The following is a 115,343-nucleotide window of genomic DNA, read 5'->3' as shown; positions in this document are numbered from 1 at the left end:
TTTTTCCTGTAACAAGGATCAATCTTTAAAGGATCCCGTAAATGCATCCGGCAATGAGCATGAGCCGGAGAGTGATGCGCAGACCCAGCGACGCAGTCCGGCGGAAAGCCAGGATTGGTCAGGAACCGTACACACCATCATTGTTACCAACCAGAGCTATGGTCAAGGTAATTCGGTAGATGTATCAGTGCCGTCAGAATATATACTGGTTGGAGGGGGCGCCGCCATTTTGCCTACGTTCGGCGCACCGGGTGCCTACCTGACGGCTGCCTATCCTGATGGTAACCTGAGTACCTGGCATGCGTCGTCTAAAGACCACCAGCTTGTTTTTCCTCATACACTGGTGGCCTATGCCATCGGGTTACGACTGGATGGTGTGCCAAAAGCTGAACTGAAAAAATACATCAAAGTCGATTCCGCCACCGGCGCCCAGGGAACGTTAAATTATGATCCGGAAATAAACGTTTACAGCACACGGGATTATCTCACCATAGGCGGTGGTGGCCGAATTAATGGCACCGGCGATGGCACCTTACTAAATCTCTCTATTCCCAATACCCCCGGATGGTATGTAACCGGTCATCATAGTGTTACAAAAAATCCTTCCACGGCCAGTGCATTTGCCATCAATATTAAACCGGATATTCCGGGGTTTGGCACACTTGAAACGCAGGAAGACTATACCTGGACAGACTACGCTCCTAATCCGGATCCCAATGGATATAAAACCTCTACCGTAGGGGTCAGATCGGGTTGGGTCCTGACGGGTTGTGGCGGAGATGCCTCTTATAATGCCGGACCTAACGGCCGTTTTTTGACGGCCATTATCCCCGATCCCCAGTTAGATGCATTTAATCAACGTTGGGTTAAAGTTATTTCAAAAGATCACCCCCAGCGCCTTCAAAGAACCGGAGAAGTATCTGCACTAACTATTCTGCTGCGTAAAAAACGTTAATAGCAAGCCTGTTTTGGGTTGATACTGATGATCGTACTACCAAATAAAAAGCCATACAACCCACTTAAAGCAGGGATTGTATGGCTTTTCGTTCATTATATAATGAGCTATAAAATCTTGAAATAAGCGCTAATCAATTAAATCCTGCTCTTTTAAAAAGTCAAAGATCAATTTATCCACCTCAGAGATTTTATCTTTATCGGCATACTTTAACCATTTGAAATCTTCTATTTCTGAACATGCTTTTAACGTGCCGTTGTAATTAGCGGCGTAGCACGTCATTTTCACACACACACCATCCGGGTGACTGTCTGCCTGCGCTTCAAAGGTGCCCACAAATCTCAGCGTTTCCACGTCCAGCTCCACATTCAGCTCTTCTGAAATCTCGCGGCAGAGGGCTTGTTCATCATTTTCTCCTTGTTCTCTCTTGCCTCCGGGAATATAATATTTCTGTTTTCCGAGAGATTTGGTAGATAATATGGACTTGTTTTTAATTTCTATCCAGGCAAGTTTGTCAATTACTTTCATATATTTTCTTCAAAATGTGACATCATCTAAAATAAAAAGGCATGTAATTTAACAATAATTATCCTTACTGCCGTATTCACATACAGATACCCGATGCCATCATCCCCATTACCTGGTGTAGGTTAATGACCCAGCCCCTCAATTTTATAATATAAAAACAGCACTTTTTAATCAGCTGTTCAGCGCTCCCAGGTGCCGGTAAGTATTGAGCAGCACGCCTGTTGGTGTAGTTACCGTGCGCACAAATTCGAGTTTACGGGCGTCAAAGCTGTCTGAAAGAAGGCGTTTGCCTTTACCCAATAACACCGGGTATACGATCAGGATCACCTCATCTATCAATCCCGCATCCAGCAGCACCGATGTAAGGGATATACTTCCGCAAAGCACCAGATCAGGGCCGGCTGTAGACTTGAGGTCGCGAAGTCCTGCGATGATGTCTTCCCCCAGGTGCCCGACAGGCCCCCATTCAAGGCTTTCCGGGCGATGAGTGACCACGTATTTTGTTGCGGCGTTGATCGCGTTGGCCATCGGAAAATCTCCCGCATTGGGCCAGTAACCCAAAAACTCATCGTAGGTCTTACGGCCAAGCAGCATATCGAAGCGGGTACCATACATTTCCAGCAGCAACGCCATCCCGGCAGGCGTGCGATAAGGAGCCGTCCATCCACCGTAGGTATAGTTGGCGTCGTGCTCAATAACACCATCCAGGGAAATATGTTCAAAAATTCTAACCTTTCTCATTTTATAGTGATTTGATGAGTGATTTAATGATTATCCAAATTTAAGGCTGCGTAACGACACTGGTGGGGCGCTATTCCGACAATATGAGGGGGTGATTAACCATTGCATTTGATGTAGCCATAAAGGATAGCTGGCACCTGCCATGCGGAACTTTGCCAGTTATGTGTAACTTTAGTCATCGCGCACGCAGGAAATACGTGCCATTCAATCAGGCGTGATGCCTATCATCAAAAAACAGCATTATGGCAAAAAATAAGTTACTGCGTATGGACAATATCGGGATCGTGGTGGAATCCCTCGATGAGGCGATTGCCTTTTTCACCGAGATAGGCCTGCGGCTCGAAGGGCGGGGCTCCGTCGAAGGAGAATGGGCCGGGCGTGTGACCGGACTGGGCGACCAACATGTGGAGATTGCCATGATGGTGACGCCTGATGGCCACAGCCGGATTGAGCTTTCTCGATTTCTAATGCCACCGGTTATCTCCGATCACCGGACTGCTCCCGTGAACGCGCTTGGTTACCTGCGCGCTATGTTTACCGTGGAAGATATTGACGAACTGGTATCGAGACTCAGCAAGCATGGCGCTCAGCTGGTGGGCGAAGTAGTGCAGTATGAGCAATCGTACCGGCTTTGTTACATCCGGGCAAAAGACGGACTACTAATCGGCCTGGCAGAACAACTTACCAATAAATGATAGCACGTACGTTGTTATAAAATCCTCCTGAAACACACCACTACACCGGATGTTATTCAATAGGTATCACACAATCCCGTAGGTTATCGGGTAATCTGTTTCCTTACATAACTTGAAATGCGTTTGAAATACTTAAACGTATTTAAATGAAAGAAGCGCAGTTAAGTGCGCTTCTTTCATTTGTGATCCTGCCGAAATTAGTTTACAGGTCTTAGTCCATGCCTTTTATTTTTGCCGGGATATTCGTTGATCTTAACCAGCGGGGCCAACTCACACAATCAAAGGACTCGCATAGAAAAGCGTGTTTGGCTTTAAATAGACAGCCCCCCCTTTGAAGTCGATGATGGTGTTAAATCTCTTTAAGATATTATTGCCTATGATTTCCATATTAGCCCGCTCCTCTTCGCTCATGTACACCGGCACCTGATACATTTCCAATGTCCCTAGTTTAAGTGCAGGCAACAATACCAATTTATAGCTGACAGGTAAATTTGCTGTGCCTTTGCTGGCTGCTTTCCCAATCACCTTCATGGTCCCCTTCATCGAATTATTTTTTGCAAAAGCATATCCGATATGCAGGCTGCCGTCTGATCCTGTATCAAAATCGAACCATCCCTCCATCTCTTTTCCGTTTACGGCAAGCTTACACTTTACGTAAGGAATAGCATCTATCTTCATGTCCAATCTCGAATAACCTGCCATCATTTCCGGCAGGCTGTCATGAATGAGCAACATCCCCCTTTCATAATCTATTTCAACGACCTTATCCCTGAAAGCAGTCCAGCCAAGCACTACATCAAAAGGGAAATCCGCCGTATAATCTATCAGCGTCAGCTCGACATGCTTAAATGCCAAGGGGCCGACTTTCATCTTGTTGCCTTTGCTGACAGCAACCGAACGGCTTCCGTCCGAGCTCACATTGGTAGATTTGCCATTGACATGCAGCTCCACCTTTTTACCCACGATCGACGACTTGATAACGCAGGCATTCGCTCCGGTATCAAATATAAAATCCAATGTATCGCTTTTATTGACAGTTCCTTTAAAATGAATCCTGTTGTCCTTCCCAAGTACAAAAGGAATGGTATCTATACCCAGTATATGCTTTGCGCCGGTGCTTTCGTAATAGAGCCAGGGTTCATAAGTGGGTACCGCATCCTGCCAGGTACTGATCCGGGTATAAGCCGTATCGGTGCCATTCAGCAATATGATGAAATCATAGTTGCTGTTTGGCTTTACCTTGAAGGAAATGGAATCGATGTCGGTATAGAATGTCACCTGCTGCGTGCCTGTAAATGGATTGGCTACCATTACGTCCGGTTTTTGCCGCGGCGATATTTTCCATATGTTATTTTGCGTAATGCTACTCTCTACTACCCTTACCTGATCGCTATTGGCCCTTATCATGGGCATTCTTTTTTGAGCCCATACATTTTGGCCACACATGATCAATACCAGGATCAACAGCTGTTTGCTTTTCATTTATTTCGTATTAAAAGTTCAACCATTATTAAGTATATGCAGTAACTCATGCTGCAGCTGTTCAAATATTTTTATCCTGGCAGCTGTCAGCTTTGTCTTGTCGATATCGATGGTTAGTTTTTGCGCTCTCAGTACAACCTTGTAGGAGCTTTCCGCATTCCATGAACAATAGCCCTTTTCGTTTTCTGATGGATTACCCAGCCTCTTTCCGATCAACACCTTTATTTCCTTTTCTTTTTCTGCATCAAAACCGGCCACCAGGGAAAGGATTTTTGGGGTAGTTGTAATGGTTGCATTACTTGATGTCACTTTTTGTGTTATGGCTTGCTTTTGGGCAAAAACAATCATTGTCATCAATAACGCCATTGTCGTAAGCAGTAGATTTTTCATTTTTTTATGTATTTAATTCGCAAACAAAAGTGATAAACAATGGAGAGACAGGCGGTCAACGAAGGGTTAATAAAGCGTTAATGCACATAAACAATAGGATAGATATCAGTCTATCAACTATATTTGAATCACGATGAACGCAAATCGAAAAATAAACATACTCCGTATTTGCTGCATACTGGTTATTGGAGCACTTTCCTTTATTCAATACTATCTCGTAAAAAACACGTACGAGCTCACCAAAGAAAAATACCATGCCGAAGTCCAACGGGCGATTGATGCAGTCAGGACCAGCAAGGAACTGGAGACGGCAGCAACCCAGGAAATAGAACTGCTCAAACAACTGACCTGGCAATATCTGGACAAGGCAATTACCAAAGAGGCGTTTCTACAGTCATTTAAACACAGTATAGATTCAGCCAAAAAGGTGCTTGATCCTTTTGTTCAAAAAAAACTAAAAGCGGTTCCCATCCTACGCCGCATGAAATACAAACTGGCGTTTAATGAAATCGTAGTAACTATTGCCAACAGGCAGGATACTTTGTTGTCAGCGGATTCGAAGCCGCTTGTTTTTTTCGGGGATAGCTTCGAGGCTTCAAAGGAGGACATTATTGCCAGTACCGTCAGCAACACCACCCGCAAACAGGAAGCAAAAGCAGGGAGCAATGACGACATCCTATTAAAGATCAGCTATAACCAATATCTTGATATCACGCATTGGACCTCCGAAATCCTGAAGCGGATGGCATTAATCTTCTTCTCTGCATTCGGATTAATGGCAGGCGTAATATTTCTGTTTTATAGGATTTTTAAGCTGGCCATCAGGGAGCGGAAAATCTCCGAAATGAAAACAGACTTCGCCAATAATATAACACATGAACTAAAAACACCGTTGGCGTCGGTTAAGCTCATACTCAAGACCCTGGAGAGAGCAGAGATTGATGCAGCGCCCGACAAAAGAAAAGAACTGCTACAAACACTGGCCAGGCAATACGATAAAATACAACATTTGGTGGACAGCGTTTTAGACAGTTCGATAGCAGGCCAACTTCAGCTCCCCCTTCAAACCATCAACATAACAGACTATTTATATCAATACACCAGCGAGCCAATCCATCCTTTGCAGGTGGCTATAGAAAAAAAGCCGGTATGGCTCAAATCCAATACAGCGGCCCTGGACAAGATATTGAACAACCTTATTGAGAATGCAACAAAATATGCCGGTCCCGACTCGCCGATCAGCATAAAATCCTATGTTGTCAACAACGCCTACTTCATAGAAGTAGCAGATCAGGGCCCGGGAATAGATCCTACCTATCTGCCCCACATTTTCGACAAATTCTATCGGATTCCCGAAAAGAATATCCATTCTGCCAAAGGCCTGGGGATAGGCTTATATTTATGCAGGCAGGCTGCAACCCAAATAGGTGGAACCATAACGGTTAAAAGCAGCGTTGGAGAAGGGTGCCTGTTCACCATAAAACTACCGATCCATGGAAATTAAGGTTTTAATAGTAGAAGACGATGTTGATTTAGGACAGTTGCTCCAACAATACATGGAAATGAATGGCCTGGTGGCCAAACGGGTTTTTAATGGTGTGGAAGCCAGAAACGAACTTAAAACCAGCACCTATGACATTATCGTGATAGACGTCATGATGCCGCTTGAAGACGGCTTTGTCCTGGCGGAAAAAATCAGCATCCAGTATCCCCAAACCCCTTTCCTGTTTGTGACTGCGAGAAAAATGAAAGCAGACATTATGAAAGGGCTAAAGCTTGGGGCCGACGACTATATCGTGAAGCCTTTTGATGCCGATGAACTGATCCAAAGAATCCGGAACATCCTCAAACGCACCAAAAACCAGGATGCCCCTGCAAGCGATATACTCCCCATTGGCGTCTACCATTTTGATCCCAAAAACCTGCTGCTCCGCTCTCCTACCACAGAAAGAGTGCTCACCGAAAAAGAGGCCCAACTGCTCCACTATCTCTACCTGAACAAAGGCCAGCTAATTAAAAGAACTTCGATCCTGGACGAGCTTTGGGAAGAAGCTGATTTTTTTAAGGGAAGAAGTATGGACGTCTTTGTCAGCAGGCTCAGAAAATACCTGGCCGAAGATCCTGCCATAAAAATTGAAAGTATCAGAGGCGTTGGGTTTCGTTTTTTGTTGGGGAGTGGTTGATGCTTCCTGATAAGGCCCTTGCGTACATGCTGATACTGTGAATTTATTATTTAGAAAGTACCTGGTACATGGAAGGGGCCGATATACATATATTTTTCATATATTTAATATACCTTCACCTTTAACCAGCAAACATGAAAGAACCAAAAGGAAAACATGAGGCCTCACAGCATGATGAGTTTGGAATAAAGATCCGCTCAAACGACAATCCTTATCTTTCAGTTGATCATCAAAAAAAGCTGCTGCAACCTCGCAGATTATCTTCTTATTTTATTGTATTAATTGAAAGCGGTTCAATTACATACAATTTAGACCTACAAGACTTTACACTTACCGACGGGCACTTGCTTTTTGCAATGCCCAATCAAATTTTTACGCCCCCCACGAAAACAGATAGTCTTAAATATTTCAAGCTGCTGTTTGATGAAAGTACATTGGCCTTGTTGCCACAGCAATTTTCTTTTTTGGTCAACCCTTTAAACACACCAATCATAGTGCTCGACAGTGCTGCAAAAGAAAGAGTAATAAAAGTTTTTGGAATTTTAAATCAGATACTTCACTTAGATAAATATGAGACCGACACTGAAATAATATTAGCTTATCTGAACTCATTGCTATCAGAATTAAACAGCGCTTATTTCAAAAACACAGCACCCGTCAATATCGTAAACACCAATCTTTCAAAGTTTATCGAGTTCAAGTTAGTCGTGGAAACGTACCTTACGGAGCAACCTTCTATCAATGCCATTGCAGAAAAATTAGCTTTATCTACAAACAGTTTATATCGGATTGTAAAGGAATATGCCGGAATATCGCCAAAAGATTATTTTGTTAACCGTTTGATAGCGGAAGCTCAGAGGAAGTTGCGTTATTCTAATATTTCTATCAAAGAATTGGCTTATGAATTAGGTTTTAATGACCCTGATTATTTTTCAAGGCTCTTCAAAAAAAGTACGGGAAAAAGTGCAAGTGATTTTCTGCCCAGGCAAGATTTGTCGGGGAAATAAGTTGAATTGTCCATTTCCCCTATTTTTTGCCCCGCTACTTTTGCCTTATAAAATTCATAGAAATGAAATTTGCATTAGTAACAGGAGCTAACAAAAGCATTGGCTTTGAAATTGCACAGCAACTTGCTCAAAAAGGAATTTATGTTTACCTCGGCAGTCGTAATGTAGAAAATGGTGTTGAAGCTGTTGGTCAATTAAAAGCGAAGGGATTAAACAATGTAGAAGTTATTCAGCTTGATATTACAGATGACGAATCAGTCATGAAAGCCCGTAAAGAAATAGGTAAAAAAACCAACGTGTTGGACATCCTTGTAAATAATGCGGGTATTTATGGCGGTCACCCACAAACAACACTTGACTCAACTATTGACCAGTTTAAAGCAGTTTATGATGCCAATGTTTACGGCGTGGTGCGGGTTACACAGGCATTCATTGATTTATTGAAACAGTCGTCAGCACCTCGTATTGTAAATGTAAGTTCAAGTCAGGGCTCCATTACCCTGCACAGCGATCCTACCTATAAATACTACGATTACAAAGGCGTTGTATATCTTTCTTCAAAATCAGCCTTGAATATGTACACGGTTGTTTTGGCATACGAATTTAAAAATACCAACTTCAAAATAAATGCCGTTTGCCCGGGATATACCAAAACAGATTTCAATGGACATCGTGGACCCGGATCTGTTAATGATGCCGGAAAACGGATCGTAAAATATGCGCTAATTGACAATGATGGTCCTACAGGAAAGTTTTTCAGTGAGGAAAATAATCCTGAAACAGGAGAAATACCTTGGTAATGAAGATTAAAATGAACCACTGACAGGGTATTTGTAATATGGAGGCTTTCCGTTCCCGGCTTGCCTGACCGCAAACACAATCTGGGATGCTGTAACCTTTGTTTTTTTTGCGCAATTCCTTTTTTTTATTTATGACGTTTTTCAGTATTATCTTCGCATCCACTTAGTGTAGCTGCTTTCCAAAGCTGCAAACTATAAATAAAATCCAATGAATTTAAAATCATTCATAAGTAATGAAATTTTACGAATAGACAACCATATCAATACTTGTTTACTTAAAACAAGTATTGATATATTGGTAAAGAAAGAGGTAGTTTATGGAAAAAAAAACAGCTTTATACTTCATTCGCTTGAAGGAGGCAAAAAAGAAGTATGTACGTTTTCTATATCATATACATTCAAAGAGGACATAGAAGAAACGAATGGACAGCGGCCTAATGATATAACTTTAAGCATTATATTACTAGCCAACGATAAGAAGAATTATACAGTTAATCAAGAAATTATTTTTGGAACCGGGTTTGATAATATTGAGTTCAAAGTAGTAGATATAGATAATATCGCCAATGAAAACTTTGAACAAAGGTTGAATTTTGATGAGCTTAGGAAGGTTTTTGAAGTAAGTATTGTGAATTTTATGAAATTACTATGCACATATCCCCGAGCCTCCAATGAATCGAACCAGGCCAGCCCTTCCTTCGAATCCTGATACCGTTAAACAAAAAAGCTAATCCTTCGATTAGCTTTTTCTTCGTGAACCTTACAGTACAAAATAGTGGCCGGCATGACTGCGCCATACTTAATCATTTGAACCGATCTATTATCCAGGCCAACAATTCTACTGCCAACCAGAACGATCCCATGCCTAATATATAACCCACCAGGGACAGAACATATCCCTTTATCTTCCTTCCACCCAATATCTGACCAATGGCCCACATACTGTATAACAGCGATACCACTTCCGATACCAGCTTCATATTTTTCCCGCTGATTCCCTGCACCAGTGCAAACAATGCATATATCAACATCCCCGTACCAATCACGAAACATAACATGATCAGTACCTCATAATAATTGTACGCGCTTTTGCGCATAAACAATTTCAACCACGCGCCGATAAAAAGGCCCATGATGATATTGGCATAGCCATAATGCCCTTCTATCCATGTGGTGAGGGCTGCAAAGGTTTCGTACCGTATAGACTCGCTTACGTAATGGTCTTTCTCGATATGAAAGAAATGGGTAATCAGCGTATACAGCAGCGAACATATGATAAGGAAAATGACCGGTTTCACCAGCCGGCTCCTGTCTTCCGTAAGGAACCTCCTGATATTTACGCCGGGGCGTATCAACAGCTCCTTGATTGTATACAATATTCCCTTCTCAAAATGCAGCACGTGCTGCACCTCATGAATGATATAATGGCTATCCACCCGCTTCAATGCTATCGGATTGCCGCAGTGTCCACAATACTTATCAGCAACAGCCGCGTTACATGATTTGCAATTCATAGTAAAAAATTATTTAGCGGAAGTTGCTGCACGGGATTGCAGCTCTTTCTTAATAGCTTTCAGCTGTTGAAATAGAGGTAAAAAGACCAGCGACAATGGCAGCACCGGGGCGATATACACTACCTTCTTTTCTTTAATCATCAGCACACAAACGATCATTATCACGCACAGTAACTGGAATGCTGCCAGTATTCCCTGAATACGGCTTTTTCTTTTTAGCAGCTCCTTAGTGTCAATACTTGATAGGTTCATAATCTGGATTTCCACCAAAAATCCAGACTTTTTGCTTGCAAACCTCTACACTTGAGTGTAAATTTATAGCGATTTTAATACTTATGATGAAAAATAGGCCCGGCCATGCCCTGCTGACAAAGAACAGACCAGATAACATCACTGACAATGATCTCAGCGGGCAGCACTATCTGGATGTAGTGAAGGCGTTTGCACGGCTTTCTTACGAGAGTATCTATATAATAGATTATTCGAATATGTCATTTGAATACGTTTCGGACAATCCGCTATTCCTTTGTGGCCATACGGCCGATGAAGTGATGCAGCTGGGTTATGAGTTTTACTTCCAGCATGTGCCACCCCAGGACCTGGAAATGCTTTCCACGATCAATGATGCCGGGTTTGATTTTTATGCACAGCTACCCGAGCCCGAAAAGAAGCAGTACAGCATCTCTTACGACTTTCAACTGGTTACCAAAGCAGGAAAGCAAATACTGGTCAACCACCGGCTCACCCCCCTCTTCCTGACAACCGAAGGAAAAATCTGGAAATCTATGTGTCTGGTATCGCTCTCTTCCCAGCAATACCCCGGCAATGTTCGTATATTCAAGCAAGGTAGTAACGACATCTGGCAGCTAAACCTGCAAACAAAGAAATGGAGCAAAAATGGCAAACCTGTACTTACAGACAGGGAACTGGAAGTATTACGCATGTATGCCCAGGGACTTTCCATCAACCAGATTGCGGAAAAGATATTTGTAGTGCCGGATACAGTGAAATATTATCGCCGGAAGATATTTGAGCGGTTAGAAGTGGGGAGTATTGCGGATGCGTTAGCGCAGGCGGTGAATAACAGGATGATGTAATGGGGCCGACGGGAGCATGTGATGTACTTTTGGAGCTGCTGCCGGATAGCATCTATGAGGAGACGCCATCAGGAAGCGGTATGCTGCTTACAAAATGGGATCAGTTCAGCAGGAACGCTGGCGATGCTGACAGCAGCAGGGTAAACTAGTATACACTTCCAAAACCATATACACACTTTAACCCTTCTATTGGTATGAATTACAGCAGCTGCTTAAAGCGTCATTTTGGAAATAGCATCGTGTATGTTTTTTTCATCCTGTTAATTCCCAACAGCCTGCTTGCCCAAACCGATCCGGTTTTTAAACCCATATCGGCAGATATCATCCAGCTTTCGTCTAAGGTGTTGGGGGAATATCGGAAAGTTTATATTTATGCACCACCTGCAGATACCTTGATGCCTGATAAGCGTTACCCGGTCATGTACATACTTGACGGGGACAATCATTTTAGTCTGGTGGCAGAATATTGTCGGTATTTAAGCCGCAGCGATGTAAATGTTGTGCCCGAAATGATTATAGTCGGCATCCCCAATACAAACCGTGTAAGGGACCTTACTCCTACCCATAGTATTACTGATAATGATGGCAATCCTGACACCACTTCAAACTCCCGGTATAAGTCAAGTGGCGGCGGCAATATATTTTTGCAGTTCATTGGGACTGAACTGATCCCTTATATTGACGCGCACTACAAAACAAAACCTTTTAAAATTTTTGCAGGACATTCATTTGGCGGTATCACCACAATCAATTGCCTGTTAACGCGGCCGGATATGTTCGGGGCTTATATTGCGATAAGCCCATCCTTCTGGTGGGATAAGGGCTATTTACTTAGCCTCGCTGCTGAAAAGCTAAAAAATGATCGCGTAATAAACAAAATGATCTTTTACAGTGATGCATACGAAGGATTATCAGACGGCCAATCCACCTTCCATAACGATCTTGTAAAATTCGATGCTATCATCACCCAAAGGAAGATTCCGGGTTTAGACCATAAGTATGTTAGCTATCCCGAAGACACGCATATGACGGAACCCATCAAAGCCTATTACGACGCTTTGCGGTTTATTTTCAGACGATCGGATCTACGCTGACAGATTTGAAATCATTGATTGCCGCTGTTATAAAGCAACATTATCAACAACTATCTCAACGTTATGCATATTCCGTTACAGCGCGGCGCAAAATAATAACAAATTTCACCTATGTTGTTATTTTTCAGTGATGATGTCTACTTTTACGCTGAAACCTTTGATTGGATAATCCGGCCATCCATGCTCCTGATCTGCGCGGATATATAGAAAACTCCGTTTACCGGAAGCACTGGATTTCAATGCCCATACCTGTCCACGTGCCAAGTCTTTCATATCTAAGGTACTTCTTCCCCCAATGCAACTCCCATCAGGGAACACCGGATGTTTGGCTATTACTGTATCTTTAAAATAAGTATCAAACAAACCAGGGTCTGATTTCACTTTAATAAAGTCTTCGCCTTTCAGCTCCGTTGTGTAAAATACTGTTTGCTTACTACCAGACAGCCAAGGGTAGTAATAATATTTATTGTTCCAGTACCACTCCTTTCCAGCTGTTTTGGGGTCCATAAATCCATGTTTACTATCTTCCCAGTCATAAAAATACAGAATATCAACATTCTTCAACTGTGTTTCTGTAAGATCGGACTTTCCCTTTGGACGCTTAAAGCTAGTATCGAAGGTAGAAAAATATTGATTTTGATCATAAAATTTCAAGGCACTAAATACAAGGTTATCATAAATGATAATTCTTTCACTGATTGGGGGAGTTTTGTCTTTTTTGCTACAGGCAGCCAACCCAATGATAGCAATAAGAAATACAGGGATAATTTTATTCATATTATAAACCTAAAGATGCAAGATACGTCCAATACTTTATTTCTGAAATTCAAAGAATCCATTAATGATTTGTTCATTTATTAAATCATAAAAATATCATCTTACACTTTACTCACTATTGTTTGAAAAATTTTGGTGAAGTTTGTTTAACTAAATCGTTAGTTACTTTACAGGACGGGAAAGAATTCAACTTGATCCCTTATATAATAAGGACCTCAACTAAACGCTCAACTAAAAAAGAAAAACCCGCGACTAGCGCAGGTTTTAGAAGTTGTCTGTGATCCCGCTGGGACTCGAACCCAGGACCCATACATTAAAAGTGTATTGCTCTACCAACTGAGCTACGGAATCATTCCCTGTTTTGTTGTTAAGGGGATGCAAAAATAGGAATTATAATTTTACTTCCAAATTTTTCACTCATTTTTTTTCTATAAATGTAACGACTATACGAATTTATCGTGTTGTTCATTGCCGATATCGCTGCAATAAAAAGCGACTGACAATTCTCCGCCACACACCCTGCAACACCTTACAGATAAAGGTTTCCAGCCGCACAAAACTAAACAACTGAAAACAACCTATACAACCAAAGCAACCGCCATCTGTCACACAAAAAAATAATCCGCTCCGCTCCCGCCTTCAGATAATTCATTAATTTACGGCCATGCGCCAAACTATTATCCTGCCACTATTATTATGCTGCCTGTGCAGCGGATGTGCTTTATTAGGTTTTTATACCACCGATAGCGAAGGTAACCGCGTAGCCAATAAAGACGCCGGCATCAGTATCCCTACCAACATCAAAAAGAAAAAACGGAAGATAGCACCTGCTATGGCTTTCATTGAAGCCATCAAGGATTATCGCCTCCGCTTCCACCGTTTTCCGCAGGACTTATGGAGCCTGGAAAATGCCAGTGACAAAAGCCGGAATGCCTTCCGCTACATGAAAGAGATGGGCTTTAAAAAACTGGAACTGGAATATGTATACCTCGATTCCATGGTCATTGCGTTTGCACATGTACCGGTATACAATCAGAAAATCGGCACCACTACTTTCGACGGTATGGATGTCAACGGTCAATTCATCTTTACCTATGGCAAAGATTCGTCTTTCTCTTATATTAAAAAGCTGAAATAAGGAACGGGGTTATTCATCCATTCCACCATCCTGATCACCTTTGCCGGCAGTTTTGCTGCTGTTGGCCACCAGGGTATTGATGTTGGTGATTTCCTCTTTCGTGAAGTAACGCCATTTGCCGGGGGCGAGATCCTTGAGGGTCATATTCATGATACGTACCCGTTTCAGCGTCGTCACTTCAAAGCCGAGTGCCTCACACATGCGGCGGATCTGCCGGTTGAGGCCCTGCGTCAGGATGATGCGGAAACGGTTCGGTCCTTCCTGCTGTACAAAACATTTCTGGGTAACCACGCCCAGAATGCGCACACCGTTTCGCATGGCCTTGATAAATTCCACGGTAATAGGTTGATCTACCGTAACAATATATTCTTTCTCGTGCTGGTTACCGGCACGCAGAATTTTATTGACAATATCGCCATCGTTGGTCAGGAAGATGAGGCCTTCTGAACGTTTGTCCAGCCGGCCGATCGGGAAAATGCGGGAAGGATAATTGACATAATCGATGATGTTCGTCTTATCCTTCATATCTGTGGTACAGGTAATTCCCTTAGGTTTGTTGAGGGCAATATAAATGGTGGACTTCTTCTTTTTCAGCGGTTCTCCGTCTACTTCCACTACATCTCCATCTTTTACACGGTTTCCTTTTGAGGCAATGTTATCATTGATGGTGACACGTCCCTGTTCAATGTATTTGTCGGCCTCTCTCCGGCTGCAAAAACCGGTTTCACTGATGTATTTATTAACGCTGATGTCCATAGTTACTTTTCAAATCAGCTGCAAAATACTTAAAACCGGGCAAAAGCTTACATGTCGGATATTTTTGCCGGCAGGATATTCGCCGCCACGGCAAAGGCTACACGTAATGCCCATAGCAGGGAAGCCTTGTCCGGTTACGCGAACAAGGCTCTCCTGCGGATAGGAATCGTACTATCTATCCTACATCATCAAACAATTCACGCAATAATTTATAGGAATGTAACCGGGCAGATTGATCGTAGATATGTGCCGTTACCATCAGTTCATCGACGGCGGTCGCATCCAGGAAGCCTTTCAGGTCCTGCCGGATCTTAGCCGGATCACCTACAAAAGAGTAGTCCAGCATCTGTTGGGCGGCCGCTTTTTCATGTGGGCTCCAGATATTGTCCATGCTGGCTACCGGCGGTGGCAGCTGCCGCAGCCGGCCCCGGATGATGCCCAGGAACATCTGATAGAAAGACGTTGCCAGGTGTTGGGCTTCTTCATTGGTATCTGCAGCCACTACGTTGACGCAGGCCATGGTATATGGCTGTTGTAAGAATTCAGATGGTTTGAAATGTTCGCGATAGATACGCAGCGCGGCATGCAGGTGGGTAGGTGCAAAGTGGCTGGCAAACGCATAGGGCAAGCCCATGGCGGCGGCCAGGTAAGCACTGTCGGTGCTGGAGCCCAGTATCCAGATAGGCACATCCAGTCCTTCTCCGGGGATGGCTCTTACGGGACTATTACAATTATCCGGTGAAAAATAGGTTTGTAATTCCAGCACCTCTTCCGGGAAATCGTTGGCTGCTGACATACGGTCGCGGCGTAATGCGCGGGCGGTTACCTGATCGGTACCTGGCGCCCGGCCCAATCCCAGGTCGATCCGGTCGGGGTACAGGGCAGCGAGGGTACCAAACTGCTCTGCAATCACCAGTGGGGCATGGTTAGGTAGCATGATGCCACCGGAACCTACCCGTATATGTTTAGTACCGCCGGCGATATAGCCCAGCAGTACGGAGGTGGCCGAACTGGCTACGCTGACCATATTATGGTGCTCTGCCATCCAGAAACGCTTAAATCCTGCCTCTTCTGCAAACTGCGCCAGCTCCAGGCTGCGGTGAAACGCGTCGGCGGGTGTTTGTCCTTCCACTACGGTGGCCAGGTCCAATACCGATAAAGGACGCGTTGCGGTATGCTGCTTATTCATAATGCCCGTTATTGTATGGTTCTTTTTTCTGTTGATCCTGCAAAAGTACCAACAGAACAACACCGGATGACAGGAGAATATACAGATTAACCAGTACAATTTACAGCCCCCTTCTATCTCAATGCAGACGGGCTTACGCCGGTGTTCTTCTTATAAAAACGAGAAAAATAGGACGGGTCATTGAATCCCAGTTTAAAGGCGATTTCACTGACACTTAAATGCGATTGCATCAGCAACATGGTAGCTTCTTTGGTCAGGCGATCCTGGATATGCTGCCCCGCTGATTTACCGGTGACTTCTTTCACAGTATCATTCATATGATTCTGGGTGATGCCCAGCACTTCTGCATAGGCAGATATCTGTTTCGGCTGGTTGATCTTCCCTTTCCGCAGCAGATCGAAATCCTGGTGATACAAATCCATAAAGGCCTTGGTAAGCCGTAATCCGGAGTTGTTAGTCGTTTTCAGCTGGCAATCTTTCGGACCAAACTCTGATTGTACTTTCTGCAGGAACAGTTGTAATAAAGTGCGGAGTATATCCGGAGAGTGAATGGTGTTGCGTTGTTTCTCCAGACACATCTGTTCCAGCAGGGTGGCATAATACTGTGCCTGTTCCGGTTGCAGCGGTAATACCGCACTGCCGCCCAGTTTGAAGAAAGGTAATTCATGCAGGAACCGTTTGTTTTCACGGCCCAGGTGAATGAATTCTTCTGAAAATGAACAGGAATATCCCTGCTGATAATCGGTCTGGGAGTTCCAGGACGTTACCATATCCGGATTCACGAAACAAAGCGTATTCTCTTTGATATAATGCTCCTGGTCATCGAAGGTATGTACCCCTTCCCCTCCTGTCAGCAACAACAGGAAATAAAAATCGATACGGTGTGGTTCCCGGCATTCTTCGCATTTATTAAATAGATTGTCGATCCGTTCGATTTCAAAAAACTGAGTTGCCGGTAAAGGATAAGTATCTCCTTTTTCATCGCGTCCTACAAAAAAGGAGCGCTGAAAATTATTTACTTTAAATGTTGGAATCTTACTTTTATTATTACGCATGGTCTATGGCCTCCCGACAAATTTACAATATTGTTCAACAATCAGCATGCAGAGACAAGATGCTCCCTGCTGGTCAACTTACCCGATACCTGTTTGCAACAGGCTGTTCAGTCGCGGTCAATCTTTTGTCCGGTATTGAACAAATGAAGATAAATAAAATACATATTATATTCATCTTAATAAAATAAGGAACATGGCACTGATATCGCCCTGGCTATCAAAGATCAAACCCTTTTATCTCCTATCATGTGGCGGAACTACTTTAAAATAACCTGGCGCACATTACTACGGCACCAGCTCTTCACCCTGATAAATTTAGGGGGACTTGCGCTGGGAATGGCTGCCTGTTTACTTATTCTCCAATACGTCCGGTTTGAACGGAGCTATGAAAATTTCATCCGGCAGCGCGATCAGCTGGTTCGGGTGACCCTCAATCTCTACAAGGGCCAGGAGTTCATTATTTCAGACGCGGCCACCTGCCGCCCGCTGGGACCTACGGCCAAGGCTACCATCCCCGGTGTGAAAGATTATGTGCGTTTAAATGAACTGTTTGGGAAAGCGTTCACGGCCAATAATAAAACCTTTCTGGAAGACCGCGTATACACCGCAGATGGCTCCATCTTCCGATTGTTTTCCTATAAAATGCTGTATGGCGACCCCGCTACTGCGCTGGCCGCACCGGAACAGATCGTACTCACCGAAAGCACAGCCATCAAATACTTCGGTACTGCCAATGTAGTCGGGAAACTCATTTCCTTCCCGGGCGGCAGAAAAATACCCTTGAAGATCACCGGCGTCATGGCAGATCTCCCGCCCAATACACACCTTAAATTCAGCATGCTGGTATCCTATCCCAGCCTCTACACCTGGAACGGCCCGGCCTCTTTCCAAAACTGGACCTCCAACAACGATTATACCTATCTGTTACTGGAGCCCGGAACAGATCTTAAAAAGCTCAACCAGCAACTGTATGTCTTATCAAAAAAATACGCCCGGGAAAAGATCATGGTGGCCGAGCCCTTATCCGATATACACCTGTACTCCCATAAAAGCTTTGAGCCGGAAGAAAACGGGCATGCCGGTACGGTGAATGCCCTCCTGATCGTCGCTGTTTTCATTATGCTCATCGCCTGGATTAATTATATCAACCTTTCTACCGCCAGGGCGATGGAACGGGCCCGGGAAGTGGGTGTAAGGAAAGTAGTCGGTTCCGGGAGACAACAGATCATATACCAGTTTCTGTTTGAATCGGGACTGATCAACGGACTGGCCGCTATCATGGCACTGGGCGTCATTGCCGCCGCCTATCCGTTTTTCTGTCAGCTGACCCATCAGCCTATCAGTCACCACATCTTCCATGACCGCTTTTTCTGGCTGGTATTCGCCGGACTGCTATTGACCGGCACCGTGGCCGCGGGCTTTTATCCGGCATTGGTGCTATCTTCTTTCCGGCCGGTGAATGTGCTGAAAGGCCGGCTGTCGCATGCCGCACATGGACTACTACTACGAAAGTCGCTGGTGGTGCTGCAGTTTACCGCCACTGCGGTACTGATTGCCGGTACCTTTGCGGTATACCGGCAAACCATGTACATGCGGCACAATGACCTGGGTATTAACCTGCATCAGGTGATTACGGCGCGCCTGCCCCAGATGCCGGGCACCGAAGCGGCGAATAGAAATGCCAGCGCCAGCAGCTTTCGCTCGTTGTTACTGCAATTACCGGAAGTGAAGATCGCTGCGTTTTCCACCTGTATCCCCGGGATGGGCTTTGATGATATCAACTCTGATGATTATGTGATGCCCTATGGTGCAGCGCCGAAAGAGAAGAGCTATAATTACTATCACTTCGGCATCAGTGCCGGCTTTCTGGCCAGCGTTGACTTACCGCTGGCGGCAGGCCGTGACTTTGCCGCCACCGGACAAAATGCGGAGGAAATACTCGTGAATGAAGAAGCGGCGAAGTTACTGGGATTCGCTTCTCCTGAAGCCGCTGTGGGGCGCCGTATCCAGTTCACTTATACAGATACTTCCCGGTTACCTTATACTACCATTATCGGGGTGGTGAAAAATTATCACCATCATTCCCTGAAAACAGGCTATCAGCCCTTTCTGTATACCTACCGGCAACAGGGCGGAAAGTTCCTGTCGATACGGCTGCAGCAAGGTCCCGATCAGGCGGTGCTCAAAAAAATAGCTGCCGTCTGGCAGCAGGTATACCCGGATAAACCTTTCGACTGGTTCTTCCCGGATAAAAAATATGACCTGCAATATCAGGCAGATATGTTGCTGGGTACCATATTCAGCCTGTTTTCCGCCCTGGCGGTATTCCTGGCTTGTCTGGGATTGTTTGGCCTGGCTTATTTCACTATTGTGCAGCGCAGGAAAGAAATCGGTATCCGTAAAGTACTGGGGGCTTCTCTTTCCCACTTACTCTATTTATTATCCAAAGACTACCTGAAACTGATCCTGCTCTCGAATATCATTGCCGGGCCGATTGCCTGGATAGGCATTCGTTCCTGGCTGAACGGCTATGCATTTCGTATACCCATGCAGGTGGGAATCTTACTGATACCTGCCGGGGTGATCCTAGTGATCGCTATTGTCACCGTCAGCCACCAGACCCTGCGGACGGCCCTTGCCAACCCGGTAAAAAGTCTGCAGTCAGAATAACCGGTGGATACCGGCTGATTATCCTGATTTTATTTTTATATTAGAGAAGTAAAAGATCATCAGCCGGGAAATATTTCCGGATAGCGCTTCCGAATAACAGACAGGGAACAACCATTGGTAACAATCTCCACTTGTTAATGGCACATATGAAAACACCAAACATTTCCAGGCATATCACCCTGCCGGTTGACGCCGGCGCTGCCTATACAAAGTTTATCGCTGAAATTGAGCGCTGGTGGCCTAAAAACTATACCTGGTCCGGCAATAAACTGGTTAGCATGACCATAGAACCTGAGGTAAACGGACGTTGTACCGAGACCGGGCCGCACAACTTCAGTTGCGACTGGGGCCGGGTTATTTACATCACCAATGGTTCCAGCATTGCCATCTCCTGGCAGATCAGCCCGGAGCGGATACCTGAACCCGATCCGGAAAAAGCCAGTGAAGTATTTATTCACTTTCAACCGGAAGGTCCGCAAAAGGTAAAAATAGATTTCGGACACCGGCATTTCGATAACCATGGCGAAGGGGCGGCCGCTTATCGCGAGGCGCTGAACAGCAAAGACGGGTGGGACTTTATCCTGCAATGTTTTGCTGACTATTGCCGGCAATAACAAACAGTACGCTTCCCCTGTGCCCGTACAAAGGAAACGTACTGTTAAATCATCTACGTTGCTGTAGCCATACAAAAGGAATTATTGTTCATCTGCGCTGGGACCATAGCTACCTGGAATGGGAATATCCAGTAAACGCAGGTATACGCCTAACTGTGCCCGGTGATGTACAATCTGACTATAGATCATCCTGATTACACTTGCTTTGGTATAGTTCCGGATAATGATATCTCCGTTCCGCAACACCCACGGTTCATCCAATTGATTTTCCTGTGCCTGTGCCAGCTGCTGTTGCGCGGTTTGCAGGGTGGTTTCAAAAAATGCCAGGAGTGCCTCATTATCTTTCAGTGGTTCCGGCTTATAGTCGTATTTGGCAAAGTCCAGCTCTGAAGTAGTTAACCCCATGGTGATCCAGCCCGGCAGTTCCGCCACGTGTGTAGCCAGCCGTAATATCGTCATGCTTTTTGGGTGCGGCTGCCAGTCGTAGCGGTCTTGTGGCACACGTTGCAGCATTTTTCGGGTGGTGATGGATTCCTCTTCCATCTCATTCAGCAGTGCTTGAATAGTAGCAGACATAATCGTTATTTTTTGTTGTTGGTACAAAGTAAAAAAGGCGAAGTGACAACCCTATGTCAGCAGTAAAACGATAGGACAAAAAATAAATAGAAACTTGCTGTTACAGAAAGCTAACCGGTATTTCAGGAAAAGCATTAGCAGATAGACAACCTGAGAAATGCGATTCACTCCCGTTTTCATCATCGCTTTTGGATGTTACCAGTAACAGTTTGATGTCGTTATATCATTAAGAGAGGTATAGTCACCGATATCATTACCATCTCTACAACAATAGATCATTATGATGAGCTGGCCCTAACGCCCATACGAATAACTAAAGATCGAGAATCATTAACTAACACTAATGGGGACGTTACTCCTTCTGCTGGGTTAATATGGCCAAACCTTTAGGCGCATTGGTGGTATGAAAACTGTTTAGATAAAGGGAGTAAAGTTTCTGAAGGTTCGAATCCTTCACCCGGTACCATATAAAACAGGTATCTCATTTTTATAGTGAGATACCTGTTTTATTTTTTAATGATGTCTGTATAAAACAGATTTGATGATTAAAGAGATATTTAAAATATACTTTGGAAAAGTATATACAACAACTGATATCAACAGCAGGCTTTAAAGTTTTTCTTTAAACGCCTGCACTGCCATGCCATATATAATAACCCATCTCTCCTCCCATATATAAAGGTTATATCTTCTTCGGAAAAAATATTTCTCAAATAATACCAAATGGTATATTTTTGTATCCGCAAAAGGATCGATCATGAACAAAGCAGAGAAAACGCGGCAGTTTATTGTGGAGAAAACCGCTCCTATCTTCAATGAGAAGGGCTATACCGGTACGTCTTTGAATGATATGACCAATGCGACCGGACTGACCAAAGGCAGCATTTACGGGAACTTTGCCAACAAAGACGAAGTGGCCATGGCCTCCTTTGACTACAACATGCAGCAGGTACAACAACTGATCAGACAGGAAGTATCCCGGGAAACCACCTGCAAAAACAAACTGCTGGCCTATGTGAAAGTGTATGACCAGTTTCTGAAATACCCGTTTCCGGCAGGAGGATGCCCGATTCTTAATACCGCTGTGGAAGCAGATGATACCCACCCGTCGCTGAAACAAAAAGCCAGCGATGCTTTTCATACCTGGAAAGATGCCATCGCCGCGATTATCAGCAAAGGAATTACTACCCGGGAGTTTCATGCCCATACCGATCCGGAACAGGCAGCCGTTACGATGATTGCCCTGATAGAAGGCGCCATCATGATTTCCAAGCTGACCGGCAAACTACAATATAAAAAGACCATCCTCCAGTCTGTCGAAAAACTGATAGCAAGACTTTGATATTTTTTTACCTGCAAATATACCAATCGGTATATTTATTAATACCGTTACATATGCAAACAACACATAACACAGTATTGATCACCGGCGGCAGTGCCGGTATCGGATTGGCCATCGCCCGTTTATTATCACAGCACAACAATCATGTGATCATCACCGGGCGGGATCCGGAGCGGCTAAAAGCGGCAGCAGCCGGCCTGGAAAACGTGACGCCGGTAGTATGTGATGTCACCAAAGAGAAGGATGTAGACCGGCTGGTACAATTATTACACACATCCTATCCAAATACTAACATACTGATTAACAATGCAGGTAAAGCCATAGCTTACCAATTGTCTTCAAAAGCAGACGCCTTTGAAAAGGCTGCCGATGAAATACTCACCAACTACCTGTCGGTGATCAGTCTTACCGAAAAACTATTACCCTTACTCCATACGCAACCCGATGCCGCCATCGTTAACGTGACCTCTATCGGCGCCCTGGTACCCAGCTACAAAATACCCACCTATACCGCCAGCAAGGCCGCCCTGCGCTCCTATACGCAGTCACTCCGCCTTACCCTGGCCGCCACAGGCAACATCCGGGTATTTGAACTGATGCCGCCCCTCGTCAACACCGACTTCTCCCGGGAAATAGGCGGCAGCAAAGGAATCCCGCCGGAAGCAGTCGCCGACGCTTTGCTGGAAGCCCTCGGCCAGGATATCTATGAGATTCATGTAGGCGCTACCGCTCAACTCTATGAACTGTTACGTACCTCTCCGGCGGATGCCCTGCGGGCGATGAACCCCGCATAAGCGCAAAAAACTTTATCCTAAAATATACCAAATGGTATATTAAATCAAACATATGAAACGAGCATTACTGATCATCACGGTGATCACGGCTGCCATCATGGAGCTGATAGATACCTCCATCGTAAACGTAGCCCTCTCCCACATGAGCGGCAACCTGGGCGCCACCCTGGAAGACTGCTCCTGGGTCATCACCGCCTATGCCATCGCCAATGTGATCATCATTCCCATGACCAGCTACCTGGCAGCAGCCCTGGGCAGACGCAACTACTACATTGGATCAGTCGTGATCTTCACCCTCTTTTCCCTGCTATGCGGACAAGCCACCAACATCTGGACGCTGGTGATTTTCCGGTTCATACAGGGCCTCGGCGGTGGCGCCCTCTTATCGGTATCACAGGTAATTGTATTTGAACAGTTCCCCAAAGACAAACAACATGCTGCCAGCGCCTTGTTCGGCATCGGCGTATTTATCGGCCCCACTATCGGGCCTACCCTCGGCGGGTATATCACCGAATACTTCTCCTGGCCCTGGATCTTCTACATCAATGTACCGATCGGTATCCTGGTAGCTTTCATCTGCGCCGCCCTGCTGGAAGAACCGGCACAACGCCCACCCCGCGGCACCATCGACCGGATCGGGATACTGCTGCTGGCAGTAGGCGTCAGCGCCTTACAGATCGTATTGGAAAGAGGAGAAACGGATGACTGGTTTGAAGCCGGCTACATTATCTGGCTCTCTGCCCTGGCGGTACTGGGCATCACCCTTTTCATCTGGTGGGAACTACGGATTCAATATCCGGTGGTGAATCTGCGGGTACTCAAAAGCCGCAACCTGAGCATTGCGGCCGTGCTGACGTTCATTTCCGGCGTGGGGATGTTCAGCTCTGTTTTTCTGACACCGGTATTTGCCCAGCGGTTATTACAGTTCTCTCCGTTGCAAACAGGGATGCTGCTATTACCGGGGGCCTGCCTGGCAGTACTGGGATTAATCATCTCGGCGAAGTTGCTGCAACGCGGCATTTCTCCGCTGGTGCTCATTGTGGTAGGCATGCTGCTTTTCATCGGCTTCAACTGGCAGATGGCTGCCCTCACCCTCGACGCCACTGCCAGCGATATATCGGTATCACTGATCTGGCGGGGTGTAGGCCTGGCCCTGCTCACGGTACCCCTCACCACCCTCGCGGTATCGTCGCTGCCGCCGGCAGATATCGGACAGGGAGCTGCGCTCAATAATATGATGCGGCAACTGGGCGGTTCTTTTGGGATTGCCCTCGTGAATACCTATCTCGCCAAACGCAATGCGCTGCATCGTATGAACCTGGTATCAGATCTCGATATCCATAACCCGCTGGTAACGCAGCGTATCAGTGCCTACAGCCGTTATTTTACAGGAAAGGGCGCCACTTCCTCCGCAGCGCAGCAGAAGGCGCTGGCTTTGCTGGATCGCACTGTGGTCCGGCAAACCAACCTGCTGAGTTTTAATGATGCCTATTTATTGGTGGGACTTATTTTTCTGCTGGCATTACCGGTATTACTGATGGTATCCCGGAAAAAGTCTGCAGCAACCGTTGTGCTGCTGGACCACTAGGCCTAAAGGCTTAATGGCCCAGGGTTTTCAATGCCAGATAGGTCATGAGTCCTGCGCCGGTTTCCAGGGCACTTTCATCTGCATCGAAGGTAGCGGTATGCAAACCGGAGGTGATACCGTTATCTTCATTGCGTACCCCAAGGCGATAGAAACAGGCCACGGCCTGCTGTGAGTAGGAAGCAAAATCTTCTGCTGCCATCCAGATATCCAGATCCAGTACATTGTCGGCCCCTAAAAATGCAATGGCATGTTCGCGGCTGGCGGCTGTTAAATGATCATCGTTGATCAATACCGGATAGCCTCTTTCAATGGTAATATCACAGGTACCTTCCATGCTCTCTGCTATCGACACTGCCATCTTTTTGATCTTCTCATGCGCAGCAGTACGCCAGGTTTCATCCAGGGAGCGGAAGGTACCTTCCAGCCGGACTTCATCCGGAATAACATTGGCGGCGCCATTGGCAATCATCTTTCCGAAAGATAATACCGTCGGTAACAACGGACTGGCACGACGGCTTACTATCTGCTGCAGGGCTATCACAGTATGGCAGGCAATCAGCACCGGATCGATGCCCAGGTGCGGCATCGCGCCATGCCCGCCTTTCCCTTTGATCACCATGGTAATTTCATCGTTGCTCGCCATGTACCGGCCCAAGCGGAAGCCGACCTTGCCGGCGGGCATTTCCGGCATCACATGCTGCCCTAAAATATGGTGGGGCCGCGGGTTTTCCAGCACGCCTGCCTTGATCAGCAAACTGGCGCCACCCGGAATAACTTCTTCCGCAGGTTGAAAAATAAACTTGACAGTACCGGAGAATTCGTCTTTCATCCGCGACAGAATACCTGCTGTAGCCAGCAGGGAAGCCGTATGTACATCATGCCCGCAGGCATGCATGACGCCTTCTTTCTGCGATTTATAAGGTACGTTGTTCAGTTCCCGGATCGGCAGCGCATCCATATCGGCGCGCAGCGCCACTACCTGGTCTGACGGCGACAGCGCGCCTTCCAGCAGGGCTACAATACCGGTATTGGCCATCCGCTCAAAAGGAATACCCAGGTCGCGCAACCTGGCTTCCACAAAGGCAGCAGTTTCATATTCCTGGTACGACAACTCAGGGTTGGCGTGGATATGCCGGCGATGAGCGACGGCCGTAGCATGTTGCTCCCGGGCCAGTTGCCTGATTCTTTCTTTTAACATCTTATCTTGATTTATCAGATTCCGGATGAAAAAATAACGTACCCGCTTTACAAGGCAGGATACGGTGAACTATTGCTCAAGTATACATTTTTTTACAGCAACCGGCACGGGTATCACCACTATATTATCGGCCTTACTCCCACACGTCTTTTACATGTATGAGGATCGCAAAACGTCCTGTAGCCGGCAGGTGATCTATCTTCAGTAAAGCCGGATCAAAGGAAGTACCCAGCTGCGCACCAAAATGCTGATACAACTCTGCTACTACCGCAAGCGCCTCTTCCTTTGTTTCGGTGACCCATATACGGGCAGACTTGTTATTATCAAACAAGGTATTAAAATCTTTCCGTGCCGGCTCAGCTTTTTCAAATGGTACTACCCGTATGGTCCATACTTCTCCTATCTTCTCCGGTGGCACCGGCACATCCAGCCTGATCTTAAACCGTTCCAGCCCTGCAGGATCCAGGGCCCTGATAATATCCATCGTTACTGACATAATCTTACTTTTTAGTGAGCATTATACCGGAAAAAATTCCCGGCGGGCAAAACTACAATTTCCCGGGTAAATAGCTTGAAGATCAAAGTCAACATCAGATGATACCTTTATCTGATTTATAATCTATCAAACATAAAACTTTTACTGATAATATATATCTTCGCGCCTTATGCATCATTTATCCAAATCTGTTGATATTATTATTCCATCTTTCCGGCTGGATGAACAATATTTATTACCCGTTATTCAACTGCCTAAACCGGCAGACTGGGCATTCCGCTACTACATTGTAGTGGATAACCCCGGTGTGAAGGTAAGCCCGGCGATCCAACAACTGGCCGACGCAGGCGCGATTCAATTGTTTATTAATCCGGAAAATCTGGGTGCAGCAGAAAGCAGGAATAAAGGTATCAATGCCGGCAATGGCGCCTGGATATTATTTCTGGATGATGATATTGTGGCAGATAACAACCTGTTGTTTGCCTATACAGCTGCGATTACAAAAAATGAACAGGCCCTGGGATTCATTGGCCTGACCGACTTTCCGGATCCCATCAGCAGCTTTACGAAAAGCGTGGATGTAGCCGGCCTGACAGCCAACTTTAAAATTGCCAATATCAAAGATGAATACATGTGGGGGGTAACCGCCAACATGATGTATAACCGCGCTGCCATGCAGGAACTGCGTTTCTCCGACGTTTTCCCGAAAAGCGGTGGCGGAGAAGATGTAGACCTGCCGGTACAGATCTCCATCCGGCACAACAGTAAATTCAAATGCCTGAAAGAAGCCAAGGTTACGCATCCGTGGTGGAATAACGGGAAAGCCCACTTCGACCGGTTTGTCCGCTATGGGGTAGGTAACGCGCATGTATTGCCACGATTTAAGAAATATACCTGGTACGGGTTTCCCAATCCGATAGAATCCACGGTCCTGTTATGTGTACTGGCGCCACTGATTATTTATTTCCTCAGCTGGCAAAAATGGCTGGTACTGGTAGCAGCGGTATGGGTGTTTGAGATGGCGCTCAATTATATCCGGGCTTCCCTGAAAGGTTACGGTACGCTCACTACGGCTTATTACATGACGCGGCTCCGTTGCAGTGTGGAATGGGGACTATTAAAAACCGGGCTGACGTTGCAGGGGCCCCGCGCCTTTATGCAACGCATCAACGTAGATTTTTCCCGCCCGCATCACTTCCGCCTGAACAGGTGGCGCATTACCAAAATTATTCTCTTTGTAATATTGCTGACGATCCTGATTATCTGGTAACCAGCTGTAAAGCAGTTCATGATATCAAACGCCTCTTCCGGACATGATCCGAAAGAGGCGTTTCTTTTTTTACAGCATTAGTTGCAGGCAGCCAGTATGGCTTTTAACTCCGCTGTTTCTGCCGGTGTTAACGGCTCCAAAGGACGCCGCAATTCTCCGGCGGTCACGCCTGCGATTTCGAGTCCGGCTTTAATAGCCCGCGGCAATCCTTTTGCCACAATGAACTGCAACAGGGGCAGCTGCCGGTAGAAAGCTGACTGCGCAAGGGCGAGGTCATTACTTTTTATGGCGCCATACAAGGCGTTGTTGAGTGCCGGAATCAGATTAGGCGCGGCGGTACACCAGCCACTGGCGCCTGCTGCGAAAGCACCCAGGGCCAGCGGATTGGAGCCGTTGTAAAAAGCCACTTCCTCGCCCAGTGTTTTCCGCAGGTAATGCATACGTTGCACATCGCCGGTACTTTCTTTGATCATCGTGACGTTGGGAATAGTCAGCAGCCGTTTCAGCAGGGCCGGCGACATATCAATACCGCTGGTACCCGGATTGTTGTATGCCATGATAGGAATACCAATGGCGTTGGCCACGGTTTCGTAATGCCGGAAGATTTCATCATCCGTGAGTTTCCAGTAGCTCATCGGCAATATCATCACCGCATCGGTACCTGCCTGTTCTGCAAACTTTGCATGGTAGACGGTTCTTTCCGTGGTGAGACAGGATACCCCGGTAATGACCGGCACCCGGCCGTTCACCTGGCGTATAGCCGATACGGTGATGGCTTCTTTTTCTTCGTCCGTCAGATACGGCAGTACACCGGTGCTGCCTAACGGCGCTATACCGTCACAACCTGCGGTGAGCATACGTTCCAGCAGTTGTTCAAATAAGGGAATATCTACTTTATCATTCGTATCAAATGGCGTAATGGGATAGGCGATGATGCCTTTAACAGGTGTTGTATGCATGATGATGTTTTAATACCGTTGAATAAATACTAGAGATCGCGGCCTTCTTCTTCGCGCAGGGCTACGCCCAGGTTCTGCAGTTGTGGTGCATTTTCGCAGGCAATATATTTTGCCGGCTGGCTGTCGCTCAGGTTCTGATGCCGGTGCCAGGCCCAGGAAGGGATATATACCGCATCGCCGGCTTCCCACTCTACCTTCTCTCCTTCTACTTCCGTATAACCGCGGCCTTCTATCACATACAATACCGTTTCATACGTATGGCGATGCCGGTTGGTTAACTGACCAGGCAGGAGTCCGCCGATCGTCATGCTCACATTTTTAGTGGGCAGGTCTACAAAAAATACCGGGTGTTTACGTTCTGTAGAAAACTGGTTATGTTCTCCCGCCTGCTCTACGTTCTTGTGGATCAGTTTAGCGGGTTTCACATATACCGGCCGGGCAAAAGTCTGGTGAAAATCACCGGAAGAAAAAGCGCCTTCTTTTTGCGTAGTTGCTGACATAATGTATCATTTTTAAGATGAGTAATTTGTTTCGACCACACAAAATTGAAGATTAGTTGGATGGGGACAATCATCCAGTTTTTACAAAAACTGATGGTCCAGATAAATACGACTGATCGGGATGATTACTTACCTTTGGATGATTATATTGTTTCATTTTCCATTAAAACCAGGGGACCAGATGTTAAGACCATGGAAAACCATTTTACAGCTCACCTTACACAGCAGTAAAACGGTATCGCAACAAATAGCAGATGGCATCATCAACGAAATAAAGAAGGGACGCCTGAAACCAGGCATGTCGCTGCCGGGCAGCCGCGTGCTGGCCGATGACCTGGGCGTGAACCGGAAAACAGTGGTCATAGCCTACACCACCCTGACCGATGAAGGCTGGCTCAGCACCGCCTACAAAGCAGGCACTTTTGTATCCGATACCTTACCGGATACCCCGCCGGTACCACACTATAAAAAACAAACACCCGGCAAAGCCGAAAGCAACTTCCGGTTTAATGCCTTTACCATCCCACCGATTATCTCGCATGCCAGCAATAAAACACATATTATATTCAACGATGGCCTGCCGGACGCACGGCTGGCGCCACTGGACCAGCTGGCCAAAGCCTATAAACGGATCTTCCAGCAAAAAGCGCGGTGGCGGCTGATGGGATATGGCAGTGAAAAAGGAGAAGACAGTCTGCGGGCAGCACTCTGTAAAATGCTGAATCATGACCGCGGGTTAAGTATAGATCCTGGTAATATTCTCGTCACCCGCGGCAGCCAGATGGCGCTGTACCTGACGGCACACACCCTCGTGCAGCCGGGCGATGTGGTAGCCATGGAAACCCCGGGCTATCTGCCCGCCTGGGAAACCTTTAAAAAAGCCGGCGCCAGGATGCAGCCTGTTAAAGTAGATGAACAAGGCATCTGTGTACAGGAGCTGGAAAAAATATGCCGCCGTAAAAAAATAAAGGCCGTATATGTAACGCCCCATCATCAGTTTCCTACTACCGTGAGTATGAAGATAGACCGGCGTTTGCAGCTGATTGCCTTATCGGCCAGATATGGTTTTGCCATTGTGGAAGATGATTACGATCACGAATATCATTTCGGATTACGCAGCCTGTTGCCCCTGGCCAGCATGGAAGCCGCCGCCAATGTGATTTACATCAGCTCTCTCAGCAAACTGATTTCACCGGCTATCCGGATTGGTTATCTGGCCGGCCCGCAACCTTTTATTGATGCGGTAGCCGCCTTACGTACCATCATTGACCGGCAGGGAGATCCGGTGATGGAATATGCAGTGGCAGAATTGATGGAAGCCGGCGAAATTCATAAACATGCCCGCCGGGCATTTGGCATCTACAAAGAGAGACGGGCACATATGGCCGCCTGCCTGGATCAGTATTTATTGCGGCACATTACCTATCAGCAGCCGGAAGGCGGACTGGCCTACTGGGTGCAATTCCGCAAAACAGTGGATACCGCCGCCCTTTGCCAGCAGCTGCTCAAAAAAGGCGTGCAGCTGATTGATACCGAACGTTTTTCTTTCAACAAAACACCCTTACACGCCCTGCGGCTGGGTTATGCGTCGTTGACACCGGAAGAATTAACGGCCGGTATTGCGGCCATTGCCAGCGTATTGTAAATGGGTCAGGCTTCTTCTTTCCTTGCTGCGGCAGCCGCCAGCAGGTGTTTGCTGATGACCTGGTAAATATCCCTTTCCCGGAATGGTTTCATGAGCCAGTCGTTGAAGCCGGCTGCGCGGAATGCCACCGTATCTTCCGGGGTGATGTTGGCCGTTAGTGCCAGCACCACTACGCCGGCTTTCGCCGGATCTTTATCGCGGCGGATTTTTTCTACCACTTCTACCCCGCTCATTTTAGGCATATGCTGATCCAGCAGTACCAGATCGTAGTGGTGTTTATCGAAGAGGTCTGCCGCCAGCGCGCCATCAGTAGCCATATCGAAGCGGCATTTCCAGCGGGTGAGAATCATTTTCAGCAGCAGCAGGTTCATCTCCTGGTCGTCGGCAATCAATACATAACGGCCCTCCATGAAAGCGCCGGTTTGCGGCAGTGATTTGTGGGTAACGATGCCCGTCAGCGGCGCTGCTACTACTTCATAGGGAATTTCACAGATAAACTGCGTGCCTTGCTGCAACGCACTGGTGAACTTAATAATACCACCGTGCAACTCTACCAGCCGCCGGGTAATGGCCAGTCCCAGGCCCGTACCTTTGATGCTGTTCCTGGCCGTAGCCTGGAAGAATCTCTCAAACAAACGTTCCTGTGCTTCGGGGCTGATACCTTCGCCGGTATCCGTTACTTCAAACCGGAACAGGGCTTTATGTTCTTCGCGGCCATCCAGTGTAGCCTTTACCGTTACACTGCCTTTTTCGGTATACTTAATGGCATTGCTCACCAGGTTTAAGAGTATTTGTTTGAGGCGGAACACATCTCCGCTCACCTGCCACAGGCGGTTGCCTTCAAACTGTACCTGAAAATCAAGGTTTTTGCGGGATGCCTGTACCCGCATGGTATCTGCCACTTCTTCAAAGGCCTGGTACAAAGCAAAAGGATGGCGTTGTATAGAAATGTAATCGTTTTCCAGCTTGGAGAAGTCCAGTACATCATTGACCACCTGCATGAGCATATCGCCGGCTACTTCAATAGAGCGCAGCAGGCCCCGTTGTTCTTTTTCCAGGTGGGTGTAAGACAACTGTTCACTGAACCCTACGATGGAGTTGAGCGGCGTCCGGATTTCGTGGCTCATGTTGGTGAGGAAGTTGGTACGTAGCCGGGCTTCTTCTATCGCTGCACTTTTGTTGGCCAGTAACATCCGGTTATTTCTCCGCACCATCCAGATGGCTACCGCAATAATCGCCAGACTCGCCAACAGTGCCAGGAGACCGATAGTGGCCATTGTTTTCATTTTACCGGCACTATGACTGACGATGCCTGCAGCCCCTTGTTTTCTGGTGAGCACCGCCTGTGTGGTCTGTGCTTTCAGTGAATAGATCAGCGACCGCAATTCTGCCAGCAAGGCGAAGTTGGTACGTGCCAGGGAACTTTCCGCCTGGTCTATTTTCAGGCGGCTGGTCAATTGCTTTTTCAGTACCTGCTTATAATAGGTATTGACATCTGCAATGATCTTACGGAGCCGGAGCGCATCGTAGGCTGCCTTATCGATCACCTTCCCGTCTTTGGTACGCACCATAATGGTCATCTGTGCCTTGACGGTATCTGTTTTATTGGCGAGGGCACTGCCCAGTCTTTTGAAGAATCCTTTCTTAGCGCCGGGAGCAGCCTGTACTTTGCTGATCGTATCCAGGGTGATTTCCTCTTTTTTTATCTGCGCCACACTGTAGGCTGGTATACTGCGCAGCAACTGATCGATGATGCCATTATCGAGGGATTGCGCCAGCATAGAGTCGGTACTTTTTTTCAGCTGGCCGATACCTGCTGCCACAGCCATTTTCCGTTGCATCAGTTCATTGAACTGTGGCTGGCGGTTCATACTGTTGAGGGAATTACTCACGGTATCCACGATGGTTAATACCTGTCCCAGCCGGGCAGAAAAATCCTGCAGCATTGTTTTTTCATACAGGACGGTATACAGCCGGAAATTGTTCTCAGCTTCATTGAGGGTGAGCAAGGCGGAATCCATCAGTTGGAAGGCGGGACTGTCCTGGGAGAGGGTGTCGGTAGCCTGCAGCAGCAGCCGGGCACTTTGCCGGTGCACTTTGTAGCCAGACAGCATCAATACAGCCAGCAATACAAATGTCAGCAACAAACCAGCGATAAAGAGCAATAGTGATCGACGCATAACGATAGCTTAAATGATAACAGGGGAATACGGATCAATAACACAGGGAAAATGATTGGCATAGTTATATACCAGGGGGTGCTGATTTCACATGATCATCAATAGCTAACAGGAAGTGTTTGGAGTACAAAAGTTAACGAAAACTATCAAACAAGAAAAAAAAAGTTCCATATCTGCTTATAAAAAAGGTTTTGAACCAGCCGGCTCAAAACCTTTCCTTTGCAGTAACAGTCGGGATATGCTCCCTTTGCCTTTTCATAAACAACAGGCATCAATCACACGGTCAGCCATCTGGTTTGGCTGGTTCAGTACAGGTATGTGGATAAATGATAAACGAATGTTTCACGAAAAAAGAAGTGTGATGTGGCTAACATCTTTTAAAATACAGTATAACATTTACGGGCAAACTGGCTTTTATTTTCTGTAGGTCTGAAAACTTTCCGGCCGGGTTTCCCGGGGGGATTTGGGGCTACAACTGCAGGATGTTACAAGTGCGTTCAGATCATAGAATGGCGTTCCAATATCCGGTGTTTCGCAACTTAAAAAAATATAATATTACAGGTAGCCCACAAAGGCCCGGGTTACGTAGCTATTATACCTCCCCATGCATGGTTTACCTATTAAAAGCTATTCCTATTTCCTTGCTGGTCATAAATTTATCGCAGTTACAAAACTATCGAGATTTTAAACTCCGACATAGTACAAATGCGACATATTTAATTTTTATTCCATTACGCTATGCAAACGAATGGTGGAAATGAGGTCTTCTTCATGAATAAACGAAGGGGTAATACCTGCAAACTTTTTAAAATCGCGGATGAAGTGCATCTGGTCATAATACCCGCTTTTATAAGCGATTTCAGTCCAGGTTTTATCCGGGAACTGTTCTTTCAGCTGATAGGCTTTGCAGAACCGGATCAGGCGGGCATATTGTTTAGGCGGCATCCCCAGGCGCTCCTGGCATTTCCTTTCAAACTGGCGGAGGCTCAGGCAGGACAAGCTTGCCAGTTCGTCCATACTAATGGCGCCATTGTTTTTCACCAGTTCATGCAGGGCCATATCTACCGGTAAGGATGGTTTGAGATCATCCACCATTTTCAGGAGGTATTGCTCTACAATGCGGATCATATGATCCCAGTCGGCAGCTGCTTTGAGGCGCTCATAAATTTCCGGGATCTGATTGCCCAGCAGCAGCTGGGTATCAAAATCCTTTTCAAACATTTCTGTCATGGGTATTTTAAGCAACCGGAATAAACCACTGGCTTTAAACGCAATACACAGTGCCAGGTGTTTGCGGCCCATATCGAGGGTAACTGCCTGCTCCTGCGGGCCAATGGTGACGCAGGGAGCTTTTGTTTCAAAGCTGTCGCCCCCCTGTTTTAATACGGAAATGGGATCTTCCAGATAAAAAATAATATAACGCTGGTAGGCGGGTACAAAGCGGTAAATATTGGAAAGTGCGGCAGGTTGGGTAAAATCTGCGCCATAGATACTGATGCAACTCACAAAGTCCTGTAATGCAGGATGTGGTTTGTAGACTTTTGACTTCATTTCAGAAATAGGAATAGCTGGCCTCGGAATAAAATAGCGATGCTCAAAGATATGGCAATCACGGGTAGTAAGAAAAATACAGGGAGAGATGTTCACACATGAAAAGTACAGCTGACCGTATTTCCCCCGGATTCCTGCTGTAGTTACCGCACTATAGCCTCTTTTCCCGACCTGCGTTGTCTTGTTCCCTTAAAAGCAGTATCTTGCGATCCGTTTTTTTTCTCAAACCACCAGCTATCATGCACACACCCACTTCTGCTGTAGATATAGAGCAACTGATTCCTCACAGACCTCCTTTTCTGTTTGCCGACACCATCGTGACGGCTACGATGGAAGAGATCGTAGGGGTCAAAACTTTTGATAGCAGGAACCAGGATCTGAAAGGAAGCTTTCCGGCATATAATTTTATTCCCGGGACTATCCTGCTGGAATCCATGGCACAATCCGGTGGTGCCGGCGTAAAGGTAATGGGCATTACCGATGGGGTCTTTGGCCTCGCAGGTATTGAAACTGCTCGGTTCCTGAAAGGCGCTATTTATGATGTGCCGGTAAAGTATGTCATCAGCAACATTAAACTCAGTGAGAAAATCATTAAACAGTCCGGTATTGCCTACCAGGAAGATGTTCCGGTAATGGAAGCCACCTGGACCTGTATTAAAATAGGCTGATTTTTTCCTATAGCCGTTCCCGTAACCCCATCTCTTCCCCTTTAACAGGAAGGTTAATATCGGCAAAAAAGTAATCAATTTTAGCGTATGCATTTCGTATACGGTATGTTAAATTCGTGCTATCAACATTAGATAGCAAATGTTACTGTGCAGATATGAGACGCTTCTTTTTGCTGTAGAGCACAAACTGTAATTAACCGGCCACTCGAACCAGATCGGCAAAATAACTATGAAATTTCCATGCCCTGCAGGCGCCCATCATCAATAAAATACCATTATCACCCAGCAACCAAAAACATTCACATGAAGTAAAATGACACAACACACCTTTGGGCAACCACCCAGGTATCTGTTTATTGGATACAGTCTGTAGCCCTGTCACAACTAGTCTCTTCGTTTCATGGCTGATAGTACCTGTTACTATCAGTACCACGTTTACATTCATCACGCAAAAAAACCTTATGTCACATTTATCTAAAAAGATAATAGGGGGATTGCTATGCCTGTTGGCTGGCAGTCAGCTCCCCGCACAAAACAAACCTGCCGGAGCCCTACCGGACCACTGCGGTAGCTCCCGCGCCATGAAAACTTTATACCAGCAACATCCGGCTGCCCAGAAAACGGCTGCCCGGCTGGAAGCCTTCACCAAACAGTTTGCCACCCGGCTGCAGCAGCCTAAAACAGCCCAGGATGCGGTTCCCAATACGTATGTCATTCCCGTGGTATTCCACGTGAACGATGCGGCGAATCCCTACAAAGTAACCCTGGAGCAAGTCCGCTCCGCTATTGACATTCTAAATCAGGATTACAACCTGCTGAATGGCGACCGGACGCTGCTGGATCCGCGCTTTGCCGGGCTGGCCGCCAATCTGCGTATTACTTTCCGGCTGGCGGAGATAGATCCGCAAGGTAACCCCACCAGTGGGATTACCTATCACCTGAATGACTTCGACGGCCGTTCACCAGACGGTTATGGTACCGACGTAAAAAGTGTTTCTTACTGGCCCGGTGAAAAATACCTGAACATCTGGATTGTGAGTGAAGTAGAGGAAAAAGGCGTATACAATAATTCCGGCTGGTCTTTCCTGCCGGACGACTGGGTGGCCAATAACCACCTCGATGGTATCGTTTATAACTGGCGCTACCTGGGTGCACCTGGCGTTGGCTCTTCTCAAAACGGCGAGCCCAATATGAAACGGGTACTCACCCACGAAATAGGACACTTCCTGAATCTGTCGCATACCTTTGAAGGTGGTTGTGTTGCGCCGGGTGATTATGTAGATGATACCCCTCCTACACAATCCAACTACGGTAACTGTAATGTAAATGCCAACTGGTGCGGCAGTATTGCCAATGTAGAAAACTATATGGATTATTCTGCCTGCGCCCGGATGTTTACCACCGGCCAGAAAAACCGTATGTGGGCAGCTTTAAACAGCCATGTGGCACAACGCAGCAACCTATGGTCTGCTGCCAACCTGGCCGCTACTCTGCTCCCTGACAACAGCAAAAGAATTGTGCCCGGATTCAGTGTGTTTATGGAAGATGAAATCAACAACGGCAGTATCACGGTAACGGATACACTAAGAGCGTTTGGTGGCGCCAGATTTGCCGTTAGCAACGGCAACCTCATTGCTGGTACCCACTATACCATACAAAATATACCGGCAGGACTCACAGCAGCCATCCGCATCCTCAATGACACCACTGCTGCCTTCACCCTCTCCGGTCAGGCTTTACAACACGACACGATCAACAATACCGACAACCTGAAACTGACCTTTCTGAATCCTGCTATCCAGGGTGGTACCAGCAACCTGCTGGCATCCGTATTTACCCTGGGCGTTCGCTTCCTCAAACCTTACAAAATCATCTATAACAATATACCGGACATTGTAATCAATCCTTCCAATATATGGAAGTATTTCACTTTAGACGGATTGAACGTAGAGTATGGCGCGTGGCTGAATAATGGCAAGCTACGGTTCGAAACCTACGAGAAAGCTGCCGTATGTGAAGGCACTTCCCGGAATATTTCTCCGCTGGCAGCTGGTACCATTATTGGTGCATCTTCCAACTTCGTAAATGGTGGCGCTCATCCGAACCAACATGACATTTACAGCAGTACCTATACACAATGGGCTGGTAAAACCGCCTTTATCGGGATTAAATTTGACCTCAATGGCAAACCCCGGTACGGCTGGATGAGGGTAACAGTAGCCGCGGACGGCAGTGGTTATACGTTGAAAGATTACGCCTGGAGCGAAGCACCGAATGGCAATATCATCGCAGGAGATCCCGGCACGCCCACACTTTCCTGGTCCCGTACCGGATTCCGCGAAAACCAGTTGAATGATGGCCAACTCACAGATACAGCAGAAGTAAGCCCGCTGGGTACCACTTTTGCTATCAGCTCCGGCAATCTCGTACCCAACACACATTACACAGTGAGTAACCTGCCGGCAGGTATCAGCCTGCAACTGAAAGCAGTGAACAATACTACAGTGAGTGTGGCTTTCAGTGGTAAAGCCAGCAGCCATACTGCTGCCAACAATACCACGGCTACCATTCATCTGTTGCCTGCCTTATTTACCGGCGGTCAGACTGCAGTCAATGCTACCCAGCCGCTCAGTATCAGGTTCCGCAATCCTTACCAGATAGAATACGTAGATGTAAACGACACCCTCCACACCGCCAACGCTACCAATACCTGGTATAAATTCTGGATAAACAACCTGGAAGATGCGCCCTTCGGCGTATGGTACAATGGAGGACAACTCCAGTTCGAAACCTATACCCAGCCTATGGTGTGCGCATCTGACAAGAATATATCCCTGCTGGCGCCTAATACCATGATCAGTGATACTTCCCATCTGGTAGCCGGTGGCGCCTACCCGAATGAACATGCGCTGTATACCTCCAGCTACACTACCTGGAAAGGTAAAACAGGTTATGCCGGGTTCTCCTTTTTCACAGAAGGCGACAGACTTTATGGATGGTTCAGGTTCAAAGTAAATGATAACGGTACCGGCTATACGCTAATGGATTACGCCTACAACAGCAAACCAGGCGATAGTATCAGAGCCGGACAGACCAGCACGCCAACAGATACCGCTGTAACGCCGCAGGAGTATTGCCCTGCCAGCACTGCGCTCAACTACAACAGTATTACCCGCGTACGGCTGGGTAACCTGGATAACAACTCCCTCTGGGATGGTTACCGCAACTTCACCAACCTGTCTGCCAACCTCACAACCGGACAGTCATATCAACTGACCATTAACCTGGGCATAGAATACTGGCCAGACATCTCTGTAGCTGCCTGGATAGACTGGAACGGTGATAAAGTACTGAATGATACCACGGAAAAAATATATGTAAAACGTGGCACCGGGCCATTTACCCAAACCATCACAGTACCGGCCAATGCCAAAACAGGCAATACCCTGCTGCGTGTAAGAATGGGCTATGGCTCCAATGTAAAACCATGTGGCGTAGATAATTATCAGGGTGAAGTGGAAGACTATACCGTAAAAATCAGCAGCAGTAGCAGCAGCACGCTTACACTCCTGCCACATGAAACCACCGGCCAGACCGGTTTAACGGCTACCAGTCCTTTCACCAACCAGATTTATTTACAATACGCCGCAGTCGCCAACGGGCCGGTACTGATCCGCCTGTACGACCTGCGCGGCAGCCTGATCAAACAACAGCCACAAACTGTTCAAAAAGGCGCCAATGTATTATCCCTGCAACACCTGTCGGATTTACTGCCAGGCTTGTACATCATTGATGTACAACAAGGAAACAAACATGTGACCACTAAGGTGATTAAATAAATACGCTCCGTTTTAATAATTGCACAAACGCATGATACAGCTGTATCATGCGTTTGTGTTTTATGAAATACCTAATTCTTTCCTTTCCTGTTTTTTATTCCCTTATTTTTTTTATATTTATAAGCGCTAGTTTGCTAACCGTTAGTTCCAATGTCAACATACACTGTAGACGAACCCAATGCCCAATCAAACATTTATTCATCTCAAAAAAACCAAAAAAGAATAACCATACAACAATCAAACAAACCCAGATAACCCAGGCTACATCGGCCCACCACTGTATTTCCCCACCTAACAACACGATCATCGGTTGTTATCTATCCGGTTATATAGTATGCTGATGCACCGAAAGCACCAGAACAATCGTAATTCCAGACCCAGGTAATTAAAGGAGAATTCATTAGCAGCAATAACGTATTGCACTTTGTGTAACAGCTGTACGCGAATAACATTCGTCGTACACACTTATGCAAAATGTAATACCGGACTTGTATTGCTATATACCCTCCTGATCTCTTTTTTTATTTCTCAACCAAAATCTGTTTCACCATGAAAAAAAAGTTATGCTTATTTGTCATGCTTATGGCAATGGTCAGTCTGGCGCTTGCCCAGCAGCGGCAACTCACCGGAAAAGTAACGGGCGACAACAACTCCCCCCTTCCCTTTGCCACCGTGCAGGTAAAAGGTACTACCTCAGGAACGACTACCGACCAGGAAGGTCATTTTAAATTATCGCTGCCCGCAGGCGGTAGCGTCCTGGTAGTCCGAAGTGTAGGCTATCTTTCGCGGGAAGTACCCATCGGTACCAGCGGCAACCTCACCATCTCTCTCACCATTGATGATAAAAACCTGCAGGAAGTAGTGGTGACGGCACTCAACGTAAAGCGGGAAAAAAAATCACTGGGTTACTCCGTGCAGGAAATAAAAGGCGCCGAACTCAATCAGACGAAAGATGCCAACTTCGTTAATTCACTCAGCGGAAAAATAGCAGGGATACAGGTCACCGGTACTTCCGGCAACATGGGTGGTTCTGCCAGAATCACCGTACGTGGTATCAACTCTATTTATGGTAACAACAATCCGCTTTTTGTGGTGGATGGTGTACCCATGGATAACAGCAATTTTACTGGTAAGGACGACGAAAGCGGTCTTACCCAGGAACGCGGCCGCGGAGGCTACGACTATGGTAATGCCATTCAGGATATCAACCCCAGTGATATCGAATCCCTGTCTGTACTGAAAGGCGCCGCCGCATCTGCCTTATATGGTACCCGCGGTTCCAACGGCGTTATTGTTATTACCACCAAGAAGTCGAAAGCAGGCGCCAGTAAAGGCTTAGGTGTTACCTATAACTTCGGGGCACAGATAGAAAAAGTATATATCATGCCCAGATACCAGAATAAATACGGAGGCGGTTATGATTTCGATACCCTCTATCTGCGTGAACATCCGGAAGCATTTAAAGATGGGAAAGCCACCTATGACGATAACGATGGCAAAGGCCCCTATGACCTGGTTCCCAACACCGAACCGGATGTATCCTGGGGACCAAAGTTCGACGGCAAACCCGTACGGCATTGGTGGTCATGGGATGCCGATAAACAAAATCCCGATTTTGGCGTAACAGCCCCCTGGGAAGCACATCCCAACAACAACCGCAGCTTCTTTGAAACCGGTCTTACGCTCACCAACAACATCGCGGTTTCCGGCGCCAATGAAAAAGGCGCTTTCCGGCTTGCCTATACCAATATGGATCAGAAATTCGTATTGCCCAATTCCAGCATCAAACGGAATACCATCAGCTTCAACGGCAGCTACCAGATAGCACCCCGGCTGGAAGCCTTTATCAACGCCAACTACACCGGTACGCAGGCAAAGGGCAGACCCGGCACCGGCTATCATGGCAGAAATATTATGCAAACCTTTTCAGAATACGGCCACCGCGACTGGGATATGGAGAAACTGAAAGACTACTATTATCCTTTCGATGGCTCTCAAAAAACCTGGAACCGGGCCGCCTGGAATGATCCTTCTCCCAAATACTCCGACAACCCTTACTGGACCCGGTATAAAAACTTTCAAACCGATCGCCGGGATCGCGTATATGGAAGCGCCGGCATCAATTTCAAAATTACGGAACAGCTGACCGTCTCCGGTAAATTCATGACCGATTTTTATACCGACAGCCGCCAGGAACGCGTAGCCATCGGATCGCAGGGCATTCCGTCCTATAGTGAGGCCACCCGTTTTGTCAGGGAGAACAACTACGAAGGCCGTATCAACTATAACAATACTTTCGGGAAAGACTTCTCCCTGTCTGCTTTTGCTGGTATCAACCGCCGGGAAAATACCATCCGGCTGAATGGCGGAGAAAGTAAAGACGGACTGAATATAGATGGCTGGTACAACCTTGCCAACTCCCGGCAACCAGCCAAAGTATATAACCGCGAAGAACGGCTGCGGGAAAATGGCGTATTTGCCAGCGCATCCCTCGGCTACCGCGGCTTTGCCTACTTAGATGCAACCGGCAGGAATGAGTGGTCCAGCACTTTACCTGCAGCCCACAACTCCTACTTCTTCCCCTCTGTTTCCGGCTCCCTGATATTTTCAGAACTGGGTAAACTGAAAAGCTCTTCCTGGCTGTCTTTCGGTAAATTAAGACTGGGCTGGGCACAGGTAGGTAAAGGTACGGTACCTTACAGCACCCTGCTGGCCTATTATGCAGAAGAAAACTTCGGCCCTACCGGCAATATAACGGTGCCGGATAAACTGAATAATGAAAATATCAGACCCGAAATTACCACGGAGGTAGAAGCCGGACTGGAACTGCGTTTCTTCCAGAACCGCTTAGGTATCGAAGTAAGTGCCTATGATAAAAAGTCCAGAGACCAGATCATTCCATTAACCATCTCTGCTTCTTCCGGTTACAAAACCGCCGTTATCAATGCAGGCCTGATCCGGAATAAAGGTATTGAAATAGCAATAACTGGTTCGCCTATACGTAGTAATAGCGGATTCAACTGGGACCTTGCCTTTAACATCGCGCGCAATCGTAACAAGATTGAAAAGCTGTATGAAGATGCCGCCAAAGGTATCCGGGTAACCAACCTGTTGCTGGCCGATGCCCCCTTTGCCGTATCGGTAAATGCCCGTGAAGGAGAAGCCTATGGCTCCGTGGTAGGTTATGCCATCAAACGGGATGCACAGGGACGTAAACTGGTAGGCGCCGATGGGATGTATATCCGTGCCGATAAACAATCTGTATTGGGTAATGCTTTACCGGATTACACCGGTGGATTGGCCAGTACCCTGAGCTATAAAGGGTTTTCGCTGGGACTTAATTTCGACTTCCAGATAGGCGGTAAATACTTCTCCACCACTACCATGTTTGGCCGTTCTTCCGGCTTGTTTGAAGAAACCGCCGAAGGAGATATCCGTGAAACGGGTGTGGTAGCAGAGGGTTATACCGAAGATGGTAAAGTAAACACCAAACAGATATCTGCCTATGATCATTTCAATAACAATAATGGCTATGTGATACAGGAACTGGATATGTGGGATGCCAGCTATTTATATCTGAAAGAAATCAACCTGGGATATACCTTCCAGAAATCCTTCGTGGAAAGAATAAGGCTGCAGCAACTGCGGTTATCATTTTCCGCCAGAAACGTATGGCTGATCTATACGGAGAATCCGCACCTGGACCCTACCAACCTGGCCATTTCCGCCGGTAACGTGCAGGGTATAGAAGCGGCGGTACTCCCTTCTGTACGTTCTTTTGGTGTTAACCTCTCTGTTTCCTTCTAAAAAAATTGGCTATGAAAATATATGCATATTACCTGCTGTTGTGCAGTTTATTACTGGCAACCAGCTGTACCAAAAAATTTGATGAAATCAACGCGGATCCCAACAGTCCCAAGATAACCGATCCCGGCTTCCTGCTGGTATCTGCCGAAAAGAAAGGCATGGATAATCTTTGGAATGAATACAACAACGGCCGCGGCGGCCTCCACTATGCCCAGTATTGGTCGGCTACTACCTACTCCAATGAAAGCCGCTACCAGATCCGGGAAATACAGAACAGTAACTACTGGAATGTTTTGTATGCCGGCACCCTGAAAGACCTGAATGAAATCATCAAAATCAATCGGGAGAAAAATTTTGATCATTCACAGAATCAGATTGCCATTGCTGAAATCCTGAAAGTATGGGCCTTTCAGATCCTCACGGACACCTATGAAGATGTACCGTATAAGCTCGCCATGGGTGGACTGGACCGGCCAAACAGCCCTTACGACAAATCCATCGATATCTATACCGATCTGCTGAAAGTACTGGGGGAACAGGTTACTAAACTGGCGCCTACCAAAAAGTCTTTCCCGGCGCAGACAGATATTATTTACAATGGGGATGTCAATAAATGGCGCCTGTTTGCCAATTCACTGCGACTGCGTGTAGCCATGCGGGTGAGTGATGTACCCGCCCTCAAAACGCAGGTAGAGAAAGCCATCCGGGATGCCGTAGCAGATGGCGTGTTTACCTCCAATGCCGACAATGCCATTTTCCGGTATATAGAAGCACCCCCAAACAATAACGTACTGAATGAATCCTATAAATCCCGTATTGATTTCTGCATGAGTAAAACCATGGTAGACTTTATGCTGGAAATAAACGACCCACGGTTACCTGTATATGCCGCTCCTGCCAAAAACAGCGGCGAGTATATCGGTAAACCTTATGGCCTGAACCAGAAGAACGGGGAAAAAATTCCGCTGGAAGATGTATCGCAACCCGGTAGCGCTGTATTAAAAGCCACCGCACCCGGCGTATACATGGATTATGCGGAAGTGGAATTCATTCTGGCAGAAGCCGTGGCCAGAGGTATCCTGCCGGGATCTGCAGAAGAACACTATAAAAAAGGTATCCGGGCTTCGCTGGAAGACCGGGGCATTACCGGCAGTGCGGTAGACCAGTATCTGACCAGGGTACCCTACAATGGCGGCCAGTGGAAAGATGTTATTGGCACCCAGAAATGGCTGGCCTTGTACATGCAGGGCATGCAGGGCTGGTTTGAACGGTTGCGCCTCGATTTCAAAAAGCCCAGCGGGCAGCCTTTGTTTATAGCGCCGGTAGATGGATCATTGGACCGTGATGTAACGGTAGTGCCTACACGCATGACATATCCGGTAGAAGAACAACAGCTGAACAAAGCGAACTATGACCAGGCACTGCAATCGATCGGAGGCCGCGACAGTAAAGCTGGCAGGCACTTCTGGGACCTTCGCTGATATTCTTTTCAAGACCGGAGGCCTGGTATTGTACTGATGTGAACAGGTATTGTATCGAAAACGAACAAAATAAAGGAATCGCCTATACGCATATCCTTCATTATCAGCCCCGCTAAAATCTGGCATTTTCTTGGTGCCCTTGCTACCGGCAGCCTTTTACAGGCTGCCGGTATTGTTATATATCAACCAGCTGCAGACCTATGTTAAAAAGCTATTTTATCATTGCCTGGCGGCGTCTTGTAAAAGACCGGCAGTTTACCGCCATCAACTTAATGGGCTTGTCTACCGGGCTGGCTTGTACGCTGCTGATATACCTGTGGGTATATGATGAATACCGGATGGACCGGTTCCATGAAAATGACCGGCGCCTGTACCAGGTGATGGAAAACCAACCTACCGGAGAGGGTATCGTGACATCGCAGGAAACACCCGCCATGCTGGCGGAAACGCTGCCAGCCATTTTTCCGGAAGTAGCCTATGCCGCTGTTAGTACGCCTCCTTTCTGGTTTCCGCAGGTAGCCCTCACAGCCGGGAACAGCCTGGTGAAATCTCCGGGGGTATTTGCCGGCAAGGATTATTTTAACATCTTCTCCTATCCGCTGATCGCCGGTCATAAAAATCAGGTATTGGCCGATAAGCATAGCATTGTGATTTCTGAAAAGCTGGCGCTCAGTTTATTTCATACAACTGTTAACGTTACCGGTAAAACCATCGGCTGGCAGATAGATCAGTTTAAAAAATACAGTGTCGTGAGCGGGGTATTTAAAGATATGCCTGGTAATGCCTCTGTTCAACTGGATTTTGTCATGTCTTTTGAGGCATTCCGGGAGCTGATGAACATCAGCCACAACATCACACCCGGTGGGCCTTTCTATACTTATCTGGTGCTGGGCGATCAGGTATCCGTACCGGCTTTCAATGAGAAGCTGCGGAGCTATATGTCGTCGCTGGCCAAGGGGCCTGCCCGGCAAATGTTCCTGCAGCGTTATGCCGACAACTACCTGTATGGCAAGTACGTACAAGGCGTGCAAACCGGCGGAAGGATTGTATATGTGCGGTTGTTTGTGCTGATAGCCTTGTTTATTATCCTTATTGCGGGTATCAATTTCATGAACCTGCATACCGCCCGGGCTACCACCCGCATGAAAGAAACAGGCGTACGCAAAGCAGTGGGCGCGGGCAGATGGACACTGGCCCTGCAATACCTGTGTGAATCGTTTTTACTGTCGTTCCTTGCTTTGGTCATTGCTTTACTGTTGATTGTATTGCTGATGCCCGCCTTCAATCATATTACCGGCAAACAGTTGTCGCTGCAGCCAGCGGCCACACCCATGCTGGGGATGCTGGCCATCACCGTACTAACGGGTCTTATCAGCGGCAGTTATCCGGCCTGGTATCTCTCCGGCCTGCGTACTACGGCGGTATTGAAAGGCCGGTTACCCAATGCTATCAGTGCTTTATGGACCCGGAAAGGGCTGGTGATATTTCAGTTTACCTTGTCGGTGACCTTTGTAGTGGCCGTATGGGTAGTATACCGGCAGATGGATTATATACAACACAAATCGCCGGGTTACAACAAAAATCAGGTCATCAGTTTTGCCGCAGAAGGCACCATACCGGCCAACCTGGATGGCTTCCTCGCAGCCATTAAAAAGATACCCGGGGTCGTGCAGGCTTCCAGCATCGCCGGTAATGTGCAGGGCGCTCCTTCTGTGGGTATTCCCTGGCAATATAACGGGCACGCTGCTACGATTCAGTTCCGGCCGTTTCTGGTGAATCACGACCTGATTCCAACGCTGGGGATACAAATGGCCGCGGGCAGGCCGTTTTCCGGGGATTTCCGGACGGATACCACCAAGATTATTTTCAACGAAGCGGCTATTCAGGCATTGGGTATATCCGACCCCGTGGGCAAAATCATTTCGTGGGCAGGTGTGAACCGGGAAATTATCGGCGTAACAAAAGATTTTCATTTTGAATCTTTGTATGAAACTATCAAGCCCTGTTTTTTTCAGCTGGATGCCCGTACCGGCACCATACTGGTAAAACTCACTGCCGGCATGGAACCTGCGGTGATAGCGCGGCTGGAAGCTTTTTACAAAACGTATAATCCAGGTTTCGCCTTTAGCTATACCTTCCTGGATACTGCGTATCAGGCGCAGTATATCGCTGAAAGACGGATGGCGCAGCTGTCTGGTTACTTTGCCGGGCTGGCCGTAATTATTTCTTTGCTGGGTTTACTGGGCCTTACCGCCTATACTGCAGAAAGACGGCGCCGGGAAGTGGGCATCCGGAAAGTACTGGGGGCTTCTGTGATGCAGGTAGTGGTACTGTTATCTTCCGACTTTTTAAAGGCAGTAGGTCTTTCCATCCTGCTGGCCCTGCCGCTGGCCTGGTGGCTGATGTCGCGATGGTTGCAGGCATTTGCCTATCATATGCCGATGCAGGCAGATGTATTTATATGCACGGGTATGGCGATGACTGCCTTGGCATTGCTGACTATCAGTGTGCAAACGTTGCAGGCGGCACTGGCCAATCCGGTGAAAAGCCTGGATAGTGAATAGCGGTAAAAAATATCTCGCGGGCATATTCTTCCCCCGCATTTGCGGGGGGGAATATGCCCGCGAGATAAAGCAGGTATAATGTTTTAGTTCGCCAACCGGCTGTTGACAAACCCCAGTAACATCTCGGCGGTATATTCCGTACAGGGCGGACGGCTTTGGATATCTTTTTTTTCGGTGTCACTCAGCTGGCTCAGTAACGTCAGTTCTTTTACTGCACCGGTATCTTTCATCAGCAGACAATTAACCAGCGGCGCATTGCCCCACCATAACTGCGCGTCCCAGGGACCGGTATAAGTAATGAGTACAGGCGCCTGTTCGCGGGGCATGCCATTTCTCACCCGGTTATTATAAATACCCGATGCACAGTGTACCAGGCCGGTACAAGGGCCCATGATGAGTTTCACATAATCTGATCCCAGCAAACAGATTCCTTCCCGCAAGGACTGGCCTCTTGAAAAGATTATTTTTTTCATCTGCCGTTCACTCAGCCACTCGCGGTAAAAATGTTCTTTACCTACCTTCTTTTCATCGAAGATCAGCACCTTCACATTGTCTTTCCGCAACAGCTTTTTCAGCACGTCAAAATACACATCTATCCGCAGTAGTTTCTCTCTGCTGGAGGAAGAATCCAGTATCACAAACAGTTGTTCTTCTGCCGTCAGCTGTTGTTCCCGCAGCCAGTTGTTGGCCCATTCTTTTTCTTCGGCTGTGATATAGAACTCCGGCGGCCGCTCCAGGAGCAGTTGCCCGAAATCATATATTTCCTGGTACACCGGGAAGATGATATGGAACGCTTTACGGTCGATCAGCATATTCCGGGTAAAGGAAAATACGGCCAGGTTAAAAGCGCCGGACTCCACGAGGTTGCCGCATCTGTTGGCCATTGTCCGGAGCAGGATATCTTCATCATAGGTGACGCAAATCATGATATCATATTCCTCAAATGCCACCTCATCCAGTTCTGCATGAAACATATTGCTGACATTCGGATTATGCTGAAAAAACACCTGGTACAAATCCTTGTATTTTTTGTTCACAGCATTGACATCAATCACGACATCCTCTCCAAAAAAAAGTTTACAGATCCGGAATTTATCAAACATCAAACAGGTATCTCCAATAAAAAAATCTATTTCCTCGTACCATATCAATACTTTTTTTACCTGCTCTTTCTTTATGTGCTGGTTGTTCTCCAATATCCGGTCCAGCGTGCGCTGATACATGTTGTTTTCTCTAAAATTGGTCATATACTAAAGCTGATTTGTGCATGGCTAACATCTGTCAATACAGTCTTCGCTTCAGGGCATTCGGTTCATAAGCGGGTTATTCCGTTGTTCGCTGTATTTCTCAAGAAAAGATAAACAATATTCGGCAGGTTTTCTATACCGCCCCAAAAAGGGGACCCGGTAAACCGGCTCCCCGTTCTATATTTTATACTGTATCAATAACTATATCAGGCGACTGCCAATTCTTTCAATTTTTCTTTTCTGCCAAAAAATCTTTCATGCAGGGCCTGGAATACAACAAACAATACCGGGATAACAAATACCCCCAATACTACACCCGTCAGCATACCACCTACCGTACCCGTAGCAATAGACCGGTTGCCCTGCTCGGAAGCTCCCTGCGCAAACAACAACGGCAATAATCCTGCAATGAAGGCGAAGGAAGTCATGAGAATAGGCCGCAGGCGCAACGCAGCCGCTGCTGTTGCAGCCGCTATCAATGATTGACCTGACCGGCGGCGTTGCACGGCAAACTCCACAATCAGGATCGCATTCTTCGCCAGCAACCCTATCAACATAATTAATCCTATCTGCACATAAATATTGTTGGTAATACCCATCATCCGGATAAAGGCAAATACGCCGAAAATACCGGCAGGCAGCGATAAGATAACCGCCAGCGGCAGTACATAACTTTCATATTGCGCAGCCAGCAGGAAATACACAAACACAATACATAATCCGAAGATGAATACCATCTGTGTGCCTGCCGCCGCTTCTTCACGCGCCATACCGATGTATTCGTGCGAATACCCGATGGGCAAGGCTTCAGCGGTTTCATTCACGGCCCGCATGGCATCGCCGGTAGAAAAGCCTTTCGCGGCCTGTACACTAATAGTAACCGCGTTGGCCTGGTTCAGGTGATTCACCACCTCTGGTCCGAATACCCGTTCCAGGTGCGCCACGGATTTCAACGGCACCATTTCACCATAGGCATTTTTCACGTGTACATTATCCAGGCTACGCTCATCGGTGCGATAAGGCGCATCTGCTTGTACTACCACCCGGTAATACTTGCCAAACCGGTTAAAATCAGAGGCGTACATACTGCCATAAAAGGCTTGCATGGTGCTGAGGATATCACTCACTTCCATCCCCAGCTGCCGGGCTTTTGTTTCATCCACTTCCAGCTGATATTGCGGGAAACGGGCATTAAAGGAGGTAAAGGCGCCGCCAATTTCCTTTCGTTGCTGCAGTGCTGCGATGAACTTATCTGCCTGATCTGCCAGCTTCTCAATGGAACCACCGGTATTATCCTGCAATGCCACATCCAGTCCGTCTACCGCGCCAAAACCTTGTACTGTGGGCATATTGAAAGTAAAGGCATTCCCTTCGGATATCTGGTTGAAAATGCGGCCTACGGAATCCACCACGGCATCAATATCAGCCACCGGGCCTCGCTCCTTTTTAGGTTTCAGTACAATATAGATAGAAGCAAAAGAAGGCGAAGTACTGGCAGCCATCAGGTTCTCTCCCAACACAATGGCATTGAATTTTACGGCGTCCATTTTCCGGATTTTCTCATCTGCTTTCGCCAGCAATCGCCGCGTACGTTCCAGCCCTGCTCCTGGTGGCAGGCTCACGGTGCTAATCAGGTTACTCTGGTCTTCTGCAGGAATAAATGCCTTCGGCGCCGTATAGGCCAGTATAAAACCGGCGGCTGTTACCACGGCCAGGCCACCAAACGCCCACCATTTACGCTTCACCAGAAAACGAATCGCCTGTATATAACGGCCGGTTAATGCCTCAAAGGCCACATTGAACAAACCGAAAAACCGGCGCCATCCCTTTTCATTACCCGCATGCGTTTCTTTCAGGAACAATACACACAACGCCGGACTCAGTGTTAGCGCATTAAAGGCCGATAACACAATGGCAATGGCCAGGGTAAAAGCAAACTGGCGATAGAATACGCCCACCGGGCCATCCATCAGGCCTACCGGTAAAAATACCGCCGCCATCACCAGGGTAATCGAAAAGATCGCACCGGTAATTTCACTCATCGCTCCCACCGTAGCTTTGCGGGCGCCTTCTTTCTTACCCAGCCGGGTATGCACGGCTTCTACCACTACAATGGCATCATCCACCACAATACCAATGGCCAGAATCAAGGCAAACAGGGTAAGCAGGTTGATCGTAAAGCCAAAGAGTTTCATAAAGAAAAAAGTACCTACAATCGATACCGGTACAGCAATCGCCGGAATCAGCGTAGAGCGGAAATCCTGCAGGAAGATAAACACCACCAGAAATACCAGTACAAACGCCTCTATCAGCGTATGTTTTACCTGATCAATGGATTCATCGAGGAATTTTTTAGTACTGAAACTCACGTCGTAGGTAATGCCTGCCGGGAATTTCTTTTTTTCCTTTTCCATCAACGCGAGTATCTCCGTTTGGATATCGTTGGCATTGGAGCCGGGCGTCTGGTAAATGATGATGGCCGCATCTGGTTTGCCTTCAATGGTGATGGCATCTGCATATGCGTGATCCAGAGAGCCCAGTTCCACCCGGGCCACATCTTTCAGCCGCAATATGCGCCCACTGGTATCTGCGCGCACCACGATGTTTTCGTAATCAGGTTCTTTATTCAGTTTGCCTTTATACTTGATGGCATACTCATAGGCCACATCGCTGCCTTCTCCCAAACGGCCGGGCGCTGCTTCCAGGTTCTGGTTGTTAATGGCGTTGATCACTTCCTGGGGCGTCATGCGGTAAGCCGCCAGCTGGCCAGGATTGAGCCAGATACGCATCGCATAGTCCTTGCTGCCGTACAGGCCTGCTTTACCCACCCCTTTGATTCTTTGAATTTTAGGAATGATATTGATCAGCGCATAGTTGCTGACAAATTCACCATCGTACCGGTGATCTTTTGCGTGCAGCTCTACAGACATCAACATACCATTTTGTTGTTTGGCGGTAATGATCCCTGTTTGCACGACTTCTTTCGGCAATTGATTCACTGCCTGTGCCACGCGGTTCTGCACATTTACCGCAGCCTGATCAGGATTGGTACCCAGTGCGAAAAAAATGGAGATCGCCAGGGAACCATCGTTGGAAGAAGCGGAAGACATATAGGTCATGTTTTCTACCCCGTTAATGGCCTGCTCCAGTGGGGTAGCCACGGCGCGGGCAACGGTTTCCGCATTGGCGCCCGGATAACGGGCAGATACGACTACTGATGGCGGCGCGATGTCCGGAAAAGTTTCTATGGGTAATCTTTTCAGGGCCAGTACCCCCAGTATAAATATGATAACTGATATTACCGTAGCCGTTACGGGCCGGTCAATTATTTTTTTGAACATAGTAATTTTATTAAAACGTAAACAGTTGGCCGGTCTGTTTACTGACTGAGGGCACAAATGTCTTTTTAATCAGGGGCGCAGACAATAAGGGAATAAAGATTCCCGCAGTGATAAATTTCACCCTATATAACCATCGCTGATTTCAAACATTAACTGTTTGTGGGATCCCTTATCTTTGTTTTCCAAAATACAGGCATATGTACGTAAAAAAAATTCCGGAACAGTTAGACTATGGCGTAAATATGACGATGAAAGTATTAGGAGGCAAATGGAAACCATGTATACTGGACTGCATCCATTCCGCCATCCGGCGGCCCAGTGAAATACACCGTCACATTCCGGAAGCACCGAGGCGGGTTATCAACCAACAGCTGAAGGAACTGGAAGAATGTAGCGTCGTATATAAAACTGTTTACCATGAACTCCCGCTGCGCGTGGAATACCACCTGACCGAACGGGGTAAATTACTGATACCGGTCATCCGGATGATGGATCAGTGGGGCAACGAGCACCTGGAACAAGAAGGTGTTCACTGTTCCCCTATAGATACGGTAGCCATCACTCAGGAAGAAAATCTTTCCTGAATGCATAAAAAAACCGGCATCAACATGCCGGTTTTTTTATGCACCATCACTGCTATCCTCAACGTTTCAACCCCGTTTCCCGCTCATATAAAGCCGGCAGGAAAATACCCAGGTTACTCATCTCTTCATGACAATGTTTTTGCAAACCATAGCCAATTTCATCCGGATATACGGCTACCCGTGTATCGTAATCATTGGCCAGGTCGATGTCTTCAAAACAACCTAACCAGAAACGGCTTCTCATCTCACATCCATACGGTGTATCTCTGACGAAATGCACCATTTTCGCAGTCCAGCCTTTTTTGCCGGCTTCCCCCAGGCGGGCATGTATGGCTGTGCTCACCCCACTCGCTGCAAACCGGCTGGTATCCAGTAATTCCGCTGGGTCCAGGAAATTGATTTTCAGTTTATGGATGGTATCACCGCCCAGTTTTTCGTAAGCAATATGGGTACCGCCGATGTATTTTCCGGTGCCCCGCTCTCCTATCCAGTCACTGAACACATGGTCTTCTTCGTGCCACCATTTGTATTGTTCTGTGTGCTGTACATAGCTGAACCACCAGTCAATCATCTTCCCGGTTACCTGCATAATACTGCTGCGGGCAGCTACCAGCAAAATGCCGTTATCGAGTCTTTTATACCCTGCTTCAAAAGGCAGGTAACCTGGTTCCAGCAGCTGATTTGCTTCTTCTGGTTTCATACATTTATTTTTAGTTAGATAATAAAATCATTTTTGTGAGAGATACCGGCGCTGGTTCAGGAGCAACAACAACGTAACTCCGGTACCGGCAATGGCCGCAGCGAGAAAAGCCATCCGGCTGCTACCGGTGAACAGTTCCATAAAAGAAGACAGGAACTGTCCGCCGAAAATGGCCATAGAATAATATCCCAGGTTGCGGCCACGGTTGGCGGCGGTGCTTTCCTCTACCATCAGATGATTCAGTAAAGGCACCGTAAACCCGAAGCCACCACCCAGACAAATAGCTGCCAGGGCCAGTCCGGGCAGGTTGGAGGCATGGTACAGGAGCAGGTGCCCCAATGCCAGCAGTCCGAATCCTGTTATCAGTGTATACGTTGCCGTTAGCCGCTTTACCATCCCCGTCAACAGCCCGGCCGCCAGCACTGCTATCAGGGAAACCGCGCCCATATAGTATCCTGTCTGCGACGCCGTATACCCGAAGTCCTTGAACAGGAAAGCCGGTATGCCTACGATGGCGGTAAAGAAAAGTCCCATGGCGATGACGGCGCCCGCCACAATCAGGCGTACGGGTTTGGTCATACTACGGGATGCCGGCGTGGGTACGTCTCCGATAGCTGCCGTTGCCCGGACTGCCGGCACCGTACACAAAAAGAGCAGCAGACAACACCATGCAAACAGGTAGATCATAAAAGGCAAGCGCCAGTCTGTTTCCCCCAGCGCGCCGCCCAGCAAGAGGAACAACACCCCACCCAGTTCTATCGCCATCCCTTGTATGGCCAGCATCCGGAGGCGTGCCTGCCCCTGAAAAAATATCGCCAGCAACGCTGTCCCCGACGCCATCACCGCCGCTGTAGCCCCTCCCAGCAACAACCGGTTCGCCAGTATCAACCCCGGCGTGTGCAAAAAGACAGGGGCTACTCCTAAAAGTCCATAGGCTGCCAGCCCCCATTTCATCACGGTATGCGGCCCCTTACGGTCGATCCACCAGCCGGCCAGCGGGGCACATAATACCACGCCCAGTGAAGGCAGGGTAATCAGCCAGGTAGCCAGGGTAGTTACATGTAACCGGGGTGCTATAATGTTGAGAGAAGGGGCAATAGCAGTACCCACCATAATCGTCAGACAGCTGGTTAACAGAATAGCCAGGCTGCCTGCTTTTGATAGTTCAGACATGAGCAATCTTTAATAATAAAAAAGAATCCGTTTTACCAGGGCAGTGGCGCCTTGTCCCCGGTTTTGTTCTCCGCGTAGTAAAGGGAAGGTATAAAGCGGGAGAGGTAAGTAAATTCGCTGTAACAATGTACCATCAGGCCCAGGCCCAGTTCATCCGGTATTTCCCTGATGGGATCTTTTGCACTGGCGCCCAGGTAAAAGCGGCTTCTCAGCACGCAACCAGTGGCCGTATCGCGGAATACATGCACCATGTAACCATCCAGCGGATCACCCTTGGCATCGATCTTCACGTGATCGCCGAAACCAATCCGGGCATATACCACAGCGCCGGCTTCGTTATTTGTATAGGCAGCATCCAGCTGTTGCGGATCAAACAATTCCGCCGGATCATGGAATTTTATGGTGGCTGCTACCGGTGGAATATCTCCCAGCGCTTCTGTAGCATGGATGGTAGCCCCCACATAACTTTCTCCTTTTTTCCAGTGTTCATCCCAGCCGCTATGCGTTACATGATCGTGCGGATGCCACCATTTGATATGTTGGGTCGTTTCAAAAAATTTAAACCACCAATCTGCCATCCGGCTTTTACATCCGGGCATCTCCGTTCTTACAGATACCAGGAGCATACCATTGGACAGCCGTTGGATACCCGTTTCAATGGGGAGTGGTTTACGGGATAACAAAGCGTTGATATCAGTAAACAGGTGTGCGTGGGGATTCTCCGCTGTTTTCATATTTGACCTCCGTTTTAAATGTTGATTAAGCATAATTACCCGTCAAAGGTAACCGGAGAAGGAGGTCTGAAAACTTGATCGTAGTTAAGATTTTAGTCTACTTACGGTAACGGCTTTTGCGCAGGATACGGCTATAGGCTTCAGCCGTAATACCCAGGAACTGCGCCATGTATTTATAGGGTACCTCCTTCACTACATCGGGGTAATGCTCCCGCATAAAAAGCACCATTTCTTCTTTTGTAGACAATAGTTTGATATCTGTCATCCAGATATCTTCCGCCATAATTCCGAGTACATTGCTGCGCAGCAATAATCCCAGGCTACGGCCATGATAATAATAATGCAGAAACTTATCAGCCGGTATACGCACAATGGTACAAGGCGTAACACTCATGATCTGAAACCGCGATACGGCCTGGTTTACCAGGCTATCGAAGTTGGTACATAAACCCGGGGACGTAAAAAAGCGACCGATAACCGTTTTGTCATTCATCGTAAAAGCGGAGGCCAGTATGCCCTCTGCTACAAACAATACATCTGCCGCCCGGGTATTTCTTTTGAGGATGATTTCATTTTTTTTGCAGACTACCACTTCCGCAATTTGCAGCAACTCCGCCCATTCTTCTTCTTCCAGTATCGCGCCGGCGCCGAAAATCTTTTTCAGCGCCACTTCAATAGGGGTATAATCCTGTGCCATAACCTACCATTAGTGGGTAAAGCCCAAATATAAAGGGATACCGGTTATGGCACGGAAAAAATCTTTTATAGCTGTAACTGCTGCCGCCGTTCCATCCTGAAAAAGCGCAACGTCAGCAACAGGGAAGATACCGACAACCCGATGATGAATCCCAACCAGATACCAATAGGTCCCATGTGCAGGTGAAAGGATAAATAATACCCGCAGGGCAGTCCCATCACCCAATAAGCTACGGCGATAGAGCCGGTAGGTACATACACATCCTTGATGCCCCGCAACAATCCGGCGGCATTGGCCTGTATGGCATCCGGCACCTGCATGATGGCCGCAAACAGAATGAGAGTACTGGACAGTGATATTACCTGTGCCGTATTATTGAAGGCCAGTGGCAGGATATTTCTCGACAATAAAAAAACAGCCACACAAATCAACCCAAATACCAGCGCGATCTGTAACGTACCTTTTCCTATGATAAACACCCGGCGCCAGTCTGCGGCGCCATAGGCATTGCTGGTTCTGATAGAGCCGGCGCCGGCCAGGCCCATCGAAAAGATAAAGGTAAAAGACATACAACTCATCGCAATCTGGTGAGCAGCCAGCGATACTGCGCCCATGGTACCTACCAGGATGGCGGAAACCGCAAATGCGCCAGACTCCATCGTTACCTGCAAACTGGTAGGAATGCCGATATACAACAGCTCCCGCATCGTTTTACCGCTGACCTTCCATTGCGAGCGCCATACGGCCATGTAACGGCGATAAAAAGGCGCAAACAGGATCACCAGCACCATAGCGGCACATACCACCACCCGGGTGATCAGCGTGCCCCAGGCAGCCCCCTGCAGGCCCAGACGGGGGAAGCCCAGGTTACCATATATGAGTAACCAGTTAATGATGACATTCAGGGGCAAAGCCGCCACAGAAATCAACATCGCGGTACGGGTACGTTCCAGCCCATCGGTAAATTGCTGCAGGGCAATAAACAACAACATCGGAATGATCGACACACACATCACCCGCATAAACGGTACCGCCAGTGCGGCCACGGTTTCATCCTGGCCAAGGTGAAACAGGATGCCATTGCTCAGTTCCATTCCCACGGCAATGATGGTCGCAGTAATCAGACAAAGTACAATACCATTGAAGAAATAATGGGATACCAGCCAGCCGTCCCGGCGGCCGTTGGCCATGGAAACGGTTTGCGCCACAGCCATGGCTATACCTATACCCAATACCAGCGGGATATTCAGCACATTAAACACCAGGGAGGCCGCAGCCAGGTGTTTGTATCCTAATCCTCCTACCATGGCCATATCTATGATATGTAATACCACCTGGGAGAGTTCCCCGATAATCAACGGGATGGCCAGTCTGAGCGTCTTTTGTATTTCCATTTTATCTGTAATAAAGGTGATATATTCTATCAGCTGTTGTTATGCATACCCGATGCAGGTTAACCGTATATAGCTGATAACAGTGGCAGGCTAACCTTCGGCGGCTACCACCAGCAAAGGTCCTGGTTGTTGTATTGCCTGGGGGTAAAAACATACCGAAGCGACTATAAACACTACTGAACCGGATCAGCAGTTATGTCCGGTTTTTTTTTCTGACAGGCTACAGCAGGAAGATTATTTCCGTTTTCAAATCAGGTTAACCAGGGTATGTTGTAATGGGGTCACTGCCGGACCAATCATTTTTCAGCAGAGCCGGATGTCCGCCTGCTTTTATGGTCATCAACCGCGCCGCGAAACTATTCCTTTCTGCCGTAACCCGACAGCAGTTACCCAACGGAGGATATTTACACGCCCCCTTTCCGGGAAAATAAACCCGTCCTGTAGCTTATATCCTGCCTGCTACCCGGAATTTTATTTTATATTTATGACCAGCCGATCACTTATCTTGTGTTGTCCTACCCTACCTGTATTGCATCCGTCACATAAAAACTTCATGCATATGAGTCAACAAGCCCCTTCTTCACACTTTGCCCAGGCAGCCATGCTAATCCGGAAGCCGGTATCCAGGGTTTTTGAGGCCTTTATTGATCCTGCTGTTACGACCAGGTTCTGGTTTACCAAAAGCAGCGGCAAACTGGTGGAAGGCCAGCAAATAGAATGGATCTGGGAAATGTATAATCATACCATTCCGGTTTTCGTGAAGACGATTGTACCGGATAAAACCATTCTGATCAGCTGGGGCGACAATGGCGAAACAGTGGAATGGACTTTTACCCCGCTCTCCGACCAGTCTACTTTCGTCGATATTGTGAATGCCGGTATCCAGGGCGATACAGACAAGGTCATTGCCCAGGTACGTGATTCTACGGAAGGTTTCACCCTGGTACTGGCCGGATTAAAAGCCTATCTGGAACATCACCTGGAGCTGAACCTGGTAGCAGATCGTTTTCCCAAAGGGCTGGATAAGTAATTTTTTTCCGGTCAGATAGCGCCGGTATCAGCTACATCGGCGCTGCCCCCCTATCTGGCGGTGCGCATGACCATAAATTATTATTGCCATCCTGCTGAAAATTGTAATTTCGCGCCGCTATACAACTGTTTAACAGGTCCGGCGGTTGGTATACAACCGCTATTTCCTGATTGTTTATGAAACTGCTCAACAGGGCTGTATTATTGGTTACAGCCGCGATGTTTATCTCACCAATACGGCTATACGCCACCATTGCCATGGTATTCATACCCTGGATCGGCCTTATACTGGCCTGCAGCAGCAAAGGACGTATTACCATCGATGTACAGCGGAGACGGCCTACTGTACTGCTGGCAATAGGCATACCTGCCATGGCGATGCTCTTCTTACCTAAAACCGGCTATCTCTATCACCTGGCGTACTTCTGGCTACCTTTTACCGGTATCATCCTGTGTATGGCGTTCGCGTTAGCATTTATTGCCTTCAAAGGCGGTATCGACCGGCGGCGGAACGAGGTAAAGTTTATCATAGGCGTGTATGCGGTACTGTTGCCACTGTATGCCACCAACGCGGTGTTGCAATGCAATGCCCGCTTCGACAGGAGTCAGCCCATTTATTATACCACCACTGTGCTGCAGAAATCCCAGGCATCCGGTAAAGCATCCGGTCACTATTTTACCTTGTCGCCCTGGCTTCCCACCATTACTGAGGAAACCATCGATGTATCTGCCAGTATGTATCAGCAAACCGCTGAAAACAGCCAACTCCGGGTTTGCCACCGGGCCGGCTGGCTGGGTATTCCGTGGTATACCGTGCAACCCTGACTATGAACGTTTTTTATTTATTTTGATTCCTTACAGATGAAAGTTTATCGATTATCCCGTATTTACAGCTTGTTTTTTTATGCCTTTTCCGTACTGCTGATGGCAGCCAGTATCCCTCTATTCATATGGGGAGTGTTATTAAACCGCAACCCGCAGGACGTACCGGCAGGCATTATTTGTACCCTGCTCTCCGCCGGGCTGGGCGGATGGCTGTTTCAGGAAGTACGTAAACATCAGGTGGTACTGGGGCCGGACTTTATTCGTATAGCGGGTACCGTTATTAACCGGGAATTACTGTATACACAGATCAAAGGTTTCCGGGTTACAGAGAAATACCTGACAGTATATCCCTTATCTGATCAGGATAAAAAGATTCAGATCTCTTCCTATCTGCATCAATTTTCTGAGATCGTGACCACACTGGCACAACGCTTTCCGGATCTGGATCAGGAGGAAGCTACAGCTATCCGACAAACGGTATTGGGGAATAATAAATATGGCCAGCAAAACCGGGAGAAAGCAAAGCGGCTGGCACAGGTGAGCTTCTGCTTCAAAGCGCTCGCGGTCCTTCCCTTTGTTGCCGGAGCGACGCTTTATTTCACGCCCTTCGCAAAATATGCCATCGTTGTATTACTGGCCATTCCCTGGGTGAGTATGGGGCTGGCTTATTATTACAAAGGACTGGTCAGTATCGACTCCTACAAAGAAAACCCCTTACCTTCCTTTATGTCGCCTATGATGATGACTGCCTTTATCCTCTTCCTTATGTATGGCTTCAGAAAGATTGATATTGTGTCACATCAAAACTGCTGGACACCTGTATGTCTGATTACTGGTACGATGGCGCTGTTCCTCTTTTCCCTGGTCAGACAAGGTATCCTGTACCAGATTCGTAAGATGAGTATCCAGGCCTGGATCATGTATGCATGCCTGTTACCCGGCTATGCCTACTCCGCCACCATGACGCTGAATACTTATTTTGATAACAGTACACCGCGCTACTATACCACCACAGTGGTAGATAAATCCATCAACAAGGGGAAATCCACCAGCTATTACCTGTGGCTGGCTCCCTGGGGACCTGTTACCACTACCGAAAGCATCAAAGTCTATGCACAAAGATTTAATGACACGGCTACATCCGATACCGTTGTCATTTGCCTGAAAGCAGGCCTCCTGGATATACCCTGGTATGCTTTAGAAGGCGAGTAATATACCGGATAAGCTATTAAAGAAAGCGGGCCTGTACAGCTGTACAGGCCCGCTTTCTTTAAAGAATATGTTGTTATTTACTTCCCGGTTTTACTGCTGCCAGCAACAGAAAAATAGGTCGCCGCACTTCATCTTTCATTTCCGGATAAGCTGCCAGTACTTCGTCGGAAGGCTTCGGCTCTGCCGCCCCTGTAATCCGGAAACCGGCGGCCACCAACGCATTGATATGGGTGGCCAGCGTACGGTGGTACTTCACCACCGCATTATCCAGGAAGTGCGTTTGCCGTATACCCTCTGCCTGATAGTGATCTACCGGCCAGTGCAGCCGGTTGCCGGCGGCATCATAGTACCAGTCCTGCGTGGCGATGGCCGTAAAAACAGGATGTTCGGCAGAGAACACAAAAGCGCCGCCCGGCGTCAGGCAATCATACACCTTCCGGTATACTGTTTCCAGCTGTTCTACATAATGCAGCGCGAGAGAACTGATCACCACATCAAATGATCCCGGCGCGAAGTCAATATCTTCTATCGCCGTTTGCCGATATTCGATAGCCGGATCATTTGTGGTGCTGCGGGCGCGTGCCAGCATATTCGCGGACAAGTCTACTCCCACTACATAACGGGCGCCCTGCTCCCGCGCATAGCGGCAATGCCAGCCAAAACCACAGCCCAGATCCAGCACATTTTTATCTGCCAGCACCGGCAGCAACGAACGAAATACGGACCACTCCCCTGCCGCATGGAGGCCATCCACCGAACGTGGCATCTGGCTGTAGCGCTGGAAAAAATCCGGATCATCATACTTGTTCTGTTTCATAACAGCAAAGGTATTGAAACATCCGGTTGTACCATTAGTACCCCTTGTTTTGTTTAAGGTTGGGATTATTTTTCAATTCCAGCGTAGGAATCGGGAACAACAGTTCTCTTTCTCCCACTACAGGTCCATAGGTAAATTTATGTCCTACATAGTTTTCAAACTGCCTGGTTTTTACATTAAACGCTTTACGCAAACGTGCCATATCGTACCAGGTGACATTCTCGTAGCACAGTTCAAACCAACGCTCGCGCCAGATGGCCTCCTGCAGCTGCGTTTTACCCAGGCCCGACAGCTCCGGCAATGTTGCCCGCCGCCTGATTTCATTGACCGCATCATAGGCTTTGGCAGTAGGTCCGTTTACTTCGTTAGACGCTTCCGCGAACAACAGCAATATATCTGCATAGCGAATCAGCGGCCAGTTGAGGTCACTGTTGCCGGTAGACGAATTCGCGGCTTCATCGAAATGTTTATAGATGTAGTAGCCGCCTAGTTCTACCACTTTGGTACGATCAGTTTCCAAGGTATAGGAGGTGTAGAAAAACTCTTTTTCCTTCACACGGAGATCATTGGCTTCAAATGATTGTACAAACTCCGGTGTGGCATAAATACCACCTGTTTCACTGGCATAGGCAGAGATGTTTTTGTTGTAGGGAATGATCGCCACCTGCCAGTTGGAAGGAATGATCTGGGTCCGGAACTGAATCATGAAAATATTTTCTTCCAGATTTTTCTTTGCCGGATTATGCAGATCAGCATAGGTTTTGAACAACCGGTACTGTTTGGAGTCGATCACCTCTTCTGCCTTCTTAGCAGCCAGGCTGTAGTAAGGCGCGCCTTTCTGCAGCGGGTATCCGGCCATGGTAATGTATACGCTGGCCAGCAAAGATTTTACCGCACCGAGGCTTGCTTTTCCGGAAAGATCTATCCATCCGAGACCCGCATTTTCTGCTTCCTGCAAATCTGCTACGATAGCGGCATATACGGCTTCCACGGAAGCCTGCGACGGGCGCAGATCCGGTGAATCCAGGGTTACCGGTTTCAGGATCAGCGGTATGGGGCCAAACATTCTCACCAGCTGGAAGTAGTACCAGGCCCGCATAAAACGCGCTTCACCCAATAACCGGCGGCGTTCTTTTTCCTCCATATTGATGCCGGGAATTTTTTCGATGGCCAGGTTGGCGTTGGCGATACCACGGTAGTAACTGGTCCAGTACGTATTGCCGTAATCGTTATCAGACGTATTGATCAGGTCTTTGACAAAGTAGCTGTTTACCGCCTGTCCCAGATCGGTATTGGCCAGGCCGGTGGCGAACTCGCGCATCGTCCAGGCGGCGCCGTTGAAGCCACTTTCCATCGGATCACGCATCGATGCGTATATACTGTTGACCGCACTCCGGGCATGTTCCGGTTTGGTGAAGTAAGTATCTATGGTAAAATTACTAGGGTCCGATTCCTGTAGAAATTTGGAACATCCCGTTAATAATAATGTACCTGCCAGTACTACCGGCCCTATATATTTATGGATTCTTGTTTTCATATGTTACGATTTTAAACCTGCATTACAAACCAACGTTGATGCCCAGCATGAATACGCGGGGTTTGGGATAATCATACAATGCCAGCCCCTGATCGAATGGCGAGCCGGAGTTGGATACTTCGGGGTCATATCCTTTGTATTTGGTGGCGACAAAAAAGTTCTGTACGCCGCCGTACACCCGGAGTTTATTGAGCTTCAGGCGCGCCGTGGTAGCGGAGGGGAATACATAGGCCAGCATCAGGTTACGGCCACGGATAAACGATCCATCGGTGATTTTGTGGCTGTCGTTGTTGGTAGTATACCCCGCAGACACCGGACGGATCTGTGCAATCGGCGACTGCTGATTGGTGGGCGTCCAGGCGTTCAGCACGGTTTTGTAGCTGTTGGCGATGCCTTGTCTGTCTTCCAGGGAGTGAATACTGCGATCCAGGATATCATTGCCATACATGTACTGCAGGTCGATGGTTAGTGTCCAGTTTTTATACTGGAAGGTATTCTGGAAAGTACCATAGCCATCGGGAATACCTTTACCAATAATCGTTCTGTCGTTGTCATTGATGATTTTATCATTGTTCAGGTCGAGGTATTTTGTATCGCCGGGTTCATCTTTATAAGCGTTGGCCAGTGCTTTTTCTGCCTCGCTCCAGGTGCCGAGGTTAACCCGGCCGAAAAAGGAACCTACCGGTTCTCCCACGCGGATAACGGTGGCGCCGGAATAAATATCGCTGCCACCGGTTAAAGACAACACTTTGTTTTTGTTGACAGAGATGTTGAATAGCGTATTCCAGGTGAAGTGGCGGGTTTTGATATTGGTGGTATTCACGGAAAACTCAATGCCTTTGTTTTCCATGCTGCCAATATTCTGGGTGATGCTGGTATAACCGCTACTGGCGGGTAATGGCGCCTGCAACAGCATATCTACTGTTTTCTTATGATACAGGTCCAGTTCCAGACCAATCCGGTCGTTGAACAATCCCAGTTCGATACCGGCATCAAACTGCCTGTTTTTCTCCCACTTCAGCGCTTCATTGGGCATGCGGCCAATACCGATACCGATGTTGCGCTGGCCACCGAAGATGACATCATAATTGCTCATACCTGCCAGCGCCTGATAGGCGGCAATTTCAGAGTTACCCGTCGCACCGTAACTCACCCGCACTTTCAGGTTGGATATAGCGGCAATCGATTTCATAAATTCTTCCTGAGAAACGCGCCATGCCAGTGCTGCAGAAGGGAAAAAAGCGTACTGGTTAGCTTTCCCGAATTTGGAAGAACCATCCATACGGCCCGTTACCGTGAAGAGGTACTTATCTTTCAGGCCATAGTTCAGGCGCGAGAAATAAGAGTTCAGTCCGTATGCACTGCCGCGGGAAGCAGGTGCCTGCGGATTCGCGCCGGCGCCCATATTATTAAAACCGAAATAATCATCATTAAAGCCCTGTGTAGACGAGCTGTTGTCGAACTGGTCGATATGCTGCCAGGACAGCCCCAGTAAGGCATTCAGGGAATGTATTTTCGCGAAGCGTTTATTATAGGTCAGGTAGTTTTCAAACTGCCAGGAATTATAGCGGTTGTTTTTGATTTCTGCCACACCTAGCTGGGTGCGGGAAATATAGTTCAGATCGCGCCCGCCGTAATAGTCCTGCCGCTGATTAATAATATTGGCGCCTACTGTTGTGCGCAGTTCGAGGCCATCAGCCAGTTTGATATTGGTGTAGAAGTTACCCAACGTGGTTTGTGTACGGAGGTAATACAACCGTTCTTCTATGAGTTGCAACGGATTGGCGCCACCTTCCATTCCCGGATAGTCATCGTTACCACCCCAGGAACCATCCGGAAATTTTACCGGAATAATCGGTAATGCTTCCAATACCTGCCGCATCGTAACGATACCAGCGCCACCCAGCTGATCGATCTGTTTTTCATTCTGATCGGTGTAACCCAGTGTACCGCCTACTTTCAGCCAGTTTTTGATTTGAGTATCGAATACAAAACGCGCCGCATAACGTTTTTGCCAGGAGCCTTTGATAATACCATTTTCATTCCGATAGTTCAGGAAAGCACCATAACTCCCCTTTTCATTCCCATTGGTAAACGCCAGCTGGTGATTCTGGGTGAAGGCTTTGCGGGTCGCTTCCTTTTGCCAGTCTGTATCATATAAGGGATTACCCTGTGCATCAAACAACAGCGGATTCGTTCGCTTCGTTTTGGGATCTACATATTTTTTACCACTGTTCCATCCGGCGGTATCAAATTTCAGGGCATTCCTGTAAGCGATATCTTCTACCTGCAAAAATTCTTTTGCATTCAATAATTCCAGCTTACGCGGCAGGGTACCCATACTGAAATCCACGTCGTATGTTACACGGCCGCCACCGGGCGTGCCTCGCTTAGTGGTCACCAGTATAACGCCATTGGCCCCTCTGGCGCCATATATAGCCGTAGAAGATGCATCTTTCAGCACTTCAATGGAAGCAATATCATTGGGGTTGAGATAATCTATCGGTGTACTTCCATTCTGTAATCCGGCCGCATTCAGGATCACGCCATCAATCACGTACAGCGGGTCATTGGCTACGTTGATAGAGCTGACACCACGGATACGGATATTGGCACGCCCGCCGGGACGACCGGAGTTGGAAGAAACATTTACCCCGGTAACACGGCCCGATAATTCCTGATTCAGGGAAGCACCCGGACGTTCCTGCAACGACTCACTTTTCACGGTGCTGACCGCACCTGTGAGATCTGATTTTTTGCGGGTACCATATCCGACAATCACCACATCATTCAGGTTGGAAGCCTTTTGTTTTAATAATACGGTATAATGATTCCTGCTGTCTACCACGATTGTTGCCGGTTCGTAATTCATGCCGGAAATAAGGAGCGTGGCTCCGGGTGCTACCTGCAGCGTAAATTTCCCGGTAGCATCTGTTACGGTGCCGGACTTACTTTGTTTGACGGCGATGGAAACACCAATCGCCGGCCCACCCTGGTCTTCCGTGACCACACCAGTGATTGTTTTAGACTGAGCCCACAACCGGCACGGCAGCGTCAGCAGGATAGTATACGCCAATAGGCATACTATCCTATGTAATTGTTTTAATTGCATAAGACTAGGATTTTAAACAAAAGAAATAACGCGGTACTGCAATAAAAAAATAAAAGCGATCACCAGCCGGATCAGCATGTCATCCATCACTGGTATGGCTATACGTTCACATTATTATTCAGAAAATTTATCTGGCCGGACCTCCGGAGAGCGGCCTTGCTGTTGGTTTTGGTTGCATATGGTCTTTGATTTACTTCATAAAATTCTTTTAACAGGTCAGCTTTCATGACACCCCTTCTTTTATTACCGGCAGTGGCATACGGTATTAAATTTGTTTGTGGTCATACACTCACCTGCGTTATTGGTACATCGGGTTTCATGGGCATTTGGTTGCTTTCTACATCATCTGTCAGGAAACGGGAAGGGAACACAACAATTGCACGCATTCATAACGGAAATCCTTACCTGACAAGCCATACACCGATAGATAAACAATCATTGCCTATCCATCGAACTAAAAATAATTGAAGTTGGTCACATTTATAAACAATACTTTTCAAATAGCAAAAATTTATCAGTAATTAGCAAATTACTATAATAAATCAGCCCCTATCCCCCTACGGCCGCAGTCTATATCCGTATATGACTGCGAAAAAGCTGATGCATCCTCTCTGCTGCGTTTTTCAACAACGGGTCATAGTGGTATCAAATGAATGAACAGGCCTGCAATGCCGCTGTTATCTTCCTGCAGCTAAAACAGTAAATCCGGATGACTTATTTCTCCTCAAAAGCGAGCTGGATAACTTTCCGGGTCATTCATAGAGAATAATCCGCAATTGATTACGCTTAATATTCCATGTATTAGCGGTATTGTGAGGAAATCCTGCATTTGCGCCATCAGCCTTACACCTGTTTTATATTATTTTAGAGATGTGATAAGCATCATCCGACTATAACTGTCATTTTTCCTATAGGGCTTATCACCGGCGATATCACCAGCAGTATCCGGTAACAGCTGCCCTTATCCCAGCATTCACCGGCCACTGTTTTTCACAACATAGCGGCACTGCTTTCTGCGACAACGATTTGTTGCCAACTGCGTTTTAAATAGTTCCTTACTTTTCCATATGCGTGTCACCTGACTGTACTTCTTCCATTGTATACCGCTCCCCTCACCTGTTATTCTTCACCTCCAAATATCCATTATGATGAAAAAAATGACAACAACGGGCAACCACCTTTCCCGCCAGGCACTCCAACATATCCGTGGCGGCAACAGTAGTACCTTTTTAGTTCCCTGCAATTCTATGGGCCCCAATGGCGGATGCCGGACCGGTCAATGTTGTGCCAGAGGTACCTGTTTTAATTTATCCCGTCCACACCCGCCTTGTGATGAAACACCTGTTTAAGCGCATGACAACAAGCCCCCTTACCGCTTATGTACCATTACAGCAAAAGGGTATCTCTTTACAGGAGATACCCTTTTTACCGGATGGCGCATTAACGTGTATTCCTTTGCGTTAGCCACCCTATCCCATCGGGATAGCTTATCTTATCCGTACACACAATCCCGGATCATTGGGATAGCCATATACACATTTGCAGGGAACACCCCCTTCGGCCGCACAGCGGGTGCGGGTACAAACATCCAGGTGACAATAGGAGTTCTCTCTTCTGTTACCGCCATTGATATGGGTTAACTGCTGACGGGAAAGAGAGCGACTGTGGTTCATTAACGTGTTGGACATACAGTATGGATTTGAAAAAATGAAAATTGCCTACTCTTTTCGGAAAGGTTTTCGGCGACCCCTTATATATTAAGATGAACGAACGGTATGGGCATAACATACCCGCGCCGAAAGAGAGCTGCTGTTACAGTTATATCATGGTTGTCAACAACAACATGACTGGTACTGCTACCCTGTCAGTCAGACAGACAGATAGCCGTCATTCATAAAGTGTGATAAAAAAGAATGGGAACAATAACGGTTTTACAGGTAATCCGGTGTTTGCTTTAAAGATGACTAAAAGTGTTTTCCCTTTTGTATATATAATAAAAACGATAAATACCCTGACGGGTTGAATCCAACCCCAATAAGAGGGTGTTTTTATAAGCCACCCTCTTATTGCCGGATGACTTGTAAACGTGTACACATTCACGTTACTCATCCTATGCATTCAAGTGGTATTATCTTATCCGATTACAAAAACCCGGATCAGTGGGATGCGTATATAAACATTTGCAGGGCACCCCACCTTGTGCGGCGCAACCATTGAGGGAGCAGTATTGCAGGTGGCAATAGGAAGGCTCGAAGTTACCACCGCCACTAATACGGCTTAACTGCTGACGGGAAAGAGAGCGACTGTGGTTCATTAACGTGTTGGACATAGTATGGATTTGAAAAGATAAATATTGCCTACTCTTTTCGAAAAGGTTTTCGGCGACCCCTTACCTATTAAGCTGAACGAACGGTATGGGCATAACATACCCGCACCACAAGAAAGCTGCTACTACAGTTATATCATGGCTGTCAACAACAAAATGACTGGTACTGCTACCTTGCCAGACAGATAGCCGTCATCCATCATGTGTGATAAAGAAGAACGGGAACAATAACGGTTTTACAGGTAATCAGGAATAAAACAGATCCGCCTAATAAATAACAATGCCGGGCTATAGAGAAAAAGTACTGGTATAAAAATATACATAAATTTTTTAGAAAGCAATGGGTGCTGCGGAATATAATTTGGACCAGCTCATATAAAGGGTATCTCCTGTAAAGAGATACCCTTTTTACCCGATGACGCATCAACGTGTATTCCTGCACGTTATTCGCCCTATCTATTCAGGATACATTATCTTATCCGGAAACACACACCCGGATTGGTGGCAGAATAATACTCACACCTGCAGGGAACCCCACCATTGGCTGCACAATTTCCGCGGACACAGATTTCAAGGTGGCAATAGGAATACTCTACGTCGCCGCCACCGCCTTTAATACGGCTTAACTGTTGACGGGAAAGTGCGCGACTGTTGTTCATGAACGTGTTTGACATCATATGTCTGGATTTAAATAGATGAAAACTGCCTACTCTTTTCGGAAAGGTTTTCGGCGCCCCCTTATATATTCAGCTGAACGAATGGTATGGGCATAACATGCCCGCATCGCAAGAGAGATGTTATTACAGTATATCATGGTCGTCAACAACAAAATGACTGGTACTCCTACCTTGCCAGACTGATAGCTGTCATCCACCATGTGTGATAAAGAAGAACGGGAACAATAACGGTTTTACAGGTAATCAGGAATCATACAAATCCACTTGATAAATAACAATGCCGGGCTATAGCGCAAAATGTACGGATATAAAAATATACATAAATTTCCCAGAAAGCAATGTTGGCGGGGATTATAATTTGGACTAGTTAACTTAACGGGTTACCCGCCTATTGAGTATTAGAAGGCTTGCCACGCGATGTACGCGTGGCAAGCCGCTCACAGCATCAGGATGCCTGATGCCAGGTAATCACTTCTTTTTCCGGCTTAAAACCAAGGCGGGTATAGATAGGCTCACCGGCAGCAGAAGCATGCAATACTACCTGCAGCCGCTGGTCTTTTTGACACTGTTGCAATAAATGAATCGTGATGGCTGCAGCCAGGCCTTTTCCCCGGAAAGCCGGCAAGGTACCAATCATGTGCAGCCCTGCATATCCTTGCTCATCATAAAACACCAGACCGCAACACGCCGGTGCGGCTTCATAATAGCCAATAAATAACTGTGCACGTTGGTCAGGCTGTAAAAGGCTGCGGGTCATATATCCATCGACCCGGTATCCAAACGATTCCCCGGCAATAGTGGCAAACAGGGTTGCTTCTTCCGCATTCGTTACTGCCTTAAAGGTACAGGCGCCGGGTATTTCCGGCAATACTACCTGTGCCAGATCGATGATCATACCCATTTGTTTCATCCTTGGTACAAAACCTGCCGCTGCCAGCGCCGCTTCATAACGGCTGCTTTCCGTTGCCGTGAAGGTAAGCAGCCGGGGCAAACGCTGTTCAGTGATAGCGACTGCCATCTCTTTAAACAATATAGCGCCGTCGTCGCCAGGAGTTATATCAAACACGCGTTCGGGCCAGTCTGAACCTACCGGCGTTACCGTCTTATAGGATGGCGTAGTGGCAAGGGTACGGGAATGCTGCCCAACGTATTGCCAGCATTCAAACAGGTTATTGATAATATGTTTTTCTGCCTGTGTCATTTTTCTGATTCAGATAACTAAAGTTTACTATCCGGAAAACATACTACCTGCCGGCATGGAAAGTAAAAGTCTATCCATATCCGCCAGCCGGCGTGCTCCGATTTATCCGGCAAAGATAAACGGATAGGCTTAACCGTTATAGCAAAAAAACGGCAGGTTACTTACCTTTGCTATATGTACCACGTTAACACCCTTTCGGGCCAGTCCGATATTTCATTAAGACCCATCACGGTGAAGGATCTGCCCACGCTTACCTTACTGGCTAACAACCCTGCCATTGCGGCTACGCTACGGGATAATTTTCCTTCTCCGTACACCCTCCATGATGCGCAACATTTTCTGATGCTCATGCAACGCGGACTGCTGGGCTATGTATGGGGTATCTGCTCCGGGGCGGCGCTCACCGGCGTTATCAGTATTACCCCGCAGACAGATATCTACCGGCATTCCGCAGAAATCGGCTATTGGCTTGGTCTGCCCTTTCAAGGCAAAGGAATTATGCGGGAAGCCGTACATCTGGTCACCACCTACGGCTTCCACGAGCTGCAACTGTACCGTATTTTTGGCGGCGTATTCGCTACCAACGAAGCTTCCCGGCAGGTATTATTAAAAAACGGGTATCACCTGGAAGCAATCAAACAACAAGCGATTATCAAACACGGGAATTTACAGGATGAGCATCTCTTTGTAAAACTAAAAAACGGGGAATCCAGCCGGACCGTGATATAAAACAGGGTCCTTATTTTTCAGCTGCCGGCTGCCTGCGTTGTTCCAGGATTTCCAGGTAATGCGGGTTATACATAATGCCCAGTACATTCCCCCATGGGTCCAGTACAGAAGCGGTCACAAAACCAGCGCCCCGTTCCACCAGCGGCTCATTCAACGTGGCACCCATGGCGAGCAACCGGTCCAGCGTCCCCTGCACCTCATCCACATGCCAATAGGTAATGACGCCTCCCTGGCTATCTTTCACGCCTGGCGGGGCATAACGGCGGTCAATCAATCCCAGTTCATGCTGGTAGTCGCCGATCCTGAACTCCGCATATCCCGGCCGTTCAAAATAAGGCGCTATGCCCAACAGTTCGGTGTACCATTTGCGGGCAGCTTCGTGATCTGCCACGTAATAACAGATAGTGGAAAGTCCACGTAAAGTTTGAGTAGTAGCCATTTTACTTTATTTAACAGTGAGGGATTTTGTAACTGATTCAAAGGTAAAATGGATGTGTGACAACCCTATGTCAGTAGCGGACAGTAATATTTTTCAGGGGCCCGGCGGCTGGCAGACAGGCCAGCCACCGGGGCTTAAAGTTACGATGATTATAGCATTATTCCACCGGCCGGGGTATGGGCGCCACGGCCAGATTAGCTGCTTTCCGGGGTGGTACGGACTTCGTTTTTTTCTTCCGGCGGTTCAACCATACCAATAAACCGGTTACCGGCAGGGAGGCGGCAAACAGGCAGCTAAAGAACGCCAGCAATTTCGTAGGCCAGCCAAAAATACTGCCGGTATGTATGGGATATATCATGCGGCGGACCTTCATCCCCGCGGTTTGTTTTGCATAGGGCATCGCTTTCAGCAGGGTACCAGTACCTTTTTCATAATACAGGAAGTCGACCACATTGGGAACAGCCGCTTCGTGGTTTTCCTTGGAAACGGTAACAGCCGTGCTGTCGCCGGCAGGAATCAACAGGGTGACCCGGCCATTATAAGGCAAGGCTACATTGGCTTTGTTATACAGCGATTCATAAAAACCATCGCCGGCCGCTTGCATAACCCGGTTAGCCGGTGCTTTATTGGCAGCGGGCGGCTTACCATCCATGACTAAAAAAATGCCGTTGTTAAACCACTTATAACTCCAGGTAAGACCGGTTAAGGCAATCACCAATATGAGGGCATGTATATAAAAACCGCCTACAGCATGCAGGTCCCAGATGAACCGTTTACGGTTACCACTGTTTTTGATGCTGAGCCGCTGTTTAAGTCCTTTCCATTTTTTAGGCCACCATAATATCAATCCGGATATGATCAGACAGATAAATATAATACAGGATACACCGGTGATGGCTTTACCGGTTTTACCGGCCAGCAGATAACGGTGCAGGTGCACGATGATCGAAAAAAAGCGTTTGTCTTCCGGTATCACCGATACCACTTTGGCGGTATAGGGGTCTACCGCCATCCGGTATAATTCCTTTTTGCGGGTGGCCAGCAGCATTAAAGGGCGGTCGGGATCATGCGTTTCTATCTCCAGCCGTGTTACCTGTAATGCCGGCTGTGCCCGGGCAACCTGCCGGAGCAGGCTATCCAGCGACAGGCGGGCTTCGCCCGGCTGATGCGCTACAAAGTACCGGTCTTTGTTGATCAGCGGATCCAGTTCTTTTTCAAATACCAGCATACTGCCGGTCACCGTTACGATAAAAACAACCAGGCCGGAGGCAAGCCCCAGCCATAAGTGCAGTTGTCCTGTTATTTTTTTGAATCGTTTAATCATATCAGCTATCAGAATACATAAGACACCGTCGACAACCAGTTGCGTGGCGCTCCCGGAAACAGGCGAAGATAATCATACCCACCGACCCAGTAGGTTTTATTGAAAATATTATTCAGGTTTACCTGTAACTGGAACCTATCAATCTTATAGTAGATCGCTGCGTTCACCAGCGTATAGGCAGGCAACGTCTGTATGTCATTGCCATCCACATTACGCTCCGTTACAAAGTTGCTGCCGGCGCCGATGCCCAGCCCTTTCAGTTTTCCGTTACGGATACTGTATTTGGTCCACACGCTTCCCTGGTGTTTCGGAGCACCGGGACTTTGCCGGCCGATTTCACTGGCTTTCGGACTTTCTTTGATGGCAGATTCATTAAAGGCATAAGCGGCAGTGAGGTACCAGTCTGGTGTAAGCTGTCCTTTTACATCCATCTCTATTCCTTTGGATTCCACCTGCCCTACCTGTCGCATCAGGTCCGGGTTGCCTGCATCGCCTGCTTTGTATAATACATTTTTCAACCGGATCCGATAGGCAGAAAGGGTCACCGACAGGCGATCGTTGAACCAGTCGCTTTTAGCGCCTGCCTCTATCAGGTTGCTCAGCAGCGGATCAAACGGACCGCCGGCATTGGGATTGTTGATCGTTGATGCTGTTTGCGGATTATATCCTTCTGTATAGGTAGCATACAGATTCACATGCCTGTTCATCGTATACACCAGGCCTATTCTTGGTATCAGGGCTTCCTGTACCACCTGTTGCTGCGCTTTTTTGGTATAGTTCAGGAAATCAGTATAGCGGTCGTAGCGCAGGCCCAGTAATGCCTGGAATTTACCCAGTGTGAGCTGGTCCTGTACATATATGCCCTGCGTACGGTAAAAGGTGGCGTCGTAGTTACTTTTGGTGTAAAAGTATTTGCTCATATCAAACAGCTGATACGGGCTTTCGGAAGTCAGGTCGAAGTGCGGCACATTGGGCACCGGACGTTTTACGCCATTGACGGTTTCATACAGGAATTTGCCCGGATTGTCCTTGTTATAGGCGCCGGCAGCGGTATTGGTATTATTGCGATAACCGTTGGCGACTGACTGCGCAGCGCCCCAGGGCATTTTGGATTGCGCATAATCATACCCGGTTACAATCTTATGTCCGATCACACCGGTATTTACATCGAAGGTAAAATAGGCGGAAACGTTATCAGAGAATACTTTTCTTTTACGGATCAGCACCTGCATTTCAACCAGCGTAGGCAGCTCCCTGTTGGCACTGTCTTTAGCATAGCCGTTGGCAGTGCGGTGTTCCAGCAAATCTTCGTCCCAGATGGTTTTCAGGTAAGCCACATTAAACTGAATATGCTTATTGAACTGGTGGGAAAAGGAAGTGGTGATCATCACATTGTCTTCATTCAGGTAGTCGTTGGCCGCATTCAGACTTTTGGAAACAGGTACCGAATAAATATCGTTGTTGCCATAAACAGCCTGGCCGCGATCCAGGCGACTCATACTGCGGTTGTATACCACATCCAGGTTTAACCTGGTTTTTTCATTGGGCAGAAAAGAGATGGAAGGCGCCACGATGAAGTTTTTATCAAACTGCAGATCGCGGAAACTCTGTGCATTCTCATAGCCCAGGTTCAGGCGGTACAGCAGGGTTTTGGAAGTATTCATTGGTCCGGTGAAGTCGGCAAACCCGCGGAAAGTATTGAAACTGCCGCTGCTGAAGCTAAGACTTTGCCGCTTTTCCATTAACGGCTTTTTAGTTACCCGGTTGATGATACCACCGGGAGAGCTGTTCCCAAAGAGCACGGAAGCGGGTCCTTTGATCACTTCTACCCGTTCGAGGTAATTGGTCAGGGGCTGTTTCCAGAAACCGGTGATGGTACGCAGCCCGTTCAGCAACTGTACCTGGCCGTTGTTCTGGGTACGGAATCCCCGGATGATGAAATCGTCATAGGAGGTATACTGACTGACCCCACTCATATTTTTAACGACTTCGCCTACCCGTAAAGACTGCTGGTCCTGCATCAGCTCTTTGGTAACGTAACTGATGGATTGTGGTACCTCTTTCAGCGGTGTGGCTGTTTTGGTGCCTATAAAGGAACTGGTGTTGCGGTAACCGGATTCTTTCCGGCCTACAATTTCCACGTGTTGCAGCTGTTCGGCGGCAGCTACCAATGTTACCTGTACCACGCGGGTTTCCCCTTCTTTCAGGTGTACGGTATTACCGGTGGTTTCGTATCCGATAAAGGAAAAGGTAACCGTATACTTGCCCGGTTGCAGATCTGTAAACTGATATTCCCCTTTATCATTGGTGGTAGTGGCCTTGTTTTTTCCGATGGTGACGCTGGCACCAGGTACCAGGTTGCCCTCCGGATCTTTCACACTTCCTTTGATGATGGTCTGGGCATAGATGTTGGTGATGCATAGGGCCATGATGGCCGTCAGGAACATTCGCATATTGTAGTGCTCACATGTTTAAAGTGGTGCAAAAGAACGCAACCGGGAAGAGGTCCCCTACTCCATTACGGAATTCTTTTTACGCAATACGGAAATGATCGCAGGGAGCTGCATCCATAACAGACGCCACCTTGGATATATATCCCGGATCTGCCGGTAGCAATTATCCGGTAACACCTATTTTTGCAAAAAACAATCGTATGGAAATGTTTCAACAGGCGATCCGGCTTCCACCCCAGCGACGGGGCTTTCACCTTATTACCTCCGCCATCGTACAGGCGATGCCGCAGCTGGCACGGTTACAATCCGGCATGTGCCAGGTTTTTATACAACATACTTCTGCTTCCCTGACGATCAACGAGAACGCTGATCCGACCGTGCGTGTTGATTTCGAAACCTATTTCAATAAAGCCGTTCCCGAAAACGATCCGGATTATGTGCACACCGACGAGGGCCCGGATGACATGCCCGCCCACCTGAAAGCGGCACTGTTAGGCAGTTCCGTGATGATTCCCATACACAACGGACGGCTGGCCCTGGGTACCTGGCAAGGCATTTACCTGTGCGAGCACCGGAATGCCGGCGGTTCCCGGAACCTGCTCATCACAGCCTGGGGAAATCTGCGATAATATTTATACCATAAAAAAACCTTCCGGTTATACCGGAAGGTTTTTTTGATCACTTTCATGCCTGTAACAGGATCAGAAGAAAATATCTACATAATCTACCACATTGTTGCCTTCACAATTCTCCATTTCCTGTAGGCGCCAGTATTTGCGGGCACCTTTAGCCAGGAAGTGATAGGTACCTTTTTTCTCACATACCTCACCGCCATTGATACTATTATCTTTTGTCCGGATGGTACCTTCAAATTCCAGTTCTTTGGCAGACACCACTTTCAGCACGCCGTCGATCGTCACAAAGCCTGCATTATCTGCGCCCCGTTGTTCCCCCTGGATGCTGTAGGTGCCGTCTTTCTTTTTCTTAATGACTGCTTTACCCGGTTGATTCCAGCTTACCCATTGGAGGGTTAAATTATGTTTGCCTTCCCGGAGTACAAAGGGGGCCGGTTCTTTTGTCTGTTGTGCGTACGTAGCGATACTGCCCATCAGTATAACACATAAAAAGAGCAGGCGTTTAATTTTTTGCATGATGATAATACTGTTTTTTTATAGCTATGATATTTAAATAAAGTGGGTCGCACTACCCGGTTTCCGGTAGCCGGCTTCTTTTCAGTTGCCGGATACCGCCCTATAACGGGAACGTACCAACGGTTATTGTGTGCCTGTATACCTTTTGACAGGAAGCAGGCTGGGTTAGTCTTTCCGGATGATCTTTCCGTCTTTCATCACAAAACTCACCGCTTTGATGGCATTGATATCTTTCAGCGGATCTGTTTTTACTGCAATAATATCCGCGGCCAAAGCCGGCGCAATCAGGCCTCTTTCCTTTTCTACTCCCAGCAGTTCTGCTGCATACCGGGTCATACATTGCAGGACATAGGCATTGGGAATACCGGCATCTTTCCAGCTTTGCAATATTTCCAGGATCGTCTGCGCCCTGTTTTTACCGGGGATATCGATAATAATATCAGATCCGAACGCCATTTTAGTACCTATCCGGTACGCTCTTTTTAACCGGTCGATATCTATGCGGTAATAGTTGCGTGCGGTGGCGCTATCTGCACTGTAGGCTAAGTTATTACTAACAGCCAGGTCTGTTCCTACCAGGAAAGTACCTTTTGTTTTCATCAGCTGCAACAGCTCATCGTCGAGATCCACACCGTGTTCAATGGCCGCTGCCCCACTGTTGATCACATTCCGGGCTGCTTCGCCTCCCATGACATGCGCGGTGACCTTTAATCCTGCCTGACGGGCTTCTGTGACGGCTGCTGTCATCTCTTCCAGACTGTAATGATAGGCATAGGAATCCGTCACCACTTTAATCACGTTTGCCCCATAGTAAATATTCTTCCTGACGGCCTTCCTGATTTCATCTGCACCATTGGCATCGAGATACTCCATATCCCAAACATGTTCATGTTCGGGACTGGCAGCTGTTTGCCCCCCATACGGACTGATAATTTTCCCGGCGTATATAATCGTCGGCCCTTGTATCCATCCTTTTTTAATAGCCCGGATCACATCTGCGGAAGCATAATTGGCATCATTCCCGATTTCCTTGATGGTCGTAAAACCATTCATCAGCAATACCTGTGCATTGTGTGCGCCGCGCAATGCCCGCAACGCTGTGCTTTCTGTCATATACATATGCTCAATAGCTACCTTCCGGTACGGGAAAGCAACGGTCAGGTGTACATGGCAATCCATTAAGCCTGGCAACACCCAGGCATCAGACAGGTCTATGATGCTATCTGTCGGGCTATAGGGAATATCTGCGCCGATCTGTTGAATTTTCCCATCTCTGACGGCGATCAGTTGCTGTGACAGCATTTTACCGGTGGCGGCATCAAACAAGTGCCCGGCTTTAATGATGGTAACCTGCGCCTGCAAAACACCGGCGATCAGACAACTGCCTAAAAAACTACAGATAACCTTTTTTAATTTCATAACGATGACGGGTTTATAAATGCTATCGGTTAATGTATCTGCCATTACCCGGATTATCTCCCGGGTGCCCACAAAGGTATATTTTCAGGTGCGATCCTGCCAGTATTATCGGGAGATAGATAAGATGACGATGCCGGACTACCGCGCTACTCAAGGTATACAAACAATAAAGGCCTTCCGGCAATACCGGAAGGCCTGGGTAAATATCACTAACGTTACCGATGCTACGCTGTTTTCCGTCGTATTACAGTATTTCACCAAACCGAATCGGCAGGATAAAATAATCTGCCGTCGCCTTCCCCCTTACTTTCGCCGGGTGCCAGCGGGGAGAGAGCCGTATCACGCGTATGGCTTCTTTTTTCAGGGCATCCGACGCTTGGCCTGTAGCCACGGGATCTTTGACATGACCAGCCGCATCTATCAGGAATGACACCGCCACTTCTCCCATTTCATTGTTCAACACGGCAGAACGGGGATAACGCATGGTGCGTGATAAAAAACTGGCCAAAGCATCTGCTCCCCCTTTAAAGGTAGCAGGGGTATTAATCTGGGTATACAGGATTTCCTTTCCATCTGTATCATAAAGCACCCCATTGACCAAGTTACCCTGCACATAGTTTTCCTGGTAACTCTTACGGCCATCTTTTGCCACTCCTTCCCAGACACCTTCCCGCAAACCATCTTTCAATATACCTCTTTCTTTCACTGCATAAACGGAATCATCACGTAACAGGTACACTCCATTACCACCGGTTAACTCCGGCCGGCCGGCACTATCCCAGCTATTGATCACCCTCCACGGTAAATTCGGATTCAGCTTCCCCTTTTCATCGTATGCCGACGCCACACATTCTGTCTTTAACCGGCCATTGTCATAGTAGCTGAGCCAGCTCCCATCGGGGGCGCCATTCCGGTAGGTCCCGCGTTTCACTACCTTGCCGGCTTCGTTGAACCACATGGCCGGGCCTTCGTATTTCAATTGGTCCGGAGAAGCAGAACCGGCAATGCTAAACAGTTTTCCGTTGATCCTGTAATCCCTGACTTCATATACCGGCTTTACCGTATCGGTGTTAAAAAACGTTCGTACATAGGAAGCCTGTTCTTTGACAGGTACTTCCACCTTTCTTTCGTTCAGGTAAACATAATAACTGTGTTCATCGATTTTATAATGCTGGGCAATGGCAGCCACGTTGCATAGCGCAAAGCAACATGACAGAAAAACGGACTTCATAATGGAGGGAATTTTTTTGGGTGACACAAAAGTGAATTTCAATTGTTATGGACGGTCAGGTAAGACAATCTGCCTGCAATATAGGATGCCCTGACGCCACCGGATAACAGTCCCCTGCAGTACTACTACGCGCCTGTAATGGGGCTATATCCTGCTTATTATCTACATAAAAAAAACCTGCACATCCTGTGCAAGTTTTAAATAACATCGGTAAACATACCGGCTAGTCCAGGTTATCGGTTACCGTTTCAATATCCCAATGCGATTGCAGGATTTCAAAACGATGCTGTTCGGCTTTGCGGTAGTTTTCCTGATCGGGATACAGCTGTTTTTTATAGGCTGATGTCAGGTCCGGATCAAAGGCCAGTGCGGCATTCCGGAATACAATGGTCACCCGGTAGTCCCACCGGATATCCTCTCCCCCATGCAGCCGCGGCTTGCTGGCAGTGATGCTGATAATATCTCCCTTCTCCTGCGCTTTCTTCAACAGGGGATAATGGTTGGTTTTCCATAACTGAATAAATTCTTCTGCATAGCCCCATTTGGCTTTATAATAATTTTCTACTGCGAAATAGGTGGCAGTAGCTTTCTGCTGCGCCAGCGCGGGAAGCGATACACTCAGCAAAACCAGGCAGATAATTTTTGTCAGGGCAGATGATAAGGTCGACATGATGGCTGTTTTTGGATGAATATGACATTACCCTACTAATTTAGTAGAATAATTTCATATTTACGGCTGACCGCACCGGGGACTTTTGTGGGGCCAGCCGTAAAGGGATTAAAACTTATAAGCCACACTGGCCGCAAAGTTCCGCGGGCGTTGCGGATTCACAGACCAGTAACCGATGTAGTATACTTCGTTGGTAATATTATTTACATTCAGGGTAATCCTGAATTTATCTGAATTATAGTAGATGCTGCCATTCAGCAGGGCATATGCCGGCAGGAAGAATTCACCGGTCTGGGCATTGTCAATCACCTTGTATTCACCGGCATAGTTTCCACCCAGGCCTAATCCGAAGTTTTTCAGCTGTCCCTTTGTGATGGTATAGGTACCCCAAAAGTTAGCCAGGTGCTGCGGGCCTTGTCCGCCGGGTGCTCTGCCGGGCTGGGAATAAAAGTCAAGCGGGTTGCCTTCAATGATCTTTGTTTCATTGAAGCTGTAACCAGCTATCAGATTGAATCCGGCCGCCGGGTGTGCACTGATGTCTATCTCTATACCTTTACTGCCTACTTTTCCTCCCTGCAGGGAATTGTTGGGGTTAGTGGCATCCGGTACTACCCTGTCGGCTACCTTAATATCATATACCGAAACGGTGGCACGCAGTTTATCGGCAAACAGGTTGGCTTTTACCCCGGCTTCCCACTGGTTGGCATGTTCCGGTTTGAATGATTTCATCCGGCGATCCGTTCCGTTGGCATTGGCCACTTCGCGGGGAGCCACATTGATGAAGGCATTCATATAGTTGGCAAATACCGATACTTTGTTCAGCACGGGCTGATACACCACGCCGAATTTAGGAGATAAGGCAAACTGGTTATAGCTGCCTTTACCTGTGGTTTTTTCACCGGGTGTATCGAAATAGTCGGCACGCAGACTCAGCATCGCCATTAATCCGGGCGTGATATTCAACACATCGGATACATAGGCACTGTAAGAACTGTTATTGATATTGCTGTTGCTCATACCATTCGGCGCCAGCAGGCGGTCAATGGCGGCTCTTGTTAAATTGACGGCTGGTATGGTGTCATGTACGAACTCCTGTACATCGCCCTGTGGCGTTACATTTCTGCCGACGGCGCCATTTGTACCGTTATTTACTACGTTCCGGTTGAAATAATCCAATCCGATCAGCAAACGGTTCCGGAGCTTGCCGATCATAAAGTCGCCATTAAAGTTCTGCTGGATATCGGTGGTAGTGGTGGTTTGGTTTTCTTTCTGGAAGTACTGGCTAAACCAGTTGTTTCCCGGATCGTCATCCCATATATAGGTATAAATACCGTCTGATTTTACCGCTCCGCGGGAAATGACCGTCTGGGAAGTCCACTGTTCCGATATTTTATAGAGGGCCTGTGCCTGCAGGTTAAAGCGGGGCGTTTTAATGGTCAGCTCATTGCTGGTGAAAGAAAGTTTATTATTGAGATTCAGCTCCTGTATGTTTTTGAAATCCAGCGCCGCGGTTCTGCCGGAGTGAAAAAATACCGGCGCCACCGCCCTGTCTTCCTGCAGGAACTCTGTTAGTAAATGGAACGTGAGTCTTTCGCTGACTTCATAAACCAACGACGGCGCGATGAAAAAGGATTTTTTGAATCCCGCATCCTGGAAGCTGTTTTCGGAGTGGTAAGCAGTATTTACCCGTAGGGCGATCTTCTCTTTCTTACTCAGCGGCGTATTGATATCTGCCGTTACCCGGTTTAAGCCAAAGCTGCCAAAATTATAGGCTACTTCGCCGCCGAAATTGAAATAAGGTTTTTTGGTGATGGTGTTGATCATCCCCCCATAGCTGTAGAAGCTACCGCCGAAGAGAGTACCGGACGGCCCTTTGATGACTTCAATGGCTTCAATATCTGCGGGGTCCAGGTTACCACTGGTTAAACCCGGCAGGCCATTGTACAGGGTTGGCTGCGCATCGAATCCCCGTAAGGCAAAATAGGAAGCGCCATCGCCGGCACGGCCGGTAGATTCCCAGGTTCTGGTGAGTCCCGGCACATTGCGCAGGGCATCGTCATAATTGGTAATCCCCTGTTGTTTCATGATTTCCGCGGATACCGTATTATATACCTGCGGATTCTCCAGGTTTTTCAGGGGCATCTTGGCCACATTTTTATTTTCCTGGCGGGCTTTCCCGGTAGATACAATCACCTCCTGTAACCGGGCGGCATTATCATTCAGGACAAAATTGATCTCCTGGTCGCTGCCAGCCGTGACCGTAATATTTTTTTCCTGGGTGGCCGTCACCACGGTAGATACTTTCAGTACCCAGTTACCCGGTTTTACATTACTAATCGTGTATGCTCCTTTTTCATTACTGATATCACCCCAGCGGGCACGTTCGATCCGGATGGTAACATTCGGTACCGGGCTACCATCGGAAGTCGTGATAGTACCATGGATGGTACCATTACTATCTTTTGTTTTTTGCGCGTATAAAGTGGTCAGTGAAAGTAGCAAAACATTCAACAGACAAAGCTTTTTCATCATTACGGTTGTGTACTGGGTTGATAAAATAAAAATGTGACGCGCAAAATTGGCGCATTCCCCAGAGAAGTTATACGCGAATCAGGAAAATTTTTTATTCCTCCGGCCAACCGGGCTTTTGTTATCGGGTATCCCCGGCCGTTACAGGGTCGTACCGGGTTCTCCCCCACGCCAGACAGGTGGGTGTCCTACGGACAGGTATATCCGCTACGCCGGAAGAGCGACCGGCCGGAAAGGCGATGGTATCCCGGCCCCCTAAACCCGATTGCCTGACAACACACTGCATTCCCGGCAACCGCTAAGGATGCTGTTCTCTCCGCTTTGCAAAGAGGTCATTTATTTCACCATGCAGGTGATCGAAAAAAGCAATGGTCTTTTTCAGGTTTTCATGGTGGGTCGGATCATCATCTTTTCTGACCTGTAATAAGGCCGTTAATAAAGTATTGACCTGCAAAATCTGGTTCAGGCTTTTCCGGGTATTGGTTTCCCAATCGATGCCCGTGCTTTTGAAGTAACGCTTACGGTCACCCATATAGGTAACGGCAATTAACTGATTGGTACTTAACAGCAGTTTAATAGCATTGCTGGTGGAGCCTTTGCTGAGATGTAATGTTTCCCGGATTTCATCGAAGGTGAGCGCTGTTTTGTTACCAGCTATCAATAAGGCCTGTATGTAGGCAGCTGCCTGCGTACTTCCGCTTTGCTGAAAATAATGCGCTACCCTTTCGACAACGGCCTGCTGATCTTTAGAGAGATGCGTCGGCTCCATGCTCCTTTTCATCACAAGGTATTAAAAGTTCGATTGGTTTAAACCAAATGAACCAAAATAAAAATGATGCTTTCCAAAAAATTACTTTCCCGGTTTTCTGTGTGGTAGCGCATATATCCGTTACCGTTGTAGGTAATATCGGGCAGGATGCGACCGGTTCGGAATGCCGGTTAGTAATAACTGATGTTTATTTTCATGACACTGCCGTTAAGTTTGTACGAACCGAGATCTAGTAGCCTGGTATTCCTGAACCCTATCCCCTTAGTTCCCTTTCACGGAAAGGGATCGGCATGAGTTGTTAATCCATTTTTCATTTCACCATTTTTTCTTCATTTCCTTAATTCTTTTTTCTATGAGAAAAAGTGTACGTCTTCGTGGGCCCGTTACCGTTATTGCAATAATAATGGTACTGCTCATGACCCATTTTACGGGGTATGCACAAAAAGTGTATGCCAACCGGCAGACCAACCAGATCAATGGTTTGTGTCTGCTGTGTTTTGTTAATGAACCTGAAAACCCGGTCAACAGTAATTCACTGGATGATTATTCCACCTTTGTAATTACTGCCGGACTACTGGGTGTAAGTGTTGAACAGACACTCATTTTTCCGGCTGCCTCCACGCCCGGATGCGACTCCCTGATCATTGGTATCGGCAGCGGCAACACCCTCCTATCCGTTAATTTATTCGGAGGCGTGACCGTAGAAACCTTTAATGGCAACCGGTCCAACAACGACGCACAAGGCACGGCAGCCGGCGTAATACGCCTGCTGGACAACAACCGGCGTGCGGAAATTGCCATTAAACCGGCCAAACAATTTGACCGGGTAAAAATTACGTTAAGCAGTTCCCTGGCCGGCGTGCTGGAAAATTTCCGGCTCTACTATGCCCACACCCAACCGGCCACGCCGGCAGCACCGGTAGTAGTGCCTTCCGCTGCCTCCATCTGTAGCGGCGACAGTGTATTACTATCTGCCATTGCCCCCAACAGCACTACCGTCAGCTGGTATACCAGCAGCACCGGCGGTACTGCCATTGCTACCGGCAACACCTTACTGGTAACGCCTGCCGTTACCACTACCTATTATGCGGCCATTACCCAGGGCAGCTGTACCGGCAGCAGAACACCGGTAACCATCACGGTGAAACCTACGCCGGAAACACCGGCCTTATTAACGGTTCCGCCTATTTGCAGTGGTGACAGTGTTACCCTCACTGCCGTTGCGGCCGCAGATGCCACCATTATCTGGTTTGATGCCCCTGTTGGTGGTACTGCCTTCGCCATTGGTAAAACGGTGATCGTTAAACCCGCTACTACCACTACATATTATGCGGCTGCCAAAACAAATGGTTGCAGCAGCGCCCGTGCTGCCGTTACCGTTACGGTAAATCCGGCGCCGGCAGCTCCGGTAGTAAGCACAAGCACCAATACCGTGTGCAGCGGCGACAGTGTAATATTGTCTGCCACCGCGGCAGCCGGTGCTACCATTACCTGGTATGATACCCCTACCGGTGGTACTCCGCTCGCGACCGGCAATACCTTTAAAGTATACCCCACCGTTACGACTACCTATTACGCGGTAGCCACCGTGGGCAGCTGCAGCAGTCGACGTGTACCCGTTACCGTTACTGTTAATGCGAAACCGGAAGCACCGGTGATAACAACCGGCTCCTCCTCCATCTGCAGCGGCGACAGCGTGCTCTTATCAGCCACTGTACCAGCCGGCGTGACCGTTACCTGGTTCAATACCCCTACCGGCGGTACGCCACTGGCTACCGGTACTACCTACCTGGTAACGCCCGCTGCCACTACTACCTACTACGCCGCCGCTTCCAACGGCAGCTGCAGCAGTGTACGTGTGCCTGTTACCATTACCGTTAATCCTCAACCGGCCGATCCGGTCATCGCCAATGTACCGGCTATCTGTAAGGGTGATAGTGTATTGCTGTCTGCCACCGTTCCTGCCGGCGTGACCGTTAACTGGTATGATGCTCCTACCGGCGGCACCCTGCTGGCTACCGGCAACACCTTTAAAGTGATTCCAGCAGCTACCACTACCTACTATGCAGTAGCTACACAGGGCAGCTGCAGCAGTCGGCGTGTACCCGTTACCGTTACTATCAATCCACAACCGACCCCACCGGTCATTGCCAACGTTCCGGCCATCTGTAGTGGCGACAGTGTACTGTTATCTGCCACCGCACCGGCAGGCGCCACTGTTACCTGGTACAACGTGAGTACCGGCGGCACCCCACTGGCCACCGGCAATACCTATCGGGTGAAACCTACCGTTACCACTACCTACTATGCCGCCGCCGCTCAGGGTAGTTGCGCCAGCAGCAGAACACCGGTAACCGTTACCGTAAATCCCAGACCGGCATTACCCGTAGTTCCGGCCGTTCCGGCTGTATGTAACGGCGACAGCGTTACCCTCATCGCCAATGTACCTGCCGGCGTCAACGTGGTCTGGTATAACAGCAACAGTACCGGCGCCACTCCTATCGGCACCGGCACACCGTTCCGGATAAAACCCACCGCCACCGGCCTTTACTATGCAGCCGCCACACTGGGTACCTGCAGCAGCAGCCGTGTATCGGTGAACGTTGTCGTAAATCCAAGACCAGTAGCCCCCGTAATACCGGATGCCACTGTGTGCAGCGGCGACAGCATTACCTTAACCGCCACCGTACCGGCCGGCGTAACCGTTACCTGGTATAGTGTAAGTACCGGCGGTACCCCGCTGGCTACCGGCAATACCTATACGGTGAAACCAACCGTAACTACTACCTACTATGCCGCCGCCACGCAAGGTAGCTGCACCAGCAACAGCCGCACCGCTGTAACCGTCACCGTAGGTACACCACCGGCACCACCTGCCGTAGGTACTACCACTCCTATCTGCAGCGGCGACAGCATTACCCTCACGGCTTCCGCACCAGCCGGCACCACCATTGCCTGGTACAATACGCCTACCGGCGGGACACCACTGGCTACCGGTAACACCTATACGGTGAAACCAACCGTGACGACTACCTATTATGCTGCGGCATTACAGGGCAGCTGCGGCAGCAGCCGTACGCCTGTTACCGTGACTGTGAATCCTAAACCGGCAGCACCGGTGATTACCCCTGTTTCCGGTATCTGCGCTGGTGATACGCTCGTATTATCCGCTACTACTACCACTGCAGGCGCAGTAATCACCTGGTACAACACGGCCACCGGCGGCACGCCACTGGCTACCGGCAATACCTACGTTGTAGCGCCTGCTACCACTACTACCTATTACGCTGCCGCCACACTGGGTAATTGCACCAGCGGCCGTACGCCCGTTACCGTTACCGTCACCACCAAACCTGCACCACCGGTAGTTGCTACGCCGCCGGTTGTATGTAGTGGCGACAGTGTTACCCTTACGGCCACTGTGCCTGCAGGGGTTACTGTTACCTGGTACAGTGCGAATGGTACCCTGCTGGCTATCGGTAATACCTATACGGTAAAACCCACCGCGACTACTACCTACTACGCAGCAGCTTCAAAAGGCAGTTGCAGCAGCGGACGTACCCCGGTAACCGTTACCGTTGGCACCCGGCCAGCAACGCCAGTACTGGTGGCTGGTGCAGCTGTCTGCGCCGGCGACAGCATCACCCTGACTGCAATTGTACCGGCAGGTGTGATTGTTACCTGGTATAATGTCAGCACAGGTGGTACGCCACTGGCTACCGGTAATACCTATACGGTAAAACCAGCCGTTACAACGACCTATTACGCATCAGCCGGTACAGGCACCTGCGCCAGCCCGCGTAGCGCCGTTACGGCAGTCGTAAATCAAAGACCTGGGGCGCCGACCGTAGCAGCGGATACCGTTATCATCAATAGCGGTGAAACAGCTGTTTTAATCGGTACCAGCCCTACAGGTGCTGCCTTTACCTGGTACAATGCACAGGTAGGTGGAACGGCCCTCTACAGCGGCAATCCGTTCAGTACGGCGCCTACCGCTACCACTACTTATTTTGTATCTGCCACACTCACCTGCTGTGAAGGTCCGAGAAGACCGGTTACCGTAATTGTGAGGGGTAGTATTATCGTGAAAGAACCAACAACAGCCAAAGAAAATACGACCGTAACAACGGATAAAAGTGCATCCGCCCTACAAACGCTCGACTTCTACCCTAATCCTACCAGCGGCCTTATACAGATAAGGAGCAAACAGGAGCTGAATGGCAGTCAGCTGATCGTGACGGATCTGCATGGACAATCCGTTTACAGAGAAATACTGCGCAATAATAGTGTTCGCCTGCCGGACGCTGTTCCAGCGGGTATTTATATACTACAAGTAAAAACAAGGGCCGGTCAGCAACTGACAGGCAAAGTGATCATCACCCGATAAAAAAAGAGAGGCCGCCCGAAGACATGGGCGGCCTTTATTTTTCTATTGCATATTAAACGTATTGCACATAGGTGCGTTCGTTGTTTAACAAATTTGAGTACTATCAAAAAATGAAAAAGTTATGATATGGGATATCCCCGGCAGGTACATCCATCCCGCTTATAATTTTCTATCATGAAGGACGGTTACAATACAACCAACCGGCTGTATACAGACACACTTTTCCACAGTCCCGTTCATGGACGTCCTTTTTTTCCGGCTTATTTTTTATTATTACCGGTTGTGCCGGCATCATGAAATGCATGGTTACCCGAAGCATCAAACAGCTGCAGGTAGCGATTGTTGTAACATGGTTACGCTTTTAATTTATCAACAGGAATTCCGTTCATTCAGTCCATACGCGTTTAATTATTTTACTACGAGACAAAAGGATATTTGATCAAAACCAGCGTTTTAAGATATTTATTCTCTTCCGTACAGGTTACCACTACAGATCGCATTATACAAAATGCGGCTCCTTTCCGGAATAATACTGTTTCTCCACAGGATAAAAAAAACCCTACAATCAAAGCTGCTAAAAGGTAAATCTTGCTACAATCTCATAAGAAAGTTATAAAAAGAAATATTTGACAGATACCGGATACGCTGTCATTCATGATACGGGTCCATCATGATGGGCGCAGGTTTTCCAACTATTATATACTGGGTTTTCCGTCAGCAGTAATACGGTAGTTGTATGCTTCAAAGTTATAACGCCTTACCGCAAAAACACCTCATGCAACAAAATTCCGGCAGTAAGCGGCGGCATGCAGTACTACACGGGATGCAGTTTAAAATCATGCCGGCGAAACTATTATACAGTTGCGCTCCCCCTTCCTGTATTGAAAATAAAACAGGGCGCGACGGGAGCAAGCTGCTTTGCACCTACCTGTAATCCTTTACTGACAAGCTGTTCAGCACAGTAATAACCTTTCCCCAACCAACACATGACAGGTTGAACGGACCACCATCATATGCTGTCTGTATGGTATCGTTATATAAGATTCCCTGCAGCTGATGGTTGCAGGGAATCTTAAAATGACCACTATGTAGTATAGCCGTACGGGTTACAACGGCAACTGAAAAGCGGGACCCGCCGTAGTGCCATCATTACGTCCGGTAGGCGTTTCCATTAGTTGTCTGGCCAGCAGGGATAAAGTATACATGGTACCCACTACTTCCGGCAATAAAGCAGGTTCACCATTAAACGTTCTGTGCAGGCCTTTCAGCATACCCTGATAGGTATGCGCAAACTGCGTTGATAATATCTCTGCACGGGAACCTTTGGCATAGGATATCGGCAGCGGATCATCTGCCATCGGCCATACACCATCCGGATCGAATGGAATTTTTCCGCCGGTAAAGGAGAAGGCACCGTCTTTGCGGATCATATGATGCCCATGTACGATCTCCGAAAATTTATAGTAGTGTGCCAGCTCTTCCTCGCCATTGGTAGGATCTTTGGCAGATGTACCTTCTCCCTGATCGGTAATCAGGTCGATGGCATTCAGGGCATCCTGCAGGTTATTAATCACATTTAATTGTCCGGGAACGCCCCAGTCAGTCACCTGTTTAGCCTCGTTGCCAAAAGTAAGTTTGCCGGCCTTGTTCAGGTTCGTCAGGGCTTTTTTGATTTCTGCATAGAACCAGCCTACCGTATACAGGTTGGGATGTTCCGGCCATTGCGGATACATCGCTTTGGCTTTGATCTCTACTACTTTTTCCGGCTCTTCGATGGTCATAAAACAATCGCGGATATGTTCAATAGAACACTTACGCAACCGGACAGTTAGCCACGCATGCAAGCCTCCCGGTAATGTACCCGGATAGTCCGGTACAAAAGATGGCTTGGCAATATCCGGGCTGCCCCCGATCGCAATGAGCAAGTTACACACCAGCGACATGTGCAGCATTTCCTCCATCACCACGCCTCTGATCAGTTCATATATTTCGATGTTGTATCCTTGTTTGATACTGTACATCGCCGTGAGATAAGGTGGTATGGTGGAGTGCTCCAGTTCTATAGCCGTTTGCAGGGCCAGTTTCAGGCTATCTACGGAATCCAGGTTCATATAGAGCGGATTCTCCAGCCACTGCTGAATCATTTGCTGTTTGGCCCGGGAAAGGTCGCGGGTCACCGGCATGTAGTTCGGGCTGGAAAGCGGCAGTTTAAATACACTTTTCAGGATATGCAGCCGTTGTACCACACTGGCATAATTAGACAGATCCACGATAGGCTTCATCACCGGATACAGGTTGGCATATTGCAGGAAGATCGGGTGTATGTGTTCCATCCAGGTAGGTTTGGCCGGCACCTGAAAACCGGAAAACACCCGGGTATAGATCAGTTGTCTGGATGGCGGCTCCACCGGCGGCGGCCCCGGATTATCCAGCTGAAAAAACACATCATATATCTGTCCGTCGATCATATGTCGGGGTGACCCCGGATCACCGGCAGTCATAGGCAGTTGGGCGATACCTGCAGCATCTGTTGTAATAACAGCGGGGAAAGTCAGGGCGTTATCGCTGGCGGATGCCGGTACCGGTGCATGATACACACTGAGCTGCCGGTTGGGTAACGGCCGGCCGAATGATTTGGCATAAATTTTTGCCGTAGCCTGATCACCAGGATTAAAGCGATACACAAAGGTATCTGCCGCCACAAAAGAACCATCGGCATTTTCGCGCAACAACACTTCTCCGGTAGACAACAACACCAGCGCAAGCGGATGATTGGCCACAATTTCCAGCTGATGTGCATTCAGCTGAAAGGAACTGATACCACTGGCGTGGGTGTACCATTTGGAGGGGGTATAATCCACCACCCCGAGCAACACGGTTCCTTCGACTGGCGATAATACGGCAATGCCCAGTTCATCAATGTCCGACTGCGCACCTCCGCTGACCACCGTAGGCAGGGAATTGCCCAGGTCTACATGCAGGATGTTGCCGGTAACATTGGCATAGGCAGTTTGTACTGGTTGCGAAGGGGCCGCCACCGGATACAACGCTCTCCCATCAATGAAGTGATGCGGTTCATGCGCTTCAAATTTGCCGATAGCGCCTGCAATGCGGCCGAAAGTATACATCGGTAATTCTTTCAGGATCTGTACACTGTCTACATTAAACTTGATACTGATTTTATCCGGATGCACCGCACCCGGTGCTGTTGCTGCCAGCTCCCGCAGGAAACGGGAATTGGTGGTGTTATTCCACCGGTCAATTTTCACGGTACTGTGATAGGCCGCACAGACCATATCATCTGCAAAGCCTGTTTTGGCGCGTTTCCAGAGATCATAATAAGTAGTCACTTTATAATCTCCGCTAAAACCGATGCCGGTGTCTTTTCCCAGATCCAGGCGGAATCCCCAGATCTCCGTCAGGAAACGGGCGGGGTCCAGGTCTACCATTTTAGGTGCGGATCGTTCTTCTCCGCTGGTCAATGGCTGGCCAACAATCGGATCAATTTCGGGATTGTCGCAACTGGTGCCATCTGCATAGTATACACGCTCCACTTTTACATCGTGCAAACGCCAGGAACCACTTCCATTCGGGTTCCATCCTCCCCCGTTACCGGTGAGTTCATAAAGACCATTACTTGTTCGCCATTCCGCGGTATCATAATTTTTAACAAAGTTGTTGATCGTTGCCACATCGGACTGAAAACTGCCGGAAAAAATAAGTCGGGGTACTTGTAAATAGCTCATAGTAGATATAGGATTTAAGTTAGTCTGTACATACGTCTATGATTTAAGTACGTATGTCTTAACATAGAAAATACATGGTCACCAGCAAGGCGATACATCCGCCGTTCATCGAACGATATAAGGGTTAAACAGGAGACAATACTCAGCTGTATGGTACATCCTTTGCCACAGTTTTGGCTTGCTGCTGTGTAAATTAGTACGGCGGGCTGCTATTTTAGTACAGGAAATCCCGCACTTTCAACAACAGCTATATTGCAGTGGTCATCAAACAGCGGCCAGTATGCACTTACGGCTTATCAACGGCTGTCATTATCTCACACAGAACTTATCCACACCTCCCGAAGTAGCCGTCAGTATTCATTCAGGAGTTATCCATCATCTGCAAACAGGATCAGTAGGGTATTTCTCTGCTGTGATGATTTATCAGTCTGTTTTCTGCTATTGGCACTTGCCGGGTTACTGCAACCCATGAATAGTGACCTGAAAAAGCAGCCATCATCCTGATACTATCAACATGATTAATATAGTTTTCATGATCAACAATATAATTATCTGATCATAATAACAGGATTACTAACCATCATCTGCAGTTTAATTTTTTTCTGAAATATTTCTGCATTTATTTCAAAAAATAATCTTTATATTTAGGTGAAGTATTATAGCACTACTAATCCAAATATGAGAACATAATGCACCCTCAAGATACACCAGACCCTAACAAAAGGCTCACCAGCAGCATATCCTGACAAGTTTTTCCATTTAGTTTTTCATTATCCTATAAAACCACTGCAAGTGGCATTCCTAACAATTAAACGCCATAGTCATGAAAAAAAGATCCTTTCAAAAAATCAACGATTCCCTGTTTACACGGTTGACCCAGGAAGAAAAAAGAGGCATTAACGGCGGCTGGAGAATAGGCGACACCACAGCCCGTCAATCCGGCGGATTAGATGTTGTGATCAGGGTTTACAAAGATGGTAGTGCCGATGTCAGAAACATCCCCGGGTACTGGGCATAATCAGCCACCACACAACAGGTTGTATCAACCATTAACACTTTCCCCATTTCAAACCAAGTAACAGTAAAAGAAGCCGGCAGCTTCTTGCCGGTTTCTTTTTTACCTGTTCTCTCCCAGTTAACTATCCTGAAAAAATGACGCGATTGTCATAGCATGATACTTATATTCAGCGAAACCGGCGACAATGTTACGGATAAAGTGATGGACTATCTATACACCTATCACTGCCACTGTTGTCGCATCAATACAGAAGATATAATAAAAGATATCAGTTACCTCAACAACCATTACGCCATCACTTTCCTCAATGGAAAACAGGTCACCTTATCGGATGTGACCAGTGTATGGTACCGGAGAGGATACATGCGGATGCCAGAACTGAGCAGTCAGCCGGGAAAAATACCCGCCGATGTGCTGCTCAATGTATCTGAAGACTGGCACATGCTGACCCATCATCTTTTTTATCATCTATCTGCCAAAACAACCGGCTCCTACGAAAAAGAACTGGAACAAAACAAACTGATAGATCTGGAAATAGCACAGGCCTGTGCTTTAAAAACGCCTGCCTATATTTTCACTTCTGCCAAAAAAGAAATTATCGCTTTCCTCCGGCAGAAAAAAAAGATCATCACCAAATCACTGAACCGGCATACCCAGGTAAAATCACACCGGCACACTTTTGAAACGGCCGGTACACATCTCATTGATGAGCAGTTGTTATACCAGTTGCCGGAAACCATCTTCCCCAGCTTCTTTCAGGAATATGTTGAAAAAGAAATTGAACTCAGAATTTTTTATATCCATGAAAAAATATTTACCGTCGCCATCTTCTCACAAGCTGATGAACAAACAAAAATTGATTTCCGGAATTACAATACGGAAAAACCCAACCGGGTCATTCCCTATCAGATTCCTGCAGCCGTAGCAGACAGCGTCCGGCGATTCATGCAACGCAAGGAACTGAATACAGGTTCTATTGATATGATTCTCTCTGCAGCGGGTGAGTATGTGTTTCTGGAAGTGAATCCCAGCGGGCAGTTCGAGTGGATCTCCAATGCCTGCAATCTATATCTGGAAAAAGAAATTGCTACCTACTTAAGATACTGATTATGGGTAACAGCACACCAAGCACGCGACCACCTCACCCCCGGCTGTTGAAAGCCATATTGCTACTACTTTCTTTTTCTGCGCACCTGTATGTACAGGGGCAAATCGTCAATGAAAGACTGCTGAAAGCGCATGCAAAAGAAATCGGCGACGGAGACGGGCATATACTGCCCAATACCATTTTCATCAAAGTGATGGATGGTGTGGTATTTCAGGAGGGATACGCTCCGCTCAAAGAAGTAGAACAGGAATGGGTCGTCAGGGATTCCGCCACCGTCAGCAAAATGACCAATATGCCGGCAGACAGTGTCCTGATCATGTGTTCTCCCAGTTTACCCATCGAAAAATATATCTATCAACAGGTAGAAAAAGAGATAGCCGCCATCCCCGGCAAAGTTCCCATACTGCTGAATGAACGGTTTATGACCTCGCACAAAATGAGAAAACTCATGCTGCAATATCTTAAACCGTCAGATATCAGAAAAATAACTTTTCTCTCAAAAGAAGCAGCACAGAAAAAATATGGGAATGAAATATTGTTTGGCGCTATCGAGGTTTCTACCAACAAACACCCTTAGACATGCAATCCATCAAAAAAATGGTTGAACTTTCAACTTTACCGGTGCGTTTCTTTTTTATGGAAAAGATTACCCCGCCGCCTGCACGCAAAACCATGATACCAGCCACTTTCTACCAGCACCAGGTAGCCGTGAGCAAACACTACAAACCGATCAGTAAAATCATCCTTTAACCGTTCGCATAGATGAAAACCAATATCCCTTTCAGATTGTTTACCTGCTGTCTTCCGGTGGAAGGCGCCCAACGATCGGTACTCTGTGATGTACAACGGCAAAGCATTCACCTGATCCCCAATACCCTCTATGAGATCCTATTACTGCATGATGGTAAAACGATCGAACAGGTATATCAATATTATGAACATGAACAGGATGAGATCATCCACGAGTATTTCGAGTTTTTGCTGAGAGAAGAATTCATTTTTTTCACCGAAACGCCGGCGGCCTTTCCTCCCATGGATCTTACCTGGGATGAGCCGTATCCGGTTACCAATGCCATCATCGACCTGGATGCTGCTACACCGCCACTTCCCTGGCCACGCCTCATTCATGAACTGGAAACACTCGGTTGTCAGCATATCCAGCTTCGCTGCTTCTCCGATCATCCACTCACCTTCTTTGAAGACATCCTGCAACAATTGGAACATACCCGTATTCTTTCGGCAGAACTGATTATAAAATACCAGGATCATTTTACCCAGCCCATGCTGGTAGGGTTTTGCAGCCTGTTTAAGCGAATTACCCTGCTCACGCTCCATACCACTCCTTTTACGGAAACGGTATTTCATCCGCCGGCAGGCAATGCCCGGATCCTGTACATTCCTTCTCCCATTGATGCCGCCACCCATTGCGGGCATATCATTCCGGACTACTTTTCCATCAACATCAAAACCTTTACTGAGTCGCAGCAATACAATACCTGTCTTAACAGAAAAATCAGTATTGATGCTGCCGGCAATATTAAAAACTGTCCTTCTATGAAAGACAGCTTTGGTAACGTATACGACTCTACGCTGTTAGCGGCGTTAGCTCATCCGGCATTTAAAAAATACTGGCATATTAATAAGAATCAGATTTCTGTTTGCAAAGATTGTGAATTTCGCCATATTTGCACTGATTGCAGGGCATATCTGGAAAACCCTCAGGACATCCTGAGTAAACCATTAAAATGTGGCTACAACCCCTACACCTGCGAGTGGGAAGACTGGAGCCAGAATCCGCTCAAGGAGCATGCAATAGCCTATTATTTCAAGTAGGAATACAATACTTATATGATCGTCGTGAATGTTTTAATCTCAAAAATATATTGACTTACTATTAATGATTCCTGTTAAATGAAAAAGATACTTTCTTTATTACTATGCTGTGCCCTGCTACCCCATTTTTCTATCGCACAGCAAGACCTGACCCAGTATAATTTTTTCGTACACCAGGCAGACTCCCTGTATCACGCAGGCGCCTACAAACCCGCTGCGCTGGCCTTCTCTCAGGCATTCATCACCACCAACGGAAAAGGTTTAATGAATGACCGCTACAATGCCGCCTGCGCATGGGCATTAGCCGGTGTTCCCGACAGCGCTTTTTTTCAGTTGGAGAAAATTGTGACGAAAGTAGCTTTTGCAGACTACCAGCAACTCACCAACGACAAAGACCTGGTATCCCTTCATACAGATAAAAGATGGCAGCCTTTGCTGGATGCAGTACTCGTCAACAAAGAAAAAGAAGAAGCGCTGCTGGACAAATCGCTTGTACGCGTTTTAGATACCATTTATCAGGATGATCAGGAAAGCCGTTTACTGATAGAATCTACTGCAAAAAAATATGGCGAAACTTCCAAAGAAATGGAACGCCTCTGGAAAAAAATAGACTGGCAGGATTCCATCAATGTACGTAAAACCACCGCCATCCTCGATCAGTATGGCTGGCCTGGCCCCTCCGTAATCGGGATACGGGGCAGCACCACCTTGTTTCTGGTGATCCAACATGCCCCGCTGCGCATTCAACAGCAATACCTGCCGATGATGCGGGATGCCGTGAAGAAACAACAGGCGTCTCCTGCCGACCTGGCGCTGCTGGAAGACCGGGTATCATTGGGAGAAGGCCGTAAACAGATTTACGGCAGCCAGATCAGTCTCAATAAAAAAACCGGAAAATATTTTGTGTGTCCCCTGGAAGATCCCGATCATGTGGATGAACGACGGGAAGAAGCCGGCTTAGCTCCCCTGGCAGAATATGTACGTATCTGGGGGATAACATGGGATGTCAGCTCCTATAAAAAAGAACTGCCGGCATTGCCGCCCTGCGGGCAATAAATAAGACCGCCGCCCTCCGGGATATCTTCCGCCCCCGGAGGGCCGCTGCATGCAGGCTATGGCAGCTTTATCTTCGTTATCTGCACCTGTTGCCCATTGGTCCGTTGTATCGTCAGGTCTTTCCGTACATAATTGTACCACCTGAAAAAATCACATTCACCGGAGAAATCAGCTGCCGTTTTTCCATTTACGGCACTGACTACTTCATCCAGCTCAAAGGTATGCCCCGTGCCCTCCAGCGCCTTGCCCGTAATGACTAATTGCGACTCCTTTAATCCCACCGTCACCATTTCTGCGCCTTCCCATGTGCTGCGCTTATTTTCCGGAACCGGCAGCAGGTAATAATTGCTTTGGGCATGATTGAGGATCATACGCGTACAAAAGGTCGAAAAAAATCTCACGCCCAGTTTCAACGTCGTATTTTTTTTGCCGGTCGCCGGTACCTGATAAAAAGTATGCCCGCCCAGTTGCAGCTCCTGGAAACGTACGGTAGCCACCGTATCCGGCCGGGGCGTACCCATTATGCCCATCGACGCCGCCAGGCTATATTGTACCTGCCCGCCGCTTTCCTGATAGCGTGTCAGCAACTGCGTGCCCTTCTCCGCGGCTACCGGAAAAGTACATACGTTTTTATATCCCATATCAATGAGTACGTCCTGGACAGGCAATCCTATGATGGCGCCATTCACACAGGGCCTTTCCTTTACATAACGAACCGGGCACGTGATCATCCCTTCCTCCACGGGGAAAGCTGCCTGTGAAACATACAGCTGCCGCCGCTCAAAATCTATCTGCCAGTTCAACTGCCGGATCACATCGGCACTCAGCACAAACAGCTGCATACAACGCAACAAGGGCATATCTGCCATGACGCAACGTATATTTTTAAAATCGAAGCTCCCCACCTGCAACGTCTCCGCCACCACACTTTGCAGCCGCTTGGTCTGTTGGTTGGCATCATGGGCCTGCACTTCCTTACGACTACTTTTCAATTCCGCACTATCCCGGATACCGGCAGTAGCTACCGCCATTCCCGCGCCGGTGTCAAACAGAAAATCAATAGCATGCCCGTTTAGCTTTCCTTTAAATACCAACAGACCGGTTTCCAGGGAAAAAGGAATCGTATCTGTCCGGCGCTGTTGCGCCATACTTTCCGAGGCTATTCCTGCAAAGCAACAAATGCATAGCAGCCATCTCCGGACAACATTTTTTTTCATGTAAACGGGGTTTTAAACGATCCGCAAATGAGGGATTTGTAATACCACATAAAAGTAACCGATTCTTCGGGCAATCCTGTATTTTAGTACCCAAAATAACCAACAAGATAACCTGTAGCTTATGATTGATGCCACGCACGCAACGGTAAGTCTCCGCCGGATTACCATCGAAAATGTAGAAACCATCTGTGACCTGAGCAGTACCTTAAGTCCCGAACAACGAAAAATGGTAGCGGATAACGGCGAATCCATTGCCGTAGCCCACTATTCCGAAGATGCCTGGTTCAGGGCCATCTATGCCGACGACACCCCGGCAGGTTTTATTATGTTACACACCAGTGCCGATTGGAGCGACGGTATCGACTTCTCCGGCATATTCCTCTGGCGCCTGATGATAGCCGGCCCCCATCAGGGTAAAGGATATGGAAAAAAGGCCATCGGACTGGTGTTGCGTAACCTGGCGGCACGCGGTATATGGGAGCTGTACACCAGTTGTGGTGAAGGCCCTGGCAGCCCGCTGGCATTTTACCGGCAGCTGGGTTTTGAACCCACCGGCGATTACTACGGGGATGAACTGGAACTACGGCTTTGTTTTACGGCAGACATCCTCCCTTCGTTACTGGGTGATCTCCCCCTAAAATAATACGGCCTTTTCAACAGTCGTATATACGCACCTATACGACTGTTGGAAAATATATACGCTACATTTTATCTCCCTGACTGTTCTCCATAAAAAAACAAGAAAACTTCACCATATTTCAAATAATTTCGTATATTGAATACCGTTAAACCTGTTGTTTTATGAAAAACTATTTGCTTTCCACGCAGGGATAATCCCGGTAACAATTTTTAACCCAACAATACCTGTAGCCAAAGCGAGTTTCCGAAAGAAAAAAACCTGTATGCACGTCATCCTGCTTAACCATGCAGCCGGACTATGCGTATCTGTCATATCATCTCCATTAACACGCAAACAGTATACGTTTTTACACCTAAAAAGAACACACTTATGCAAAAACAAACAATCCTCCAACAGAAAAAATTATCCAGAACTGATTTAGCCAGCATCCAGGGCGGAAAAATGAATGCCGGTCCTGGTGGTAGTTGCTCTACCCACAGATGTGAAGAAGGATGCGGCAAATATGGCGGCACTTCCAACGACTGCGTATGTTACAATCATACCGGCTGGTGCGGACCGTATGTTCGCTAGTTGTTTAGCGCGGAACCCCTTATCACAGCCGGTTCCGCGCTGTTTTGTTTCTATACATCCCTTATTGTAACCACTTTTTCTCCGGCTGCTGCGATATACCGGCATGTAATTTTTCCTGCCACTGCCATCCCCCGTCACTGTTATCCGGCTGTTTAATTAACTGGACGCGTCCGGCTGCCAACATATTCTGCACAGGAATTTGTTTCCCAAACGGGTTAACCAGCCATTAACTTTTCAAACAGCTTTTCTTCTTTAACTATACATCGTTTGTTGAAATCACTGTATACTAAAAAATGAAGCAAAAGGAGCCGACCACCTACCACCTGTCATCGTTACCGGCAGGCCGGTTTAATACCCGGCAATCTCCTGGCCGCCGTCAGTATAACATATGGAAAAGCCTGATACTGACAGGTGTGATCATATGCCAGACCGGCATGCTTCACGCCAGCCATTTACCGCCGGACAGCATGGTTTATACAGACCAGCTGCATCAGCGTGCCGTAGCCGCGCTGCAAAAGAACCTGGACACCACCTGGTATTATGCCATTCGCTCGCGGGACCTGGCTACCCGTCGTCAATATGCAAAAGGCATAGCAGATGCGTGGCAGGTACTGGGCAGCTATTATGAATTATGCCATAATAAGTACTTGTCTGTCCGCTACTACACCGACGCCCTGCAGGCATATACCCAACAGCAATACCTCCCGGGAACAGGCCGCCTGTATGCGCACCTGGGCACCTACTATCAGCAATCCGGGCAATCTGCGATGGCGGCCACTTATGCCCATAAAGCCATGGCCACCAGCCGGCAACTACCGGACGATCTCACCCGGGCCTTCATCCTGACCCGTTACGCCAGCATTTTCCTGAACGATCCCGGCAAAAAGGACTCGGTACAATGGGCCCTGACAAGTGCCCGGAACAGTTGCACCCGCTACCGTGATACGGCTGGCCTGCTGCAACTGGAACAATTACAGATCCAGCAACTACTGGCTCAACATGATACTGCCACCGCCATCCACCAGCTGAACGACCTGCACACCCGGGCTACCGCCACCGGCTACTATTACCCGGCCGTACAGGCAGCCCGCCTGTTGACCGCCATCAGCGCCCGGCGGCAGCAACCGGATACCATTCAATATATGACACTGATGGTACAAGCAGCCCAGGCCGGCGGCTACCGGGAACAGATGATGCCCGTAGCCATTCAGCTGGCCGACTGGTATACCCGACAGGGAAAACCCGACAGCGCCCTTCCCTATAACCAGCTGCTATTAAACATCCTGGATAAAAAAGAAGCCGATAAAACCAACGGAGAAATGGATTATTTGTCCTACTACCTGCAGCAGCATAATCTCCACTCCCTGCAGCTGCAACAGGACATACAGCAGTCCCGGCTGCACCGGCTGCAATTGGAAAACCGGAACCGTTTTCTGCTCACGGCCTGTCTGATCATACTGCTGGTGCTGGCGGCCCTGGCCGAAATCTATTTTTTCCGCGCCTACCGGCGTACCCATAAAGACGCCCGGCTGCTGGGTATAAAAAACCGGGAGATCCTGGAAAAAAATACGCTGCTGCTCAGTCACGACGACTTCAAAAACAAGCTGGTATCAGTGATTGCGCACGATTCAAGGGCCCCCCTGAGTAACGTCATCAACATTACCACCTTCCTGAGAAAAGAAATGCTGTCGCCGGATGAAGCTGCAGAATGGATGATGGAAGTAGAACACGCCACCGGCTACACGCTGCAGATCTTCGACAATATCCTCACCTGGATCAGCTCCCAGGTAGCCGGATTCGTATATGAACCAGAATCCTGCAAACCGGCAGATATGGTCCCCGAAGTGGTGCGCTTCCTGTCTGGCATGATCAACGCCAAACACCTGCAGGTGATCATCAATATACCCGGTACCACTACCGTATGGGCCAACCGTGAAATGCTGCAGTTTATACACCGCAATTTCATTCATAATGCCATTAAGTTTTCGCCGGTAAGCAGTACCCTGCGTATTCTGGCGGAAACAGACAAGGATCGGGTTACCCTCTCGGTAACAGACGAAGGCCCTGGCATCCCGCCGGATCTGCTACCCAACCTGTTTGAGTTTAATCACAAAAAAGGCAGTAAAAATGAGCAGCAGGGCGCCGGGCTGGCACTCATTATCTGCCGCGACTTTATCAGTAAAATGGGCGGCCAGCTGCAGGTGACCAACCTCCCTGAAAAAGGCGCCCGGTTTTCCTATACGTTACCACCTGCTAATCCACACCAACTGCTACCTTCATGAGATGGCGCCACCTCACATATCTGTTTGCGGCCGTGCTGTTGTTCCTTGCCGGTAACAGGACGCCGGCACACGCCGTTGTGCCGGATGAAGTTAAACGCCTGCATGTAAAATTACGGCTGGCAAAAGACAGCAGCAGCTACACCAAGTTTTTGAATGACCTGGCTTTCCATTATCACCGCAATAACCTCGACAGCTGCTACTGGTATGCCAGTAAGGCCCTGGAAATAGCGGAACGCCGGCAGAATATCCGGGCTAAATCCTACGCCTATACGAACCTCGCGCTCTTTTATACCTTCAAAAGAAATCCCAAGATGGCCGTCATCTATAACTACGAAGCCTTAAAGCTGGACCAGGTGCTCTGCGACTCCGGTGCGATCAGCACTGACTACAGCAATCTCGCCCTGGCCTACCGGGGCGACGGGAACATCGGGAAAGCACAATACTATGAACAACTGTCTATTCAGCTGGGCTGTCGCTTTCTGGAGCACAGCGACTACAACATAGACCTGATCAACTACCTGATTTACTACTGGAAAGACAGTACCCGGCAGGATTCCGTACAATGGGCACTGGCACAGCTACGCGTTTCAACAGAACAGGACCCGTATAGTATGGAATGGTATAATGCCCGGCTGTTTGAAGCCATGGATCTGCTCAAAACCCATTCTTTCCAGGAAGTAGAAAAAAAGATCAATAACATTGCGGCAGATGCACTCCAAAGAGGACTGCCGGAAACCGCCACCACAGCCTATTACCATATGCTGGACGACCTGCTGCCAATGGGCTATCCGGTAGATTCCATTGCCTACGCCCAAAAGATATTTCCGTTGGCCCGGCAAACCGGTGATGATGAATCCCTCCTGGATGTGAGCAGTATCTTGTTCCGACACTACTCCGCCCGGCACGATCCGGCAAAAGCTGCGCTGTACGGGCAAGTACTCCGGCGCCTGGCAACAGCCGAATTGTTACAGATCAGAAAACTGCCGGCGGTAGATCATATCAGCTATTTCCTCCGCCAGCAACAGCTGCAGGAACTGTCGGCCTCCAATCAACTGCAACAGCACCGGATTACGGAAAATGAACTGCGGAAATCCGGACACCAGCTCCTGCTGAAATTTCTGCTGGGCGTACTGATCCTCCTGGCTATTTTTACCGGTACCTATTGGTGGTCTTACTATTGTTCGCGGCGGCATATCCGGGCACTGACCTCCGCCAATACCGATATAACGGAGAAGAATATACGCCTGCAGGAAAATGACACCTTCAAAAATAAATTACTCTCCCTGATTGCCCATGACTTCCGGGCGCCTTTAAAAGATATCCTCCATACCGCCAGATGGTGGCAACATAGTCCGCCGGACCGCCAATCCATGCTGAACAGTCTGAGCAGGATAGAACTCAATTCCCGGAAAACCCTCGACACCTTCGATGGTATCCTCCGCTGGATCAAGCTGCAACTGACCGGTTTCAGCTACCTGCCGGCCTCCTGCGATATACATGTACTGTTTGCCACCGCCCTGGAACATATGCAGGAAAACATCCGGAGCAAACAACTGACCACCCACCTGGAAGTGCCGTTGGATACGCTGCTGGCTGCAGACAATGAAGTATTGCAATTTGTGCACCGCACCCTCCTGGGACAAATCATTGCCCTCACCGGCCACCTGGGTACCCTCACCATTACCGCCCGGTCACAAAACCGGCAGACCATCGTTACCATCAAAGGGTATCCGATTATGATAACGCCGGCACTCTTACAGCTGCTCGATCATCCCCAGCAACACGACGGGCTGATACTGGCCACCTGCAGCGACTTTCTGGATAAGATGGGCGGCTCCCTGCAGCTCATGACGGAGGCGCCGATGACCTATGGCTTTGTGTACACCCTCCCCTCGCACAGACCCTGACCGGCCACATTCCGATAACGGACACGGCTATACTCCTGGTGCTGCCTACCCGGCTATCGTTACCCCTGCTACATCCTATAATGGCCGGCATCCTGCCTGGTACGTAAAAGGTTTTCACAGTTCCCGTGATTCACTGACATGGATATCCGAAACCCCGTTTTATTTTTTTGTGAGATGATGGCATCATCTGCCCTATATTTGGCAGGAAAATTGACCAGACACAGCGCAAAAAAACCACAGACCTATGTACGAAGTGAATAAACTGGCGGATGCAATCAGAAGACGCAATATGGCCGACGTGAGACAACTGATCACACAGGGTGAAAAACTACCTAAGCAACTACCTGATTTTGATAAAAAACAAATCTTCGACAGCCTCCTGCTCACCAAAGCATTTGATCTGGTAGATGAGCTGTTGATCAAGGAAGGTTTGATTGTCATGGATATTTATGAATATGATAAATTCGACGGCAGCATCTTTGAAAGCCTGTTCAGAACACTCGGGACAACACCTGAGGAACTGGACTTTCTCACTTCCTTTGTAGCCAGACTAGATAATATTAATGATGCCCTGCAGGATAAAACCTTGCTGAGAGTAGCCTTCAACCAATCTGCCCCCATGGAACAGATCCGGATACTGGTAGCGGCAGGCTGCGATATTCATTATAAAACCAATTACGAAGAGAACTTTCTTTATAAGATTGTACAGGAATTTGCCATCAAGGAAGATATTGGCCTGGCCTATCTTTCCTTCCTCATCGGCGAAGGCCTGGATCCCAATGCCGGCAACATTGTGGGCACAACGCCGCTGCACCTGGCAGTAGGCAGTTCCAAATCGCGTTACATAGACCTCTTGCTGGAAAACGGCGCAGATCCCAACCAACCCAACAAAGACGGAGAAACACCTTTTTATAATGCTATAGTACACCAGGTATGCGACATACAACTGTATGAAAAACTGCTCCGCTATGCGGCACCGGATTTTGAAGGGCTTAATAAAAACAAAGAACCGCTGTTTGTAGGCGCAGTGCGCATGCGGCGGAGAGGTTCCGAATACGAGACCGCCGTTATACAGGCATTGCTCCGCGACGGCGCCGACATCTATCAGACGGCTCCTTACTACAGTAAGGATAAATCCGCCCTGGACTGGATCAGCGAATACCCCGCCGAAGTACTGCAAACAGTACTGGAAGCCGGTGTGGTAGACCTGGAGCGCCGCGATGATGAAGGCAATACCATTCTGCATAAAGTATGCGCCTATAATGTAAACTACGAACAGGAAGCAGCGAAACAATTGTACCGTAAAGTGAAACTGCTGATAGAAAACGGAGCCGCTGTAAACGTCACCAACGATCAGGATAAAAGTCCGCTGGACCTGGCTGCCCAGGATAACCTGAAAGCAAAGACCGTTGAATTACTTTTAAAACATAAATCCTAGCCACTATGTCCATGTCATTTATCATTGCCTGTGAAAGCGGTAAGCGTAAAATAGCAGAGATCCTGCTGGCCAATAACGAAGTAGATGTTGCGTATACAGATGAAAAAGGCAGAACAGCGCTGCACTATGCAGCGCACCACGGCTACCAGGATCTGGTAAAACTATTGCTGGATGCTGGTGCGGCACTGGATTATGAAGATCATAACGGCGAAACGCCTTTTTACTTTGCCTGCCTGCAAAAGCAGAAACAAACCGCCCTCTTGCTGCTGGAAAAAGGCGCACGCACCCATATCAACGACCTGCAGGGCAACAGCCTCTTACACCTCACCGCCAAAACCGGGCAGAAAGAACTGGTGGATGCCCTGCTGCAACAAGGTGTAACCGTTGACCTGGAAAACAACCAGGCCGAAACTCCCCTGCTCATTGCAGCGGCATGGCGCAACAAAGACATTGTACAAACACTGATCGATAACGGCGCCAATGTGAATACCACCAACAAGGCAGGTGATAATCCGCTTATTACCGCCGTACGTGCGAAAAATATTGCCATGGCCACCTGCCTGATCGATAATCACGTGGACGTGAACCATGTCAATCATGCCGGAGAATCCGCCCTGCTGATTGCCTGTTATGATACCAACCGGGCCCTCACCAACTTACTGGTACAACACGGCGCCGATGTGCTGATCACCTCAAAGAATGGCCTGTCGCCTATCTGGTATGCCTGTGCCAACAACCAGAAAGAGATCGTTGCCCTCTTCCTGGATAAAGGCATCGATGTTAATTTCAGCCAGCCATTATCTGCAGATACGGCCAGCATGAATAGTTATCTGGATTGGGTGGAAAGCGCTTCGAACCTGTCTATGGACAGCGCCTTCACGTTGAATCACACCTATAGTTACGGTGGCGAAAGCCTCCTGCATGTAGCGGCCAAAAACGGACACCTGAGTATGGTAAAACTGTTGCTCGAACGGGAAGCGCAGATTAACATCCAGGACGAATCCGGTAATACTGCCCTGCACTATGCTGCTTCCTGCGGTAAAAAAGATATCGTGAAATACCTGCTGGAACAAGGCGCGGATGTAACGATCGTGAATACCAAAGAACAGAAAGCCATCGATTACGCTTCCATCAAAGGGTATAATGAAATTGCCAGCCTCCTGCTCAGCTTTCACTCTCCCGCAGCGAAAGCGACGGCTGCTGCTCCCGTTCCGGTTGAAGCTAAAGCGGGCCTCAGTATGGCAGAGAAAAAACAAGCATTGCTGGACTTAAAAGAATTGCTGGATGCCGGCATTTTATCACAGGCAGAATTTGAGGAAGAGAAAGCCAGGATATTAAAAGGATAAAACGCTACTATATTTTTTGTATGATACGCAGCCGGCTCCCAACAAGAGCCGGCTTTTTTATTCCGATGGTGTTCTCGTTTCTCCGCAATAAAAAAGAGGATGTCTGTTAAGACACCCTCTCTTCAAAAAACGTTACGAGGATTAACACTTTACACCAGGGCAGGAAGCATTAAACAACGTAGGATAGTTACAACGGCCCGGGCAGGAGTTGTCAAATAAAGTAACATAGTTACAGTTACCCGGACAGGAATTATCAAACTGGGTTACATATCCCCCCACAATCTGTTGGGTGCCTGTCAGGTTGATGATGTCTTTTTTCTGAATGAATAACTTCTTTTGAAGATTAACTTTCTTTTTCATAATAAATAGTGGTTTTACAGTAAAAATCGGGTCGCTGAATGAATAAAGGTTAACGACTGCGTTAAAAAACAATTGACATCAAGATATCTATTTTGAGAGATACGGACAAATATAGTTTACACGCAGCGGGCTACTGCTTTCTCCCCGCATTACGATCCTGGGATGCATACTATCCCGGAACCTCACCTCATCATCGCAGCCGCTGCAGACGGGCGGATTGCTTATATCAGATCAAAACCATAACTTCATCGCACAAAAAACAATGAACTTATGAGTGCAGAAAAAGCCATTCTTGCAGGAGGTTGCTTTTGGGGTGTAGAAGAGTTAATTCGTCAATTGCCCGGCGTTCTCTCTACCGTGGTTGGATACACTGGCGGCGATGTGCCTCATGCCACCTATAGAAATCATGGTACGCATGCAGAAGGCATAGCCGTTACCTTTGATCCTACGCAATTATCCTATCGGCAGCTACTGGAATTTTTCTTCCAGATACACGACCCTACCACGCCCAACAGGCAGGGCAATGATATCGGCACTTCTTATCGTTCTGCGATCTTCTATCTCAATGAGCAACAGCAGGAAACCGCCACAGCGCTGATTGAAGAGATCAATGCCGCTGGCAGATGGCCCGGTAAAGTAGTCACTGAAGTAGTACCCGCAGGTGATTTCTGGGATGCAGAAGAGGAACACCAGGATTATTTACAAAAACATCCGCATGGATACACCTGTCATTTTCTGCGGCCGGAATGGAAGCTGTAACAAACAACTGTTATGTTTATAACGCACAAGCGGGTGTCTCAGTAATAGGAGACACCCGCTTGTTTTATGCTGGCTATCAGCTGTTACGAGAAAAATCAAAACAGGGATAGCCCCTTACAGTGTTTTACCCATGACCACCGTGGTATCATCTGCGCTTACTTGTACAAAACCCAGCTTCTCTACCAGCCGTACTGCATTCCTGTTTTCGGGCGTTGTTTTGCCCAGTATCCGTTTCACCGGAAAATGTTGTTGCGCCAGCGTTTCCAGCAACCCAAAAGCAGCCTGCATATAACCCTTACCCCGGTATTCCGGAAATAAAGAGCCGCCGATTTCTATTTCTCCGGTTTGTTCATTCCAGTCATGCAAAGCACAATCCCCTATCATCACATCGGGTTGAGCAGCCAGCCGGATGGTGAAGATGTAAGCGCAAAGTGCGATAATCCGTTGGGTAAATGCCGCCGGTGTTTCCTCCGGCAGAAAAGGAGATACCGTTGCTTCCTTTTCCCGGACGGTATAGAGTGCATAAAACCCGGCGGCATCTGCGATGGTCAATGGTTCGAGTATTATCTCTCCTGCTGTTGTCATACTATCTGTTGTTTTATGGCGTTGCTTACAATCGTTTAAAATACGGGCGTCCGTGGCTATACCTGTTTTTTCTCAATGGCAGAAAGAATCAGCAGCGTCACGGTATCTCCATATGTCGATATTTTGTCGATGAACTCCTGCAGGTGCAGGCGGTCTTTCAAGGCGGTTCTGACAATCACCGTATGCTCTCCGGCGATACGGTTTGCTTCCAGCACTTCCGGCCAGATAGCCGCTTTTTTGATCAACGTTTGTAAAGATCCGTGATACACTTTTACCAGGATAAACGCCTCGATGTCTAACCCCAGTAATCTGTAATCCACTTCCACCTGGTATCGTTTGATGACGCCGGCATCTTCCAGGTGTAAAATCCGTTCCCTGACAGCAGAGGGAGACAAGGATACCATTCTGCCAATATCTGCGAAAGATGCCCTTGCATTTTTCTGCAGGGCAGCGATTATTTGCAGATCCGTTTCATCTGCCAACGATTCGTTTTTCATACCGGCAAAAATAGCTTAATTCAACTGAAAATATTAATTACCACCATTGATCCTATTTAATAACTATTGATTTCCAGCCTAATTTTACAATGAAATTACCTGCAAGGATCATGGCTAAAAAATACCTTTACCTGGGGCTTATTATACTCGGTACGGCTTTCTGGGGCATCTCGTTTACATTTACCAAAACCGGCATGGCAGCGGCTACCCCGGTGATATTTGTTGCCTATAAATTCCTGATCGCCGCCCTTGTGCTGGGCGTCGTTGTTTTCCGGCAACTGTCTTCCATCACGCGGGACACGGTACGGGCCAGCCTTTTCATCAGCATACCTTTACTCGCGGGCACCCTGCTGCAAACAACCGGATTGCAATATACCACCGTGGCCAATGTGGCCTTTATTACAGGGCTGGACGTATTACTGATCCCCCTTTTTAAATACCTGTTCTATAAAAAAACCGTGGCGCCAAAAACCTGGATCGCCTGTATCATTTGTCTCGCCGGGCTTTACGTCATCACCGTTCAGCATGGCTTATCCATCAACTACGGCGATCTGCTGATCATTGCCTGTTCGGTTGGTTTCGCATGTTACATTATCCAAACGGGGCAACTCCCCCGCAACATCTCCCCGCTTCCCGTCATGGCGCTGGTCATGCTTTGGTGCGGCATCGGTGCGCTGTGTCTGGCCCTGCCGGATGCGTCTTCCGTATGGCTGCCAGCCGAACCGGTATTCTGGGCCGGCGTATTGTTTGCCGCCATCCCGGCAACGGCCTATATGTATGCCATACAAAGCATCGCACAACGATACCTGACAGAAGAACAAATCGTACAGGCGTTCCTGTTTGAACCCCTGTTTGCTGCGATAGCCGCCTGGTTGGTGCTGGGAGAAACCATTACTTACCCTACCCTCGTTGGCGGCGGCATGATTATGGCCGCCATCGGGATCACGGAAATAAAGTGGTTACCGCGGCTGGCGGAGCGGGAATAAGTACCGGTAAATCTCCTTCTGCCGGAAAATACTACATTTGCCGGATGCATATCACAACTGACCATCATAGCGTTGACCAAGCCATCACATCTCCCACAGATGCGCTGTCCGCCTTACACGCCCTCGATGGTAAAAATAGTACCCAGCTGATAGCCAGTAATGACAACGGATGCCTGATGATCGGTGGTGGTAACGATGAACTTTACATCGTCACCTTTGTAGTGGAAGAGGATACTGCCTTTTTTAATTTGCTGGCTGATGCCCGCGCACAGGACGAGCAGGATATAGCCCTGGTGACCGGTGGACAAAAAGGACTTTTTCCCGCGAGGTTATGCGTAGATAAAGCTACAGCCACTGAGGCACTGCTATACTATATTGAACATGCCGCCATGCATCCCGGATTAAACTGGGAACAGGATGTTTAAACGACCTTAAAACAATGATTCCATGCAAGCAGCTGCGGTAAAAAATATACACCCCGATTTTTATCTGCTCAAAACGGCGGTATTTGACAAAGGAGATTTTGTAGTGACAGGCTTACACCCAGCTGCTGAAAGCCAGGAATATGGCGCCTGCAGCTTTCAGCTCAACGGGAAAACAGTACAGTTCCGGGTTTCCAAAATAACGCCCACCAAAACCGGGCAATTTGTAACGATCTGGCAAAGAAATCCGCAAGGGATCACCCAACCTTTTACGGCGGCAGATCATCTCGATTTTATCGTTATCAGTGCCCGACAGGAAGAAAAAGGTGGGGTATTCATCTTCCCCAAAACAATATTAATCGCCCATGGCATTATAACGAGTGAAAAAAAGGCCGGCAAACGTGGAATAAGGGTATACCCACCCTGGGATCAAACAACTAACCAACAAGCCTTAAAAACGCAAAGCCGGCAAACACCTTACTTCCTGCCGGTGCCGCTGCATGCTCCCGCCGACCTTACTTTGGCGCAGCAACTGTTTACGGCAACAGCCGGCATATAAACCTTCCTGCAGCTACATCTTTTACTGACCGGAGAACGATGCAAATACAGGAAGGCTGCTACGATCAAGGCTTCAGCGCCAGGATCAACCGGTTCTTGCCGGTATTCGGATTGGCAGGAATGGTATCAACGATTTCCACCTCGTAAGTAACGGTATCTGCCAGTTGTTTATCCTGCAGGATCTGATTCATCCGGTCTTTGATACGCCGGATAATGGTGGCTGCATCACCATTGATAATGGCTTTGATCACCAGGAAGTTCTCCCGCGTTTGTACAAACTGGAATCGTTGCAGTCCCTCTACCCAGAAGTTCGTGATCACCAAAGGATGAATACATTCCAGGGTCTGATCCTGTTTTTTAAACCATAGAAAATCCTCTTTGCGGCCAGCGATGTTTTTGATCAGGGGAAAAGGCAAACCATGCTGACAGGTATTTTCTTCCAGTATGATTTCATCATTCATCTCATAACGAATGATGGGCTGCGTATAGTTATAGAGGTTACTCAGCAACAATTTTCCCGGCTCGCCGTACGCCACTTTCCTGTGCTCCCTGTCTACAATTTCAAAGCAATGCCAGTCATTGAAAATATGCAGGCCCTGGTGAATACGGTGGTCGGAAGTCATATCGGAAGCAATGCCGATAGATTCAGAGGCCGCGTAGTAAGCCACCGGGTCTATGCCAAAAGCACTGCTGATAGCCTGGCGCATGGCAGGGGTCAGCGGATCGGCGCTGCACACCATCCGATGCGGCGCAATATCGATATCGCCGCGCAGCTGGGCTTCCGCCAGCATATGAATACCGGAAGAATAGCCCGTTAACACATCCGGTTTAAAGGCATCCACGTTTGCCAGGATTTCTTTCAATGGTGCATTCACCGATACCGGCAATACTTCAAAAAAGAATTTAGGCAATACCCGGGTAAGGGTAATACCCGCATAGTTACCTTCCACATCGCCGATATAGGCGAGCCGGATTTTCTTAAACAGGCTTAACCTGCTTTTCGACACCCGGGTCATCACCAGTGATTTCAATACATTCCAGTCGCGCCTACTGTATACAAACAATCCCAGTGTACCCGTGGTGCCGGAAGTACGGATGATATGGAATTTATTGAGGTACAGCTGTCCCCTGTTGCCGGGATTACTCACAAACTGCTCCAACGCCGCTTTTTTGAGGCGCGGATCACAGACAAAATCATCAAAATGCTCCATCATCAACGCCTTGTTAATAGTAGGTAATGCTTCCAGTTCCACCTTCCCGATCTTGTCGGCGGTAATACCGTGATCACCATAGTACGTCCGGTAAAAACGGGAATTGCCGATAACATGCTTTACGAGTGCCTGAAACCGGTTATGCTGCAGTTGTGCGACCTGCTCCTGAGATAATTTTTCAGCACGTTTGGCCCGGTAAATATCTATTAACATAAACTGCGTTCTTTAAAGGATAAAGTAAAGATGTGCCTGCGATCCGTATCAGGATTCCTTTGCCCGCGCCGCGATACGCGTGGCATCGAAGTATCCTGCATCATAGTTCACATCACGTGGAATTTGTTTGAAAGCCTGTAAAATGCCATCCGGCGGAATGGTGGGGCGACGGCGTTTGCGATCCAGCCAGGCGCCGTTAATCAGCATCCTGGCAGCCAGCGTACCATCTGCCTGAAAAAATTCATGTTTCAGTCTGAACAGGGAGCCTTCTGCAGACAAGGCGAGTATGCGCATGTTTACTTTCAGCTCACTGTTCATTTGCGTTTCCTTCAGATAGGAAATATCTTCCTGCGTAAGAATAGGGCCGATCTGCAGCTCTTCAAAAACAGGATAGGCATACCCGTGATCTTCCAGGAAAGACATCCTTACATGTGTGGCATATTCACTGTAGGAGGTATTTCTCAAATGCCTGTTCACATCGAAATCAGACCATTTCACTGCAAACGTTTTAAAATATTCCGCATTGTCCATGGATATACTGCTTTACTGTCTTGGTTTATCAATTTTTCTGAGTTTGATCCGGTATAAATCCATGCTTTTGTATACATCGAAGGCCAATATCAGGAGGCTGAAATATTTTTCATACTTCTTAAAGAGATCTGTCCCAAATGTATTGACCACCGTTTGTTTATTACCCTGCAGATTTTTCAGCCATTCCCGGAGTGTATTGGCGTACATCTCCCGGTCATTTCTTACCGATACAATTTCAAACAGAAAGGTACTGGCGGTAGCAATATCTGCCAGCCGGGGCAGGTCTGATTCCGGAAATATTTCGGTGGCAAAAAAATGATGCAGGTCTTCCCGTTTCATATTGCCGGCGCCGATTGTTTGCAGGGAGATGATCCCCGAAGGTTTCAGCCATTGATAACAGGAGGTAAAGAAGTTCCGGTATCCCTGTATCTTTTCTTCCTGGCTGGCTTCCGGCGTTGCAAAGTGTTCAAAGGCGCCTACGGAAATAATACCATCATAGGTACCTTTGGCCGCCTGGTGATCCTGCCAGTTTTCCAGGGTAGCGGTAATATCTGTCAGGTTCAGCGTATCAATATGCTGCACCTGGGCATCACTTAACGTAATACCTGTGACGGTGCTGAGCGCGTAGCGTTGTTTCACGCGCCGCATCACGGCTCCCCAGCCGCAACCGATATCCAGCACCCGGCTGGCCGCTGCAGGATTCAGTTCCAGGTTATCGATATGGTAGTCTATTTTCTGTTGCTGCGCTACGTCCAGGCTTTCCTGACCGGTATACCACAACGCACAGGAATAAGACATCTCCGTATCCAGAAAAAACCGGTAAAAATCATTACTTACGTCATAATGATATTGTATGGCTTCCATAGAAGCGCCTACATTGTTTTCTGCTGACATGCGTGGCGGTTTACTGGTTTATAATTGAGGCAATGTACCCGGAGCTGCTACGAATGGTATTGTGTTTGTAAAACAGGGAAGGATCCAGTGACTGTCCGGCCCAGGTAGACAAATCAGCCGTGATATGCACCACCATGATAGAATCCAGTCCGAAGGTTTCTATGTCCTGATCGATATCCATATTATCCACGGGAATTTCCAGTGCCGTACCGATTTTTTCTTTGATAAATGACTGAATGTCTGTCGCTGATTTTTTTTGTAAGATGTCCATGTTCAGATAGATTAGTTTCTTTTTAATTTATTATCGATTTGATTTTTATTCGGCTTTTTAACATCCCATGCCAGGCCTGTAATACGTAGTCCCTGTATCAATATGGCGGAAGGATCAAACTGCCACCATTTAAACGACAGGTCGGCCGCATTGGGGAAAGCATGATGGTTGTTGTGCCATCCCTGCCCCAGCGTAGGAATAACAAACAGGATATTGTTCCGGCTTTGTTCATCTGTTTTGAAAAGCTGGCCACCGAAAACATGACAGAAAGAGTTTAAAGAATAGGTGGCATGATTCACGAGGAAAACGCGGATCAGTCCTCCCCAGAGGAAACCCAGGGCTGCCCCTTTCAGTGATAGCGTGATCAGTCCTGCTGCTACTGCCGGTATAATAAGGCCCAGGTATACCCATTTCAGGTAGTTTTTATTGACCCAGCGGATATTGTCGTCTTTCAGCAGATCCCGCGCCAGCTTGGCCGTATTGGGGAGGTCATTTACAAACTGCCACCTTACGTGTGCATGCCACAGGCCTTTGATGAGGGCGCCCAGGCCTTTTCCCGATTCCAGATTGGGCGAATGCGGATCATTTTCCTTGTCGCTGTAAACGTGGTGCCGCCGGTGGGTGGCCACCCAGAAGATCACAGGGCCCTGTGCACTCATAGAGCCCAGTATAGCCAGTATAGCTGTTATGGCTTTATTTGTCTTGAAAGCCTTATGGGTAAACAGTCTGTGAAAACCTATTTCCACGCCTGCTACCGTAAAAAAATACATCGTTACCAGGGAGATAATTTCCAGCCAGCCGATGCCCCATATAAAAATGCCGGCAATACCTGTGATAAAGCCAATCGTAGGCAATACATGGGTTAAGAGCGTCGCCCGCCATATCTGCGTTTTGACGAGGTGTTCATTATCAAAACTGACAGCACTGTTGTCAGTTACTATTAGCGCATCCATAATTTTTCAGGGTTTAATATTTTTACAAAGTGATTTCCTTCAGATTACCGGAACTATACAGTATATCCAGCTCCTGCTGTGCATACATCGCACTGCACCGGATACGTTGTTTTTTTCCGCTGGATGTTTTGGGCACCGACATTCTTTTCACCAGCACCACATCCTGTACCCGCAGGCCGGTACCTGCCGATACCGCACTGATAATCGCCTGGCCAACGGCTTCCACGGCCAGGTTTTCGTAGTTATGATTGATTTCATGTACCACTACCAGTTGTTCCGGTTTCCGGTGGGAAACAAATACAACGCCGCCATTTTTGATTAATGCCGGATGTGCGGATTCCAGTTCATTTTCAATATCCTGGGGATAATAATTCCGGCCACGTATAATAATCAGGTCTTTGATTCTGCCTGTGATGTATAACTCTCCCTGATACAGGAAGCCCAGGTCGCCTGTTCTCATATAACGGGCCCCATCGGATTCCAGATAATTTTCAAACCCTTCCCGGGTTTGTTCCGGGTTGCGCCAGTATCCGCGTGTGACACTGTTTCCGGCCACCCATACCTCTCCTACCTCCAGCTCTCCGCAGGTACGTGATTCCGCTACCGCTACTATTTTCACCTCGTGATCATTCCAGGTACTGCCGCAGGATACGATGTCTTTAGCGGTAGCGCCGCCTGCTTCCTGCAACCGGACGGTTTGCTCCCGCATACTTTCTTCTTCCACGTGCAGCACTTTTACTTTCTCCTGTTTACTGCCGCCGGTTACCATCAGGGTAGCTTCCGCCAGGCCGTAGCAGGGATAGAAGGCTTCTTCCCTGAAACCGCAGGCCGCAAATTTTTGCGAGAAGGCACGAATCGTTTCATAGTTGACCGGCTCCGAACCATTGTACGCCAGTGACCAGGAACGCAGGTCAATACCTGTCAGCTGGTCGTCGGTAATTTTATCGACGCAGTACTGATAGCCGAAGCTGGGAGCGCCGCTGCTGGTAGCCTTGTATTTGCTGATTATTTTCAGCCAGCGCAGGGGCTGTTGCACAAAGTGAAAAGGAGATATCAATACACAGGGTACGCCCAGGTAAAGCGGTTGCAGTACGTTGCCGATAAGGCCCATATCGTGGTAGAGCGGCAACCAGCCGGCTACCACGGTATTTTCATCGTGTACAAATGCCTGCCGGATCACCATTTCATTGTACCACAGGTTTTCGTGGGTGACAATAATGCCTTTGGGTTGTGCCGTAGAGCCGGAAGTATATTGCAGGAAAGCGATATCACCCGGTTGGATATCCGGCTTTACCCAGTTGTCGCCGATATCCTGCAGGTCTTCCATTTCCAGGATACGGATCTGCGGGGCAATGAGTTCCGTACCGGCTTTCAGCTGCTTAATCCGGGCAGCAATGGTATTGTCGCAAAAGATAAAAGCTGCTTCCGCATCTGCGATGATACTGCTGATTCTTTCCAGGTGTTTGTTATTTCTGGGCGGATAGGCAGGTACGGGTATACAGCCGGCATAAATACATCCCAGAAAGGAAGCGATGTAATTGATGCCCGGTTGAAACAATAACAAAATACTTTTTCCGGCAGCTGCCTGTAACTGCAGATTAGCAGCTATTTTCCTGGCATAGTGATCCAATGCCCCAAAGCTGATGACCTCCGCTGCTTCCTCTCCGTCTGTTACAAATGTAAAAGCGGTTTTATCAGGCATGGCGGTGCCATGTTGGCTTAGTAAGTCAACTAAATGTTGCATAGCGGTTATTCAATTTTTATTATCCGGGATACTAATGCTGCGCTATAAATGCTTCACCGGCAGCATATCCCATTTCATAGTCATTTTTGAGGATATTAATATCCTGTGTTACCTGGCTTGTCTTCATACTTTTGCCGGGTAAAATCTGTTGCAGTGTAAAAGGTTGGGATGATTTGCCCAGAAAGTCTACAGCTGTATTATAGGTATGATGATAGTTCAATAATTGTTTTCTTACCTGAGGATATTTTAATAACAAGAGTGAAAACAGTTTTGTCTTGTTATCCGCTTTCCGGGCATAGGGATATTTCTGTGACCGGATTACCACGATGTTCCGGGCACCTTGTTCAT

At 47.9% G+C, this 115,343-nt stretch carries 98 protein-coding genes and 1 tRNA gene (2 of these 99 only partly in view); 46 read left to right on the top strand and 53 right to left on the bottom strand.

Going from position 1 to position 115,343, the window contains the following annotated elements:
• On the top strand, positions 1-955 hold the 3' portion of the coding sequence (locus tag OL444_RS16930; RefSeq protein WP_264731299.1) for a hypothetical protein. It extends 56 nt beyond the left edge of the window; the window shows 955 of its 1,011 coding nt (coding positions 57-1,011); the start codon falls outside the window, past its left edge; it ends in the stop codon at positions 953-955.
• A 129-nt stretch (positions 956-1,084) separates the two neighbouring features.
• Here the strand turns inward: OL444_RS16930 and OL444_RS16925 are convergent, their stop codons facing one another.
• Positions 1,085-1,483: an NUDIX hydrolase gene (locus OL444_RS16925; RefSeq protein ID WP_264731301.1), complete on the bottom strand. Its 399-nt coding sequence runs from the start codon at positions 1,481-1,483 to the stop codon at positions 1,085-1,087.
• 171 nt (positions 1,484-1,654) lie between these two features.
• Entirely contained in the window at positions 1,655-2,224 is a 570-nt protein-coding gene (locus OL444_RS16920) for a dihydrofolate reductase family protein (RefSeq protein ID WP_264731302.1), read from the bottom strand.
• Between the two features lie 242 nt (positions 2,225-2,466).
• Between OL444_RS16920 and OL444_RS16915 the strand changes: the two genes are divergently transcribed.
• Complete coding sequence (locus tag OL444_RS16915; protein ID WP_264731304.1) at positions 2,467-2,919, top strand: VOC family protein; 453 nt, start codon at positions 2,467-2,469, stop codon at positions 2,917-2,919.
• 270 nt (positions 2,920-3,189) lie between these two features.
• Here the strand turns inward: OL444_RS16915 and OL444_RS16910 are convergent, their stop codons facing one another.
• Positions 3,190-4,401 carry a retropepsin-like aspartic protease gene (locus OL444_RS16910; protein WP_264731305.1) on the bottom strand — a complete coding sequence of 404 codons (1,212 nt, stop codon included), beginning with the start codon at positions 4,399-4,401 and terminating at the stop codon, positions 3,190-3,192.
• A gap of 18 nt (positions 4,402-4,419) precedes the next feature.
• Positions 4,420-4,791, bottom strand: coding sequence for a hypothetical protein (locus OL444_RS16905; RefSeq protein WP_264731307.1), 372 nt, complete (start codon positions 4,789-4,791; stop codon positions 4,420-4,422).
• A 133-nt stretch (positions 4,792-4,924) separates the two neighbouring features.
• Between OL444_RS16905 and OL444_RS16900 the strand changes: the two genes are divergently transcribed.
• The 5 genes from OL444_RS16900 (at position 4,925) to OL444_RS16880 (ending at position 9,490) form a co-directional block, all read left to right on the top strand.
• A complete protein-coding gene (locus OL444_RS16900; RefSeq protein WP_264731309.1) occupies positions 4,925-6,295 on the top strand; it encodes a sensor histidine kinase in 1,371 nt (456 codons plus the stop codon).
• Positions 6,285-6,974 (top strand): response regulator transcription factor, encoded by a 690-nt coding sequence (locus OL444_RS16895; RefSeq protein ID WP_264731311.1) that lies wholly within the window; start codon positions 6,285-6,287, stop codon positions 6,972-6,974. Before OL444_RS16900 ends, OL444_RS16895 begins: the two co-directional genes overlap by 11 nt.
• Before the next feature lie 134 nt (positions 6,975-7,108).
• Positions 7,109-7,981, top strand: a complete 873-nt coding sequence (locus tag OL444_RS16890; RefSeq protein ID WP_264731313.1) for a helix-turn-helix domain-containing protein — start codon at positions 7,109-7,111, stop codon at positions 7,979-7,981.
• 62 nt (positions 7,982-8,043) lie between these two features.
• Positions 8,044-8,781, top strand: a complete 738-nt coding sequence (locus OL444_RS16885; RefSeq protein WP_264731314.1) for an SDR family oxidoreductase — start codon at positions 8,044-8,046, stop codon at positions 8,779-8,781.
• A 208-nt stretch (positions 8,782-8,989) separates the two neighbouring features.
• The gene (locus OL444_RS16880) at positions 8,990-9,490 is read left to right on the top strand and encodes a hypothetical protein (protein ID WP_264731316.1); all 501 of its coding nucleotides are present in this window, start codon (positions 8,990-8,992) and stop codon (positions 9,488-9,490) included.
• A 94-nt stretch (positions 9,491-9,584) separates the two neighbouring features.
• Here the strand turns inward: OL444_RS16880 and OL444_RS16875 are convergent, their stop codons facing one another.
• Together OL444_RS16875 and OL444_RS16870 are read right to left on the bottom strand one after the other, a co-directional pair.
• Positions 9,585-10,295: a DUF3667 domain-containing protein gene (locus tag OL444_RS16875; RefSeq protein WP_264731318.1), complete on the bottom strand. Its 711-nt coding sequence runs from the start codon at positions 10,293-10,295 to the stop codon at positions 9,585-9,587.
• Between the two features lie 9 nt (positions 10,296-10,304).
• Positions 10,305-10,547 (bottom strand): hypothetical protein, encoded by a 243-nt coding sequence (locus OL444_RS16870; protein ID WP_264731320.1) that lies wholly within the window; start codon positions 10,545-10,547, stop codon positions 10,305-10,307.
• 83 nt (positions 10,548-10,630) lie between these two features.
• On the opposite strand from OL444_RS16870, the gene OL444_RS16865 reads away from it, so the two are divergent.
• Both OL444_RS16865 and OL444_RS16860 read left to right on the top strand, forming a co-directional pair.
• A complete protein-coding gene (locus tag OL444_RS16865) occupies positions 10,631-11,392 on the top strand; it encodes a response regulator transcription factor (protein WP_264731322.1) in 762 nt (253 codons plus the stop codon).
• 194 nt (positions 11,393-11,586) lie between these two features.
• Positions 11,587-12,486 carry an alpha/beta hydrolase gene (locus OL444_RS16860; protein WP_264731324.1) on the top strand — a complete coding sequence of 300 codons (900 nt, stop codon included), beginning with the start codon at positions 11,587-11,589 and terminating at the stop codon, positions 12,484-12,486.
• A 117-nt stretch (positions 12,487-12,603) separates the two neighbouring features.
• On the opposite strand, the gene OL444_RS16855 is transcribed toward OL444_RS16860, so the two are convergent.
• Positions 12,604-13,263, bottom strand: a complete 660-nt coding sequence (locus tag OL444_RS16855; protein ID WP_264731326.1) for a hypothetical protein — start codon at positions 13,261-13,263, stop codon at positions 12,604-12,606.
• 278 nt (positions 13,264-13,541) lie between these two features.
• Positions 13,542-13,614, bottom strand: a tRNA-Lys gene (locus tag OL444_RS16850).
• A gap of 313 nt (positions 13,615-13,927) precedes the next feature.
• Here OL444_RS16850 and OL444_RS16845 point away from each other — a divergent pair.
• Entirely contained in the window at positions 13,928-14,401 is a 474-nt protein-coding gene (locus OL444_RS16845; RefSeq protein WP_264731328.1) for a hypothetical protein, read from the top strand.
• Positions 14,402-14,410: 9 nt separating this feature from the next.
• Here the strand turns inward: OL444_RS16845 and rluF are convergent, their stop codons facing one another.
• The 3 genes from rluF to OL444_RS16830 all read right to left on the bottom strand — a co-directional run bounded on the left by rluF (position 14,411) and on the right by OL444_RS16830 (position 17,401).
• Positions 14,411-15,157 carry a 23S rRNA pseudouridine(2604) synthase RluF gene (gene rluF, locus OL444_RS16840; RefSeq protein WP_264731331.1) on the bottom strand — a complete coding sequence of 249 codons (747 nt, stop codon included), beginning with the start codon at positions 15,155-15,157 and terminating at the stop codon, positions 14,411-14,413.
• A gap of 175 nt (positions 15,158-15,332) precedes the next feature.
• A complete protein-coding gene (locus OL444_RS16835; protein WP_264731333.1) occupies positions 15,333-16,346 on the bottom strand; it encodes an LLM class flavin-dependent oxidoreductase in 1,014 nt (337 codons plus the stop codon).
• Between the two features lie 113 nt (positions 16,347-16,459).
• Positions 16,460-17,401, bottom strand: a complete 942-nt coding sequence (locus OL444_RS16830; RefSeq protein ID WP_264731335.1) for an AraC family transcriptional regulator — start codon at positions 17,399-17,401, stop codon at positions 16,460-16,462.
• A gap of 246 nt (positions 17,402-17,647) precedes the next feature.
• Between OL444_RS16830 and OL444_RS16825 the strand changes: the two genes are divergently transcribed.
• The gene (locus OL444_RS16825) at positions 17,648-20,071 is read left to right on the top strand and encodes an ABC transporter permease (protein ID WP_264731337.1); all 2,424 of its coding nucleotides are present in this window, start codon (positions 17,648-17,650) and stop codon (positions 20,069-20,071) included.
• Positions 20,072-20,217: 146 nt separating this feature from the next.
• Complete coding sequence (locus OL444_RS16820) at positions 20,218-20,685, top strand: SRPBCC family protein (RefSeq protein ID WP_264731339.1); 468 nt, start codon at positions 20,218-20,220, stop codon at positions 20,683-20,685.
• 81 nt (positions 20,686-20,766) lie between these two features.
• Here the strand turns inward: OL444_RS16820 and OL444_RS16815 are convergent, their stop codons facing one another.
• Positions 20,767-21,261, bottom strand: a complete 495-nt coding sequence (locus OL444_RS16815; RefSeq protein WP_264731341.1) for a DinB family protein — start codon at positions 21,259-21,261, stop codon at positions 20,767-20,769.
• 757 nt (positions 21,262-22,018) lie between these two features.
• Here OL444_RS16815 and OL444_RS16810 point away from each other — a divergent pair.
• The 3 genes from OL444_RS16810 to OL444_RS16800 are packed head-to-tail and all read left to right on the top strand — an operon-like array spanning position 22,019 to position 24,985.
• On the top strand, positions 22,019-22,603 hold the full coding sequence (locus tag OL444_RS16810; protein ID WP_264731342.1) for a TetR/AcrR family transcriptional regulator: 585 nt from the start codon (positions 22,019-22,021) through the stop codon (positions 22,601-22,603).
• 53 nt (positions 22,604-22,656) lie between these two features.
• Complete coding sequence (locus OL444_RS16805; protein ID WP_264731344.1) at positions 22,657-23,397, top strand: SDR family oxidoreductase; 741 nt, start codon at positions 22,657-22,659, stop codon at positions 23,395-23,397.
• Positions 23,398-23,449: 52 nt separating this feature from the next.
• Complete coding sequence (locus OL444_RS16800; RefSeq protein ID WP_264731346.1) at positions 23,450-24,985, top strand: DHA2 family efflux MFS transporter permease subunit; 1,536 nt, start codon at positions 23,450-23,452, stop codon at positions 24,983-24,985.
• A 10-nt stretch (positions 24,986-24,995) separates the two neighbouring features.
• On the opposite strand, the gene OL444_RS16795 is transcribed toward OL444_RS16800, so the two are convergent.
• Positions 24,996-26,183 carry a M20 metallopeptidase family protein gene (locus tag OL444_RS16795; RefSeq protein ID WP_264731348.1) on the bottom strand — a complete coding sequence of 396 codons (1,188 nt, stop codon included), beginning with the start codon at positions 26,181-26,183 and terminating at the stop codon, positions 24,996-24,998.
• Between the two features lie 133 nt (positions 26,184-26,316).
• On the bottom strand, positions 26,317-26,679 hold the full coding sequence (locus OL444_RS16790) for a hypothetical protein (RefSeq protein WP_264731351.1): 363 nt from the start codon (positions 26,677-26,679) through the stop codon (positions 26,317-26,319).
• A 169-nt stretch (positions 26,680-26,848) separates the two neighbouring features.
• Here OL444_RS16790 and OL444_RS16785 point away from each other — a divergent pair, with 169 nt between their 5' ends.
• On the top strand, positions 26,849-27,949 hold the full coding sequence (locus tag OL444_RS16785) for a glycosyltransferase family 2 protein (protein WP_264731353.1): 1,101 nt from the start codon (positions 26,849-26,851) through the stop codon (positions 27,947-27,949).
• 77 nt (positions 27,950-28,026) lie between these two features.
• On the opposite strand, the gene OL444_RS16780 is transcribed toward OL444_RS16785, so the two are convergent.
• Complete coding sequence (locus tag OL444_RS16780; protein ID WP_264731355.1) at positions 28,027-28,908, bottom strand: dihydrodipicolinate synthase family protein; 882 nt, start codon at positions 28,906-28,908, stop codon at positions 28,027-28,029.
• Positions 28,909-28,937: 29 nt separating this feature from the next.
• Positions 28,938-29,408: a cupin domain-containing protein gene (locus OL444_RS16775; RefSeq protein ID WP_264731358.1), complete on the bottom strand. Its 471-nt coding sequence runs from the start codon at positions 29,406-29,408 to the stop codon at positions 28,938-28,940.
• Positions 29,409-29,589: 181 nt separating this feature from the next.
• Between OL444_RS16775 and pdxR the strand changes: the two genes are divergently transcribed.
• Positions 29,590-31,053: a MocR-like pyridoxine biosynthesis transcription factor PdxR gene (gene pdxR / locus OL444_RS16770; RefSeq protein WP_264731360.1), complete on the top strand. Its 1,464-nt coding sequence runs from the start codon at positions 29,590-29,592 to the stop codon at positions 31,051-31,053.
• Positions 31,054-31,058: 5 nt separating this feature from the next.
• On the opposite strand, the gene OL444_RS16765 is transcribed toward pdxR, so the two are convergent.
• Together OL444_RS16765 and OL444_RS16760 are read right to left on the bottom strand one after the other, a co-directional pair.
• Positions 31,059-33,233: an ATP-binding response regulator gene (locus tag OL444_RS16765; RefSeq protein WP_264731362.1), complete on the bottom strand. Its 2,175-nt coding sequence runs from the start codon at positions 33,231-33,233 to the stop codon at positions 31,059-31,061.
• Positions 33,234-33,956: 723 nt separating this feature from the next.
• The gene (locus tag OL444_RS16760; protein WP_264731363.1) at positions 33,957-34,784 is read right to left on the bottom strand and encodes a helix-turn-helix domain-containing protein; all 828 of its coding nucleotides are present in this window, start codon (positions 34,782-34,784) and stop codon (positions 33,957-33,959) included.
• 239 nt (positions 34,785-35,023) lie between these two features.
• On the opposite strand from OL444_RS16760, the gene OL444_RS16755 reads away from it, so the two are divergent.
• The 5 genes from OL444_RS16755 to OL444_RS16735 all read left to right on the top strand — a co-directional run bounded on the left by OL444_RS16755 (position 35,024) and on the right by OL444_RS16735 (position 47,143).
• Positions 35,024-35,452, top strand: a complete 429-nt coding sequence (locus OL444_RS16755; RefSeq protein WP_264731365.1) for a 3-hydroxyacyl-ACP dehydratase FabZ family protein — start codon at positions 35,024-35,026, stop codon at positions 35,450-35,452.
• 461 nt (positions 35,453-35,913) lie between these two features.
• A complete protein-coding gene (locus OL444_RS16750) occupies positions 35,914-39,291 on the top strand; it encodes a M43 family zinc metalloprotease (RefSeq protein WP_264731367.1) in 3,378 nt (1,125 codons plus the stop codon).
• A 549-nt stretch (positions 39,292-39,840) separates the two neighbouring features.
• The gene (locus OL444_RS16745) at positions 39,841-43,098 is read left to right on the top strand and encodes a SusC/RagA family TonB-linked outer membrane protein (RefSeq protein WP_264731368.1); all 3,258 of its coding nucleotides are present in this window, start codon (positions 39,841-39,843) and stop codon (positions 43,096-43,098) included.
• An 11-nt stretch (positions 43,099-43,109) separates the two neighbouring features.
• Positions 43,110-44,579 carry a SusD/RagB family nutrient-binding outer membrane lipoprotein gene (locus OL444_RS16740; protein WP_264731370.1) on the top strand — a complete coding sequence of 490 codons (1,470 nt, stop codon included), beginning with the start codon at positions 43,110-43,112 and terminating at the stop codon, positions 44,577-44,579.
• Between the two features lie 200 nt (positions 44,580-44,779).
• The gene (locus OL444_RS16735; RefSeq protein ID WP_264731372.1) at positions 44,780-47,143 is read left to right on the top strand and encodes an ABC transporter permease; all 2,364 of its coding nucleotides are present in this window, start codon (positions 44,780-44,782) and stop codon (positions 47,141-47,143) included.
• Between the two features lie 83 nt (positions 47,144-47,226).
• Here the strand turns inward: OL444_RS16735 and OL444_RS16730 are convergent, their stop codons facing one another.
• Both OL444_RS16730 and OL444_RS16725 read right to left on the bottom strand, forming a co-directional pair.
• On the bottom strand, positions 47,227-48,390 hold the full coding sequence (locus OL444_RS16730; protein WP_264731373.1) for a hypothetical protein: 1,164 nt from the start codon (positions 48,388-48,390) through the stop codon (positions 47,227-47,229).
• 206 nt (positions 48,391-48,596) lie between these two features.
• Positions 48,597-51,731, bottom strand: a complete 3,135-nt coding sequence (locus OL444_RS16725) for an efflux RND transporter permease subunit (RefSeq protein ID WP_264731375.1) — start codon at positions 51,729-51,731, stop codon at positions 48,597-48,599.
• Positions 51,732-51,928: 197 nt separating this feature from the next.
• Here OL444_RS16725 and OL444_RS16720 point away from each other — a divergent pair, with 197 nt between their 5' ends.
• The gene (locus OL444_RS16720; RefSeq protein ID WP_264731376.1) at positions 51,929-52,315 is read left to right on the top strand and encodes a winged helix-turn-helix transcriptional regulator; all 387 of its coding nucleotides are present in this window, start codon (positions 51,929-51,931) and stop codon (positions 52,313-52,315) included.
• A 58-nt stretch (positions 52,316-52,373) separates the two neighbouring features.
• On the opposite strand, the gene OL444_RS16715 is transcribed toward OL444_RS16720, so the two are convergent.
• The 5 genes from OL444_RS16715 to OL444_RS16695 all read right to left on the bottom strand — a co-directional run bounded on the left by OL444_RS16715 (position 52,374) and on the right by OL444_RS16695 (position 57,013).
• On the bottom strand, positions 52,374-53,015 hold the full coding sequence (locus OL444_RS16715; RefSeq protein WP_264731377.1) for a DAPG hydrolase family protein: 642 nt from the start codon (positions 53,013-53,015) through the stop codon (positions 52,374-52,376).
• Between the two features lie 27 nt (positions 53,016-53,042).
• The gene (locus tag OL444_RS16710; protein WP_264731378.1) at positions 53,043-54,188 is read right to left on the bottom strand and encodes an MFS transporter; all 1,146 of its coding nucleotides are present in this window, start codon (positions 54,186-54,188) and stop codon (positions 53,043-53,045) included.
• A gap of 32 nt (positions 54,189-54,220) precedes the next feature.
• Positions 54,221-54,922, bottom strand: a complete 702-nt coding sequence (locus tag OL444_RS16705; protein WP_264731379.1) for a DAPG hydrolase family protein — start codon at positions 54,920-54,922, stop codon at positions 54,221-54,223.
• Positions 54,923-55,019: 97 nt separating this feature from the next.
• Positions 55,020-55,619 carry a Crp/Fnr family transcriptional regulator gene (locus tag OL444_RS16700; RefSeq protein ID WP_264731380.1) on the bottom strand — a complete coding sequence of 200 codons (600 nt, stop codon included), beginning with the start codon at positions 55,617-55,619 and terminating at the stop codon, positions 55,020-55,022.
• Between the two features lie 65 nt (positions 55,620-55,684).
• The gene (locus tag OL444_RS16695) at positions 55,685-57,013 is read right to left on the bottom strand and encodes an MATE family efflux transporter (protein WP_264731382.1); all 1,329 of its coding nucleotides are present in this window, start codon (positions 57,011-57,013) and stop codon (positions 55,685-55,687) included.
• Positions 57,014-57,572: 559 nt separating this feature from the next.
• Between OL444_RS16695 and OL444_RS16690 the strand changes: the two genes are divergently transcribed.
• From OL444_RS16690 to OL444_RS16680, 3 genes are all read left to right on the top strand, one after another.
• Positions 57,573-58,043, top strand: a complete 471-nt coding sequence (locus OL444_RS16690) for an SRPBCC family protein (protein ID WP_264731383.1) — start codon at positions 57,573-57,575, stop codon at positions 58,041-58,043.
• Between the two features lie 176 nt (positions 58,044-58,219).
• Positions 58,220-58,867 (top strand): hypothetical protein, encoded by a 648-nt coding sequence (locus tag OL444_RS16685; RefSeq protein ID WP_264731384.1) that lies wholly within the window; start codon positions 58,220-58,222, stop codon positions 58,865-58,867.
• A 36-nt stretch (positions 58,868-58,903) separates the two neighbouring features.
• Positions 58,904-60,079: a hypothetical protein gene (locus tag OL444_RS16680; protein ID WP_264731385.1), complete on the top strand. Its 1,176-nt coding sequence runs from the start codon at positions 58,904-58,906 to the stop codon at positions 60,077-60,079.
• Positions 60,080-60,152: 73 nt separating this feature from the next.
• Here OL444_RS16680 and OL444_RS16675 read toward each other — a convergent pair whose 3' ends face one another.
• The 7 genes from OL444_RS16675 to OL444_RS16645 form a co-directional block, all read right to left on the bottom strand.
• Positions 60,153-60,896, bottom strand: a complete 744-nt coding sequence (locus OL444_RS16675) for a class I SAM-dependent methyltransferase (protein ID WP_264731386.1) — start codon at positions 60,894-60,896, stop codon at positions 60,153-60,155.
• A gap of 34 nt (positions 60,897-60,930) precedes the next feature.
• Complete coding sequence (locus OL444_RS16670; RefSeq protein WP_264731388.1) at positions 60,931-62,433, bottom strand: RagB/SusD family nutrient uptake outer membrane protein; 1,503 nt, start codon at positions 62,431-62,433, stop codon at positions 60,931-60,933.
• A 22-nt stretch (positions 62,434-62,455) separates the two neighbouring features.
• Positions 62,456-65,545 carry a SusC/RagA family TonB-linked outer membrane protein gene (locus OL444_RS16665; protein ID WP_264731390.1) on the bottom strand — a complete coding sequence of 1,030 codons (3,090 nt, stop codon included), beginning with the start codon at positions 65,543-65,545 and terminating at the stop codon, positions 62,456-62,458.
• A gap of 1,487 nt (positions 65,546-67,032) precedes the next feature.
• Positions 67,033-67,233 carry a hypothetical protein gene (locus OL444_RS16660; protein WP_264731391.1) on the bottom strand — a complete coding sequence of 67 codons (201 nt, stop codon included), beginning with the start codon at positions 67,231-67,233 and terminating at the stop codon, positions 67,033-67,035.
• 440 nt (positions 67,234-67,673) lie between these two features.
• The gene (locus OL444_RS16655; protein ID WP_264731392.1) at positions 67,674-67,874 is read right to left on the bottom strand and encodes a hypothetical protein; all 201 of its coding nucleotides are present in this window, start codon (positions 67,872-67,874) and stop codon (positions 67,674-67,676) included.
• A 467-nt stretch (positions 67,875-68,341) separates the two neighbouring features.
• A complete protein-coding gene (locus OL444_RS16650; RefSeq protein ID WP_264731393.1) occupies positions 68,342-68,548 on the bottom strand; it encodes a hypothetical protein in 207 nt (68 codons plus the stop codon).
• A 445-nt stretch (positions 68,549-68,993) separates the two neighbouring features.
• Positions 68,994-69,749 carry a GNAT family N-acetyltransferase gene (locus OL444_RS16645; protein WP_264731394.1) on the bottom strand — a complete coding sequence of 252 codons (756 nt, stop codon included), beginning with the start codon at positions 69,747-69,749 and terminating at the stop codon, positions 68,994-68,996.
• Between the two features lie 174 nt (positions 69,750-69,923).
• Between OL444_RS16645 and OL444_RS16640 the strand changes: the two genes are divergently transcribed.
• Positions 69,924-70,478, top strand: a complete 555-nt coding sequence (locus OL444_RS16640) for a GNAT family N-acetyltransferase (protein WP_264731395.1) — start codon at positions 69,924-69,926, stop codon at positions 70,476-70,478.
• A 10-nt stretch (positions 70,479-70,488) separates the two neighbouring features.
• Here OL444_RS16640 and OL444_RS16635 read toward each other — a convergent pair whose 3' ends face one another.
• The 3 genes from OL444_RS16635 to OL444_RS16625 all read right to left on the bottom strand — a co-directional run bounded on the left by OL444_RS16635 (position 70,489) and on the right by OL444_RS16625 (position 74,694).
• Positions 70,489-70,917: a VOC family protein gene (locus OL444_RS16635; protein ID WP_264731397.1), complete on the bottom strand. Its 429-nt coding sequence runs from the start codon at positions 70,915-70,917 to the stop codon at positions 70,489-70,491.
• Positions 70,918-71,074: 157 nt separating this feature from the next.
• Positions 71,075-72,241 carry a PepSY-associated TM helix domain-containing protein gene (locus tag OL444_RS16630; RefSeq protein WP_264731398.1) on the bottom strand — a complete coding sequence of 389 codons (1,167 nt, stop codon included), beginning with the start codon at positions 72,239-72,241 and terminating at the stop codon, positions 71,075-71,077.
• Positions 72,242-72,249: 8 nt separating this feature from the next.
• Positions 72,250-74,694 (bottom strand): TonB-dependent receptor, encoded by a 2,445-nt coding sequence (locus tag OL444_RS16625; protein WP_264731400.1) that lies wholly within the window; start codon positions 74,692-74,694, stop codon positions 72,250-72,252.
• A 200-nt stretch (positions 74,695-74,894) separates the two neighbouring features.
• On the opposite strand from OL444_RS16625, the gene OL444_RS16620 reads away from it, so the two are divergent.
• The gene (locus OL444_RS16620) at positions 74,895-75,323 is read left to right on the top strand and encodes a secondary thiamine-phosphate synthase enzyme YjbQ (RefSeq protein WP_264731402.1); all 429 of its coding nucleotides are present in this window, start codon (positions 74,895-74,897) and stop codon (positions 75,321-75,323) included.
• 72 nt (positions 75,324-75,395) lie between these two features.
• Here OL444_RS16620 and OL444_RS16615 read toward each other — a convergent pair whose 3' ends face one another.
• The 5 genes from OL444_RS16615 to OL444_RS16595 all read right to left on the bottom strand — a co-directional run bounded on the left by OL444_RS16615 (position 75,396) and on the right by OL444_RS16595 (position 81,697).
• Positions 75,396-75,845 carry a hypothetical protein gene (locus tag OL444_RS16615; RefSeq protein ID WP_264731403.1) on the bottom strand — a complete coding sequence of 150 codons (450 nt, stop codon included), beginning with the start codon at positions 75,843-75,845 and terminating at the stop codon, positions 75,396-75,398.
• Between the two features lie 165 nt (positions 75,846-76,010).
• Entirely contained in the window at positions 76,011-77,264 is a 1,254-nt protein-coding gene (locus tag OL444_RS16610; protein WP_264731406.1) for an amidohydrolase family protein, read from the bottom strand.
• 244 nt (positions 77,265-77,508) lie between these two features.
• Complete coding sequence (locus tag OL444_RS16605; protein WP_264731409.1) at positions 77,509-78,495, bottom strand: energy transducer TonB; 987 nt, start codon at positions 78,493-78,495, stop codon at positions 77,509-77,511.
• Between the two features lie 223 nt (positions 78,496-78,718).
• Positions 78,719-79,165, bottom strand: coding sequence for an EthD domain-containing protein (locus OL444_RS16600; protein WP_264731411.1), 447 nt, complete (start codon positions 79,163-79,165; stop codon positions 78,719-78,721).
• A 108-nt stretch (positions 79,166-79,273) separates the two neighbouring features.
• On the bottom strand, positions 79,274-81,697 hold the full coding sequence (locus OL444_RS16595) for a TonB-dependent receptor (protein WP_264731413.1): 2,424 nt from the start codon (positions 81,695-81,697) through the stop codon (positions 79,274-79,276).
• A 33-nt stretch (positions 81,698-81,730) separates the two neighbouring features.
• On the opposite strand from OL444_RS16595, the gene OL444_RS16590 reads away from it, so the two are divergent.
• On the top strand, positions 81,731-81,967 hold the full coding sequence (locus tag OL444_RS16590) for a hypothetical protein (protein WP_264731415.1): 237 nt from the start codon (positions 81,731-81,733) through the stop codon (positions 81,965-81,967).
• Positions 81,968-81,992: 25 nt separating this feature from the next.
• Here OL444_RS16590 and OL444_RS16585 read toward each other — a convergent pair whose 3' ends face one another.
• Positions 81,993-82,475, bottom strand: coding sequence for a GbsR/MarR family transcriptional regulator (locus OL444_RS16585; RefSeq protein ID WP_264731417.1), 483 nt, complete (start codon positions 82,473-82,475; stop codon positions 81,993-81,995).
• Between the two features lie 340 nt (positions 82,476-82,815).
• Between OL444_RS16585 and OL444_RS16580 the strand changes: the two genes are divergently transcribed.
• On the top strand, positions 82,816-86,850 hold the full coding sequence (locus OL444_RS16580; RefSeq protein ID WP_264731418.1) for an Ig-like domain-containing protein: 4,035 nt from the start codon (positions 82,816-82,818) through the stop codon (positions 86,848-86,850).
• Between the two features lie 1,106 nt (positions 86,851-87,956).
• Here the strand turns inward: OL444_RS16580 and OL444_RS16575 are convergent.
• Entirely contained in the window at positions 87,957-90,596 is a 2,640-nt protein-coding gene (locus tag OL444_RS16575; protein WP_264731425.1) for a ferritin-like domain-containing protein, read from the bottom strand.
• An 823-nt stretch (positions 90,597-91,419) separates the two neighbouring features.
• On the opposite strand from OL444_RS16575, the gene OL444_RS16570 reads away from it, so the two are divergent.
• The 6 genes from OL444_RS16570 (at position 91,420) to OL444_RS16545 (ending at position 95,611) form a co-directional block, all read left to right on the top strand.
• A complete protein-coding gene (locus OL444_RS16570; RefSeq protein ID WP_264731427.1) occupies positions 91,420-91,614 on the top strand; it encodes a hypothetical protein in 195 nt (64 codons plus the stop codon).
• Between the two features lie 153 nt (positions 91,615-91,767).
• Positions 91,768-92,721, top strand: coding sequence for a grasp-with-spasm system ATP-grasp peptide maturase (gwsG, locus tag OL444_RS16565; RefSeq protein ID WP_264731429.1), 954 nt, complete (start codon positions 91,768-91,770; stop codon positions 92,719-92,721).
• 2 nt (positions 92,722-92,723) lie between these two features.
• Positions 92,724-93,299: a hypothetical protein gene (locus OL444_RS16560; RefSeq protein ID WP_264731431.1), complete on the top strand. Its 576-nt coding sequence runs from the start codon at positions 92,724-92,726 to the stop codon at positions 93,297-93,299.
• A 20-nt stretch (positions 93,300-93,319) separates the two neighbouring features.
• Positions 93,320-93,472 carry a hypothetical protein gene (locus OL444_RS16555; RefSeq protein ID WP_264731432.1) on the top strand — a complete coding sequence of 51 codons (153 nt, stop codon included), beginning with the start codon at positions 93,320-93,322 and terminating at the stop codon, positions 93,470-93,472.
• Between the two features lie 12 nt (positions 93,473-93,484).
• Complete coding sequence (gene gwsS, locus OL444_RS16550; RefSeq protein ID WP_264731434.1) at positions 93,485-94,555, top strand: grasp-with-spasm system SPASM domain peptide maturase; 1,071 nt, start codon at positions 93,485-93,487, stop codon at positions 94,553-94,555.
• 78 nt (positions 94,556-94,633) lie between these two features.
• Entirely contained in the window at positions 94,634-95,611 is a 978-nt protein-coding gene (locus tag OL444_RS16545) for a DUF6624 domain-containing protein (RefSeq protein WP_264731435.1), read from the top strand.
• Positions 95,612-95,667: 56 nt separating this feature from the next.
• On the opposite strand, the gene OL444_RS16540 is transcribed toward OL444_RS16545, so the two are convergent.
• The gene (locus OL444_RS16540) at positions 95,668-96,828 is read right to left on the bottom strand and encodes an aspartyl protease family protein (RefSeq protein ID WP_264731437.1); all 1,161 of its coding nucleotides are present in this window, start codon (positions 96,826-96,828) and stop codon (positions 95,668-95,670) included.
• A 121-nt stretch (positions 96,829-96,949) separates the two neighbouring features.
• On the opposite strand from OL444_RS16540, the gene OL444_RS16535 reads away from it, so the two are divergent.
• The 6 genes from OL444_RS16535 (at position 96,950) to OL444_RS16510 (ending at position 105,011) form a co-directional block, all read left to right on the top strand.
• Positions 96,950-97,471: a GNAT family N-acetyltransferase gene (locus OL444_RS16535; RefSeq protein ID WP_264731439.1), complete on the top strand. Its 522-nt coding sequence runs from the start codon at positions 96,950-96,952 to the stop codon at positions 97,469-97,471.
• A gap of 366 nt (positions 97,472-97,837) precedes the next feature.
• Entirely contained in the window at positions 97,838-98,038 is a 201-nt protein-coding gene (locus OL444_RS16530; protein WP_264731441.1) for a hypothetical protein, read from the top strand.
• Between the two features lie 293 nt (positions 98,039-98,331).
• Positions 98,332-100,320 carry a sensor histidine kinase gene (locus OL444_RS16525; RefSeq protein WP_264731443.1) on the top strand — a complete coding sequence of 663 codons (1,989 nt, stop codon included), beginning with the start codon at positions 98,332-98,334 and terminating at the stop codon, positions 100,318-100,320.
• A complete protein-coding gene (locus OL444_RS16520; RefSeq protein ID WP_264731445.1) occupies positions 100,317-102,227 on the top strand; it encodes a sensor histidine kinase in 1,911 nt (636 codons plus the stop codon). Before OL444_RS16525 ends, OL444_RS16520 begins: the two co-directional genes overlap by 4 nt.
• Positions 102,228-102,471: 244 nt before the next feature.
• Positions 102,472-103,665: an ankyrin repeat domain-containing protein gene (locus OL444_RS16515; protein WP_264731447.1), complete on the top strand. Its 1,194-nt coding sequence runs from the start codon at positions 102,472-102,474 to the stop codon at positions 103,663-103,665.
• A 5-nt stretch (positions 103,666-103,670) separates the two neighbouring features.
• Positions 103,671-105,011 (top strand): ankyrin repeat domain-containing protein, encoded by a 1,341-nt coding sequence (locus OL444_RS16510; protein ID WP_264731449.1) that lies wholly within the window; start codon positions 103,671-103,673, stop codon positions 105,009-105,011.
• A 141-nt stretch (positions 105,012-105,152) separates the two neighbouring features.
• Here OL444_RS16510 and OL444_RS16505 read toward each other — a convergent pair whose 3' ends face one another.
• Positions 105,153-105,371, bottom strand: coding sequence for a class I lanthipeptide (locus OL444_RS16505; RefSeq protein WP_264731450.1), 219 nt, complete (start codon positions 105,369-105,371; stop codon positions 105,153-105,155).
• A gap of 270 nt (positions 105,372-105,641) precedes the next feature.
• On the opposite strand from OL444_RS16505, the gene msrA reads away from it, so the two are divergent.
• Positions 105,642-106,130: a peptide-methionine (S)-S-oxide reductase MsrA gene (msrA, locus tag OL444_RS16500; protein WP_264731452.1), complete on the top strand. Its 489-nt coding sequence runs from the start codon at positions 105,642-105,644 to the stop codon at positions 106,128-106,130.
• A gap of 114 nt (positions 106,131-106,244) precedes the next feature.
• Here the strand turns inward: msrA and OL444_RS16495 are convergent, their stop codons facing one another.
• Both OL444_RS16495 and OL444_RS16490 read right to left on the bottom strand, forming a co-directional pair.
• Entirely contained in the window at positions 106,245-106,715 is a 471-nt protein-coding gene (locus OL444_RS16495) for a GNAT family N-acetyltransferase (RefSeq protein ID WP_264731453.1), read from the bottom strand.
• Positions 106,716-106,771: 56 nt separating this feature from the next.
• Positions 106,772-107,212: an Lrp/AsnC family transcriptional regulator gene (locus tag OL444_RS16490; protein WP_264731455.1), complete on the bottom strand. Its 441-nt coding sequence runs from the start codon at positions 107,210-107,212 to the stop codon at positions 106,772-106,774.
• Between the two features lie 110 nt (positions 107,213-107,322).
• On the opposite strand from OL444_RS16490, the gene OL444_RS16485 reads away from it, so the two are divergent.
• The 3 genes from OL444_RS16485 to OL444_RS16475 are packed head-to-tail and all read left to right on the top strand — an operon-like array spanning position 107,323 to position 109,179.
• Positions 107,323-108,198, top strand: a complete 876-nt coding sequence (locus tag OL444_RS16485) for a DMT family transporter (RefSeq protein WP_264731457.1) — start codon at positions 107,323-107,325, stop codon at positions 108,196-108,198.
• 44 nt (positions 108,199-108,242) lie between these two features.
• Positions 108,243-108,623 carry an Imm1 family immunity protein gene (locus OL444_RS16480; RefSeq protein ID WP_264731459.1) on the top strand — a complete coding sequence of 127 codons (381 nt, stop codon included), beginning with the start codon at positions 108,243-108,245 and terminating at the stop codon, positions 108,621-108,623.
• 22 nt (positions 108,624-108,645) lie between these two features.
• Positions 108,646-109,179 carry a MepB family protein gene (locus tag OL444_RS16475; RefSeq protein WP_264731461.1) on the top strand — a complete coding sequence of 178 codons (534 nt, stop codon included), beginning with the start codon at positions 108,646-108,648 and terminating at the stop codon, positions 109,177-109,179.
• 64 nt (positions 109,180-109,243) lie between these two features.
• Here the strand turns inward: OL444_RS16475 and OL444_RS16470 are convergent, their stop codons facing one another.
• The 7 genes in view from OL444_RS16470 to OL444_RS16440 are tightly spaced (at most 48 nt apart) and all read right to left on the bottom strand, a layout consistent with a single transcriptional unit that may run on beyond the window.
• Positions 109,244-110,602 carry a phenylacetate--CoA ligase family protein gene (locus OL444_RS16470; protein WP_264731463.1) on the bottom strand — a complete coding sequence of 453 codons (1,359 nt, stop codon included), beginning with the start codon at positions 110,600-110,602 and terminating at the stop codon, positions 109,244-109,246.
• 48 nt (positions 110,603-110,650) lie between these two features.
• Positions 110,651-111,133, bottom strand: a complete 483-nt coding sequence (locus tag OL444_RS16465) for an acyl-CoA thioesterase (RefSeq protein ID WP_264731465.1) — start codon at positions 111,131-111,133, stop codon at positions 110,651-110,653.
• A gap of 12 nt (positions 111,134-111,145) precedes the next feature.
• Positions 111,146-112,027, bottom strand: a complete 882-nt coding sequence (locus tag OL444_RS16460) for a class I SAM-dependent methyltransferase (protein ID WP_264731467.1) — start codon at positions 112,025-112,027, stop codon at positions 111,146-111,148.
• 10 nt (positions 112,028-112,037) lie between these two features.
• Entirely contained in the window at positions 112,038-112,298 is a 261-nt protein-coding gene (locus OL444_RS16455) for an acyl carrier protein (protein WP_264731470.1), read from the bottom strand.
• 11 nt (positions 112,299-112,309) lie between these two features.
• A complete protein-coding gene (locus OL444_RS16450) occupies positions 112,310-113,251 on the bottom strand; it encodes an acyl-CoA desaturase (protein WP_264731472.1) in 942 nt (313 codons plus the stop codon).
• 22 nt (positions 113,252-113,273) lie between these two features.
• A complete protein-coding gene (locus OL444_RS16445; protein WP_264731474.1) occupies positions 113,274-114,995 on the bottom strand; it encodes a fatty acyl-AMP ligase in 1,722 nt (573 codons plus the stop codon).
• Positions 114,996-115,026: 31 nt separating this feature from the next.
• Positions 115,027-115,343: the 3' portion of a patatin-like phospholipase family protein gene (locus OL444_RS16440; protein WP_264731476.1), read on the bottom strand. The gene runs 520 nt beyond the window's last position; only the last 317 of its 837 coding nucleotides appear in the window; its start codon lies off the right edge, out of view; it ends in the stop codon at positions 115,027-115,029.

Origin of the sequence: Chitinophaga nivalis, from assembly GCF_025989125.1 — a bacterium.
GTDB classification, from domain to species: Bacteria; Bacteroidota; Bacteroidia; order Chitinophagales; family Chitinophagaceae; genus Chitinophaga; species Chitinophaga nivalis.
The sequence above is the reverse complement of the archived record's forward strand: the minus strand, read 5'-3'. Positions and strand labels throughout refer to the sequence as shown.

Bases quoted from the DNA above. Each gene is read 5' to 3' on its own strand.
- OL444_RS16670 (WP_264731388.1), bottom strand. From the start codon at position 62,433: ATGAAAACAAGAATCCATAAATATATAGGGCCGGTAGTACTGGCAGGT.
- OL444_RS16625 (WP_264731400.1), bottom strand. From the start codon at position 74,694: ATGCGAATGTTCCTGACGGCCATCATGGCCCTATGCATCACCAACATC.
- msrA (WP_264731452.1), top strand. From the start codon at position 105,642: ATGAGTGCAGAAAAAGCCATTCTTGCAGGAGGTTGCTTTTGGGGTGTA.
- OL444_RS16470 (WP_264731463.1), bottom strand. From the start codon at position 110,602: ATGTTAATAGATATTTACCGGGCCAAACGTGCTGAAAAATTATCTCAG.
- OL444_RS16580 (WP_264731418.1), top strand. From the start codon at position 82,816: ATGAGAAAAAGTGTACGTCTTCGTGGGCCCGTTACCGTTATTGCAATA.
- OL444_RS16805 (WP_264731344.1), top strand. From the start codon at position 22,657: ATGCAAACAACACATAACACAGTATTGATCACCGGCGGCAGTGCCGGT.
- OL444_RS16790 (WP_264731351.1), bottom strand. From the start codon at position 26,679: ATGTCAGTAACGATGGATATTATCAGGGCCCTGGATCCTGCAGGGCTG.
- OL444_RS16905 (WP_264731307.1), bottom strand. From the start codon at position 4,791: ATGAAAAATCTACTGCTTACGACAATGGCGTTATTGATGACAATGATT.
- OL444_RS16880 (WP_264731316.1), top strand. From the start codon at position 8,990: ATGAATTTAAAATCATTCATAAGTAATGAAATTTTACGAATAGACAAC.
- OL444_RS16560 (WP_264731431.1), top strand. From the start codon at position 92,724: ATGGGTAACAGCACACCAAGCACGCGACCACCTCACCCCCGGCTGTTG.
- OL444_RS16710 (WP_264731378.1), bottom strand. From the start codon at position 54,188: ATGTCTGAACTATCAAAAGCAGGCAGCCTGGCTATTCTGTTAACCAGC.
- OL444_RS16870 (WP_264731320.1), bottom strand. From the start codon at position 10,547: ATGAACCTATCAAGTATTGACACTAAGGAGCTGCTAAAAAGAAAAAGC.
- OL444_RS16515 (WP_264731447.1), top strand. From the start codon at position 102,472: ATGTACGAAGTGAATAAACTGGCGGATGCAATCAGAAGACGCAATATG.
- OL444_RS16795 (WP_264731348.1), bottom strand. From the start codon at position 26,183: ATGTTAAAAGAAAGAATCAGGCAACTGGCCCGGGAGCAACATGCTACG.
- OL444_RS16655 (WP_264731392.1), bottom strand. From the start codon at position 67,874: ATGTCCAACACGTTAATGAACCACAGTCGCTCTCTTTCCCGTCAGCAG.
- OL444_RS16465 (WP_264731465.1), bottom strand. From the start codon at position 111,133: ATGGACAATGCGGAATATTTTAAAACGTTTGCAGTGAAATGGTCTGAT.
- OL444_RS16595 (WP_264731413.1), bottom strand. From the start codon at position 81,697: ATGATGAAAAAGCTTTGTCTGTTGAATGTTTTGCTACTTTCACTGACC.
- OL444_RS16605 (WP_264731409.1), bottom strand. From the start codon at position 78,495: ATGAAGTCCGTTTTTCTGTCATGTTGCTTTGCGCTATGCAACGTGGCT.
- OL444_RS16825 (WP_264731337.1), top strand. From the start codon at position 17,648: ATGTGGCGGAACTACTTTAAAATAACCTGGCGCACATTACTACGGCAC.
- OL444_RS16900 (WP_264731309.1), top strand. From the start codon at position 4,925: ATGAACGCAAATCGAAAAATAAACATACTCCGTATTTGCTGCATACTG.
- OL444_RS16480 (WP_264731459.1), top strand. From the start codon at position 108,243: ATGCATATCACAACTGACCATCATAGCGTTGACCAAGCCATCACATCT.
- OL444_RS16715 (WP_264731377.1), bottom strand. From the start codon at position 53,015: ATGAAACCAGAAGAAGCAAATCAGCTGCTGGAACCAGGTTACCTGCCT.
- OL444_RS16800 (WP_264731346.1), top strand. From the start codon at position 23,450: ATGAAACGAGCATTACTGATCATCACGGTGATCACGGCTGCCATCATG.
- OL444_RS16755 (WP_264731365.1), top strand. From the start codon at position 35,024: ATGCACACACCCACTTCTGCTGTAGATATAGAGCAACTGATTCCTCAC.
- OL444_RS16575 (WP_264731425.1), bottom strand. From the start codon at position 90,596: ATGAGCTATTTACAAGTACCCCGACTTATTTTTTCCGGCAGTTTTCAG.
- OL444_RS16925 (WP_264731301.1), bottom strand. From the start codon at position 1,483: ATGAAAGTAATTGACAAACTTGCCTGGATAGAAATTAAAAACAAGTCC.
- OL444_RS16745 (WP_264731368.1), top strand. From the start codon at position 39,841: ATGAAAAAAAAGTTATGCTTATTTGTCATGCTTATGGCAATGGTCAGT.
- rluF (WP_264731331.1), bottom strand. From the start codon at position 15,157: ATGGACATCAGCGTTAATAAATACATCAGTGAAACCGGTTTTTGCAGC.
- OL444_RS16460 (WP_264731467.1), bottom strand. From the start codon at position 112,027: ATGTCAGCAGAAAACAATGTAGGCGCTTCTATGGAAGCCATACAATAT.
- OL444_RS16530 (WP_264731441.1), top strand. From the start codon at position 97,838: ATGCAAAAACAAACAATCCTCCAACAGAAAAAATTATCCAGAACTGAT.
- OL444_RS16600 (WP_264731411.1), bottom strand. From the start codon at position 79,165: ATGTCGACCTTATCATCTGCCCTGACAAAAATTATCTGCCTGGTTTTG.
- OL444_RS16645 (WP_264731394.1), bottom strand. From the start codon at position 69,749: ATGACACAGGCAGAAAAACATATTATCAATAACCTGTTTGAATGCTGG.
- OL444_RS16810 (WP_264731342.1), top strand. From the start codon at position 22,019: ATGAACAAAGCAGAGAAAACGCGGCAGTTTATTGTGGAGAAAACCGCT.
- OL444_RS16735 (WP_264731372.1), top strand. From the start codon at position 44,780: ATGTTAAAAAGCTATTTTATCATTGCCTGGCGGCGTCTTGTAAAAGAC.
- OL444_RS16875 (WP_264731318.1), bottom strand. From the start codon at position 10,295: ATGAATTGCAAATCATGTAACGCGGCTGTTGCTGATAAGTATTGTGGA.
- OL444_RS16545 (WP_264731435.1), top strand. From the start codon at position 94,634: ATGAAAAAGATACTTTCTTTATTACTATGCTGTGCCCTGCTACCCCAT.
- OL444_RS16780 (WP_264731355.1), bottom strand. From the start codon at position 28,908: ATGCATACAACACCTGTTAAAGGCATCATCGCCTATCCCATTACGCCA.
- OL444_RS16725 (WP_264731375.1), bottom strand. From the start codon at position 51,731: ATGTTCAAAAAAATAATTGACCGGCCCGTAACGGCTACGGTAATATCA.
- OL444_RS16585 (WP_264731417.1), bottom strand. From the start codon at position 82,475: ATGAAAAGGAGCATGGAGCCGACGCATCTCTCTAAAGATCAGCAGGCC.
- OL444_RS16490 (WP_264731455.1), bottom strand. From the start codon at position 107,212: ATGAAAAACGAATCGTTGGCAGATGAAACGGATCTGCAAATAATCGCT.
- OL444_RS16895 (WP_264731311.1), top strand. From the start codon at position 6,285: ATGGAAATTAAGGTTTTAATAGTAGAAGACGATGTTGATTTAGGACAG.
- OL444_RS16685 (WP_264731384.1), top strand. From the start codon at position 58,220: ATGAAACTGCTCAACAGGGCTGTATTATTGGTTACAGCCGCGATGTTT.
- OL444_RS16695 (WP_264731382.1), bottom strand. From the start codon at position 57,013: ATGGAAATACAAAAGACGCTCAGACTGGCCATCCCGTTGATTATCGGG.
- OL444_RS16845 (WP_264731328.1), top strand. From the start codon at position 13,928: ATGCGCCAAACTATTATCCTGCCACTATTATTATGCTGCCTGTGCAGC.
- OL444_RS16525 (WP_264731443.1), top strand. From the start codon at position 98,332: ATGAAGCAAAAGGAGCCGACCACCTACCACCTGTCATCGTTACCGGCA.
- OL444_RS16835 (WP_264731333.1), bottom strand. From the start codon at position 16,346: ATGAATAAGCAGCATACCGCAACGCGTCCTTTATCGGTATTGGACCTG.
- OL444_RS16775 (WP_264731358.1), bottom strand. From the start codon at position 29,408: ATGTCAGCAACTACGCAAAAAGAAGGCGCTTTTTCTTCCGGTGATTTT.
- OL444_RS16540 (WP_264731437.1), bottom strand. From the start codon at position 96,828: ATGAAAAAAAATGTTGTCCGGAGATGGCTGCTATGCATTTGTTGCTTT.
- OL444_RS16570 (WP_264731427.1), top strand. From the start codon at position 91,420: ATGAAAAAAAGATCCTTTCAAAAAATCAACGATTCCCTGTTTACACGG.
- pdxR (WP_264731360.1), top strand. From the start codon at position 29,590: ATGTTAAGACCATGGAAAACCATTTTACAGCTCACCTTACACAGCAGT.
- OL444_RS16750 (WP_264731367.1), top strand. From the start codon at position 35,914: ATGTCACATTTATCTAAAAAGATAATAGGGGGATTGCTATGCCTGTTG.
- OL444_RS16855 (WP_264731326.1), bottom strand. From the start codon at position 13,263: ATGAATAAAATTATCCCTGTATTTCTTATTGCTATCATTGGGTTGGCT.
- OL444_RS16815 (WP_264731341.1), bottom strand. From the start codon at position 21,261: ATGTCTGCTACTATTCAAGCACTGCTGAATGAGATGGAAGAGGAATCC.
- OL444_RS16485 (WP_264731457.1), top strand. From the start codon at position 107,323: ATGGCTAAAAAATACCTTTACCTGGGGCTTATTATACTCGGTACGGCT.
- OL444_RS16615 (WP_264731403.1), bottom strand. From the start codon at position 75,845: ATGCAAAAAATTAAACGCCTGCTCTTTTTATGTGTTATACTGATGGGC.
- OL444_RS16630 (WP_264731398.1), bottom strand. From the start codon at position 72,241: ATGATTAAACGATTCAAAAAAATAACAGGACAACTGCACTTATGGCTG.
- OL444_RS16720 (WP_264731376.1), top strand. From the start codon at position 51,929: ATGTACGTAAAAAAAATTCCGGAACAGTTAGACTATGGCGTAAATATG.
- OL444_RS16910 (WP_264731305.1), bottom strand. From the start codon at position 4,401: ATGAAAAGCAAACAGCTGTTGATCCTGGTATTGATCATGTGTGGCCAA.
- OL444_RS16830 (WP_264731335.1), bottom strand. From the start codon at position 17,401: ATGCGTAATAATAAAAGTAAGATTCCAACATTTAAAGTAAATAATTTT.
- OL444_RS16620 (WP_264731402.1), top strand. From the start codon at position 74,895: ATGGAAATGTTTCAACAGGCGATCCGGCTTCCACCCCAGCGACGGGGC.
- OL444_RS16865 (WP_264731322.1), top strand. From the start codon at position 10,631: ATGATGAAAAATAGGCCCGGCCATGCCCTGCTGACAAAGAACAGACCA.
- OL444_RS16445 (WP_264731474.1), bottom strand. From the start codon at position 114,995: ATGCAACATTTAGTTGACTTACTAAGCCAACATGGCACCGCCATGCCT.
- OL444_RS16700 (WP_264731380.1), bottom strand. From the start codon at position 55,619: ATGGCACAGGATTATACCCCTATTGAAGTGGCGCTGAAAAAGATTTTC.
- OL444_RS16450 (WP_264731472.1), bottom strand. From the start codon at position 113,251: ATGGATGCGCTAATAGTAACTGACAACAGTGCTGTCAGTTTTGATAAT.
- gwsG (WP_264731429.1), top strand. From the start codon at position 91,768: ATGATACTTATATTCAGCGAAACCGGCGACAATGTTACGGATAAAGTG.
- OL444_RS16610 (WP_264731406.1), bottom strand. From the start codon at position 77,264: ATGAAATTAAAAAAGGTTATCTGTAGTTTTTTAGGCAGTTGTCTGATC.
- OL444_RS16555 (WP_264731432.1), top strand. From the start codon at position 93,320: ATGGTTGAACTTTCAACTTTACCGGTGCGTTTCTTTTTTATGGAAAAG.
- OL444_RS16785 (WP_264731353.1), top strand. From the start codon at position 26,849: ATGCATCATTTATCCAAATCTGTTGATATTATTATTCCATCTTTCCGG.
- OL444_RS16660 (WP_264731391.1), bottom strand. From the start codon at position 67,233: ATGTCCAACACGTTAATGAACCACAGTCGCTCTCTTTCCCGTCAGCAG.
- OL444_RS16730 (WP_264731373.1), bottom strand. From the start codon at position 48,390: ATGACCAATTTTAGAGAAAACAACATGTATCAGCGCACGCTGGACCGG.
- OL444_RS16495 (WP_264731453.1), bottom strand. From the start codon at position 106,715: ATGACAACAGCAGGAGAGATAATACTCGAACCATTGACCATCGCAGAT.
- OL444_RS16675 (WP_264731386.1), bottom strand. From the start codon at position 60,896: ATGAAACAGAACAAGTATGATGATCCGGATTTTTTCCAGCGCTACAGC.
- OL444_RS16890 (WP_264731313.1), top strand. From the start codon at position 7,109: ATGAAAGAACCAAAAGGAAAACATGAGGCCTCACAGCATGATGAGTTT.
- OL444_RS16705 (WP_264731379.1), bottom strand. From the start codon at position 54,922: ATGAAAACAGCGGAGAATCCCCACGCACACCTGTTTACTGATATCAAC.
- OL444_RS16455 (WP_264731470.1), bottom strand. From the start codon at position 112,298: ATGGACATCTTACAAAAAAAATCAGCGACAGACATTCAGTCATTTATC.
- gwsS (WP_264731434.1), top strand. From the start codon at position 93,485: ATGAAAACCAATATCCCTTTCAGATTGTTTACCTGCTGTCTTCCGGTG.
- OL444_RS16520 (WP_264731445.1), top strand. From the start codon at position 100,317: ATGAGATGGCGCCACCTCACATATCTGTTTGCGGCCGTGCTGTTGTTC.
- OL444_RS16475 (WP_264731461.1), top strand. From the start codon at position 108,646: ATGCAAGCAGCTGCGGTAAAAAATATACACCCCGATTTTTATCTGCTC.
- OL444_RS16650 (WP_264731393.1), bottom strand. From the start codon at position 68,548: ATGATGTCAAACACGTTCATGAACAACAGTCGCGCACTTTCCCGTCAA.
- OL444_RS16680 (WP_264731385.1), top strand. From the start codon at position 58,904: ATGAAAGTTTATCGATTATCCCGTATTTACAGCTTGTTTTTTTATGCC.
- OL444_RS16885 (WP_264731314.1), top strand. From the start codon at position 8,044: ATGAAATTTGCATTAGTAACAGGAGCTAACAAAAGCATTGGCTTTGAA.
- OL444_RS16765 (WP_264731362.1), bottom strand. From the start codon at position 33,233: ATGCGTCGATCACTATTGCTCTTTATCGCTGGTTTGTTGCTGACATTT.
- OL444_RS16920 (WP_264731302.1), bottom strand. From the start codon at position 2,224: ATGAGAAAGGTTAGAATTTTTGAACATATTTCCCTGGATGGTGTTATT.
- OL444_RS16665 (WP_264731390.1), bottom strand. From the start codon at position 65,545: ATGCAATTAAAACAATTACATAGGATAGTATGCCTATTGGCGTATACT.
- OL444_RS16915 (WP_264731304.1), top strand. From the start codon at position 2,467: ATGGCAAAAAATAAGTTACTGCGTATGGACAATATCGGGATCGTGGTG.
- OL444_RS16820 (WP_264731339.1), top strand. From the start codon at position 20,218: ATGAAAACACCAAACATTTCCAGGCATATCACCCTGCCGGTTGACGCC.
- OL444_RS16510 (WP_264731449.1), top strand. From the start codon at position 103,671: ATGTCCATGTCATTTATCATTGCCTGTGAAAGCGGTAAGCGTAAAATA.
- OL444_RS16760 (WP_264731363.1), bottom strand. From the start codon at position 34,784: ATGAAGTCAAAAGTCTACAAACCACATCCTGCATTACAGGACTTTGTG.
- OL444_RS16740 (WP_264731370.1), top strand. From the start codon at position 43,110: ATGAAAATATATGCATATTACCTGCTGTTGTGCAGTTTATTACTGGCA.
- OL444_RS16640 (WP_264731395.1), top strand. From the start codon at position 69,924: ATGTACCACGTTAACACCCTTTCGGGCCAGTCCGATATTTCATTAAGA.
- OL444_RS16535 (WP_264731439.1), top strand. From the start codon at position 96,950: ATGATTGATGCCACGCACGCAACGGTAAGTCTCCGCCGGATTACCATC.
- OL444_RS16690 (WP_264731383.1), top strand. From the start codon at position 57,573: ATGAGTCAACAAGCCCCTTCTTCACACTTTGCCCAGGCAGCCATGCTA.
- OL444_RS16505 (WP_264731450.1), bottom strand. From the start codon at position 105,371: ATGAAAAAGAAAGTTAATCTTCAAAAGAAGTTATTCATTCAGAAAAAA.
- OL444_RS16635 (WP_264731397.1), bottom strand. From the start codon at position 70,917: ATGGCTACTACTCAAACTTTACGTGGACTTTCCACTATCTGTTATTAC.
- OL444_RS16860 (WP_264731324.1), top strand. From the start codon at position 11,587: ATGAATTACAGCAGCTGCTTAAAGCGTCATTTTGGAAATAGCATCGTG.